This is a genomic window from Paenibacillus ginsengarvi (assembly GCF_003626695.1).
Lineage (GTDB): Bacteria > Bacillota > Bacilli > Paenibacillales > NBRC-103111 > Paenibacillus_AB > Paenibacillus_AB ginsengarvi.
Genome location: NZ_RBAH01000003.1, coordinates 63,641 through 178,983, shown reverse-complemented (window position 1 = coordinate 178,983; position 115,343 = coordinate 63,641). Strand labels below are relative to the sequence as shown.

Annotated in this window: 85 protein-coding genes, 2 pseudogenes and 1 other annotated feature (1 of these 88 cut by a window edge); of the genes and pseudogenes, 56 read left to right on the top strand and 31 right to left on the bottom strand. The window is 55.0% G+C overall.

Annotation, left to right across the window (positions count from 1 at the left end):
- Together D7M11_RS05750 and D7M11_RS05745 are read left to right on the top strand one after the other, a co-directional pair.
- Positions 1-1,114: the 3' portion of a multicopper oxidase family protein gene (locus tag D7M11_RS05750; protein WP_120746207.1), read on the top strand. 1,004 nt of this gene lie to the left of the window's left edge; the window shows 1,114 of its 2,118 coding nt (coding positions 1,005-2,118); the start codon falls outside the window, past its left edge; its stop codon occupies positions 1,112-1,114.
- Positions 1,115-1,226: 112 nt separating this feature from the next.
- Complete coding sequence (locus tag D7M11_RS05745; protein ID WP_120746396.1) at positions 1,227-2,891, top strand: PhoX family protein; 1,665 nt, start codon at positions 1,227-1,229, stop codon at positions 2,889-2,891.
- Positions 2,892-2,977: 86 nt separating this feature from the next.
- Here D7M11_RS05745 and D7M11_RS05740 read toward each other — a convergent pair whose 3' ends face one another.
- The gene (locus D7M11_RS05740) at positions 2,978-3,574 is read right to left on the bottom strand and encodes a hypothetical protein (protein ID WP_193556122.1); all 597 of its coding nucleotides are present in this window, start codon (positions 3,572-3,574) and stop codon (positions 2,978-2,980) included.
- A 93-nt stretch (positions 3,575-3,667) separates the two neighbouring features.
- Here D7M11_RS05740 and D7M11_RS05735 point away from each other — a divergent pair, with 93 nt between their 5' ends.
- From D7M11_RS05735 to D7M11_RS05690, 10 genes are all read left to right on the top strand, one after another.
- Positions 3,668-5,905 (top strand): helix-turn-helix domain-containing protein, encoded by a 2,238-nt coding sequence (locus D7M11_RS05735; protein WP_158606475.1) that lies wholly within the window; start codon positions 3,668-3,670, stop codon positions 5,903-5,905.
- A gap of 234 nt (positions 5,906-6,139) precedes the next feature.
- Positions 6,140-7,078: an ABC transporter permease gene (locus D7M11_RS05730; RefSeq protein WP_240040968.1), complete on the top strand. Its 939-nt coding sequence runs from the start codon at positions 6,140-6,142 to the stop codon at positions 7,076-7,078.
- Positions 7,072-7,977 carry a carbohydrate ABC transporter permease gene (locus tag D7M11_RS05725; protein ID WP_120746203.1) on the top strand — a complete coding sequence of 302 codons (906 nt, stop codon included), beginning with the start codon at positions 7,072-7,074 and terminating at the stop codon, positions 7,975-7,977. Before D7M11_RS05730 ends, D7M11_RS05725 begins: the two co-directional genes overlap by 7 nt.
- 37 nt (positions 7,978-8,014) lie before the next feature.
- A complete protein-coding gene (locus tag D7M11_RS05720; RefSeq protein WP_120746202.1) occupies positions 8,015-9,586 on the top strand; it encodes an extracellular solute-binding protein in 1,572 nt (523 codons plus the stop codon).
- Positions 9,587-9,602: 16 nt separating this feature from the next.
- Positions 9,603-10,754, top strand: a complete 1,152-nt coding sequence (locus D7M11_RS05715; RefSeq protein WP_120746201.1) for a GNAT family N-acetyltransferase — start codon at positions 9,603-9,605, stop codon at positions 10,752-10,754.
- 60 nt (positions 10,755-10,814) lie between these two features.
- Entirely contained in the window at positions 10,815-11,909 is a 1,095-nt protein-coding gene (locus D7M11_RS05710; protein WP_120746200.1) for a sialidase family protein, read from the top strand.
- Between the two features lie 224 nt (positions 11,910-12,133).
- Positions 12,134-14,449, top strand: a complete 2,316-nt coding sequence (locus D7M11_RS05705; RefSeq protein WP_120746199.1) for a helix-turn-helix domain-containing protein — start codon at positions 12,134-12,136, stop codon at positions 14,447-14,449.
- Positions 14,450-14,588: 139 nt separating this feature from the next.
- Positions 14,589-16,220: an extracellular solute-binding protein gene (locus tag D7M11_RS05700; RefSeq protein WP_120746198.1), complete on the top strand. Its 1,632-nt coding sequence runs from the start codon at positions 14,589-14,591 to the stop codon at positions 16,218-16,220.
- 122 nt (positions 16,221-16,342) lie between these two features.
- Complete coding sequence (locus tag D7M11_RS05695) at positions 16,343-17,311, top strand: ABC transporter permease (protein ID WP_120746197.1); 969 nt, start codon at positions 16,343-16,345, stop codon at positions 17,309-17,311.
- Between the two features lie 15 nt (positions 17,312-17,326).
- Positions 17,327-18,205, top strand: a complete 879-nt coding sequence (locus tag D7M11_RS05690) for a carbohydrate ABC transporter permease (protein WP_120746196.1) — start codon at positions 17,327-17,329, stop codon at positions 18,203-18,205.
- Positions 18,206-18,344: 139 nt separating this feature from the next.
- Here D7M11_RS05690 and D7M11_RS05685 read toward each other — a convergent pair whose 3' ends face one another.
- The 3 genes from D7M11_RS05685 to D7M11_RS05675 form a co-directional block, all read right to left on the bottom strand.
- Positions 18,345-20,051 (bottom strand): S41 family peptidase, encoded by a 1,707-nt coding sequence (locus D7M11_RS05685; protein ID WP_120746195.1) that lies wholly within the window; start codon positions 20,049-20,051, stop codon positions 18,345-18,347.
- A gap of 104 nt (positions 20,052-20,155) precedes the next feature.
- Positions 20,156-21,532 (bottom strand): sensor histidine kinase, encoded by a 1,377-nt coding sequence (locus tag D7M11_RS05680; protein WP_120746194.1) that lies wholly within the window; start codon positions 21,530-21,532, stop codon positions 20,156-20,158.
- A complete protein-coding gene (locus D7M11_RS05675) occupies positions 21,529-22,209 on the bottom strand; it encodes a response regulator transcription factor (RefSeq protein ID WP_120746193.1) in 681 nt (226 codons plus the stop codon). The genes D7M11_RS05680 and D7M11_RS05675 overlap by 4 nt, the downstream gene beginning before the upstream one ends.
- Before the next feature lie 220 nt (positions 22,210-22,429).
- Between D7M11_RS05675 and D7M11_RS05670 the strand changes: the two genes are divergently transcribed.
- The 4 genes from D7M11_RS05670 to D7M11_RS05655 all read left to right on the top strand — a co-directional run bounded on the left by D7M11_RS05670 (position 22,430) and on the right by D7M11_RS05655 (position 26,769).
- Positions 22,430-23,893 (top strand): ArnT family glycosyltransferase, encoded by a 1,464-nt coding sequence (locus D7M11_RS05670; protein ID WP_158606474.1) that lies wholly within the window; start codon positions 22,430-22,432, stop codon positions 23,891-23,893.
- Between the two features lie 80 nt (positions 23,894-23,973).
- Complete coding sequence (locus D7M11_RS05665) at positions 23,974-24,678, top strand: response regulator transcription factor (RefSeq protein WP_120746191.1); 705 nt, start codon at positions 23,974-23,976, stop codon at positions 24,676-24,678.
- The gene (locus tag D7M11_RS05660; protein WP_240040967.1) at positions 24,675-25,739 is read left to right on the top strand and encodes a sensor histidine kinase; all 1,065 of its coding nucleotides are present in this window, start codon (positions 24,675-24,677) and stop codon (positions 25,737-25,739) included. The genes D7M11_RS05665 and D7M11_RS05660 overlap by 4 nt, the downstream gene beginning before the upstream one ends.
- A gap of 58 nt (positions 25,740-25,797) precedes the next feature.
- Positions 25,798-26,769: a WD40/YVTN/BNR-like repeat-containing protein gene (locus D7M11_RS05655; protein WP_147433403.1), complete on the top strand. Its 972-nt coding sequence runs from the start codon at positions 25,798-25,800 to the stop codon at positions 26,767-26,769.
- A gap of 108 nt (positions 26,770-26,877) precedes the next feature.
- Here D7M11_RS05655 and D7M11_RS05650 read toward each other — a convergent pair whose 3' ends face one another.
- Positions 26,878-27,141, bottom strand: a complete 264-nt coding sequence (locus D7M11_RS05650; protein ID WP_240040966.1) for a hypothetical protein — start codon at positions 27,139-27,141, stop codon at positions 26,878-26,880.
- 261 nt (positions 27,142-27,402) lie between these two features.
- On the opposite strand from D7M11_RS05650, the gene D7M11_RS05645 reads away from it, so the two are divergent.
- A complete protein-coding gene (locus tag D7M11_RS05645) occupies positions 27,403-28,185 on the top strand; it encodes an ABC transporter ATP-binding protein (protein WP_120746188.1) in 783 nt (260 codons plus the stop codon).
- Entirely contained in the window at positions 28,157-30,082 is a 1,926-nt protein-coding gene (locus D7M11_RS05640; protein WP_120746187.1) for an ABC transporter permease, read from the top strand. Before D7M11_RS05645 ends, D7M11_RS05640 begins: the two co-directional genes overlap by 29 nt.
- A 105-nt stretch (positions 30,083-30,187) precedes the next feature.
- Here the strand turns inward: D7M11_RS05640 and D7M11_RS05635 are convergent, their stop codons facing one another.
- The 3 genes from D7M11_RS05635 to D7M11_RS05625 are packed head-to-tail and all read right to left on the bottom strand — an operon-like array spanning position 30,188 to position 34,735.
- On the bottom strand, positions 30,188-31,129 hold the full coding sequence (locus D7M11_RS05635) for a serine hydrolase domain-containing protein (protein WP_158606473.1): 942 nt from the start codon (positions 31,127-31,129) through the stop codon (positions 30,188-30,190).
- Between the two features lie 38 nt (positions 31,130-31,167).
- Positions 31,168-32,943: an ABC transporter ATP-binding protein gene (locus D7M11_RS05630; RefSeq protein ID WP_158606472.1), complete on the bottom strand. Its 1,776-nt coding sequence runs from the start codon at positions 32,941-32,943 to the stop codon at positions 31,168-31,170.
- A complete protein-coding gene (locus tag D7M11_RS05625) occupies positions 32,912-34,735 on the bottom strand; it encodes an ABC transporter ATP-binding protein (RefSeq protein WP_158606471.1) in 1,824 nt (607 codons plus the stop codon). The genes D7M11_RS05630 and D7M11_RS05625 overlap by 32 nt, the downstream gene beginning before the upstream one ends.
- Before the next feature lie 935 nt (positions 34,736-35,670).
- Between D7M11_RS05625 and D7M11_RS05620 the strand changes: the two genes are divergently transcribed.
- From D7M11_RS05620 to cysK, 6 genes are all read left to right on the top strand, one after another.
- On the top strand, positions 35,671-36,987 hold the full coding sequence (locus D7M11_RS05620; protein ID WP_158606470.1) for an ABC transporter substrate-binding protein: 1,317 nt from the start codon (positions 35,671-35,673) through the stop codon (positions 36,985-36,987).
- Between the two features lie 51 nt (positions 36,988-37,038).
- Positions 37,039-38,136, top strand: a complete 1,098-nt coding sequence (locus tag D7M11_RS05615) for a sialidase family protein (RefSeq protein WP_120746182.1) — start codon at positions 37,039-37,041, stop codon at positions 38,134-38,136.
- 527 nt (positions 38,137-38,663) lie between these two features.
- The gene (murQ, locus tag D7M11_RS05610; RefSeq protein WP_120746181.1) at positions 38,664-39,566 is read left to right on the top strand and encodes an N-acetylmuramic acid 6-phosphate etherase; all 903 of its coding nucleotides are present in this window, start codon (positions 38,664-38,666) and stop codon (positions 39,564-39,566) included.
- Positions 39,567-39,704: 138 nt separating this feature from the next.
- Entirely contained in the window at positions 39,705-40,682 is a 978-nt protein-coding gene (locus D7M11_RS05605) for a DUF4434 domain-containing protein (protein ID WP_120746180.1), read from the top strand.
- The gene (locus tag D7M11_RS05600; RefSeq protein WP_120746179.1) at positions 40,679-41,623 is read left to right on the top strand and encodes an ROK family protein; all 945 of its coding nucleotides are present in this window, start codon (positions 40,679-40,681) and stop codon (positions 41,621-41,623) included. The genes D7M11_RS05605 and D7M11_RS05600 overlap by 4 nt, the downstream gene beginning before the upstream one ends.
- Positions 41,624-41,868: 245 nt before the next feature.
- Entirely contained in the window at positions 41,869-42,804 is a 936-nt protein-coding gene (gene cysK / locus D7M11_RS05595; RefSeq protein ID WP_120746178.1) for a cysteine synthase A, read from the top strand.
- 70 nt (positions 42,805-42,874) lie between these two features.
- Here the strand turns inward: cysK and D7M11_RS05590 are convergent, their stop codons facing one another.
- From D7M11_RS05590 to D7M11_RS05580, 3 genes are all read right to left on the bottom strand, one after another.
- Complete coding sequence (locus D7M11_RS05590) at positions 42,875-44,452, bottom strand: FAD-dependent oxidoreductase (protein ID WP_120746177.1); 1,578 nt, start codon at positions 44,450-44,452, stop codon at positions 42,875-42,877.
- A gap of 12 nt (positions 44,453-44,464) precedes the next feature.
- Positions 44,465-45,163 carry an N-acetylmannosamine-6-phosphate 2-epimerase gene (locus D7M11_RS05585; protein WP_120746176.1) on the bottom strand — a complete coding sequence of 233 codons (699 nt, stop codon included), beginning with the start codon at positions 45,161-45,163 and terminating at the stop codon, positions 44,465-44,467.
- Between the two features lie 71 nt (positions 45,164-45,234).
- Entirely contained in the window at positions 45,235-46,290 is a 1,056-nt protein-coding gene (locus D7M11_RS05580) for a hypothetical protein (protein ID WP_120746175.1), read from the bottom strand.
- 265 nt (positions 46,291-46,555) lie between these two features.
- On the opposite strand from D7M11_RS05580, the gene D7M11_RS05575 reads away from it, so the two are divergent.
- From D7M11_RS05575 to D7M11_RS05560, 4 genes are all read left to right on the top strand, one after another.
- Positions 46,556-49,060 carry an AraC family transcriptional regulator gene (locus tag D7M11_RS05575; protein ID WP_205127032.1) on the top strand — a complete coding sequence of 835 codons (2,505 nt, stop codon included), beginning with the start codon at positions 46,556-46,558 and terminating at the stop codon, positions 49,058-49,060.
- 254 nt (positions 49,061-49,314) lie between these two features.
- Complete coding sequence (locus D7M11_RS05570) at positions 49,315-50,271, top strand: ABC transporter permease (protein ID WP_120746173.1); 957 nt, start codon at positions 49,315-49,317, stop codon at positions 50,269-50,271.
- A 26-nt stretch (positions 50,272-50,297) separates the two neighbouring features.
- Positions 50,298-51,173 (top strand): carbohydrate ABC transporter permease, encoded by an 876-nt coding sequence (locus D7M11_RS05565; RefSeq protein WP_168928294.1) that lies wholly within the window; start codon positions 50,298-50,300, stop codon positions 51,171-51,173.
- 69 nt (positions 51,174-51,242) lie between these two features.
- Entirely contained in the window at positions 51,243-52,829 is a 1,587-nt protein-coding gene (locus D7M11_RS05560; protein ID WP_240040965.1) for an extracellular solute-binding protein, read from the top strand.
- A gap of 83 nt (positions 52,830-52,912) precedes the next feature.
- Here the strand turns inward: D7M11_RS05560 and D7M11_RS05555 are convergent, their stop codons facing one another.
- Complete coding sequence (locus D7M11_RS05555; RefSeq protein ID WP_158606469.1) at positions 52,913-53,806, bottom strand: helix-turn-helix transcriptional regulator; 894 nt, start codon at positions 53,804-53,806, stop codon at positions 52,913-52,915.
- A 386-nt stretch (positions 53,807-54,192) separates the two neighbouring features.
- Between D7M11_RS05555 and D7M11_RS05550 the strand changes: the two genes are divergently transcribed.
- Positions 54,193-59,142, top strand: coding sequence for an Ig-like domain-containing protein (locus tag D7M11_RS05550; RefSeq protein ID WP_120746171.1), 4,950 nt, complete (start codon positions 54,193-54,195; stop codon positions 59,140-59,142).
- 314 nt (positions 59,143-59,456) lie between these two features.
- On the top strand, positions 59,457-60,170 hold the full coding sequence (locus tag D7M11_RS05545; RefSeq protein ID WP_120746170.1) for a TerC family protein: 714 nt from the start codon (positions 59,457-59,459) through the stop codon (positions 60,168-60,170).
- Positions 60,171-60,332: 162 nt separating this feature from the next.
- Here the strand turns inward: D7M11_RS05545 and D7M11_RS05540 are convergent, their stop codons facing one another.
- The gene (locus D7M11_RS05540; protein WP_120746169.1) at positions 60,333-62,966 is read right to left on the bottom strand and encodes a TIM-barrel domain-containing protein; all 2,634 of its coding nucleotides are present in this window, start codon (positions 62,964-62,966) and stop codon (positions 60,333-60,335) included.
- Positions 62,967-63,121: 155 nt separating this feature from the next.
- On the opposite strand from D7M11_RS05540, the gene D7M11_RS05535 reads away from it, so the two are divergent.
- The 4 genes from D7M11_RS05535 (at position 63,122) to D7M11_RS36315 (ending at position 68,381) form a co-directional block, all read left to right on the top strand.
- Positions 63,122-64,339: a Gfo/Idh/MocA family protein gene (locus tag D7M11_RS05535; protein ID WP_240040964.1), complete on the top strand. Its 1,218-nt coding sequence runs from the start codon at positions 63,122-63,124 to the stop codon at positions 64,337-64,339.
- A 344-nt stretch (positions 64,340-64,683) separates the two neighbouring features.
- On the top strand, positions 64,684-65,952 hold the full coding sequence (locus tag D7M11_RS05530; RefSeq protein ID WP_158606467.1) for an ABC transporter substrate-binding protein: 1,269 nt from the start codon (positions 64,684-64,686) through the stop codon (positions 65,950-65,952).
- Positions 65,953-66,018: 66 nt separating this feature from the next.
- Positions 66,019-68,100 carry a hypothetical protein gene (locus tag D7M11_RS05525; protein WP_120746166.1) on the top strand — a complete coding sequence of 694 codons (2,082 nt, stop codon included), beginning with the start codon at positions 66,019-66,021 and terminating at the stop codon, positions 68,098-68,100.
- 137 nt (positions 68,101-68,237) lie between these two features.
- Positions 68,238-68,381 carry a hypothetical protein gene (locus D7M11_RS36315; protein WP_158606466.1) on the top strand — a complete coding sequence of 48 codons (144 nt, stop codon included), beginning with the start codon at positions 68,238-68,240 and terminating at the stop codon, positions 68,379-68,381.
- Positions 68,382-68,464: 83 nt separating this feature from the next.
- Here the strand turns inward: D7M11_RS36315 and D7M11_RS05520 are convergent, their stop codons facing one another.
- From D7M11_RS05520 to D7M11_RS05485, 8 genes are all read right to left on the bottom strand, one after another.
- Positions 68,465-70,948, bottom strand: a complete 2,484-nt coding sequence (locus D7M11_RS05520; protein ID WP_240040963.1) for a beta-propeller domain-containing protein — start codon at positions 70,946-70,948, stop codon at positions 68,465-68,467.
- A 412-nt stretch (positions 70,949-71,360) separates the two neighbouring features.
- Positions 71,361-72,923 (bottom strand): sigma-70 family RNA polymerase sigma factor, encoded by a 1,563-nt coding sequence (locus D7M11_RS05515; RefSeq protein ID WP_120746165.1) that lies wholly within the window; start codon positions 72,921-72,923, stop codon positions 71,361-71,363.
- A gap of 198 nt (positions 72,924-73,121) precedes the next feature.
- On the bottom strand, positions 73,122-74,087 hold the full coding sequence (locus D7M11_RS05510) for an ABC transporter ATP-binding protein (RefSeq protein ID WP_120746164.1): 966 nt from the start codon (positions 74,085-74,087) through the stop codon (positions 73,122-73,124).
- On the bottom strand, positions 74,084-75,064 hold the full coding sequence (locus D7M11_RS05505; RefSeq protein ID WP_120746163.1) for an ABC transporter ATP-binding protein: 981 nt from the start codon (positions 75,062-75,064) through the stop codon (positions 74,084-74,086). Before D7M11_RS05505 ends, D7M11_RS05510 begins: the two co-directional genes overlap by 4 nt.
- A 29-nt stretch (positions 75,065-75,093) precedes the next feature.
- Complete coding sequence (locus D7M11_RS05500) at positions 75,094-75,993, bottom strand: ABC transporter permease (RefSeq protein WP_120746162.1); 900 nt, start codon at positions 75,991-75,993, stop codon at positions 75,094-75,096.
- Positions 75,986-76,933, bottom strand: coding sequence for an ABC transporter permease (locus D7M11_RS05495; protein ID WP_120746161.1), 948 nt, complete (start codon positions 76,931-76,933; stop codon positions 75,986-75,988). The genes D7M11_RS05500 and D7M11_RS05495 overlap by 8 nt, the downstream gene beginning before the upstream one ends.
- 66 nt (positions 76,934-76,999) lie before the next feature.
- On the bottom strand, positions 77,000-78,652 hold the full coding sequence (locus D7M11_RS05490) for an ABC transporter substrate-binding protein (RefSeq protein ID WP_120746160.1): 1,653 nt from the start codon (positions 78,650-78,652) through the stop codon (positions 77,000-77,002).
- Between the two features lie 32 nt (positions 78,653-78,684).
- On the bottom strand, positions 78,685-79,518 hold the full coding sequence (locus tag D7M11_RS05485; protein ID WP_120746159.1) for an IclR family transcriptional regulator: 834 nt from the start codon (positions 79,516-79,518) through the stop codon (positions 78,685-78,687).
- A gap of 293 nt (positions 79,519-79,811) precedes the next feature.
- On the opposite strand from D7M11_RS05485, the gene D7M11_RS05480 reads away from it, so the two are divergent.
- Positions 79,812-80,657 carry an alpha/beta fold hydrolase gene (locus D7M11_RS05480; protein WP_120746158.1) on the top strand — a complete coding sequence of 282 codons (846 nt, stop codon included), beginning with the start codon at positions 79,812-79,814 and terminating at the stop codon, positions 80,655-80,657.
- A 59-nt stretch (positions 80,658-80,716) separates the two neighbouring features.
- Complete coding sequence (locus tag D7M11_RS05475) at positions 80,717-81,952, top strand: dipeptidase (RefSeq protein ID WP_120746157.1); 1,236 nt, start codon at positions 80,717-80,719, stop codon at positions 81,950-81,952.
- Positions 81,953-82,038: 86 nt separating this feature from the next.
- On the opposite strand, the gene D7M11_RS36310 is transcribed toward D7M11_RS05475, so the two are convergent.
- The 8 genes and pseudogenes from D7M11_RS36310 to D7M11_RS05445 all read right to left on the bottom strand — a co-directional run bounded on the left by D7M11_RS36310 (position 82,039) and on the right by D7M11_RS05445 (position 91,249).
- Positions 82,039-82,215 carry a hypothetical protein gene (locus D7M11_RS36310; protein WP_158606465.1) on the bottom strand — a complete coding sequence of 59 codons (177 nt, stop codon included), beginning with the start codon at positions 82,213-82,215 and terminating at the stop codon, positions 82,039-82,041.
- Positions 82,216-82,393: 178 nt separating this feature from the next.
- Positions 82,394-83,377: pseudogene (locus D7M11_RS38020) on the bottom strand (ABC transporter substrate-binding protein); the annotation flags it as partial.
- Between the two features lie 185 nt (positions 83,378-83,562).
- On the bottom strand, positions 83,563-84,825 hold the full coding sequence (locus tag D7M11_RS36305) for a LamG-like jellyroll fold domain-containing protein (protein ID WP_158606464.1): 1,263 nt from the start codon (positions 84,823-84,825) through the stop codon (positions 83,563-83,565).
- A gap of 136 nt (positions 84,826-84,961) precedes the next feature.
- The gene (locus tag D7M11_RS36300; protein ID WP_158606463.1) at positions 84,962-85,132 is read right to left on the bottom strand and encodes a hypothetical protein; all 171 of its coding nucleotides are present in this window, start codon (positions 85,130-85,132) and stop codon (positions 84,962-84,964) included.
- Between the two features lie 148 nt (positions 85,133-85,280).
- A complete protein-coding gene (locus D7M11_RS05460; protein WP_120746156.1) occupies positions 85,281-86,102 on the bottom strand; it encodes an AraC family transcriptional regulator in 822 nt (273 codons plus the stop codon).
- Between the two features lie 33 nt (positions 86,103-86,135).
- The gene (locus tag D7M11_RS05455) at positions 86,136-89,042 is read right to left on the bottom strand and encodes a DEAD/DEAH box helicase (RefSeq protein WP_120746155.1); all 2,907 of its coding nucleotides are present in this window, start codon (positions 89,040-89,042) and stop codon (positions 86,136-86,138) included.
- Positions 89,039-90,655: an SWIM zinc finger family protein gene (locus tag D7M11_RS05450; RefSeq protein WP_120746154.1), complete on the bottom strand. Its 1,617-nt coding sequence runs from the start codon at positions 90,653-90,655 to the stop codon at positions 89,039-89,041. Before D7M11_RS05450 ends, D7M11_RS05455 begins: the two co-directional genes overlap by 4 nt.
- A gap of 84 nt (positions 90,656-90,739) precedes the next feature.
- Positions 90,740-91,249, bottom strand: coding sequence for a GNAT family N-acetyltransferase (locus D7M11_RS05445; protein ID WP_120746153.1), 510 nt, complete (start codon positions 91,247-91,249; stop codon positions 90,740-90,742).
- 118 nt (positions 91,250-91,367) lie between these two features.
- Between D7M11_RS05445 and D7M11_RS05440 the strand changes: the two genes are divergently transcribed.
- The 11 genes and pseudogenes from D7M11_RS05440 to D7M11_RS37895 form a co-directional block, all read left to right on the top strand.
- Positions 91,368-91,817, top strand: a complete 450-nt coding sequence (locus tag D7M11_RS05440; RefSeq protein ID WP_120746152.1) for a hypothetical protein — start codon at positions 91,368-91,370, stop codon at positions 91,815-91,817.
- A 34-nt stretch (positions 91,818-91,851) separates the two neighbouring features.
- A complete protein-coding gene (locus D7M11_RS05435; protein ID WP_120746151.1) occupies positions 91,852-92,163 on the top strand; it encodes a hypothetical protein in 312 nt (103 codons plus the stop codon).
- 41 nt (positions 92,164-92,204) lie between these two features.
- Positions 92,205-93,458 (top strand): glutathionylspermidine synthase family protein, encoded by a 1,254-nt coding sequence (locus tag D7M11_RS05430; protein WP_240040961.1) that lies wholly within the window; start codon positions 92,205-92,207, stop codon positions 93,456-93,458.
- On the top strand, positions 93,451-93,888 hold the full coding sequence (locus D7M11_RS05425; RefSeq protein WP_120746150.1) for a DUF350 domain-containing protein: 438 nt from the start codon (positions 93,451-93,453) through the stop codon (positions 93,886-93,888). Before D7M11_RS05430 ends, D7M11_RS05425 begins: the two co-directional genes overlap by 8 nt.
- A gap of 41 nt (positions 93,889-93,929) precedes the next feature.
- The gene (locus tag D7M11_RS05420; protein ID WP_120746149.1) at positions 93,930-94,766 is read left to right on the top strand and encodes a sulfurtransferase; all 837 of its coding nucleotides are present in this window, start codon (positions 93,930-93,932) and stop codon (positions 94,764-94,766) included.
- A 261-nt stretch (positions 94,767-95,027) separates the two neighbouring features.
- Complete coding sequence (locus tag D7M11_RS05415; RefSeq protein WP_120746148.1) at positions 95,028-95,519, top strand: VOC family protein; 492 nt, start codon at positions 95,028-95,030, stop codon at positions 95,517-95,519.
- A 638-nt stretch (positions 95,520-96,157) separates the two neighbouring features.
- Complete coding sequence (locus D7M11_RS05410; protein WP_158606462.1) at positions 96,158-96,433, top strand: helix-turn-helix transcriptional regulator; 276 nt, start codon at positions 96,158-96,160, stop codon at positions 96,431-96,433.
- A 426-nt stretch (positions 96,434-96,859) separates the two neighbouring features.
- Positions 96,860-98,452: a hypothetical protein gene (locus D7M11_RS05405; protein ID WP_147433401.1), complete on the top strand. Its 1,593-nt coding sequence runs from the start codon at positions 96,860-96,862 to the stop codon at positions 98,450-98,452.
- Between the two features lie 518 nt (positions 98,453-98,970).
- Positions 98,971-99,984, top strand: a complete 1,014-nt coding sequence (locus tag D7M11_RS05400; protein ID WP_158606461.1) for a helix-turn-helix transcriptional regulator — start codon at positions 98,971-98,973, stop codon at positions 99,982-99,984.
- The gene (locus D7M11_RS05395; RefSeq protein ID WP_120746144.1) at positions 99,923-101,107 is read left to right on the top strand and encodes a hypothetical protein; all 1,185 of its coding nucleotides are present in this window, start codon (positions 99,923-99,925) and stop codon (positions 101,105-101,107) included. The genes D7M11_RS05400 and D7M11_RS05395 overlap by 62 nt, the downstream gene beginning before the upstream one ends.
- 239 nt (positions 101,108-101,346) lie before the next feature.
- Positions 101,347-101,436 (top strand): annotated as a pseudogene (locus D7M11_RS37895) (group II intron maturase-specific domain-containing protein); the annotation flags it as partial.
- Between the two features lie 27 nt (positions 101,437-101,463).
- Here the strand turns inward: D7M11_RS37895 and D7M11_RS05385 are convergent.
- Positions 101,464-101,901 carry a hypothetical protein gene (locus D7M11_RS05385; protein ID WP_147433400.1) on the bottom strand — a complete coding sequence of 146 codons (438 nt, stop codon included), beginning with the start codon at positions 101,899-101,901 and terminating at the stop codon, positions 101,464-101,466.
- Between the two features lie 144 nt (positions 101,902-102,045).
- Between D7M11_RS05385 and D7M11_RS05380 the strand changes: the two genes are divergently transcribed.
- The 9 genes from D7M11_RS05380 to D7M11_RS05340 all read left to right on the top strand — a co-directional run bounded on the left by D7M11_RS05380 (position 102,046) and on the right by D7M11_RS05340 (position 114,649).
- Positions 102,046-102,504 (top strand): J domain-containing protein, encoded by a 459-nt coding sequence (locus tag D7M11_RS05380; protein ID WP_120746142.1) that lies wholly within the window; start codon positions 102,046-102,048, stop codon positions 102,502-102,504.
- 25 nt (positions 102,505-102,529) lie between these two features.
- A complete protein-coding gene (locus D7M11_RS05375) occupies positions 102,530-102,931 on the top strand; it encodes a VOC family protein (RefSeq protein WP_120746141.1) in 402 nt (133 codons plus the stop codon).
- Positions 102,932-102,982: 51 nt separating this feature from the next.
- On the top strand, positions 102,983-103,447 hold the full coding sequence (locus tag D7M11_RS05370) for a VOC family protein (protein WP_120746140.1): 465 nt from the start codon (positions 102,983-102,985) through the stop codon (positions 103,445-103,447).
- 80 nt (positions 103,448-103,527) lie between these two features.
- Positions 103,528-103,968: a VOC family protein gene (locus D7M11_RS05365; protein WP_120746139.1), complete on the top strand. Its 441-nt coding sequence runs from the start codon at positions 103,528-103,530 to the stop codon at positions 103,966-103,968.
- A 71-nt stretch (positions 103,969-104,039) separates the two neighbouring features.
- Positions 104,040-104,327: a binding site (T-box leader), on the top strand.
- Between the two features lie 183 nt (positions 104,328-104,510).
- Positions 104,511-105,500, top strand: a complete 990-nt coding sequence (gene trpS / locus D7M11_RS05360; protein WP_120746138.1) for a tryptophan--tRNA ligase — start codon at positions 104,511-104,513, stop codon at positions 105,498-105,500.
- Between the two features lie 277 nt (positions 105,501-105,777).
- The gene (locus tag D7M11_RS05355; RefSeq protein ID WP_158606460.1) at positions 105,778-107,187 is read left to right on the top strand and encodes an extracellular solute-binding protein; all 1,410 of its coding nucleotides are present in this window, start codon (positions 105,778-105,780) and stop codon (positions 107,185-107,187) included.
- 75 nt (positions 107,188-107,262) lie between these two features.
- On the top strand, positions 107,263-108,588 hold the full coding sequence (locus tag D7M11_RS05350; RefSeq protein WP_120746136.1) for an ABC transporter substrate-binding protein: 1,326 nt from the start codon (positions 107,263-107,265) through the stop codon (positions 108,586-108,588).
- 125 nt (positions 108,589-108,713) lie between these two features.
- Positions 108,714-113,471 carry a carbohydrate binding domain-containing protein gene (locus D7M11_RS05345; RefSeq protein ID WP_120746135.1) on the top strand — a complete coding sequence of 1,586 codons (4,758 nt, stop codon included), beginning with the start codon at positions 108,714-108,716 and terminating at the stop codon, positions 113,469-113,471.
- A 41-nt stretch (positions 113,472-113,512) separates the two neighbouring features.
- On the top strand, positions 113,513-114,649 hold the full coding sequence (locus D7M11_RS05340) for an OmpL47-type beta-barrel domain-containing protein (RefSeq protein ID WP_120746134.1): 1,137 nt from the start codon (positions 113,513-113,515) through the stop codon (positions 114,647-114,649).
- Between the two features lie 116 nt (positions 114,650-114,765).
- On the opposite strand, the gene D7M11_RS05335 is transcribed toward D7M11_RS05340, so the two are convergent.
- The coding region (locus D7M11_RS05335) for a putative Ig domain-containing protein (protein ID WP_193556119.1) at positions 114,766-115,343 on the bottom strand (578 nt) is incomplete at its 5' end.

Genomic DNA, 115,343 nt, shown 5'->3' with positions numbered 1-115,343 from the left:
AAATATCGACGGCGGCGTCACGATTCATTGGCATGGGCTGGACGTTCCGAACGCGGAGGACGGCGTAGCCGGAGCGACACAAAACGCAGTTATGCCCGGAGAAACGTACACGTACCGGTTCGTGGCGGAGCAGGTAGGCACGTTCTGGTATCATTCGCATCAAAACTCGAAGGAAGCCGTCGAGAAAGGGCTGTTCGGAGCGCTTGTCGTAGAGCCGAGGCAGCCGTCCACCGCAGGAGAGAAAGACATCACAGTTATAACTCATGTATGGGAAGGCGCGGGGTTTGCAATCGGTGCGTCGGATACGCTCCAGCGTATGGCGATTGCGCCAGGAACCCCTGTACGGCTAAGGCTGATCAATACGGACAACTGGGTGCGCCAAACCTATGTGCTGACCGGCACCGAGTTTCGGGTTGCCGCCATCGACGGAACCGACTTGAACGAACCCGGCAGCCTGCGCGATACCGAGCTCGCGCTGACGACAGGTGGGCGGTACGATGTGACGTTTACGATGCCAGACGGGCCGGTTTACCTGAGCATTGGCAATCCGAAGAAGAAGCTCGGGATCTTCATGAGTTCGAACGGAGAGGGGGAATTGCCTACTTTGCCGGCCACGGTGCCCTTCGAGCCGGAAAGCTATGGGCGCCCCGCGCAGACGCCGTTTGATGCTGACAGCAAGTTCGACCGTGAGTTTACGATGATTTTGGACAACAAGCTTGGCTTTTACAACGGGGAATTCCAGTCGCTGTATACGATTAACGGAGAGGTGTTTCCGAACACGCCGATGTTTGTCGTCCGCGAGGGGGATTTGGTCAAAACCGTAATCGTCAATCGCGGATCGGTCGATCATCCGATGCATTTGCACGGTCACCATATGCTGGTGCTTTCGCGCAACGGGGAGCCCGTGACCGGAAGTCCCTGGTGGTCCGACACGCTTGACGTTTCCCCGGGGGAGACGTACGAGGTGGCGTTCCGCGCCGATAACCCCGGCATCTGGATGGATCATTGCCATAACCTGCAGCATGCGGCCGTCGGGATGACGATGCATCTGGCGTACGAAGGCGTTACGACACCGTTTGCAATCGGAAATGCGACCCATAACCATCCGGAGTGACGGAGCACGCCTTAACAACATCTTCAAATACCCGAAATATTGCGATGACACTTCTCCTGTATCGTTAACGTCATAACAATGGTGTCAGGAGGAATGTTTCGTGGGGAAGAATATGAACCGGCGTACCTTTTTATCGTTCATGGGCACGGGGGCGGCCGCGCTTGCCGCCGCTTCCGCAGGGCTCGGCATTCTCGAGGGTAAGGCATCGGCCATGTCGCCTACAGCCGATCATCTGTTCGGTTTCGAGACGAACAAAGTAAGCGGATACTTCGAGCCGATCGAACCGTCGAAGGAAGATTTGCTGCTGCTGCCCAAAGGGTACCAATACGACGTCGTAGCCGCGTTCGACGATGTCATCAACGAGGCGGGCGAGAAGTTCGGACAAGGCTCGGACTACAACGCCTTCTTCCCGATTAACGGCTCGAATACGCATGGCCTGCTCGTGAACAACCATGAATATACGAATATTTTTTCGATCGGACCGATTGCCGAGAACGGGAAATGGACACAGGAGCAGATTCAGAAGGATTTGTATTATCAAGGCATGTCCGTCATCGAGATTTACCAGGATACGGATGGCGTCTGGAAAATGGATACAAGCTCGAAGCACGCCCGCCGCATTCACGGCTCAACGCCTTTCGAGCTGACTGGACCGGCCAGAGGGAGCGCGGTCGTCGGTTATGCGACCCAAGCGAAAGGCACGTTCGCGAACTGCTCGGGCGGCGTTACGTTCTGGAAAACGGTGCTGTCCTGCGAGGAAAACTTCTCGGAAACGGCCGAACGTGCAGGCCTGCCGCTTACCCATTACGGCTGGGTCGTGGAGATCGATCCGTTCGACGGCAGCTATTTGAAGAAGCATACGGCGCTCGGACGGTTTAATCATGAGAATACGGCGATGGGTTTGACGGCGGACGGACGCATCGTCGTTTATATGGGCGACGACAAGAAGGATGCGTGCGTGTATAAGTTCGTCAGCGCAGGCAAGTATGAGGCATCCAAGGGCCGGGCCAATTCCGCGCTGCTGGAGGACGGCACATTGTATGTGGCCAATCTGAAGTCGGGCAAATGGGCGCCTGTCACGTACGAGGCGGTATCCAAGCTGCTCGCCAAATCCGACTTCAAGGCTCCGGCAGGCGTCAAAGGAACGCGCGACGAGCTGCTGGCGAGATTCGGCAGCCAGGGCGACGTTGTCACGAATTGCCATGAAGCCGCGCTGATCGTAGGCGGCACGCCGACCGACAGACCGGAGGACATCGAAATATCGCCGTTCGACAACACGGTGTTCATCAGCCATACGAACAATGATTCGCACGGCAACATCCACGGTCATATTACCCGCATTTTCGAGAAGGATAACGATCTTGGCGCCACTGAGTTCGACTTCGAAATTTTCATCGCCGGTGGGCGTCAATCGGGGTTCAGCTCGCCTGACAATTTGGCGTTCGACTCGAGCGGCAACTTGTGGGTCGTTACGGATATTTCGTCGAGCAGCCATAATAAGGGCGTGTACAAAACGTTTCAAAATAATGGATTGTTCGTCGTCCCTACCCACGGCCCGGCCAAAGCCGAAGCGCTGCAATTCGCATCGGCCCCGGTAGAGAGCGAACTGACCGGCCCGTTCTTCACGCCAGACGAGAACACGCTGTTCTTGTCGGTGCAGCATCCGGGCGAAATGACGACCGACCTGAATAAGCCGACCAGCCTGTGGCCGCACCGCCCGGGTGACCCGATCGCCCGCTGCGGCGTGGTTGCGATTCGCGGTTTCAAGCTGGGATAAGATGTGAGTGATGAATAGCAACCACGGGCCTTCCGTGGTTGCTTTTTCGCCTTATGCGGGACACCTAGATAGTAATCCAATTATGTTTATTCAGACGTATCTTTTAATCGTATAGTATGTACCTTGTTTTCAACTGTCCAAAACTCCAGAGATAGTTTATTTTTTCGATCTCTATACACTTTGACCTGGGCACCTTGATCGGAATACTGTTTACGAGGAGCCCCATAATTCTCAATCACTTTTTCAACACTATCACCTGGTCTGATACCCTTTTCAGTTGTGAATTCGCTGTCTTCGCCTTGTATAGAGATGGATGATAGGGTTCCGATTTCACTCACAACTAATCCCAGCGAATGTATGAATGTATATTTTTTTCTGTTACCTATATTTCCGATTACAACTGGCTCACCATAACGAAGAGCATATTCGGTTTGATCAAACTTGGCCCCTATTTCTAAGCCGATGATGTGCTGTTTACCTAAAGTTAAGTTTCCTCTGGTTGTAGCCAGCGAAGTTGTGAGGATAACAGCAAGGAACACAACGATAATGATACTGAAGACCCGGATTCCCATAACCTGTTTCATCGTTCCTTTCAGGTGAGTCTCAAATATCTTAAGGGTAAATTGTAAGCCACATCGACATGAATAATCAATAATTGGCTGAGGCGGGCGCTGTTCGTACACGCCCAGAAACTATGCCCTATCCTTCAAGCGGCCGTGCTGGTACAATAAATGAAAACAAAGGGAAGAGCACCAAGAAGAGGTGGGTCATACAGCATGAGCGCGGACAAATGGTCCTATCCGGCAGGCACCAATAGGCTCTATTTTCGCATATTGTCATACTTTCTGTTCCTGCTTGTCCCTACGCTGATAATCGGCTCCGGCATTTATGTGGCCAATCTGGCGGTGTTCAAGCAGCAGACGATCGATAAAATCGGAGCGAACCTGATCTCCTCGTCCAAGGCGATCGACAATATTTTGCGGACGACGGAGCAAACCGGCATGAACGTACTGATGAACGATACGGTTCAGCGCTACCTGGTTCCGTACGAGCAGCAGAGCACGGACGAAAAAGAGAAGGTGCCGAGCATTATCAAGTGGCTCTCGTCCAATCGCAATATCGTAAGCCCTTACATCGACGATCTGTTCGTTTTCACCGATGACGATTGGGTGTACAAAAGCGACGGGATCGAAAGCTTCCATTCTTTCTTCACACAGTTCAGCAAGTTCGACCGGTACGGCGAGACGTTCTGGGCGGAGATGCTGAAGAGCGATTTTTCATTTCGCGTGCTGGAGCCGACGGCTGTCAGCAAATGGTTCAAGGAAGGCAGCGAGCCGGTCATCCCGTTCGTGCTCTCGCAATATGTGGCTGGCAACCGGGTCGTCTTCGTCGCTACCGTATCGGCTTCCAAGCTGAATCAGTTTCTCGTTCAGAACCGTGTTGTCGACTCCAGCGCCTTCCTCGTATTGGATCAGAACCGCGAGGTGGTGACGGGCTCGCCCGAAGCGACGCAGCCGAGCGTTTCGAGTCAGTTGCTCGAGGCGATGGGCGACCGGACTTCCGGTTATGCCGAGTTGAAGCTGGATAAGCAGCGTTCCGTCGTGACCGTGAACCGATCGGAATACGGCTGGTATTATTACTCGATCACGCCGACTAGCGAATATACGAAGCTGGCGAGCGGGATTTTGTCGTTGATCGTATGGATGTCGGTTTTTCTGACCGTGCTCGGCGTCTTGTTCTCTTTTGTGTTCAGCAACAAGCTGTACAATCCGATCCGCAACCTGCTCGACGCGCAGCATCGCCGGGAGAAGTTTTCCGGAGAGTTTCTGGACAATGCGTTCACCTACGTGCTGAACGGGAATCCGCTGAACAAGCATGAGGCGCTGATGCAGGAGATCGGCTTCGAGAATGGGCGTTATATATGCGCTTGCATCAAGTTTCAGTTCAAGGAGTCATTTTATAAGGATATTCAGGACACGGACCGGCTCGTCATTTTGGAAAATATGAAAAAAATCGTTCAGGGCATTCTCCAGCGGCACGTACCCGCCTACGTCATCGATGTACAAAAAAATTTGTACGCCGCTATGGTCAACTTGAAAACGGCGGAGGACCGTTCCGCGCTCGATAAGGCGCTTGCCGCTCTGCTGGAAACGTTCGACTACGATACGAAGTACTGCAGGCTGGTGGTCGGCATCGGCAACGTGTACGACCAGATCGGCGACTTGGCCAAATCTTACGGTGATTCGCGAATGGCGCTGGCAAAAGCCGACGAAACGGCGGACTGTCAAGTGATCGACGCCGCGAATTTTCCGCTCGGGCAATATTACCGGTTCGGCTTCGCCGAGGAACGAAAGGTGCTGAACGGTCTGCGCAGCGGCGATATGGACGTGCTGGAGGCGGAAATCCGCGGCATCGTTGAGCTAAATCTGGAGATGGGCACCTCCAATTGGTACATGAACCTGCTGCTTGTCGAGCTGTACCATATCGGCGTCAAATATTTGCTCGAGAAAGGGATCAGTCCGCAGCGGCTGCTCACCGAACAGGACCATCAGATTTTGGTTGGCAAGTCGTCCCAGCTTCTCGACCTGCAAGAGCATCTGGAGCTGCTGCTCCGCTTCAGCCGGGAAATCGTCCTGACAGGCACGACCCAGGAGGATAACAAAGCGGCCAAAATCGTCATGAAAATAACGGAGTACATCGACGCCAACTACCGAAGCGACCTGTATCTGGAATCGGTGGCCGCGGAAATGAACTTGTCGGCGAAATACATCTCCAAGCTGTTCAAAGATTCGACCGGAATGAATATGACCGAATATATCGGCATGAAACGGATTGCCGAAGCGAAGCGGCTGCTTGGCGAGACGACGATGAAAAACGACGAAATTGCCGAAAGCGTCGGCATCGTGAGCCGGTCCACCTTTTTCCGCCTGTTCAAAAAGTACGAAGGGATCTCCCCTCAGGACTACCGGAAAATGCTTCAGGACGGCGCTGTTGCGGAAAATGAGCCGAAATGAGACCGTGACGGAAAATGAGACTGTGGGCACAAACGGAAAGTTGAGACCGATTGCTCCTTACTGGCAGTAGTAAAGCTCAGGCGTTTCCGGCTAATCTAGGGGTGCAGGCATTACGGTACCCCGGGTACGGAAAGGAGCGGGAACGAAACTACTGTCAGTTATTTTGAGAATAACGTTCTCCAGTAAGGAACTTGTCTATTCTCATGTGCGAGTAATTGGATTGGAGGCTTTCGGGTGGACAGTATACGACATGCCGGAGAAATACGACCGACTCCTCATTGGAGGAGGCAGCTGAGAAGAAGCCGATATTTGTACATCATGTTTGCCTTGCCGGCGGTTTACTTCATTTTATTTCATTTCATCCCGATCTTCGGGAACATCATCGCGTTTCAGAATTACAACGTGTTCAGCGGTTTTATCAAAAGCCCGTGGGTCGGCTTTAAGCATTTTCAGGTTTTTTTATCCGACCCTTATTTTTGGAAGCTGGTCCGCAATACGCTGATGCTCAATTTGTACGGCCTCGTATTTAATTTTCCGGCGCCGATTATTTTGGCGCTGCTGCTGAACGAGCTGCGGCTGAAGTTTTTCAAACGTTTTGTGCAGTCGGTCGCTTATTTGCCGCACTTTTTGTCCACAGTCGTCATCTCCGGCATGCTCGTCAACTTTTTGGCGATCGACGGGGTGCTCAACCGGCTGGTCGAATGGTTTGGCGGCAGTCAGATCCAGTTTCTGATCGAGCCTTCGTGGTTCCGTACGATTTTTACCGCATCGGACATCTGGCAGCAGGTCGGCTGGGGAACGATCATTTATTTGGCCGCACTTACGGGCGTCGACCCGCAGCTGTACGAGGCGGCCCGAATGGACGGGGCGAACCGGTGGAAGCAGATGCTGCATGTTACGCTGCCGAGTATTTTCCCGGTGATTACGATTTTGTTCTTGCTGACGATCGGCAACTTCTTGTCCGTCGGCTACGAAAAAATATTGCTGCTCTATAACGGCGCGACCTATGAGACGGCCGACGTGATTCAAACCTACGTATACCGCAGGGGCCTGCTCGGAAGCGACCTCAGCTTCGCTGCGGCGGTAAGCGTATTCCAATCGGTCGTAGCTTATGTGCTCGTAGTAGGGGCGAACCGGTTCACGAAATGGCTGGGTGGGACGAGTTTATGGTAAAAAGCGATGGAACAATCCTATCTCGCTTCGGTAAATGGAAATTTTCGCCATTCGATATCATCAATGGTCTGATCATGCTCGGCGTCGTTTTTCTCATGCTGTATCCGCTTTATTATATGGCGATCATCTCGATCAGCGCGGGAGGCCCGGTTTCCCGGGGCGAGGTCAGCTTTTATCCGGTGCAGCTGAGCTTTAAGGCGTACGAAGTCATTTTCTCCAGCGCGCCGATCGTGCAGGCTTATCAAAATACGCTGCTGTATACGTCGTTAGGCGTGGCGATCAATCTGATCATGACCGGGTTATGCGCCTATCCGCTATCGCGCAATCATTTTTACGGCAAACATATATTTGCGATGCTGATCGTATTTACGATGTTTTTTGACGGGGGCATGATTCCGCGCTATTTGGTCGTGGACAGTCTCGGCCTGCTGAACTCGGTGTGGGCGATCGTGCTGCCTCCCGCTATTAATGTGTTTTATATGGTCATGATGCGCACCTTCTTCCAGGCGATCCCGGAAGCGCTGATCGAATCGGCGCATATCGACGGAGCCAACGATTTGAAAGTATTTTGGAAAGTCGTCATTCCGCTCTCGGCGCCGCTTATCGCCACGATGGTGTTGTTTTACGCCGTGGGACATTGGAACAGCTTTTTCTCCGCGCTTATTTATTTGAACGAAAGCAGCAAGTTCCCGATCCAGCTCATCCTGCGGAATATCGTCATTCAGGGCGATACGTCGGCCCAGTCTACGGAAATGAGCGGCGTCGTCGGTACAATGGTCGTCGACCAGAACATCAAATACGCGGTCGTCATGATCGCCATCCTGCCGATTCTGGTGCTGTACCCGTTCCTGCAGAAATATTTCGTCAAGGGCTCGATGGTCGGTTCGTTGAAAGGATAATGTGAACTAGAAGCCTAGAAGGGGTGTTAGGTAACCTATGAAGCTGAAAAAACAATATGTGCCTGCGGCGCTGAGCGTGCTGCTGCCCGCCGTTGCCGTTATGTCGGCCTGCTCTTCCTCCACAGGATCGGATAAGGCGTCCGGAACGAATGCCGATGCCGGCAAAACCGCAGAGGCGAGAACGATTACGGTGATGCGAAGCGACAGCTCGATTCAGCCTTTATTGAAGGATTCCCCGGCACTGAAGCAGATTCTGGCCAAAACGAACATCAAGATCAACATGGAAGGCGTTCCGAGCAGCGACTACGACGCGAAGAAGAAAACGATGATCGCCACCAACAATATTCCCGATGTGCTTCATGTAGCGAAGGCGGACATTACGAACTATGCGGGCACCGGCATTTTCCTCAACCTGTCTCCGCTGATCGATCAATATGCGCCGAACTTCAAGAAGCGGCTGGAAAGCGAGCCTGAGGCGAACAAACTGAAGGTGAACGGCAACTTCTACGGTTTCCTGATTATGGCCCGCAAATCGGCCGCAGCCAACGTCGGCAACTTCCCGATGATTCGTACCGACGTGCTTCAGGAGTTGAATCTGAAGACGCCGACAACGTTCGAGGAGCTGTACGAGGTGCTGAAAGCGTTCAAGAAGGCGTATCCGGACTCGTATCCGTGGACGATGCGCAGCGGCTCCGCGTACAATTTGCGATTCCTCGCCTATGCGTTCGGCAGCGGGTATACGATATACTACGAGCCGAAGAAGGATAAATATTTGTACGGTCCGGCGTATCCGGAGTTCAAGGAAGTGATTACGTTCCTGGCGAAATTGTACAAGGAGAAGCTGCTCGACCCGAACTTTACGAACTTGACGGCCCAGCAGTGGCAGCAAAACCTGAGCTCGGGCAAATCGCTGTTCTTCTACGACAACTATACGTTTGCCGTCAACTACAACTCGGCGCTCCAGCAGGTCAATCCGAAGGCGAAGTTCGATATGCTGCCGCTGTTTAAGGATGCGTCGGGCAACAAGCGCAACTATATGGACAATCCGTCCAGCTTCAACTCGTTTGCGATCAGCAGCAAGGTGAAAAATCCGGAAGAAGTCGTCAAAATGTTCGACTGGATGTACTCCGACGAAGGCGCGGACATTACGAACTTCGGCGTGCCCGGCGAGCACTTCACCCGATCGGGAGACAAAGTCACGATCAGCCAAAGCCTGCTGAATCAGTTCAAGGATAAGCAGGACCCGTACCGGGCGATGCAATCGTTCCTCGGCACCGGACTGCTTGCGTTCAGCACGTTCACCGACGACACGCCGATGCTGACGATTTCGCCGCCGGAGCTGAAAACCTGGTCCGATGCGGTCAAGCAGCAGAAGGACCGCAAGGAAGTGATCGAGAAGCCGCTCGATCCGCCGTTTAACGACGAAGAGGTCGAGAAGCTGAAGCAGCTCACGACGAAGGTCGATACGGTCGTCACGCAAAACATCGACAAGTTCATTCTCGGCAGCCGTCCGCTCAGCGAGCTTGACGCTTTTGCCAAAGAAGTGATCGCGAGCGGCTCCGCCGAAATCGAGGATATTTACAACAAGGCATGGAGCCGGGTGAAATAAGGAGGAATAGAGCGGCATGGACGTTCGTTTATTGACAGCAGGGGAGATGGAGGAAGCGATTCGCCTCGCCGACGGCACGTTCCGGGGAGACGATCGTCCCTCGCTTTCGGTTTCTTCGCCGAATGTCTTCTCGAAAAGTCTGGGGCAGGCGGCAGGAGGCTTCGCGGACGGACGACTCGTTTCGTTCGCGGGCCTTGTCCCCTCGGTCGTTCGCGTAGGCGCAGCTCGTCTTCACGTCTACTCCTACGGAGCGGTCTGCACGCATCCCGATTACAGGGGTAAAGGACTTGCGAGTTCCATTCTTGACTTCGCCAAGCGGCATATTCGCCGGGCGGACGCATCCTTGCTGCTTGTATCCGGCGGGCGCTCCCTGTATACGAATGCCGGCTGCTATCCGTTCGGGATGTTTCGCAGGTTCACGCTGCTGCCGGAGCATACGCCGCATCTCGCCAAGCGCGAGAGCTCCGGCATAAGCTGCCGGACGGCGGACGCGGCCGACTGGTTTCGACTCGGAGATATGTCCGCAGCGAAGCCGGTCCACTACGAGCAAAGCGTATGGGATATGGCGCTTCTGCATCAAGCCAGAGCCGTCCCCTCTATGCAGCGGCTCGATCAGGTTACCATTATCGCCGAGAAGGACGGAGAGGCAGTCGCCTTTTGCGTGCTGGGGCTAAGACGCATCGGGGAAGAGTCCGTCAAACGGTCCGACTCGGTCATCGAGTGGGGAGGCCGGGCGGAGGACGTCTGCTCTCTGCTGCGCTTCGCTCTGGCGCACAAGCTGACCGATCGGCTCGAGATCGGCATTTCGTGGCATGAGGAGGAGATGGCGGGATTGCTTGGCGGGACCGGAGCGGCCTGGGCGGAAGAGCCGAATTCGGGGACCGTTCATATTGCCTGTGTCGAGAAGCTGTTCCGCCAGCTTCGGCCTTACTGGGAACAGATTTCCGGCAGTCCCGGCACCGTTCCGGCCGTAAGATCGCTCACGGACGGAACCTTCGAGGTTGTCGCCGACGATTGCTCGCCGCTCTTATGTAATGGCGAACAATTGGTGTCGCTGCTATTCGACAAGGAACCTAAAGAACTTACGCTTGATGAGCAGTGGCGAAGCGCCGTCTCGACTTATTTTCCGGTCCCCTTCCCATATACGAAAGGCCTCAATTATGTTTGAAGACAACCTTTAACGAAACGGGCTGCCGGAAATAGGCTGCCCGAATGGAGGAATCGATTCATGAAGCATGTCATCGTGTACAAAGAGGCGGGGCGGTACGCAGGTTGGCCGGCCAACTACGGCATATGGTCGTGGGGCGATGAGATTGTCGTCGGGTTTACGCTCGGTTATCATAACACCGAGGGCGGCTTTCATGCCCGCGACCGGACGAAGCCGCTCGTAGCGATGCAGGCCCGCAGCCTGGACGGCGGCGAAAGCTGGGAATCGGTTGTCACCCCGGTCCGTACGCCGGGCAACCAGGGGTTATCGGCAGGCGAGCATTCGTCGTTAGGCAGCGGCGGCGAAGCCGGAGAACAGGAGAACGAGCCGGCCCCCGTGCAGGAGCCGATCGATTTTTCCCATCCGGATTTTGCCTTGATGTGTGCGAGGAACGACGTGGTCGCCGGCTCCAGCTCCTGGTTCTACGTGTCGCAGGATCGCTGCCAGTCTTGGCAAGGGCCGTATGAGATTCCGATGATGGGCCAGATCGGCCTTGCGGCGCGCACCGATTATTTGGTTCAAGGGCGCGACGAAATCCTGTTGTTCCTGACTGCTCCGACGATCGAGGGAACGGAAAACGGCAGCCGTACGTTTTGCGCGAAATCCGAAGACGGCGGGAAAACGATCGAGTTCGTCTCCTGGATCGGCCCGAAATGGGACAACGGCTTCAATATTATGCCGGCCAGCGTCCGTTTGGCGGACGGACGTATCCTGGTTGCCACCCGCGACCGTCAAACGTCTGCGGATGAGAAAACGGGCAACTGGATCGATCTGTACGAATCGGCGGATGGCGGGGCGACCTGGACGTACAAAAATCGGCCTGTGGCCGAGACGGGGAGAGGCGGCAATCCGCCGACGCTTACCCGGCTGCATGACGGCAGGTTATGCATGACGTATGCGTTCCGGGACGCTCCGTATGGAATCCGAGCCAAGCTTAGCCTAGATGACGGGGCGACCTGGGGCGAGGAAATCATCCTGCGTTCGGACGGCGGCAGTCACGATATCGGCTATCCGCGCACTGTGCTGCGTCCGGACGGCACGCTCGTAACGGCTTATTACTTCAACGACGAGCTTGGCGGAGCCTGCTACATCGCCGCTACGCTCTGGAAGCCTTAAAAAGTTTAATTGGAAAAAACAAGCATTCGTCGATCTAATGCGATCGCCGGATGCTTTTTTTATTCAGAGTCGGAAACGGCTTGTAAGCATTTGGACCATTCGTTCCGTTTGAAGCCGGATAGGAAATATGATAAACTGCAACCTAAAGCTGAAGCCGCCTTGTGCGGAAAGCGGTTTCATCTATTAAGGAGACCATTGCCATATTCGACCGGGGAGGTCAAAGTATGATACGTCGTCGTAAAAGTGTATTTTTGACGCTGCTCCTGTCTTATTTTGTCATTCTGTTTATTCCGGTGTCCATCTCGGCCGTTATGTATACGAACATGGAGAACACGATGGTAGGGAACGCCAGCCGCTCCAATCTGGCGATGCTGGAGCAAGTGCGACAAATTATGGACAAAAATATGCAGGAAGTCGACCAGCTAATCGTTCAAGTTGCGACACATCCGAAGCTGCAAACGCTCTGGACGATACCGGAGGAAGAAAAATATATTCAATACGAAGAGGCATTCAAGGCGCTCAAAAATATTCGCACTGGCGCCGGTTTCGTGAGCGATTTATATATTCATTTAAGAAAAGGGGACGTCATCCTGTCTCCGATGTTCAAGACGGATGCGACTACTTATTTCACCCAGCTGTACCCGTATGCCGATAAAAGCCTTCAGCAGGTGAGGGACGAGATTTTGTCCGGCTACCATTTCAAAACGTTCTGGCCCGTTACGGCGATCCGGGATGTCTCGTCGTCCAAAAATTTCATCCAATGCGCTGTCTCCTTGCCGCTGGGGGAAAGCAATAACGTATGGGGAACTCTCGTCATGAGCATCGAGGACCAGCAAATCTATAACTTGTTGAAGCAGATCGAGTGGGCGGGAAGCGGCTCGATGTACATTATCGACGACCAAGGTCAAGTCATCATGTCGACGACCGGCAATTTTCGTCTGCCTGAAGGACTCAGCGATAAAATCGCTACGCGCAGCGGGTATCAGTCGTACAGCATCGGCAATCGGACGGAAATGGTGTCGCACACGACCGGTCAAGGCGGCTGGAAGTACGTGTCGCTCGTTCCGGAGTCGGTTGTGCTTGAGCGGGTCAACGAAATCAAAGCGCTGGCGCTTACGCTGCTCGGACTGGCCGTCGTGCTCGGCGCAATTGTCGCCTACTGGATGGCGAACCGGAGCTACAGCCCGATCCGCGACATGATGCTTGCGATTATGAACGGTCAAAAGCCGGACAAGAAGATGCTTGTCAATGAATACGAATTTATCAAATCGTCGATCGCCGAGTCGCTCGCCGAAGGGAAGGAGCTGAAACAAAAGCTCGAAGGGCATCTTCCCGTTGTCCGTACGTACTTTTTGACGCGTCTGCTGAAGGGACAGGCCGACCTCGCGACGCTGAAAGAGCAGTCGCTTGAATTTATGGGAGTTTCCTTCAAGCATGAGTACGTCTGCGTGGCGCTCATCGAGGTTGACGAGAGCAGCGGATTTTTGACCGACCACAGCGAACGCGATTGGGCGCTGCTGCGCTTCGTGTTGTTCAATCTGAGCAGCGAGCTGCTTGGGGAGAGCGGTTATGTCATGGAGACGGATCGCAACCGGCTGGCGCTTCTGCTGAACTTGCCGGACGACTCCGAACAGTCGCGGCGCGAGCGGGATGAGCTGATTGAGGAGCTAAAGGCGATGACGGAGGGGCGATTCCGCACGAAGATCGCTGTCGGCGTCAGCTCGATCCGGCACGGCCTTGCGGAAACGGGCAACTGCTACGAGGAGGCGCTGAACGCGCTCGATTACCGGATTATTCACGGCGCCAGCTCGCTTGTTCATTTTGAAGCTATCCAGGATAAAGGCGGAACGTTTTATCATTACCCGATGGAAACGGAAGCCCAGCTCATGAATTATGTGAAAAGTGGAGATTATAACAGTGTCGAGCTGCTGCTCGACGATCTGTATGAGCAAAATATCGTATCCCGCGGCATGACTCCGGAAATGGGTAAATGCTTGTTCTTCGACCTGCTCAGCACGATACTGAAAGTGCTGAATGCGCTCAAAATCGACGAGCAGCAGCTGTTCGGCTCGCACGACCCGGTCAAAAGCATTGCTGGCAGCTCCTCGGTAGAATCGATGCTGCACAAGCTGAAGGAGCTATGCCGGACGGTTTGCGCCAGCGTCCGCGAGGCGAGAACGGATCAAGGCGAACGGCTCAGCCTCCAATTGAAGTTATATATCGACGAGCATTATGCCAATCACGGGCTCAGTCTTACTTCGATCGCCGATTTTTTCGGGATGACGCCGCAATATGTGTCCGGCTTCTTCAAAAAGCAGAACGGCGAAAATTTAACCGATTATTTGCTCGCGGTACGGATTCGGGAAGCGAAGCGAATGCTCGCCGATCCGGAACAAACCGTACTGCAAATCGCACAAAAAGTCGGGTATGCGACCGATATCGGATTCATTCGCGTATTCAAAAAAATCGAAGGCATTACCCCCGGCAAGTACCGGGAAACGTTGCTGCAAGCGGGCGATATGAAGAACGGTTCGCCCTGATGAAAATCGGTTTATGCCGGATGTGAAGCGCGGTTTGCGGTCTGTAAAAACGGACGGTAGGCAGCTTCCCCGGCTTTTTTTATAGTTAAAGGGCGGGATCGACTCGCAGCAGAATTGAAACGGGAGGGGTCATCAAGTTATGGTCAAAAATATGAAAATGCTTACATCTTCTGTAATCGCAACTTCGATGCTGGCTGTACTGATTGCAGGCTGCGGCGGTAAAGAAGAGCCGAAGAAAGAAGCGGGAACGACTCCGGGCAATACGAGCGGAGCGGCAGCATCGGGCGATGTGAAATATCCGGGTTCGCTGACGTATTGGGTCAGCTTAAACGGAAACGCGGGCGCTACGATGAAAAGCTACGGTGAAATCGCTGCGTATAAAGAGCTGGAGAAAAGAACCGGTACGAAGGTAGAGTTCCAGCATCCGCCGACAGGACAAGAAAAAGACCAATTCAACCTGATGATCGCCTCCGGCAAGCTGCCGGACGTAATTGAATATACGTGGGCGAGCGCTCCGAAAGGCGCCGACAGCTTAATTAAGGAGAAGCGCATTATTCGCCTGAACGAGCTGATCGACAAATATGCGCCTAACTTGAGCAAAGTGCTCAAGGATAACCCGGAATTCCGCAAGCTGATTACGACGGACGAAGGAAACATTTACGTCATGCCGTTCCTGCTCGGCGATGAAATGCTCAAAGTCGTTCACGGGCCCGTGCTGCGCAAAGACTGGCTCGATAAATTGAATTTGAAGATGCCTCAAACGATATCCGATTGGGAAACGGTATTGACCGCATTCCGCGATCAGGACCCGAACGGCAACGGCAAAAAAGACGAAATTCCTTATTACTTCTCGATTGCCGATCTGGACACGAACCATCTGTTCCTCGGAGCATGGGGCATTGCGTCCGACTTCTACAACGAGAACGGTAAAATCAAATACGGCCCGATCGAGCCGCAGTTCAAAGAGTTTTTGACTACGATGGCCAAATGGTATAAAGACGGTTTGATCGATAAAGATTACGCGACTACCGACGCGAAGCTGAAGGATGCCAAAGTGACGAACAACCAGCTCGGCTCGTTGTCCACGTATCCGGGCAGCGGTATTTCCCGCTATACGACGCTGGCACAGCCGACAACGCCGAGCTTCAAGCTCGTAGGAGCTCCTTATCCGGGCCTGAAGGCCGGCGACAAGCCGCTGGGCCAATACACGATGCCGTTTACGGGAGTAGGCGCGGCGATCTCCGCTACGGCGAAAAATCCGGAGCAGATCATCAAATGGCTCGATTACAAATACGGCCAAGAAGGACATATGCTGTTCAACTTCGGTATCGAAGGCGAAAGCTACAAGATGGAGAACGGCTATCCGAAATATACCGATTTGATCATGAACAACCCGGATAAGCTGCCGATTACGCAAGCGATGGCGAAATATTTCATCGCCAGCTGGAGCGGCCCGATCGTTCAGGATAAGCGCTATATCGAGCAATATTTCACGATGCCGGAGCAGCGTGAAGCGGCACTCACTTGGGCGAAGGCGGAGCATTCGAAAACCATGCCGCCGATTACGCTGACGGCTGAAGAAAGCTCCAAAACGTCTTCGATCATGAACGACGTCAAAACGTATCGCGATGAAATGATCAACAAGTTCATCATGGGTTCGGAACCAATCGCCAACTTCGACAAATTCGTACAAACAATCAAGAGCATGGGTATCGACGATGCGATCAAAGCCCGTCAAGCGGCGCTCGATCGATTCAATAACCGCAAGTAAGACGGACGGATATGTAGCCGGTTCCGCGGGCGGACGCGAAGAAGATCGTTCTTCGCGTCCGGCGGTTCCTGCCAGTCTAGGACCGCGAAGAGAAGAAATTTGACAGACAGGAGGGCTGCATAATGTCCGTTGTATTGAAGGAAAAGCCCGACACTGCTTTGAAACCTTCGGTCGACAAAAACGCCTTCAAGTACCGCTTTTTTCGCGACTTGAGGCTTAATAAATATGTGTATTTGATGCTTATACCTGTTGTGGCCTACTATATCGTGTTTTATTATGTGCCGATGTACGGGCTGCAGATCGCCTTTAAAGATTTCTCTCCGGGGCTTGGCATGTGGGAAAGTCCTTGGGTCGGCTTTCAGCACTTCGAAAGCTTTTTTAACAGTTACTACTTTTGGCGGCTCTTGCGCAATACGCTGCTGCTCAGCTTCTACGAGCTGCTGTTCGGTTTCCCGGCCCCGATTATTTTGGCGCTGCTGCTGAACGAGCTTCGCAGCGTCCTGTTCAAACGGGCTGTGCAAACGATTACGTATATGCCGCACTTCATCTCGATTGTTGTCATCTCCGGCATGCTGGTCGATTTCCTGGCCCGCGACGGTCTGATCAATATCGTGCTGGGATGGTTTGGCGTCGAACCGACCGCCTTCCTGGGCGAAAGCAGCTGGTTCCGGACGATTTTCGTTTCCTCGAACATTTGGCAGAGCGTAGGCTGGGGTTCGATTATCTACTTGTCGGCGATGTCCGGCATCGATCCTTCCCTCTACGAGGCGGCCAAGGTGGACGGGGCCTCGCGCTGGAAGCAGACGCTGCATATTACGATTCCGGGCATTATGCCGACCGTCATTATTCTGCTTATTTTGCAGATCGGTACACTCATGTCGGTAGGCACGGAGAAAATATTGCTGCTGTACAATAGTACGACCTACGAAACGGCCGACGTTATCGGAACGTTCGTTTACCGCAAAGGGATTTTGGAATCGGATTTCAGCTACAGCGCCGCAGTCGGCCTGTTCAATTCAGTCATTAACTTCATCTTGCTCATTACGGCCAATGCGATCAGCAGACGTACGAGCGATACGAAGCTGTGGTAAGGAGGGACGGAGCACATGATTAAACGAACTTTGGGTGAACGCGCTTTCGATGTCATGAATATCATTCTCATGACCGGCTTGTCGATCGTAACCATCTATCCGTTCCTGTACGTCCTGTTCGCATCGCTCAGCGATCCGTCGTGGGTCGTGCAGATGCGGGGGCTGATCTGGTTTCCGCACGGCTTCAATCTGGAGGCGTACAAGCTTGTATTTGCGAATCCTTCGATTTTGACCGGCTACGCGAACACGTTGTTTTATGTGATCATCGGAACCGCGCTTAACATTCTCATGACGTCGCTTGGCGCTTATGCGCTTTCGAGACAAAGCGTCATGTGGAAAAACCCGATCATGTTCATGATCGTCTTCACGATGTTTTTCAGCGGCGGTCTCATTCCGACGTACCTGCTTATCAACAACATCGGCTTGCTAGACAGCCGCTGGGCGCTAATTATTCCGAGCGCGATGAGCGCCTACAATCTGATCATTATGAGAACGTCGTTCCAGGCGATTCCGGTCAGCCTCGAGGAGTCGGCGAAGCTGGACGGAGCGAACGATTTCACGATCTTGTTCCGCATCATCCTGCCGCTGTCGATGCCGGTCGTGGCAGTCATGATCTTGTTTTACGGCGTTGGCCACTGGAACTCCTGGTTTAACGCGCTCATCTACTTGCGGACGCGGGATTTGTATCCGCTCCAGTTGATCCTGCGCGAAATTCTCATTACGAACAGCACCGACTCGATGATGACGGGCGTTGGCGGCGGCGACAAAATGCCGATCGGCGAAACGATCAAATACGCGACGATCATCGTGGCGACAATTCCGATCCTGCTGCTGTATCCGTTCTTGCAAAAGTATTTCGTCAAGGGCGTCATGATCGGTGCGATCAAGGGCTGAGAGGCGCAGGAAGGGAAGTTTGGACGGGACCTTGTTCTCCGCTTGGCGGTGGAAGGAGGTCCCTTTTGTTTTTCCGGTGGGGGATGCGCCTGAAGCGGCAGGTTCATTTGATGCAGCTTGAGGCTGAAGGTTCTAGTTTTTATTTCTCCAGAGCTTCTATAGCGGCTTGAAGTTCGACGTCTTGACCCTCGATATATTTAGCGGCGAACGTCTCTTCGTTTAGCGGCACTTGAATATCGGGCGAGACGCCGCCCCGGCCCTGGCCGTCGCTGTCGCCTTGAACGGCATAATGGGCGTCCAGTGATCTACCGTCCGGGAAGCGCAGCAGGTAGCCTTCCGGCATCTTCGCTTCGATCGGGCGGCTCATCACGCCGAAGGAGCCGTTCGTGGAGGTGAAGCCGACAATGACGGTTCGGGGTTCTCCCTTCAGCACGAGCGGCAAGCCTTCCGCCGAACTGGCCGTATTGTGGTTGACCAAGATAGCTATCTTCCCTTTGTAACCCGACTCCTTAGGCGTTATGACGCGAGTCTCTCCGGTATTGACCTCGAATCGGCCCGTCGTCCGGCTATAATAGCTGACGGATTCATAATGTCGCTTCCACGCGCTTAAATACCCGGCAATGGCCGCAGCCACATCGTCGTCTCCGCCGGGATTGTCGCGCACGTCGACGATCAGGCCTTTGACGGACCGGTTCTGAAAATCATGGACGATCCCCGCGAAAAATCCGGCGGGATCAGACACGGCATCGTTTGGCAGGAAGTACCGAATCTGAATATAACCGTATCCGTTATCCAAGACGCGCCCTTCGATGGGGGCATCCGTCCGCTTCAGCTTGGCCTTGGTAGCCTTCAGGGTTGCATAGTCGTCTTCGTAGGCTTGTAAGGTCGCTTTTCTTAGCTCGTTATTCGCCCTGCTCCTGTATTCGACCTTGGCCCAGCTCCCGACCGCCGCCCGGGTCATGAATCGGCCCTGGTTCATCATCCGATCCCCATCCGTCGCCGTCGGATTCTCGCTCCAGGCCGCCGACCGATAGACGTCCAGCGCGGATCTTCCGTTCCAGGCGACGATCTCGTCGCCTAGCGCCATTCCGACGCTATCCGCCGGACTGCCCTTCAGCAGCAGGCTGACCCGTGCTTGGCCGTTATCCAGCAGGACGGCTCCGATGCCGAAGCCGCCCCCGGCCTCCCGTTTGAAGACGGGATTGTCCTCGTACAAGGCTTCGTTAACGATCTTTACGTGACCGTCCCGGAAGGAGAACAGATACTCCCGCAAAGCCCTGTAATAGAGCTCCTTATCGCGGTTCTTCTCCGCTTCCTGGAAGATCGGCGCATACTTGCGCTCAAGAGCTTCCCAGTCAACCTGTTTCCAGTCGCCGAAGGGGTATTCCTTGGACAGCCGCTCGTTCAATCGGACGAAGGCCTCGGAGTAGCTCAACTCCCGAAAGTCACTGGCCGGATTATAACGAAGCTCCCCGGCGAGCAGGAGCGCAAGGACGATCGGGCTCACGGCGGCGAGACATGACGCGGCGCGGACGATCGCGCGAAGTCTCCTGCGCTTGGGAAGCGGGGCGTGCCGCTTGGGCGCCCAGATTCTTTTCGCTGTGAACAGGAATAACAAGCCGTTCAGGCCGTACAGAATCAAGGCCGGCAGGGTCGTATCCCCGCAAAACAAGCTCAGGGCCGACGTCAGCACGCCCGCGCTCGGCACAAAATCGACCCATCGGTAAAGGCGGCGAGCCGGAAAAGCGTACCATCCTAGTAAAAAGAGATCGATCGCGCACAAAATCATCTCATACGGGGTTAACCACTTATACGCCTCAAACAAACTATCCGCCAAAGTGCTCATCGTTTTCGCCTCCAGTCTAAATCGTTGAAATTCCGTTCCACTAGAAGAGTAGAAGCGAAATATGAACGGAGCGTGAACTCGCACGAGCTTGGCGGAAGATTCATTCAAGGCGAAGGGAGGGGCTTAACGGCGTTCCGCGGCAGCCGGACCGTGACGGTCGTGCCTCGACCCGGAGAACTGGACGCTTCGATCCGCCCCTGGTGAAGGAGAACGATCCGCTTGACGATGGACAGCCCCAGACCGCTGCCGCTACCGCTTCGGCGGGACCGATCGGCTTTGTAGAAACGCTCGAAGATGCGGTCGAGATCCTCGGGCGGAATTCCGATCCCGGTATCTGTTATCGTAACCTTATATTCCTCGCCCTCTGGAATGAGAGCGACGGCGATCTTCCCGCCTTCCGGGGTGAATTTGATACTGTTGCCAAGCAGGTTCGTCCATACCTGATTCAACTGGTCGGGGTCGGCATGAATCTTAAGCGCTGGAGGCAGCGACAGATCGAGGTCCAGACGATTGGCGGACCACAGCGGTTCCAGGGCGACCGCGACCTGCCTGATGCTCTCGTCCAGATGGAAGGTTCGCGCCGTCATCGGATGATGCTCCGATTCAAGGGAGGCCAGTTTCAGCAGGTTGTCGCTAAGCCGGGATAGCCGCTCACTCTCGGTCAGAATAATATCGATGTAACGGGCGCGGTTCTCCTCCGTTGTCAGTCCCGGGGATTTGAGCGCCTCGGCGAAGCCGGAGATGGACGTCAGCGGCGACTGAATCTCGTGCGAGACGTTGGAGACGAACTCCTGACGCATCTGCTCCAGCCGCTTGAGGTCGCGGGCCATCGCGTTGAAGCCGCGAGCCAGCTCCCCGAGTTCGTCTTGGCGGTTCGCTTGCAATTCGACGTTGAAGCGGCCCTTGGCCAGCTCACGGGTCGCCGCCGTCAAGCCCTGCAGGGGCTTCACCAGATAGCGGGCGGCCGCCAGAATACACAAGCTGCCGACGACCAGCACCATCAGCAGAATGGCCGATAGGAGCTGTAGGATCGTGCTCTCGTTCTTGGAGGAGGTCAACAGAAACAAACCATAGGTGCGGCCTTCGGCGGCCAACGGGAGGCCTACTGTCAATTCGTCAACGCCCCGTAGAGCGGAACGATAGGGTTGTCCGCCCAGAACCAGTCGAATCGATTGCGGGGCAAGGCTGGAGGGAAGCTCCTTCATCTCCCGTCCATAAGACCGGTAATGGTCCTCGTCGAGAAACAGAATCAACGGATAAGAGATCAGTTTGGAAGTATGGGTCAGGAAGCCGTCGAGATCCTGCGGCTGCGTCAGCTCATAGAGACGGATTACCCGCTCGCCGGCGCCAGCCATCTCCTGCTGGCCGAGGCGGTTCAGCTTCGGCTGGAACAGGACGAGACCGATGATCAAGGACGACAACAGGCTGATGACTATGATGACCAGAAAAGTCAGCACGACGCGGACGTATAAGGTCTTCATCTCGCGTTCACCACAAGCCGGTAGCCGAGGCTGCGGGCCGTTTCGATATGGAAATGCCCGGCACTCCCGACGAAGCGCTGCCGCAGCCGCTTGATATGGACGTCGACCGTCCGGTCGTCGCCTTCGTAATCCGTCCCCCAGATCTGGACGATGAGGCTCTCGCGGGTAAAAATCTGACCGGGATGGCTGGCGAGTTTGAACAGCAGCTCGAATTCTTTAAGGGGCAAAGTCAGTTCCTCACCATCTCGAATAACTTTGTTGCTGCGGCCGTCCAGCACGATCCCGCCCAGTTGAATGAGCCGGGATGAGGCGATCCGGTACCGCTTCAGCAGCGCCTTGACCCGCATCACCAGCTCCATGGGGTGGAAAGGCTTGGTCAAATAATCGTCGCTGCCCAGTTGGAAACCCCTCACCCTGTGAGCTGCTTCCCGCTTGGCCGTCACCATGAGCAGGGGGAGGTCGGCATCCCGCTTGCGAATCTCCCGGCACAACTCCCAGCCGTCCATGAGCGGCATCATAATATCGAGAATGACCAACTGGACGCCCGCCCCCGCGATGAGCGCAAGCGCATCCTCTCCGTTGTCCGCCTCCGCGATCTCGAAGCCTTCGTTCCGCAGATAGAGGCCCATCAGCTCGCGAATATGGGGGTCGTCGTCGGCGATCAGAAGCTTGACCATAACGGCACCGCGCTCCCTTCCTGATTCCTGATTTATCCTTACATAATTATAACAGCGGGAATACGGTTCGCCCCAAAGTTATTGCTGACATAGTCCAGTATCTTCCATGCGTAGTGGCGCGTCAATACAGATAATCCCGCAAAAGATCGCCTTTACTCCGCCTTCCCCGACCAGTAATATAAGTCGTATAGCTGGAATCGTACGGAGAGGAAGTGAGCGGGTGGAAGCGAAACGGACGTGGACACAGACGGGGGAGCATCACGTATCCCGGTGGCTGGCGGTAGGCGGCATCGTGCTGTTCGGCTGGATGCTGTGGCATTCGTTTGCGAATGCATCCGGCTTCGTCGGCTCCGGGGGAGTGACAGCGCTGCTGGTGGTCGGGGCAGCTGTGATCGCGCTGCTCGTCGCGTTTGTGTTGGACCGGTACATGGGCAGGGCCGCTTCGCTTGCCGTCGTGCTGACAGTAGCGGTCGGCTTGCGCCTGATCTGGATATGGAGCGTCGATACGCAGCCCGTCTCCGACTTTCTCGATATGCATTCGGCGGCTTTGAACGCGGCAAGCGGCGATTTTTCGTTTGGCACAAGTGACTATTTTACGCGCTGGCCGTATCAGCTTGGCTTTGCTTTGTACGAGGCGCTGCCGATCAAGCTGTTCGGTTCTTCTCTCATCGTCCTGAAGCTGTTTAACGTGCTGTTCCAGGCGGCTACTGCGGTTCTCGTGTACCTGTCGGCGGCACGGGCGTTCGGGGAATCGGCCGGCAAAATGGCGTCGCTCTTCTATGCGTTGTATGTGCCGCACATTATGATGTGCTCCGTGCTGACGAATCAGCATATTTCGGTATTCTTTTACTTCCTCGGCATGTATGTGCTTATTCGCTCCAATATGAGAGGTACAATGGACTGGCTGCTCATCGGAATTTGTTTCGCTATAGGCAACTGGATGAGGCCGATGGGCGGCTTTTTTATAATCGGACTGCTGGCTTACGCCGCTCTGTTCCTGCTTGCGCCGCGTATTCGCGAACGGAGCTGGCTGTCTCTCGCCGCCAAATGCGCAGGCGTGCTGGCCGTCTACTGGCTGCTGCAGCAAGCTGCCGGTTTTGCGCTGGCGCAATCGGGCGTAACCTCTCACGGGCTGACCGGCCGCGAGCCGTACTGGAAATTCGTGATCGGCCTCAACCCGGCCACGAATGGGGGCTGGTCGTACGACGATACGGTATACGTGACGCAGTTTCCGCTCGGCGAGGAGCGGAACCGGGCGGAGCTCGAGCTGCTGAAGGAGCGGCTGGAGGACAAGAGACAGGTGGCGGCGCTGTTCGTCAGCAAAACGAAAACGATGTGGGGGGCGGAAGACTCGGCGCCGATGTGGAGCATGGCGGATGAGAACCGTCCGGTGCTGTACCACAGGCTTGTGCAGGCGGAACGAATCGAGTATGTGCTGATGGCGCTTTTCGGCCTGATCGCGATGGCGGCGCTCGCTTACCGGGGAGGGACGGCGCAGGCCGGTCTGTACACGCTGCTGCTGCTCGGGTATGCGGCTCTGCATGTCGTCATCGAAGTGCAGACGCGTTACCGGTTCGATATTTTCCCCTGCATCTTCGTGCTGCAAAGCTATGGAGCAGCCTTGCTGCTGAACGCCTTGCCGCGGAAGAGCCGCGGGACCGAAGCTCGGACGGCTGCCGCTTAAGCCGCCTCCGGGCTTTTTCTTTTTTGCAGCGGCCTCGGTATAATGGTACAAAGGAATCGTGCGGAAGGTGGAGACAGCGCTTGTACAAAATTATGATTGTCGAAGACGACGACAAAATTGCGTCCATCCTCGGGGGGTATCTGGACAAGTACGGTTATGAACCGATCCGCGTCACGGATTACCGCGGCGTCAAGCAAGCGTTCGCTTCCGCAGAGCCGCATCTGGTGCTGCTGGACATCAATTTGCCGCAATACGACGGGTTTTACTGGTGCAGGCAGATCCGCACGATCTCGAACGTGCCGATCCTGTTCTTGTCCGCCCGCGTTGGCGAGATGGATCAGGTGATGGCGATCGAGAACGGCGGGGACGATTACATCACGAAGCCGTTTCATCTCGAAGTAGTGATGGCGAAAATCAAAAGCGCGCTGCGTCGCACGTACGGCGAATATGCGGCGGTGCCGCAAGCGGCGGATGTGATCGATGTGGAGGGTCTGACGCTCTACCGGAGCAAGGGAGCGCTCGAATGGAAGGGACGGCGGACGGAGCTGAGCCGCAACGAAACGAAGCTTGCCGAGGAGCTGATGCGCCGGGCCGGGCAAATCGCTACGCGAGAGCAGTTGCTGGAGGCGCTGTGGGACGACGTATCGTTCGTCGACGACAATACGCTGAACGTCAACGTGACGCGGGTGCGCAAAAAGCTGGAGGAGATCGGCATCGAGAAGGCCATCGATACGGTGCGCGGGCAAGGGTACCGGCTCCTTGTCACCTGGAGGGAGATGCCTTGAAATTTAAAGATTTTATCTCCGACCGGATCGGCTATATCGCCGTTTATTTCATCGGCATCGCGCTTGTCGTGCTTGTGGTCGAGCTGGATCTGCTCGGGCAGCATGCAGGACTCGGCTGGGACAATCTGCTCTACATCGCGATCTTGTCCGTAGTCGGCGTCGGCGTTTATCTGATCGTCGATTATGCCCGGAACCGTCCGTTTCATCGGCAGCTCGCCCGGATGGCCGACCGCGAGGCGGAATTGGATGACGTGCTCGGACTTCAAGGCGCTGTCACGCGAGAGCAGCGGGCGATGCAAACGATCGCGATCGCAAATTACGGCAAATACGTCGAGCGGCTGGAGCAGTACAAGCAGCAGCAGGATCAGCACCAGACGTTCGTCCGCCAGTGGGTGCATCAAATGAAAACGCCGGTATCCGTCATCAACCTGCTAACGCAGCAGGCCGAAGGAGCGGACCGGGAAGAAGCGAAGTCGCTCGCAGCGAGCATGCAGGAAGAAAACGAGAAGCTGGCTCACGGGCTGGACATGATGCTCAGCACGGCAAGGCTCGAAAAGTTCGAGCTGGATTTGCATATCAAACAGGTGGAGCTGATTCGCGCCGTGCGCAGCGTTATTAACGAGCACAAAAAGGCATGCATCCGCTACCGCATTTTTCCGAAAATCGAGGCGAACGCGGAAGCGATCTGGGCGGAAACCGATGAGAAATGGCTCGGCTTTATCCTGAATCAGCTCATCACGAATGCGATCAAATATTCGAAGCCGAAGGAAGGCGCGAAAACGCTGCTCGTAACCGTTACGGAGCAGGACCGGCTGTGCCGGGTTGCCGTTCAAGACGAAGGCATCGGAATCGCCCAGCATGATTTACCGCGTATTTTTCAAGCTTTTTTTACGGGCGAGAACGGCAGGCGGGTAGCGGAATCGACGGGGATGGGACTATATTTGGCGGAGCAGGTATGCATGCGGCTCGGTCACCGGCTGGAGGCGGTTTCGACGCTTGGGGATGGGACTGAGGTTACGCTTACGATTGCGCAGCAGGCGGGCTATCATCGGGTAACTTAAGCGGTATGGAGAGGGGCTACGGAACTAAATGGAGAAATGTGCCGGAGTCCAGAGGAATATGACGAAAAAGGTAATTGGAATCCTGTTACTAGCTGTGGTGATTTATTTCGGGTATAACTATGCGGTAGATGCCTCTACCCCTTACTACACGATCAAAGGATCCAACAAGATGAACGGTACTACGGCGCAGATTGGCCCGTCGGGCGATCCGAAGTATAAGAAAATTGTCTACATAAATGATCAGTATATAGCGGTTACCTTGACTGGCTTTATATACCAATCAATAGATGGGCAAACGTGGAAAGAAGTTTATCGAGATACCGGCAGGAATTCTTTGTACGATGTAGTATACGGGAATGGATACTACTTGGCGATTGGAAATATCGTTGTTAAATCTTTTGATGGCGAGCATTGGGCTCCCAAGGACAATAACTTGACCAACAGTCTAACCGAAGTTGCGTTTGGAAACGGTGTTTTCGTGGGCAATAATTCTCAGAGAATTCTTACATCCGTTGACGGAGCAATGTGGGGATCTAAAGAGTCCGCATGGCACCTTTATTTGTTTAGAGACATCGCGTTCGGTGACGGAAAGTTTGTCGCTATTGCATCGTTTGGGATCTATCATTGGTCAAAGGATGGATATGAATGGAGCGAGGCAAAAGTAGATAAACAGTTAGATGGGCATTCAATTGGAAAAGCTCTTAAATCTATTTCATATGGGAACGGTATATTCGTTTGTGTGTCCGACGACCCTGACAGGGATGGCGGAAGCATGATTTATTTATCTAAGGACGGAGTGAAGTGGAAGAGGGCAGCGAGATTCAGCGGTACGCCGGAACGGGTAGAAGTAAGTCCTGAAGGATTGATTGCTGTTATCGGTAAGAAATTGATTTTAGTATCCCGTGATGGTTCGAAATGGGCTTCATATCGAACCGAGGGCGAATATTACGTAGATGTGGCTATAGTTAAAGATAGGATGCTTTTTATGAAGGCGACCGGGGAAATTGTAGAACATTTGTTGCACGAGTAGCATGCAAAGAAATCGGTATCTGTATTTTGCTAAAATTTCATCCTATTTGGAATGGACGTTTATGATGCCCTTTAGACTGTAAAAGTAAAAAAGAGGGCAATCGCCCTCTTACTCCGGAAGCAGCCCGCTATCCTGGATTTCCTGATGAATTTCATCGGTGAACCGGTCCAAGCAGTTGCAAAAGTAATCTCTGCGGCAAATTGGACATGGCACATGCAACAGCCTCGTAACGTTGCTAATTTTCCAGTCGGGTCTTTTTTCGTAAAAGATCCGGCATTTCGTTTTGTCGGCGAACGTAGCTACGAACTGGTAAAGTCCTTGCTTTTCGTTCGTGTCCGATTTTTGAAGATCGGTTACATAAAATTGATGCATGTTTATCACCCTACAATTCGTATAGACTGGACGTGACGTTTAATAGTATACCATATTTGCTTGCGGTGCAAACCGATTGTTTGCAAGCTCGCTTTCATTCCGCCGAGTTTTTTGCCGCTGGATCGGCATCACCCCCGCATGACAAAACTGTAAGCTTTCGGCCGCCGAATGAAAGGAACGTCGATAGAGCCGCCATTCCCGCTCGGGTACACTGGGTGTATCAATCGAGATTCCGAGCAGAACAGAGGAGGAAGCAGGACCATGGCTGTGCTCAAGGCGCAAGCGCTATCGAAAATATATGGAGCTGGACAGAGCGGAGTAACGTACCGGGCGCTCGATCAATTCGAGCTGGAGGTGGAGCGCGGGGAATTTGTCGGCGTAATGGGTCCGTCCGGCAGCGGCAAAACGACGCTGCTCAATATGCTGTCGACGATCGACAAGCCGACGTCCGGACGCATTGAGGTGAACGGGACCGATCCGGGCAAGCTGAACAACAAGGAGCTGGCCTTGTTTCGCCGCCGGCAGCTCGGGTTTATTTTCCAGGACTTCAATCTGCTTGACACGTTATCGATCAAAGAAAATATCGTGCTGCCGCTCGTGCTGGACGCCGTCAAGGTGGAGGAGATCGAGCGGAGGCTGGGCGAAATCGCGGGCGTTCTAGGGATTACCCACATTATGGACAAGCGCACGTACGAGGTGTCCGGCGGACAGCAGCAGCGTGCGGCGATTGCGCGCGCGATTATCCACGACCCGGCGATCGTACTCGCCGACGAACTGACCGGCAATCTGGACTCGAAGTCGGCGAAGGATGCGATGGAATCGCTGAAGCGGCTCAACGAGGAGCGGGATACGACGATCCTTATGGTGACGCACGATCCGTTCGCCGCGAGCTACTGCGAACGCATTATTTTCATCAAGGACGGCAAGCTGTTCTCGGAGCTTCGCCGCGGGACGAACCGGCAGGCGTTTTTCCAGCAAATACTGGACGCGCTTAGCGTGCTGGGGGGGAATTTCGATGACGTTTCGCCATCTCGCCCAGAGTAATGTACGAGGCAACTGGCGCCGGTATATCGCTTTTTTTCTGAGCAGCACGTTTTCGGTGATGATTTTCTTCATCTATGCGGCGTTTCTGTTCCATCCGGATGTGATTAACGGGAATATTCGTGCGGCGGACAAGGTCAGATTCGGTATGGTCCTGTGCGAATATTTGATTGTGATCTTCTCGTTTTTCTTCGTTCTGTATTCGATGTCAGCGTTTCTCAAATCGCGCAAAAAGGAATTCGGGCTGCTCAGCCTGTTCGGGATGACGAACCGGCAAATCTCGAAGCTCGTCCTATACGAAAATACGCTGATAGCCGTGCTTGCGATCGCAGTCGGCATTGGGTTCGGCGCCTTGTTCTCCAAGCTGTTCTTCCTGGCGCTGGCGGAGCTGCTGGAGGTGGAGAGCCCGATCCGGTTTTATCTCGCGCCGAAGGCGATCTGGCTTACTGTTGGCGGCTTCCTCGCCCTATTCGAGCTGATAACGCTGTTTACGCTCAGGCAGGTCGGCCGCAGCCAAATCGTCGAGCTGTTGAAGGCGGCGAAAAAGCCGAAGAGCGTGCCTGCGTACTCCGTATGGCTGACGGTGCTGGCCGCCGTATGTTTGACCGCAGGGTACTATATGGCGTACCAGGCGAAGCTTTACACGATCCTGATCTACATGGTGCCGATTCTCGCTACGGTCGTCCTCGGTACGTACTTCTTGTTCACGCAGGCAAGCGTAGCTATCCTGCGGCGCCTGCAAAAAGCGACAGGGCTGTATTACCGGAGTACGCATCTCGTAACGATCGCCCAGCTTGTGTTCAAAATGAAAGACAATGCGCGCACGCTGTTCATGGTATCTATCCTTAGCGCCGTCATTTTGACAGCTTCGGGAACGTTTTATGTCATGTATCAGGATACGACCAACCGGATCACCGGCAATTTCCCGCAAACGTTCGGCTTTACCGAACAGGGAGAAGGCGTCCATAACGTGATTCATCCGGATAAGCTGAAAAGCATGGTGGCGGACGGCGGCTTCGAGCTGCTCTACGAGGTGCAGCTGACCGGGGTGCCGGTGCCGATTACGCTAAAGCAAATGAACAATACGAAAGCGGATGCGCTGCTGGTGACGGAGAGCGATTACAACCGGATCGCGAGTCAGCTTGGGCGGAAGACGATTCAAGCGGAGCCGGGCCATGCCACGTATTTGTTTCCGTATAAAGAAGTGGCCGTCGAATTTTTCGAAAAAGGCAGCACGCTCGTGACGGATGCCGGCGGTACGCCGGTAGCGGTCCAAATCGACGGGCAAGTGAACGGCGGCGTGATCGGTCCCAACATTGGCTATACAGGAATGCTCATTGTCGACGACGGCGATTATGCCGCATGGACGAAAGGCGTGTCGTCCGCGAACAAGATCGTCTATTACGGATTCGAGCTGCGCAATTGGGAAAAGTCGCTGGCCTTATCGCAATCGATCGAAAACGCAATCCCGCAGCAGGAGCGGAAACGGTTCGAAAATCGCGTGGAGAGTTATTTGGATTACAAGCAGTTTAATTCGCTGACGCTGTTTATCGGCATGCTGGTAAGCGTCCTGTTCTTCGTTGCCTCCGGCAGCATGCTTTACTTCAAGCTGTTCACGGAAATTCAGGACGATCAGGCGCAGTTCAAGGCACTGTCGCGGATTGGGATGTCGGATGCCGAGATCCGTACGATTACCGGCAAACAAATCGGCCTCATCTTCTTCATTCCGGTAGCGGTCGGGGCGCTTCATGCCGCATTCGCATACAAGGCGCTCGGCAATATTCTCGGCACGCCCGTCTGGCATTACGGGATCGTCATCGTATGCGTTTATGCGGCGATGCAGTTCGGTTACTTTCTGCTGGCGCGGAACGCCTATATGAAGCAGCTTCGTCAAGGGTGAGCAGGACGGATTGCGGCTGCCGGTAAGGTAGCAATTCCCTCGGATTATGATGATCCGGGGGAATCTGTGTTTAGGGGGTTTTCTTGTAGGCGCAAAAGATTCGGCTTACAGACTTGTCTGTTTCAGACAGTGAATTAGGATATTATTGAAGGCTCGGATTTCATTGTCATAATCCTCCCGAACGAAGGGGCCTGGTAAATCCCAGTTGTTGAGCATCCTCACGCCTACTGCATGAAGGGAAGGGAGCACGGTAACGTGGCAGCCCGTATATCCGGTCACCTGGAACAGCCCGTCTTCGGAATGCCAGCCGAACGCCGGCTTACCGGCCGGGGCGGTTCGCTTCAGCTCGTTTATCAGCTCGAATGTTTTCTCGCTGACGATCGGTCGGCCGTCCGCAAAGCCGTTTTCGATGTGGAGCTGGCCCCATCTCGCCAGATCGCGGGCGGAAACGTACAAGTTCCGTTCATGGCCTTCGTCCGACTCAATCCGAACAGACGGGTATCGGTCTTGTGAGGTATAGTCGCAAACCAAGCGTTCATGAGGGACGGCAGCCCAGCTAGTTTCCGCAAATCCGAGTGGGTCCAGCACGGTCTCCGTAAGGAGGCGGGCGATCGTCCGACCGGTTAAGGCAAAAACGATTTTGCCGATCAGGCCTTCCTTCTCGAGCCGTTTCTCGCCGAAATGTTTCGGCCCTCGTTTCAAGGCAAGGTCCTTAACCGACAAGGAGCCCAGTTCGTCCTCGGTCATATCGGAGATGAATCGAGAAACGGGATTGTCCGGATCGATGTCGTTTTCTGCGAGGGCGATGGCTAGGGCAAGGCCGATGTACGTTTTTCGTACGGAATATACATTAAAAAGGGAGTCGCTTGCGATGGGGCGGGCCCCGCTCTTATGGTGATGGGCGCCGCTTTTCCACTGCGCTATGGTGGAGCCTTTTTGCAGAACGATGAGGGCCGAGGCTGTGGCTCCTGCCGTCCGGTGCAACTGCTCCATGTAGGATAATAAAGGCGTGAAGGCTTCGTTTCGGGCATAATCGGTTGTCGGCATTTTTGGCCAATCCTCCTTGAAAAAATAACATCCGGCATTTACCCGCCGTTTTCGCGCATCAGGCCGCTTTCGGCGTGCTCGCACAAGGAGCGGAACAGTCCCGGCGAATGAAGCAGCTCTTCGTACGTTCCGCTTTGCACGAGCGTGCCTTCTTGCAAAACAAGGATGCGGTCCGACTGTTTCGCGATCGAGAGGCGATGCGTAATGAACAGCAGCGTGCATCCGCGGAGGCGGCGGGTCAAGCTGTGCAGCAGCCGGTGCTCCGTTCCTGCATCAAGCGCCGAGGTTGCCTCGTCGAGAACGAGAATCGAGGGCTTGCGCAGCAGCGCCCGGGCGATGCCGATCCGCTGGCGTTCCCCGCCGGAAAGCTGCATCCCCTGCTCGCCGACCCGGGTGAGCCAGCCGTCCGGCAGCCGCGAAATCCACTCCTCCAGCTCCGCCAGCCGAACCGCTTCGCGAACCGACTCCAGATCGGCGTTTTCGCTGCCGTAGACGAGATTGTCCCAGATCGTGCCGCTTCTCAGGCGCGTCTCCTGTGTGATACATAACAGATGGCGGCGCAGCCAAGCGCGGTCTAGCTCGGGAAGCGGCAGGCCGTTCACGCTGACGGCGCCCGATGCGGGCTGCCTCAGAGCGAGCAGCAGATCGGCGAGCGTCGACTTGCCGGAGCCGCGCGGGCCGACGATGGAGTAGACGGAGCCCGGCTCCAGACGGAAGCTCACATCGCGCAGGGCGGGATTATCACCGCGCTTCGCCCCGTCATAATGAAAATATAGCCGGTCCGCCTCCAGCGTAAGCGGTCCTTCCGGAGTCGCGCTTCCGCCTTCCCGGTTAGCCGGATAAGCGATCTCGGCGACGCGTTCCACGGCGGGCGCGACCTTTACGACGGCCAGCGCCATAGAGATAAGCGATACGCCGAACGGCCGAAGCCAGGTGTAGACGGCTACGAAGGCGACGAGCGAACCGATGGTCATGCGCTGCTCCAGCACGAACCAGCCGCCCGCCGTGTACATGATAACGAGAAAGAAGGCATTCAGCGCGGCGTTTGCCAGCTGTACCCGGTAATCGGTCAACTGGCCGCGGCGGGTGTGGCTCCACTCCATGCGAAGGCAGCTCCGCAGCTCGGCAAGCGCTTTGTTTTCCTGCCCGGCAGCTTTGAGGAAAGCCGCGGCGGAAACGATCTCGCGCACCGATTCGGAGACGAGCGAATTGTGCCGCGCCGTCTCCGCCGCCCGCTTCTTGACACGGCCGCCGAGCGACGACATCAGCACGGCCTGTCCGGCCCAGAGCAGCAGGATGACCGCCGCAAGGCCCGGATGAAGCGCGATCAGGACGGCCGAGCCGACGGCAATCGTCACGACGTGGAGCAGCATGAACCCGAGATGGCCGTTCGCTATGTCGCCGATGGCCTGCGTATCGTTCAGGAGGCGGGCGAGCAGGTCGCCGGGCGAATGGCGGCGAAGCTTGTCCGGCGGAAGCCGCTGCAAGCCATTGTACAGCTCGGCCCGCCCTTGCCCGGTCAGCCGGATCATAAACCGGCCGAAGTAATTTTCGGCGATGATCATCGCGCTACCCGTGAGAGGAGCGGCAACCATCACAAGGGAGACGATAACGAGAAAGCTCCAGTTGCGCGAAGGCAGAACGGTTTCCAGCACGTACTTGGACATGACCGGAGGGGTCATAAAGAGCAGGCTGCCGAGCACGTTTTTGAACAGAATAAGCGTAATATTCAGCCAGCGCGGTCCGAGATGCTTCCTGGCATAGGCCCATACGGCTGAACGTTTAGCGGACGGCACTTGCGGCTCGGCGTTCATGGAATTGTCCTCCTTTCGATTCGGCAGGCGAAGGCGAATCGCCGGCTGCGAACGGCGAAGGCTGCTCATTTTCCCGTCTCCATAGCTCGGTGTACAAGCCTTGCCGCTGAAGCAGCTCCTTGTGAGTGCCTTGTTCGGCGATCGTACCACGGTCCATCACCACGATCCGGTCGGCGATCGCCGCCCCGCGCAATCGATGCGTGACGCCGATTCGCGTGATGCCGCAGGCATGACGCGCCAGCGCTTCATAAACGGCCGTTTCCGCCTCTTGATCGAGCGCGGAGGTTGCCTCGTCGAGCAGCAGCAGATCGGGCTGCTTGACCATCGTCCGCACGAGCGAGACGAGCTGTCGCTGTCCGCCCGACAGCTTGTCGCCGCCGGGGCCGATATCCGCGTCGTAGCCTTCGGGGAGCATCGCCGCGATGTCTTCCGCTTCGAATGCCTTCATCCACTTCTCGAGCGTTTGCGGAGACGCCTCCGCAAGATACGTCAAATTGCGGCGCAGGCTGCCGCCGAACAGCACGCTGTCCTGCATCACATAGCCGACGCGGCTGCGCAATTGCGCGGCGTCCAGCTCGCAAAGCGGCACATCCCCAAGCAGAATCTCGCCCGCCGACGGCTCGCGAAGTCTCGTCAGAAGCTGAAGCAGCGTGCTTTTGCCCGCCCCGCTCGGTCCGACAATCGCCACGAACTCGCCCGGAGCGACGCTGAACGTAACGCCGCGCAGCAGATCGCCCCGCTCCCCGGATACCTGCACGTTCCTTAGCGTTATAGGCAGTCCGCGGTAACCCGGCAGGCGGAGCAGATTGTCCTGCAATCCGGGTTCCGCCGGGAGCCGGGCATAGTCCAAAATGCCGCGGATTCTGACCCGAATGTCGGCAAAGCTTACATATAGGCCGAAGAAGGAGCGAACCGGGGCATTCAGAGCCGGAATATAAGCGATGATCGTGACGAGCTGCCCGACGGTGGCGTCGCCGGCAACCATTTGCCAGCCTGCGAACAAGAAGACAAGCGCCGGAGCGAGCGAATCCGGAATGCGCGGGAAGGTGCGGTACAAACTATCCACGATGCTTTCCCGGAACGTCAGATCGACCCAGCGGTTTTGTTCGGAGGCGACTGCCTCATATTCCCTGCGCTCCATCCCGTATAGCTTAATCTGCTTGGCGGTTTCCAGCTTCTCGAGCAAGCTTTGCCGGATTCGGGCATCGTGGGCGGCCAGCTCCTTGCGCGCCTGCCCCCGCTTGCGGCCAAACAGATGAACCGGGACGAACAGAACGACGTAAGCGGCCGCGAGACAAACGGCAAGCTGCCAATTCCAGCGGCAGATGACAATCATCGCCGCCACAGCGAGCAGCAGTTCCTGAACGAACCCGGGCACCGAGGACAAGCCGAACTGCTGGATCACCCGCGTATCCTGCGTCAGCCGCTGAAGCAGCTCCCCTCTGGGCGTACGGGCGAAAAAGGAGGACGAGGTGCGCAGCACCGCTGCCAGCGTCTCCTCGGTCAGCTCGTACGTCAGGCGCAGCATCGTCTTCGACGATACATAGGCGCGAAGCTGCGTACATAGCTCCAGCGCAAGCAGTGCGCCGAGAAGCAGGGCTGCGAGCTGGGCCATGCCGCTGCCTTCGCGTAACGTAATCGCGTCCATCAGCCGGCCGATGAGCAGCGGGGCAGCCGCGCCGCAAGCGGAAGCGATCAGCGTTAGCGCCGCAAGGAGCAGGATCGCCCGTTTGGAACGGCGGAACTGCCCAAGGAAAAAAACGAACCATTCGGGAATCGGCGGCAGCCTCATCGAGAACATCGCTCCCTAAAAAGTTGGAATGGTCCCTATCGTAGCAGTGCCGTTTCGGAAGGGTCAAACGTGAAAAACGAGCTTCGTTTTGTGGCGTAAAAGGGAATATACGTTCGCGAAGCAGCTCTACGGTGTTTTCAGAAAATGAAAGCTTGGCTTTGCTCCATTTTTCGCGTGTTTCCTCAGCGTTAGGCTAAGAAAACAAAATAAGAATCATATGTATACGCTTACAGTATGCGGATTTACGAGCTTTCAAGTACGATCCTGCGCTATGAAAAATTTTTTTTAGGGTCATTTGCCGTTTTTCGTCATACGGTCAAAACGAAGACGCAGTCTGCCGCGTGCAAGCGACTGCGTCTTCCGGTAATGGGTAGGAATCGAGCTCAGATATTTTGGGTGACGATCAGCCCATATTTCCGCGACATGGAGTCGTTTAAAGCCTTTCGATCTACTGAAGGGTGAGCGCAAGCTTGCCGTTCGACGTCGCTTCCGGCGGAATATCCGACTGAACGGCTTTGCCGCTGCTTACTATAGCAGCTTGTGTGAAATCGATGTTCCGTTTGCTCCTCGTATACGACTCCTGTCCGGTTTGAAAGTACGGCGCCGCCCACTTGAATCAACAAGTTCCAAGTGAAGAAAATTTTGGGACTAAGTTTCGTAATGGGGAACAAATGATTTTGTTATTGCTATTGATCGAGCGCTATACTAATATAGAATTGAAAGAGGGAACATTGTTCCATATTAGGGAACTTCAACCATCTGTATTTATGTGAACAATGTTCATTAATGATGAACGCAAAGTGGGGAAAGGGCACAGCCTACCGGCATCATTCCGTTTTACCAGGCCATCGTGCCATGATGATGGTCCGACATCTACGAAATTCACAAGTCTCGTCAAATATGGAGGTCAAAAAATCGAAGGGGAGGATTCACGGTTGAAAATACTTCGTATCGCTTTGTCGCTAACGCTCGTAACCGTCATAGCCGGGGCGCTCGCCGCTTGCGGCGGAGGAGAAAAGAAAGAAACGGCTGCTCAGCAGCCTACAGGAGGGCAGACAGCCCCCGGAGCTCAGACAAATGCAACCGGATACAAAGGCGGTCCGGCAGAGCTTGTGGTGGTCGACAAAGACACTGGGGTAACGGACGAGCAGTTTCAGAAAGCGTTTGTCGACCCGGTTCGAGCGAAATATCCGGAAATAACGTTTAAACGATCGAATATGAGGCTGGCAGAGGCGATTGCCGCCGGCACTCCGCCCGATATCGTGCTGACGAGCAACCCGGGGCTATATAGTGTACTGGATCTGGGCGTTCCCGAAGATCTCAGCTCCGTTATCAAAACGTACAACATCGATGTGAACAAGATGGAGCCGGTCGTTCTGAATCAAATGAAGGTTATGGGCGACCAAAAGTATTTCTACGGCATACCGTTTTCAATGAACTACGGGGTAATGATATACAATCAGGACATCTTCGATAAATTCGGCGTCGCTTATCCGAAGGTCGGCATTAACTATAACGAGCTTCTGGAGCTGGCGAAAAAAATGACGCGGAAGGACAGTGGTGTGGGTTACATTGGCGTGCTGCCGCCCGATTTGAGACAAATGTACTGGCAGTACGGGCTTCCCGTATTCGATCAGGCGAAGAAAAAGGCGGTCGTCACGACGGAAAAGCATGCCCAGGTCTTTTCGCTGCTCAGCCAGTTCCTGACGATCCCGGGTTATTACGAGGACGGCAAGGCGCCCACCTCCGCAACGTTCTTCAAAGAGCAGCGGCTTGCTATGTATGCCACGTGGATGGATGCCGAATTTTCCAGCGACCCAGGCTTCAGATGGGATATTACGGCCCATCCCGGCTTCGCCGACCGTCCGGGCTTTGGAAAAGGGCTCGATTTCCATATGCTCGTCGTGAACAAGTCCAGTAAAAACAAGGAAGCCGCTTATCAGGTGGCGGCGGTTCTGTTGAACGAGGACGTCCAGAGGACGTTCGGCAAATTGGGACGATTGACCGTGCTGAAAAACGACGAAATCCGTAAAACATTCGGCACGGGAACCGATGTGTTCAAGGGGAAAAACTTGCAGTCGATCTTCCAGGTGTCCCCGTCGCCGCTGCCTCCTAGCTCCAATTATGACAGCCCAATCAACTCTTTGCTTAATAAGGAAGCCGTCCCGAGCGTGACGATCAACGGCATCGATATCAATTCGGCGCTGCGGGCTGTCGAGGATAAAGCGAATAAAGAGATTGTCATTCCTTAACGGTATGAGCTGGCGCAAATCCAACCTAGTATAATGGAGGCTAAGGCAACCATGAAGACGGTTAATGTCTACAAAGAAGAAGGACGGTACGCAGGCTGGCCGGCCAATTACGGCATCTGGTCGTGGGGCGACGAGATCGTCGTCGGCTACACGCTTGGTTATCACAGCAAGGAAGGCGGGTTCCATGCCCGCGACAAGACGCGGCCTTTCGTCACGATGCAAGCGCGCAGTCTCGACGGAGGCGAAACATGGGAATCGGTCGAGATGCCGCTGCGTTCACCCGGTAACAAGGGCTTGTCGGCGGGCGAGCACGCCGAGCCGAAGGAAGGCGAGGGCGGGGTTTCCGTAGACGCCAATGAGCCGGCCGCGGTCGAGCATGCGATCGATTTTACCCATCCCGACTTCGCGCTGCTCTGCGCTAGGGCCGATCTGCTCGGCGGCTCCCGGTCGTGGTTTTATACGTCCTACGATCGCTGCCGCTCCTGGGAAGGACCGTATGTGATGCCGATGATGGGACAGATCGGCATTGCGGCGCGTACCGATTATTTGGTCGAAGGCACGAACGAATGCCTGTTTTTCCTGACTGCGCCGACAGTGAAAGGCACCGAAACCGGAAGCCGGGTATTTTGCGCGAAGACGGAGGACGGCGGGCAAACGTTCCGATTCGTATCGTGGATCGGTCCGGAATCGGGAAACGGCTTTTCGATTATGCCGGCCAGCGTCCGCCTGCCGGACAGCGATATTCTGGTTGCGACGCGCGAGAGAAGAACGGACGACGAGGGCGTGTCCAGAAACTGGATCGAGTTGTACCGGTCGAATGACGACGGATCGACGTGGACGTACGTGGGCCGTCCAGTTGCGGATACGGGGCGCGGCGGCAACCCGCCGACTATAAACCGTCTGGCGGACGGTCGTCTGTGCATGATTTATGCATACCGGGACGCGCCGTACGGGATGAGGGCGAAGCTGAGCTCTGACGACGGGCTAACCTGGTCGGACGAGATCGTCCTCGGTTCAACAGCAGGCAGCCACGACATCGGCTATCCCCGTACCGTGCTGCGGAACGATGGCACGCTCGTAACAGTATATTATTACAACGACGAGATGGGCGGAGCGTGTTATATCGCGGCAACGCTGTGGAAGCCCTGAACGATGGCCAGGAAGTTTCAAACAATAAGGAAGACAAGCAGCCGGGTGCCAGCAGGTACCCGGCATATTTGGCTTTACAAGGGGAGGAACCGTCTCTTATAATAATGGAGATGAGTTCCTTTTTCGCGATTATATAGTGGAAAAATATTTCCGAATGGGACGGCGTGAAGACATCCTACTTGGTTAAGAGTATAAGTTGGAAAATGATCCGTGAAGAGGTGCTCCTTTACTGGAGACGGCGGCATAGAGGAAGTGTTTGTTCCGTTATCTTGCAGTTGAGCGGGAAATGGGGCAATAGCGGAAGCGAATGTTCCGTTAACTGGCGAATGTGACCGAATTTGGCTATTTTCGAGGGGATAGCGGAACTTTTGTTTCCGTTATGATGGGAAGAGTTGGGCCATACGGCTCTTAGCGGAAGTTTTAGTTCCGTTACATGGTACTGTCCAGTGTTAGTAGCGCCGGAAACGCGATCGGCGGGTCAACGGGTAACAGAACGGCGTTTTTCTTATTCGAAAGGGGATCTCTACATGCAAGCCGACTCTTCCATTCGCGCGCTCGACACCGAGCAGGTGAATCCGCGCACGCGGCATCTCGATAGTTGCTCCACGCTGGAGCTGCTTCAGCTTATGAACGCGGAAGACTTTCGCGTTCCCGCCGCTGTGGCGGAGGCGCTTCCCGCCGTGGCGGAAGCGGTCGAGCTGATCGCGGCGTCGCTGCGCGCAGGCGGGCGCCTGTTCTACGTCGGCGCGGGCACGAGCGGCCGTCTCGGCATGCTCGACGCCTACGAGTGCCCGCCGACGTTCGGCACCGCGCCCGAGCTCGTGCAGGCGCTCGTCGCCGGCGGCGTGGCCCGGGATCGGGCCGATGAATCGGCCGAGGACGATCCCGAGCTGGGTGCCGCCGACCTGGCCGGACGCGGGCTCGCGCCCGGCGACGTAGTCGTCGGCATCGCCGCCAGCGGCCGCACGCCGTACGTCGTCGGCGCATTGCGCTGCGCCCGCTCGGCCGGCGCGCACACGGTCGCCCTGGCGTGCTGCCGGGGCTCCGCGATCGGCGCGCTGGCCGACCGGGCGATCGAGGTGGCGGTCGGGCCGGAGGCGCTCACCGGGTCGACGCGCCTGAAGGCCGGGACCGCGCAGAAGCTCGTGCTGAATATGATCAGCACGGCCACGATGGTGAGGCTTGGCAAGGCGTACGGCAATTTCATGGTCGACATGCAGCCGTCGAACGGCAAGCTGCGCCAGCGCGCCCGCGGCATCGTCGCGATGGCGACCGGGGCCGACGAGGCCGCGGTGGAGGCGGCGATGAGCGCCACGGGCGAGCAGATGAAAGCGAGCATCGTGATGCTGCTCGCGGGCGTCTCCGCCGAGGAGGCGTTCCGCCGGCTGGATCAAGCCGGAGGGATTGTGCGGGAAGCGCTGCGCGGCTGAGCCGGGGGCGGAGCGCGGCGGCGCGAGGGGCCGGCTACACGGGCAGACGTTCTCCCACAGGTGGCGTGAGCCCCTTAGCATATCAAAAATGCATCCAGTACGCATGTCCGGCGGACCGGACGAATCGGAGGAACGTATATGGCACTCAAACGCATAACGGGATCGTGGTTTGATTTTTATCATCCGAACCCGTATGAAGGAGATTGTTGGAATTCGGTCACGCAGCGCTTTACCGAGGCGGATTGGGAGCTGAAGCTGGCAGAGATGGCCGAGGCGGGAATGGATACGCTCGTGCTGCTGAACGTGGCGTTGCACGGCAAGGCGTTTTACCCGTCGGCCATATGGTCGCACCGATGGGATACGGTTTGCCCGGACCCGCTGGAGGCGGTGCTGAAGGCGGGCGACAAGCTCGGGCTGACGATCTATGTCGGCAACGGCTTCTACACGACGCCGATCATGGGCAGCCTGTCGACGAGCGGCGAGACGACGCAGCTGCGGTTCGATTTTGCAAGGGAGCTGGCCGCGAGGTACGGGCATCACGCTTCGTTCGCCGGCTGGTATTTGCCGGTGGAGGCGGCGATTTTCACCCATTTCCCCGATCATTACATCGCTTATGCCAACGAAATGTCGGGCTTCTTACGCAAGCTCGGGCCGGAGAAGGTGCTGATCGCGCCGTACGGGACCCGCTCGATTACGGGAGACGACCGGTTTGTTAGCCAGCTTCGCTCGCTGGACGTCGACTATATCGCCTATCAGGACGAGATCGGCGTCGACCGGACGACGTTCGAGGCGGTGGACGCAACGTTCGCCAAGCTGCGCGAAGCGCATGACCGCGCCGGCATACCGCTGTGGTCCGATCTGGAGGTATTCCGCTTCGCCGGCAAGGTGCTCCATCCGGGTCCGTTCGAGCGGGTGCGGCGGCAATTGGAAATTTTGTCGAAGTATTCGGATAAGGTGCTCTGCTATCAGTATTTGGGCATGATGAACAAGCCGGGCAGTCCGGTTCACGCCGGGCACGAATCGTCGGTCCGGCTGTACGAAGATTATAGGGCTTTCCTGCGCGACAACGGATTATGGGATACTGCGGGGCAAGCAGGGACGGAGCGAAAAGGATGAAGCGGCAGGTCGTATTCGGAATCGATATCGGAGGAACGAACATCAAGTCGGGCATCGTCGACGCGTCGGGCAGCATTTTGCATACCGACAATACGCCGACGGACGCCCGGTCGGGACGCGATTCGCTGCTCGACAAGCTGTACGCCATTGCCGGACGTTACAAGGAGATCGCCACGGCCGAAGGCTGGGAAGCGAGCGGGATGGGCGTCGCCACAGCCGGTTACGTGCACGCGCGGGAAGGACGGATCGGCTACGCGACATCAAACTTGCCGGGCTGGACCGGAGTTCCGCTGCGCGCCAACATGGAGCGGGAAACCGGGCTGCCGGTGGCGCTCGTCAACGACGCGCATGCGTTTGCGATCGGCGAGGCGTGGATCGGCGCGGGCAAGGAGCTTGGCGGCTTTCTCTGCATCACGCTCGGCACGGGCGTCGGGGGCAGCTGGATTACCCCCGAAGGCGTGCCTTACTACGGACGGGACGGCTATGCCGGAGGTTACGGGCATATCGTCATCCAGCACGGAGGACAGCCGTGCAATTGCGGGTTGTCCGGCTGCTGGGAGCAGTACGCTTCGGTCACGGCGCTGATGCGTATGGCCGGCGAAGCGGGCATCGGCGAGTCGGAGACGGGCGGATCGGCCAAAAAGCTGTTCGAGCTGGCCAGAAGCGGCCACCCGCAGGCGCTTGAGCTGATCGACCGTTATGCGGAATACGTGGCCGTCGGTCTTACGAGCTTGACGCATATCCTGAATCCGTCCGCCGTCATTATCGGCGGCGCGGTCACGGCGCAAGGCGATTTTCTGTTCGACCGGATTCGCGGCAGCGCGAGCCAAATGATGATGCCGGCATACGACCCGGTTGCGATCATTCCGGCAGCCCTCGGCGAGCATGCCGGTTTGGCCGGAGCGGCCAAGCTGGCGTGGCTGGCGGGAGAAGGCCGCTGACCGGAAGCCAGCATAACAACGTGCAAAGCAAAGGAACCGCTCTCGGGCGGTTCCTCTGTTTGTTTCGGCGGCATGTCTTCGTAGCCGTACAGCGGGACATACTGGACGTAGAGAGTTGGTAGCATCTTCCTTGCCTCGTCCCTGCACCATATAGCCGCGTTTTCCAATCGGAGCTCTATACGTTATGATAGAGAGGAGACGTTACTCCGATAACCCCCGACTTTGGAAAGGATGATATTAAGACGATGGCGCGCATAGCCCAAAATTTGACCGATCTGATCGGCAATACGCCGCTGCTGGAGCTTCGCGGCTTTACGGCCAAGGAGCGCCTGCCGGCGAGATTGCTGGCCAAGCTTGAATATTTCAACCCGGCGGGCAGCGTCAAGGACCGCACCGGGTATGCGATGATTAAAGACGCCGAAGAGAAAGGCCTGCTCCATGCCGATTCGGTCATTATCGAGCCGACGAGCGGCAATACCGGCATTGCGCTTGCTTTCGTAGCGGCCGCGCTTGGCTACCGGATTATTATTACGCTGCCGGAGGCGTTTAGCGTGGAGCGGAGGAAGCTGCTGCGGGCGCTAGGGGCCGAGCTGGTGTTAACCCCAGCCTCGGAAGGGATGCAAGGGGCGATCCGCAGGGCGGAGGAGCTCGCGGCGGAAATTCCGAACGCGTTCATCCCGCAGCAGTTCAGCAATCCGGCCAATCCGGACATTCACCGGAAGACGACGGCGGAAGAAATATGGCGCGATACGGACGGCGAGGTCGACATCTTTGTCGGCGGCGTCGGAACGGGCGGAACGATCAGCGGAGTCGGCAGTGCATTGAAACAGAAAAATCCGGCTGTACGGATCGTGGCGGTCGAGCCTTACGATTCTCCGGTGCTGTCGGGCGGCAAGCCGGGCTTCCATAAAATCCAGGGGATCGGCTCCGGCTTCGTGCCGGACGTATACGATCCCGGAGTTGTCGACGAGATCGTGAAGGTATATAACGAAGATGCGTTCGAGACGGCGCGCAGACTGGCGAAAACGGAAGGGCTGCTTGTCGGCATCTCCTCCGGGGCGGCTGTTTATGCCGCCGCAGAGCTGGCCAAACGGCCGGAGAACAAAGGCAAAACGATTGTCGCACTGCTTCCGGACACGGGAGAACGATATATATCGACGCCTTTATTTCAGGAAGGATAACGCAGAAAAACCTCCAAAGCCGCATTTCTGGCGATGGAGGTTTCTTTTTTCGTTTTGAAACAGCCAGCCGTCAAACCGGCTCAACAACCGGCCAATCGAGCTCGATGCCGGCGCGGACGAGCCGGTTCTGGAAATCGCGCAAATACTGCTCCGTATTCCGCACGTCTCGCGGGGTCAGGCCGGTTTCGAGGCAGTATGCAGCGAGATAGCCCGCCGCTTCGCCGATGTTCCACTCGACCGGATGGAGCCGATAGCAGCCGTTCGTCAAGTGTGTCACACCGATATTTTTGCAGGCGGGCAGCACGTTGTCGACCCGAACCGGGATCAGACTGCCGAGCGGAATCTGGAACGGGCTCACCGGAATGTAAAAGCCTTCCCGTCCGCCCGTCGTCGGATGCAGGTCGATGCGGTAGCAGCCGACTCCGACCGAATCGTCGAATTTGACGGCTTCCTTCCGGCCGTGAATGGCCGGGTTGACATGCTGCTCCAACACCGTAAACTCGGCGCGGATGCGGCGCGATTCGCGAATATACGGCGCTTTCGCCAGCCCGTCCGCGGTGCCGAGCACGTCCTTGCGCAGCCGCAGGCCGGGATAACCCTTCCCGCCGTCCGGGCGCGGCGCTTCCGTTTGCAGCCAGTACAGCAGACTCAGGCTCAAGTTTTTGGCGCGGCGGATATGCCTCTCGCGCTCTTCGTCGCTTACGTCGATAATGCTGCCGAGCCAGTAGTCGTTCTGCGGCCAATTCACGAGCGTAATATCGCTGTCGAACGTACCTGGGGCAAAATTCGACTTGTCGATCGACCGGCGGTAATCCCAGAGCGGGAATACGCCCTTCTCCGGCGTCTTGAACAGGCTGTACGACTTAAAGGGGCTTAAGTTCGACGTCGCCCAGCTCAACATGACGTCCTTCATAAAGGACGCCCGGTACTTCAGCCAAAACTCGTAGTCGTCCGGCTTCGCGATCGTATGATCCTCGCCTTCCCGGTAGTCCATCGCGAAGACGATCGTGAACGACTGGATGTCGCCCGGCTCCGCATCTCCGTCAAGCGCGTTCGGCTCGCCGGTTTCGGCCTTCGACTCCGCGCCCGATACGTACTCGATGCCGGCCAGCGGCAGCAAGTCGCCGAGCTCCGTTGCATCGAGCACGTAAGGAGCCGCAAGCCGCTCCTCCTCGCCGCTGACCGTATGCCGCACGGTAACGCTTGTGACCCGGCTGCCGTCGGTTTCCGCGGCTACCGGCCGTACTTCCGTCAAGATCGTCACCGCTCCGCTGTGCACATAAGGCGCTAGCATTTCCTCCAGCACGGCGAGAGCGGCGCGGGGCTCGACGCAGAGGCGGCTGACGATGGCATTGCCCGGATTGAAGCGCGGATTGGCCGTCGCCTCCGGGGTTAGCGGAAACGTCCGCTTGTAGTACTCCCTAATTTTGTCACGGAATGCCCGGTATGTGCGCGTGCAGCCAAACTGTTCGATCCAGCGGTGCTCGTCGGGAGGTACGGCCTGATTCGTCACCTGGCCGCCGATCCAATCCGTTTCCTCGGTCATGATGACGCGTTTGCCGGATTTTGCCGCAGCAATCGCCGCCGCGCAGCCTCCGAGTCCTCCGCCGATAATCAGGATATCGCTTTGTCTGATCGTATGCGTCATTCGGATCACATCCTAATCGGAAGCTTTGGCGGATTGTTCCAGCCACCGGCCGACCCGGTCCGCATACTTCTGCGTAATGAACTGCGGCCGTGTAATCGCACCGCCCACAACGATGTATTCGGCGCCGGCTTTAAGCGCCTCTTCCGCTTCGGCGGGGCTCCAGATGCGTCCTTCGGCTACGAGCGGCTTCGAAAGCTTCCCGGCCAGCTGGCGCACAAGCTCCAGATCGGGGCCTTCCTGCTTCGGGCTGTACGGCGTATAGCCCGACATCGTCGTCGAGATCAGATCGGCGCCGAGCGATTCCGCCAGCAAGCCTTCTTCCAGCGTCGAAATGTCGGCCATGACCGCTACCCCGGCCTCATGGCAATGCCTGATAAGAGCGACGACCTTCTCTGCGCGGTCTTCCCGGTTCGTCATATCCATTGCGACGACATCCGCCCCCGCCTCTATAATCGCCTGCACGTCGACAAGCTCTGGCGTAATGTAGATGTCAGAGCCTGGGATGTCGCGCTTCAGCAGTCCGATAACGGGCAGCTTGACGGTCGCTTTAATATCGCGGATATCGTCCGGACCGTTCGCGCGAATGCCGATCGCGCCGCCCTGCTCGGCAGCCAGCGCCATGCGGGCCATCGTTCCTTGCCAGTACAGCGGCTCGCCCGGCAATGCTTGACAAGATACAATCAAACCTCTGCGTTCGAAAATACGTTTCATATCTTTTGTACACTCCTTGTTTGTCTGGTTGAATAGCATGATGGCAGAAAAAGCCCTTTATCCGTTAAAGCTCATTCGTCCAAATACATGGCGCTGAGCAGCGCGGCGAACGTAGCCGCCTTGCGGAACGTCGTCGTCACAGGAGCCCGTTCGGGATCGTCGTGCTTCACTTTCGGCGAGAAGTAGGCGATGCCGTGCAAAGCGAGGCCTTCCTCCAGCTCCTGCAGCCGCTGGCGCACATAAGCTTGCGCCTCCTCGATATGCGGGACACGCGACAGAGCGAGCGTAATTTCCGGCACGTTCGGCCAATCGCGGCACCACCAGGGCGCTTCGTTGCTGTCGTTCGGCCCTTCCCGCAGCGCGTTCAGAACGACGCGCGCAGCCTCGTCCTCAATCTGCGTCCAACGCTGGCGAAGCGGCTCGGAGAGCAGCGGCAGCAGCGTATGAGCGAAAGCGATGATCGTTACCTGGTAGGCGACGCTGTTGCCCATGCCTACGGTGCCGTCCCATAACTCGGTATAAGGCCACCAGCCGGAACTATGCCGTCCGAACCGGTCGGCGACATGGGTGATGGTGCGTTCGATTTGCTGCAAATAAACCGGATTGCCGGTCAATTCGTAAGCCCGCCCGAGCGTGTGGGCGGCATAAATATCGCCGTTCAGCACGTCATGCATCCGGGCGTTCGGATTTTTGTAGACGGCACCGGGGTTTTCCTCCGCCACTTGCGTCAGCAAATAATCGGCGGAACGAATCAGGCTCGACTTTGCGGCTTCGTTTTTCGTCGCTTTGTACACCTGGTACAAGCTGTTCGCCGAAGCTCCGATCTCGGCGATGTCGACGGTGCCCGTTTCGCCTTTCTTGACGTAATAAGGCTGACCGAACGCCCCGCTCGGCAGCTGGCGGCGAAGCACGTCATCGATCAGTTCGGCGGCGACGGCCGTATCGTCTTTGCTGCCCGAGATGATACCGCTCAGCACGTACAGGCAGGCGGTTTCCGCCGTCGTGCAGCAGCTCCCGCGATCGCCGAGCTCGTCGTCGAGCACGTACAGGCGGCCCGATTCGTCGCGGCGCAGCAGGCTGTCCATATACAATTTCAGTTTCGTGGCAAGAGAAGAAAGGGGCTCCATGGGCAAGCGATTCTCCTTGCGTTGTTGGATTGGGACCCGGCTCCGAAAGACGGATACCGGCTTGACATACTGCGATTATATCATAAAAATGGAGGAAAGTTTCCTCTATAAGTGATATAATGAAGAAAATATTCATATTAAGCGCCGATCGCTTGCTGCCGAAACGGATACTCCTGTTTGGAGATCGGCTCCGCCAACATCTAGCGAAGTCAAGCCTGGCGGCATCGCAACAACGGCGGCTGGCAGCGGGCAGTAACGCCGGTTATTGACATTGACACTTCCGCGGACGGTATATTACAATTTCGACAAGAAACGACGCAGCTCCGCTCGTGTGACGAACGGGGGCTGCTTTTTTCCGCTGACTTTCGCTGCGGCGCTATGCCGCTTTGCCATTCGGAAATGCAAACGTTTCATTTACCAGATCAAGGGAGGGAGTACGGTGGCGGTCAAGCTAACCCGGCTGTTCCGAAAGACGACGTTCAAACGGAAGCTGTACCTGTACTCGCTCCTTTTGTGCATCGTGCCCGTCCTGCTGCTCGGCAGCGTCTCTTCGTGGCTCGCCTCCCGGATGGTGCAGGACGAGGTCGACCATAATCATCAGATCATTTTGCGGCAAATCCAGCTTCAAGTGGATCATTTCCTGCAAACGCTCGATAAAGCGTCGATCGGACTCGCGAACAATGCGACGATCGAGAAATCGGCCCAGGTCGGGTTTTCCATGCAGCAGTTGGACACGTCGCTCGACATGATCGACCTGCTCCAGAAGCAGCGCAATTTCTCCGACATCCCTTTTCAAATCTCGATTGTGTACAGCAATTTCGATCAGGTGTACTCGAACCGGGACGGCCTGATGCAGCTGAGCCAGTTCGGCTACGGCGAAATTGCGCGCCAGCTTCGCGCAAGCAATACGGGACTAGCCGTCCTAGCGCCGAGAACGTATCCGAATCAGGACGAACTGCTCGTCATCCGTTCGGTGCCGCTGTTCATTACGGACAAAGCCGACGGCTTTGTCATGCTCCATATCCCTTCCAGCGAGCTCAGCTCGTTCGTGCAGAGCGTTCAGCTCGGGGAGCGGCGCAAGCTGCTCGTTATGAACGACAAGGGAACGGTCGTGGCGAGCCATGATCCGTCCGAGATCGGTAGGCGCGTCAATTCGCCGGAGCTGTACCGGTATTGGGCAGGACCGGACCGCTCGGCCAGCGAGATCAAGATGGACGGCGTATCGTATCAGGTATCGATGGAGCGGTCGGCTTTCAACAATTGGACGTACTTGGCGCTGACGGAGAGTTCCTTGTTGACGGGTAAGGCGAAGCGGATCGAAACGCTCACCTGGGCGACGGCGGCGGCGCTGATGGCGATCTGGGTGCTTATCGCGCTGTTCGGCACGAACCGGCTGTACAATCCGATCCAGCGGCTGACGGCCAAATTTTCGGGCGACGGCAAGGGCGGAGGACAGACGCAGCGGGACGGGCTCGAAGCGCTCGATTCGTTCATCCATCACGTCGTCATGACGAACGACCGGCTGCAGCACCGGCTCGACGAGCAGCTTCCCTATTTGAAAGAGACGGTATACCAGCAGCTATTGCGCGGCGAGATGGACGACCGCGAAATCCGCGACAAAACCGAGCATTACGGCTTTCCGCTCAAAGGTCACTACTTTTCCGTCTGTCTGGTCGATCTGGACGAGTATGGCCGTTTCCGAGAAACGTATAAGGATAAAGACAGATCGCTGCTGTTTTATGCGCTGCGCAAAATGTGCGAGGAGTTGTGTGAGCAGGAGCCGGAGTTTTCGTGCATTACGGCGTCGCCGCTCCCCGGGCAGGTGGCGATCGTGATCGGCACGGACCGGATGGATGAGGAGACCGTCAAGGTGAGAAAGCTGGTCGCGCCGATCGGGGACAAAGTGAGAGACTATTTTCCGTTCACGGTGACGGTTGCGCTGAGCGTTCCGGGCAAAGACTACCGCAGCATCGCCGACGGTTACCAGCAGGCGCTGGAGCTGCTCAGCTACCGGCTGCTGCTCGGCCATAATCAGTTTATTACGCCTGGCGACCTGAAGCCGTCCGTTCAGCAGTCCCGGCTTACGATAGTAAGGAAGCTGAAGAAGATCGTTTCAAGCATCGCCCAGGGCGATTTGGACGGAGCGGCGGAAGAGCTTCGGGAACTGGTGCGGGACGTGCCGCAGTATGTGCAGAATTCCGAGACGGTGCTTGGCTTGTTCGCCTATCTGATCGGAGAGCTGGATATGCTGCTGCAGGAGATCGGTCTCGATCCGAAGGCGTTTTTCCCCGAAGATCCGTACAAGGAGCTGTATGCGAAGACGAGTCTGGATGAGGTGACGGCTTGGCTTACCGGCACGATTTTCCCGGCGGTGGCCCGACATATGGGCAGTCTGCGCCAGTCGAAGCAGAAAGCGCTCATTCGCGGAGTGCTGGATTACATCCATGACCATTACGATGTTGACTTGTCGCTTCAGCATGTCGCTGACCGTTTCGAGCTGTCGCCGTCTCAGCTTAGCCGCTCCTTTAAGGAGGAAACCGGCGCCAACTTCGGCGATTACCTGATCGATTACCGGATGGAGAAGGCCAAAGAGCTGCTCGTTCATACCGATATGCCGATCAAAGACATATCGGAGAAGCTGTGCTACACGTCGGTGCAAAATTTTACGCGTATCTTCAAGCAGACGGTGCAAGTGCCGCCGGGCCAATACCGGAAGCAGCATCGCGATATCGGCGAGGACGAGACTGGTAAGCCGCTGCCGGAAGCTTAGGCAGGGTTAAAGGGAATGCCCGGTGTGAAAATGATGTCAAAAATAAAGACGCCTCTGGAAGCGGACATACCGCCTCGGGGCGTCTTTCTACATGCTGGCTAAGGCGCATAGCTTTACAAAACGTTTATCTTTCGCTGCGATTTCGTTATCTTTTCCGCTTCGGCAACTGATAATTGCACTTAAAAGCGGGGCAGGGGTATGCTACGGACATCAAACCGCACTAGAGCGATTCGCGAAAGGGGAAACCTACAGAGATGAAAACGCACACAGCCGTTTCGCCGCCGGGGAAGCCGGACCGTACGGCCTTGTCGCGGATCAGAGCCCGCATATGGAGGGATCGTTACCTTTTGCTGCTGGGTCTGCCGGGACTCGCTTACTTTCTCGTTTACAAGTATGCCCCGATGTTCGGGCTATATCTCGCCTTCATCGATTTTAATCCGTTTCAGGGCATCTTCGGCAGCGACTTCGTCGGCTTAGAGCATTTCAAGCGCATTTTTTCCGACAGCGAAGTGTTAAGGGTACTTTGGAACACGCTGTACATGTCGTTTTTGCAGATTGTATTCGCGTTTCCGATGCCGATCCTGCTTGCGCTGATGCTGAACGAAATTCGCAATCAAGTGTACAAGCGCGTCGTTCAATCGATTATTTACTTGCCGCATTTTCTGTCCTGGGTCGTTGTCGTGGGCATTTGGATCATTTTTTTCCGCGGGGAAGGAATCGTCAACCTCTTTTTGCGCGACGTCTTCGGCTGGAATTCGATCCCGTTTCTGACCGACCCGTCGTTCTTCAAGCCGATGATCGTTACCCAGGTCATCTGGAAGGAAGCCGGCTGGGGCACGATTATTTTCCTTGCGGCACTCGCCGGGGTCAATCCGAGCCTGTACGAGGCGGCCGTCGTGGACGGGGCCAGCCGCATGCGCCAAATCTGGCATATTACGCTTCCGGCGATCCGTTCGACTATCGTCATCATGCTCATTTTGCGCCTCGGCACCGTTATGGACAGCGGTTTTGAGCAAGTGTTCCTGATGCTGAACCCGCTCAACGAAGATACGCAAAACGTACTCGATACGTTCGTCTTCTACAAAGGCATCCAGCAAGCTGACTATAGCTTCGCCACCGCCGTCGGCTTGTTCAAAGGTTTCGTCGGGCTTGTGCTCGTCATGTCGGCGAACCGGCTGGCCAAAAAATTCGGCGAGGATGGCGTATACTGACGCCGGAAAGGAGAGGAGCTTGAGCCGTGAAAGACACCACGATATCGAGTCGCGTTATCGACTTCGTCAACTATACGCTGCTGGCGATCGTCGCCGCACTGATGTTATTCCCGTTTTTGTACGTCGTCGCCGTATCGTTCTCGTCGTACAAAGCTTATATACAGAGCGACTTCATGATCATTCCGAAAGAATGGGTGCTGGACGCTTACCGATTCATCTTTGCATCGAAATCGTTTCTAAGGTCGCTCTGGGTGACCGGGCTCATTACGGTTATCGGCACGCTTGTTAACCTGGCATTCACGTCATCGTTCGCGTATGTGCTGTCCCGGCCCGTATTCGGGCAAAGGCCGGTTACGTTTCTCGTTCTGTTCACGATGCTGTTTAACGCAGGCATGATTCCGACATACCTGGTGGTCAAGGAAACCGGGCTGATGAACACGATCTGGGCGATGATCCTGCCCGTAGCGATCGCACCGTTCAACCTGATCGTCATGCGCCAATTTTTCCAGAGCATTCCAAGCGAGCTGCACGAAGCGGCGACGATCGACGGAGCTAACGATCTTCAGTCGTTCTGGAGAATCATTTTGCCGCTATCGAAGCCGTCGCTGGCCGCATTCGGCCTGTTTTACGCGGTTATGCACTGGAACAACTATTTTACCGCGATCTTGTACATGAACGATCAGAAATGGTGGCCGATTCAGACGATTCTCCGGCAGATTGTCGTCGTTAACGAAGCGCAAACGTCGCTGGCGAACGGGCAAATCCTGCTCGAGAACGCCCCGCCGGCGGAGACGATTCAGATGGCCGCGATTATTGTTGCGACCGTACCGATTTTGATCGTGTACCCGTTTCTGCAAAAGCATTTCGCCAAGGGGGTGATGCTCGGCTCGGTGAAAGGGTAAGCTGACAAAGGTAAGTCAAGGGGAAACGTTTCAAGTTATCAACTGATAAACGAGAGGGGATCTATCCGGATGGCTATGAAAAAATTATTGGCAGCGGGTCTTGTCGTGGCGCTGTCGGCAACGGCTGCGGCGTGCGGATCGGCGAAGCAGGAGGAGAAGCCGTCGCAAGGAAACGCGGCGGAAGGACAGTCGCAATCGGCGAAAAAACATACGATCTCGATGATCGACTTCCGTTACGGAGCGCTGCCTCCGTCGGACGGCAAAGGCATTCAATTGATCAACGAGAAGTTCAACGTGGACTTCAAGCCCCAATACGTAGTGCGCTCCGACTATACGCAGAAGCTCAGCGCGGTCGTGGCATCGGGCGATATTCCGGACATCATTGTTTTGGAAGGGCCTGACTCGAACTTTTATAAATGGGCGAAGCAGGGCGCGTTCCTACCGCTCGACGAATATCTTAGCAAGTACGAATCGTTCAAGCTGATCCCGGAAAACGTACGCAAGGCGGTTATGGTCGGCGGGAAAACGTATGCGCTCCAAAAATATTTGACCGAAAATTACGACCTGACCCCGATGATCCGCACGGACTGGCTCGAAAAGCTCGGACTCAAAATGCCGACCAACTACGAAGAGCTGAAGCAGGTGGCGATCGCCTTCACGAAAAACGACCCGGACGGCAACGGCAAAGCCGATACGTACGGCATGGCGATGGCCGAGAACATCAATCCGCAATACGCGATGGGCTCCTACTGGGATCTGAGCGCCTGGTATCATAAGAACGATCAAGGCCAGCTCATCCCGGGCTTTATCTCGAACGCGCGCAAAGAGCATGTGCAGTGGCTCGCCGATTTGTACAAGGAAGGCGCCATTACGAAAGACTTCGCGCTTACGAACTGGACGAATGTAAATACAAAGGAATTTTATGCGGGCAAAGCCGGTATTTTCATCGGAACGCCGCGCGGCATGAACCCGACGTGGATGCAAGGACTCGTCGACGTCAATCCGAACGCCAAGCTGGCGCCGATCCCGGCGTTCAAAGCTCCGGACGGTACGCAAGGCTATACGTCCTCCCCTGGCTATTACGGTCTCGTCATGCTGAGCGCCAAGCTGAAGGACGATCCGGACAAAGTGAAGCGCATTATGGAGATGCTCGACTTCGGCCGCAAGTTTTATCCGCTCGAGCAGCGTAACGCCGCCAACAAAGATTTCGACTGGCTGAACGGCTACGAAAATCAAGGGTATAAAATCGTAAACGGCGCTGTGCAAAGAGAGCTTGAAGAAAAAGGCATGGCTCCTATGAACTACTTGCCGGATAGAACGATGTGGGCGCCGAGCGACGACGCTAACGGTTACTCCAGAGAATATACGATACCGCTGCTGCGCGACGTAGCCGCCCAATTCGAGACGATGCACAAAAACCTGAAGCATTACGTCAATCCGGTGAATGCCATCTTCTCCGAAACGAGAGCGACGAAAGATTCCGAGCTGAGCAAATTGCTGTACACCGAACAAACGAAAATGATTTTCGGCGAAAAACCGATTTCCGATTGGGACAAGATGGTCAAGGACTGGATGGATAAAGGCGGCGCGCAAGTGATCAAGGAAGTCAACGACGCCTTGAAGGAAGCCAGCTATACCGGGGCTCAGTGGAAATAAGGCGATAAAAACGTGCGGATCGGCGATACGTCTGACATTGTCGGCCGGTCGTCGATCCGTTTCCATTTGGTTGTATTAGCCGCTTAACGCGTTGAAGGCATGAAGCTTTCAAACGATTGGGCCGACTGGATGCGATATTGCTGCGGAGTGAGGCCGTATCTTTTTTTAAAGCTGCGGCAAAAATAGGCGGCATTCCGAAATCCGGAGTTTTTGCCTACTTGATCGATCGGTAAAGAAGTAGTTTGCAGAAGAAGACAGGCTTCGTCCAGTCTTCTTTTTGTTATGTATTCGGTGATGGTGCTGCCCGTATATTGGCGGAACAAGCCCGACAAGTAGCTGGCGGACAGGTGAAGATCGAGGGCGAGCTTATTCAAGTGGAACGGCTCTTTGAAATGCAGGTTGACCCATTCCCATACTTTTTCCGGATAGTGCGCGTGCCGGAGGGGGAAGGGCCTGGCGACAGTATCGACCTCGATAAAAATGCGAAGCTTCAAGAAAGACATGAATTGCAGCAAAAAGACATGAAACTGTTCCTTCTGCTCATGGAGGGTAACGGCGCGGAGCGCTTCGTCCAACAAGGCGAGATGCCCCGATAGCTCCTTGTCCTGCTTCGGGTCCAGCTGGAATATTTGCTGCTTCGCGACGGACTTCTCCAGAACGCCGAAAAAGTCGCAAAGACGAGGAAACAGCTGGATAAACGGGTCCGAGAGCGGAAGCTTGAACTTGACCAGCGATCTTAAATAAGGAAGCTCGTAGGAAAGCAAATGCGGCTGATACGGCTGAAAAAACACCAGAGCCCGCGGCCCCAGCGTATACAGCCGGTCATCCAGGATCAGACGGCCGGAACCTTCGTGAATGTACAGAAACTCAATTCCTTCATGGGCATGGTAGTGCTGGACCGGAACGTTTTGCCACTCCTTATGCAAAAAATAAAATTGGTTGCAGCGAAAATTAGGGCGATCGATCCTGGGCTTCATATGATCCCACCCCCTTGTCCTGAGGAAGATGCTTTCATTATATGACAGTAAGAAATTAACAGCAATTGCTTTCAAAAGGAAAAAAATAAAGTGCAATTTAACCGTAACGAAGTACAATCGGGACTGTGCTATAATCGCCAAGTAAAACGGAAAACGCATACAATCATGTGGATGGGAGGGATAAAACGGGTTGGCTCGCGATCTATGACTGAGTGGAAAGGGTTGCAATTTTTGAGCGTTCGGGGGCGATTTTACGGAAATGATCTCATGGCAGCTACTGGTATCGGGCCTTCCGAACCTGCTTGCGGTATCGGCGAGAAGACAACTCTGTCCAATCTTGTCGGATTCGATCCGCAATAATAACGCGTGATGGAGAGTGATCGTTCATGAACCGTTATAAGCGCATTTGGATGAGCAGCGTCATCCGAATTCTTGTAGTTGCTCTGGTAGGAGGCTGTTTGTTGCCGTTTTCTTCCCTATCCGCCAGAGACGCGTATGCGGAAGAAGCGAATTTGGTGCCGAATGGGGGGTTCGAGATGTATGCTCCGGCTTCTGGAGGGGGGTGGACCGGTTTGTCGGCGAACGGCTGGTCGACGAATACATTTTCCGGAACGGCCAAGATGGGCGTAGACCGGAGCATGTTCCGCGAAGGAACGGCGTCGCTTTCCATTCAAACGGAGGTCGTAACGCGTGCGGCGATCAGCCGTTCCATCCCGATCCGAGGGGGCGGCTACTACGATATGGGCGCGTGGGTGAAGACGGCCAATCTCGTCTCCGGCGAGGCGGGTGCGACGTTCCGTGTCCAATTTTACGACGCGAATAACGCGAATTTGAACCGCCACATTACGTTCGGCTCCGTCAAAGGGACGCAGGATTGGACGCAAGTGCGCAAAGTGTTTCAGGCTCCGGCCGGCGCAACTCGCCTCTTGATCGAGCTGTTTGTATGGAATGCGACCGGTACCGCCTGGTTCGACGACGTACGGCTTTCCGAGCTCGGAAGCTATGTTCCCGTGACGGGCGTCATACCGGTTTGCGGAGCAAGCGAGCTTACGGTCGGGCAGCAAGTGTACATACCGATGACGGTTCAACCTGCAAACGCAACGTTCCCGGAACTGACTTGGTCGTCGTCGGACCCGAACGTGGCCTCGGTTGCGGGAGGGACCGTAACGGGGACTGGCATCGGAGGGGTAACCATTACCGCCCAGTCGTCCGACGGTCCGAAGGCGTCCTGCGCCTTGACGGTGAGCGGCGCGCAGGGGATGAACCTGCTGCCGAACGGCGGCTTCGAGACGTACGCGTCGATATCCGGCGGCGGCTGGACCGATCGGCGGGCGGACGGTTGGGGAATCGCCATGTTCACCGGCAGTTCCGTGGTTACGGTGGACACGTACGTTCGCCGCGAAGGGTCGGCATCGTTGAACATTCGGGCGGATGCGCCGTTCACCCGTACGGCTGTCAGCCGCTCCATATCCGTCAAGGAACAGCGCTACTACGATATTAGCGCTTGGGTGCGGACGGAGCTCATGTCGGCGGATGCGACTTTTCGACTGCAGTTTTTTGATAGTGCCGGCGTCAATTTGAACCAGCATATCCGTTTCGGGGCGATTACGGGCACGCGGGATTGGACGCTGGTGACGCACCGAATTCAAGTGCCGGCGGGCGCGGTCCGCATGCTGTTCGAATGTTTCGTCTGGGAGACGACGGGAACGGCCTGGTTTGACGATTTACGGGTCGCTGAAGTTGTACCGGTGAAAGAAGTCGTTCTGGATCGCAGAACCGGGGCCCTTGGCGTCGGCGAGCGGATCAGCCTGCAGGCAACCGTTCTGCCGGTTAATGCGACGAACAAGGAGCTCGTTTGGAACTCCTCCGATCCGAGCGTGGCTAAGGTCACTTACGGAACCGTCACCGGAGTTGGCATAGGTACGGCCCGCATCACGGCGCAGTCGGCGGATGGGAGTCCGAAGGCGACCTTTATCGCCGCCGTCGGCGACGGAGGCTCCAACTTGCCCGATAGCCGGTATACGGCGCAAACTTCCGGAGGTACGCCGGTAAGCGGAACGATGGCGGCGAGCGACGGCAGCGGCAACCGGCTGACGTATGAGCTTCTCGATGCGCCGGCAAACGGGACGCTGCGTCTGGACGGCTCGGGCGCATGGACGTATATACCGAATGACTACTTCTCCGGAACCGACCGGTTCCTTGCTACCGTGACCAACGGCAAAGGAGGCATCGCTTCAGCGGAAGTCACGATCGAAGTGCTGTACGTCAACCATCCGCCGGTCGCCCAGGACATGCAGAAACAGACGGTGAAAAATCAGGCCCTTTCCGCCAAAATGACGGCTGTCGACCCGGACGGGGACACGCTGCAGTATGTGCTGTTATCGCAGCCGACCCGCGGCTCGGTGACGATGGATGCGTACGGGGCATGGACTTATACGCCCGGAACGAACTACATCGGTCCGGATTCGTTCCGCGTTGCGGCACGGGACGGAAAAGGGGGCGAAGCGCTTGCGGATGTTCATTTATTTGTCGTTCCGACGCGCGGGGACCTGATCGCCCGTTTGAAGGAGCAATCGCTTGGGCAGCATCCGCGGCTGATGATGAAGGCGGTCGATGTGACTCGCATGCGGCAGCTCATTACGACGGATGCAAACATGTCGAAATGGTACGCCAACTTGACGGCGAGCGCCGACAAAATATTGACGGATCCGGTGGCGAAATATGAGATTCCGGACGGCTTGAGGCTTTTGGAAACATCCCGCCGGGTGCTGTTGCGTGTCCAAACGCTCGCGATGGCCTATCAATTAAGCGGGGACGCGAGATACGCGGAACGGGCCTGGAATGAGCTTGAAGCCGCGGCGAATTTCCCGGATTGGAACCCGCGCCATTTCCTCGATACCGCCGAGATGACCAACGCTTTCGCTATCGGCTACGACTGGCTATATTCGTACTGGTCGCCGGAGCGGAAAACCGTCATTCGCACGGCGATCGTGGAGAAAGGGCTGAAGCAGGCGCTCGGCGAATATCGCAACCCGACCTGGTGGTCGATCGCCAAGCATAACTGGAACTCGGTCGTAAACGGCGGGATTGGGCTCGGCGCGCTGGCGGTCGGCGACGAAAGCCCGGAGCTGGAAAATCTCGCGGGCGAAATTTTGGAGAGCGCCTTGAAGTCGCTGCCCACCATGCTGGCGGAGTACGCTCCGGACGGCGGTTGGCCGGAAGGTCCGGGCTATTGGGAGTACGGAACGCTGTATGCGGTATATTTGTTCGACTCGCTATATGCCGCGCTTGGCACGGACTACGGCCTGTCCGATATGACGGGCATTTCCGAGACGTTCGGCCATTTGATGCACTTTAACGGGCCGAAAGGGACTTTCAATTTCGCCGACGCGGGGGTCGGCAATATACGTTCGAATCTCGCCCTATGGTTTGCAAAGCGCTTCAATAATCCGGAGTACATCTGGTATCACCGCATGTTCAACGCGAATAGCGGCGGGGTGTTCGACCTGCTGCGTTACCGCGCGGATTTGTACGCCAATCCGGTGAAACCCGTCTCTCTCGATGCCTATTACCGGCATGTGGAAACGGTAAACATGCGCAGCGACTGGGCGGATCCGAACGCGAGCTATATCGGATTCAAGGCGGGAGACAATGCCGCGAACCACAGCCATCTCGACCTCGGTTCGTTCGTGTACGATGCGCTCGGGGTACGCTGGGCGAACGATCTCGGCTCCGAAAATAGTACGTACCAACTCGGCAGCGCGTACCGCTGGGATTACTACCGGCTGCGCGCCGAAGGGCACAATACGCTCGTCATTAATCCGGGAACGGAACCGGATCAGCCGCCGAACGCGAAGACGGCGATGGAACGGTTCGAAACGAACGAGCAAGGGGCGCTGGCCATCGCCGACCTGACGGCCGCCTACCGCAAAGATGCGCTGTCCGTGAAACGCGGGATGATGCTGTACAATATGCGGAAGGAGGTGCTCCTGCAGGATGAAATTCATCTCAGGCAGCCGTCCGACGTCTGGTGGTTTATGCATATTTCGTCGCAAGCGCAGGTCGACATCGCGCAGGATGGCAAATCGGCGCTATTGACGCAAGGCGACAAACGGCTATGGGTACAGCTCCTTTCGGCAACGGACGCGCAATTTGCCGTCATGGACACGGCGCCCCTCCCGACATCGCCGAATCCGGCCCAGGCCGTCAACAGCGGCTACAAAAAGCTGGCGCTCCATGTAAGCGAGGCGCTGGATGAGACGATCTCCGTCTGGATGGTGCCGCTCATGCCGGGTGAAGCACTTCCCGATGCCCCGCCGGCGCAGAGGCTTTTGCAGGAATGGTCGCTCGGCGCTTACCGGGCTCCGGTTCTTAGCGGAATTCGGGTGAACGGAATTCCTCTTGGCGAGTTTAACCCGATGCGCTTTTACTATGAGACGGAGCTGCCGCCCGGAACGGAAAGCATTCCGCTCGTGGAAGCCTTTTCCGCCGATCCCGATGTTTCGGTGAGCGTCGTCCAGCCGGATCTCGTTACGGGTACGGCGAAAATAAAAGCGGCGTTCCGCAGCCCCGGCGGGCCGAAGCTTGACTATAACGTCCGCTTTTATTTGCCGCCGATTTTGGGAAAACCGTCCGGCCTGGTGACCTATACCGCGACCGGCGTAGCGGCCAGCGATGCGCAGGATCCGAACGTTCCGGCCAACACCGTGGACGACGATATGAATACGCGCTGGTCCGCTGAAGGCGAGCAGTGGATCAAGTACGACCTCGGCGAAGAAAAGCGGGTGAACGGCGTTTCCATCGCCTTCTATCAGGGCGATCAACGGTATTCGTATTTCGATATCCAGCTTTCGCCGGATGGCGTAACCTGGACGACCGTGTTCAGCGGGCGAAGCTCCGGAACGACATCCGGACACGAAACGTTTGTTTTCCCTGAAGGCCGGGCCAAATATGTTCGCATCCAGGGGCACGGTAACTCGCAAAGCGGCTGGAACAGCTACTTGGAGACGGGCATTTACGGACCTAAGCCGGTCACCGGAGTAAGCCTCAGCGAGAGCAGCCTGAAGCTGCACACCATCGTGAGACCGCAGGCGGTCCTTTCGGCGGCCGCCGTTCCGAACGACGCGACGAACCGGCAGCTGGAGTGGAGCAGCGCCAATCCGGAGGTGGCGGCCGTTGACGCAGACGGGCGAGTGAGCGCAATCGGCAAAGGACGCACCGTAATCACCGTCCGGACGATGGACGGCGGATATGTCGCGGAATGCGAAGTGAAAGTCAACGGACCTTCTAAAGATCATCCGTACGAGAATGATCAAGATAACGATTCGGAATGGTAAATTTGCATGGAATAGCTTGCTCATCCTTGTGCTTGACTGCCCTTCTACTTTTCCTGTACAATAAAAACAATCGAATCAAAGGGGAGTAGCTACTACAGCAAAGTCGTCATTACGGGATTCGCGTCCCCGGCTTTGTTGGCAACGACTTTCGTTGTTAGCAAGACCTTTGCCGTCAAGGTAAAGGTCTTTTCCGTTTTGTTTTTAAACGGCCTTTACCGCCTGGGTAAGGGTCGTTTTTGCGTTTGGAACGGGCAGCAGCTACGCATCCTAAACGGAAACGGCGCTTATCCGCACACAAGAAGGAGGGATCCAAGATGGAATGGTTTACAGGCGAAATGTTATCCGCACTGCTTATGATTATCGTCATCGACCTGGTGCTGGCGGGAGACAATGCGATCGTGATCGGGATGGCGGCGCGCAACCTGCCGAAGGAGCAGCAAAAGAAAGCTATTATTTGGGGAACCGTGGGCGCGGTCGTCATCCGGGCTGTCGCGACGCTTGCCGTCGTATGGCTGCTGGCCATTCCGGGACTGCTGCTTGTCGGCGGATTGTTCCTCGTCTGGATTGCGATTAAACTGCTGACCGAGGAGAAAAATCATGACAACGTCAAAGCGGGCACCTCGCTCGGAGCGGCAATCCGGACGATCGTAATTGCCGACGCGGTTATGGGCATCGACAACATTCTAGCCGTAGCCGGAGCCGCGCATGGCAGCTTTGCGCTTGTTGTCGTCGGCCTCGCGATCAGCGTACCGGTTATGGTATGGGGAAGCACGCTGGTCCTCAAGCTGATCGAGAGATTCCCGGCTACGATGTATATCGGAGCGGCCGTACTTGCACTCACGTCGGCCAAGATGATCGTCGACGAGAAGTTCATCAAGGCTTGGATCGGCGAAGGTGTGCTGAAGTGGACGATCGTGGCGGTTATCGTAGTCATCGTCATGGGTATCGGCATGGCGATCAAAAAGTCGCGGGCGAGCAAATCCGCCGAGGCCGAGAAAGCCGCAGGCGAGCCGTTCAAGGCTTCTTAAGGAAGTGGTTGCACGGCTGAAAGGCGTGCGACTGAATTTGATTCTCCGTACAAAATGATTGTAACGCCCCCGTCCAGACATAGCAGCTGGACGGGGGTCTAAACCTCAATGAGAGAGCATTTTGTTTCCAAAATGCAAAAACTATTTGTTTCGGGCAAATAGCTAGTTTTTGATTTCCCCCGGCGTAACCCCATAATATTTGCGGAATACGCGAATGAAATGACTGATGTCTTTGAACCCAAGCGTATAAGTCGTTTCCGATACACTGTTGCCACCCTGCAACAGTTTTTTTGCATGCTCCATTCTTTTTTTCAGAATGTACTGAGGAAACGATACACCCATTTCTTTCTTGAATACCCTGCCAAGATGTGAAGCATTAACATGCAAACGCTCGGCTGCGTCTTGCAGGCTCCAATGATGTCCGTCCTGCGCTTCCATCAAATCGACAATCTTTTTGACCAAAGGATGATGTAGTTTCACGATGGCTGTTGCTGCAATGGTGCGGTTTCCGGTCTCCGGCTGATTCATGAAGCGTCGGTCAGTCAAATCGTAAATGATTTCTATCGAGATACTTGTCGGATTTATTGCGCCTTCTTCGACGAAAAGACGGGCAGTCCATGCGGTTCGATCGAAAAACCAATAATCGCGATTAGAAAAAGAGGCTTTATCTATATCGGAGGTCTCTGTTAAAGAAAAACCGTTAACCGTTACTTTAAACGGCCTTGCTTCCAGATGAAATTGAACATCATAGATGCGCCTAGACGGCATTCCATCGTAACGCCCGGTTCTTAGGCCAATTTCCGCGCGCAGAGATGTACTGTTTGCTAAACAACGGATTTTGGTTTCGGCGATTTCCTGCTGCAAATAGGAATAGGTCGTACCATCGTCTTCCAATAATGTATAATTGCTTTCCCCGTGTGGATAAAAGTGCAATCCGATGATTTCCTTTTGTTTCTCTTCGATACACTCGCCAGCGGTCCAAGTCGGGATAATCACGCCGGCTCGCACATATAGTGGACCCCCTGCGGGGAAAGGGACGGCAGGCGTCAACCACTTCAGTCCGGCATGCTTCTCGCCTGTCCAGTAATCGATCCATTCGCCATTCGGTAAATATACCTGCTTTGTAAACGCGGCAACAAGAAATGAATCGCCAAACATATATTGATTCAGTAATTGGTTCGATAGAGGGTCTTCCGGGAAGATCAGGGGCATTGCTCGTACGATGGGCATTCCTGTGCGAGCAGCCGTATGTGCCGCAGAATAAATGTAAGGGATAAGAGAATAACGCAGTTTAGCGTAATGCCTAAATGTTAACAATAAATCGTTCTTCAAAATAGACGGATGGCACCAGAACCCAGAGCTGTTTACAAGCGACCATGCTTGCAAAAAACCGAAATGGATCCCTTCGGGCGAAGATACGTCCATATCGCTTGTTGTATTGGTATGACCGGTTAATCCATGATTTAATACGGAAATCAGCGTCGATTCGCCTTGCGAGTTTCCGGCCCATGTGGCTGCATATTGCTGCAAGCCTGCATATCCGACAGCGATGTAATTCATCGAGCGGCGCCCCGTTTGTTTTTGAAAGCCTTGATGCATTTGTTTGCTCAGCAGGAGGGGGAATAGATTGCGAATTTCCGTGTCGCTCATTTGATTTCCCCATATTCCTGTCGGATGTTGGAAGGAGCTTTCCGGCACGACCATCTTGAATGAAGATACGCCAACCTCAACAAATTGACGTATTTGAGCATAAAAGGAATGCTCGTCTTCCAAGCTTACATCATAACTGCAATTTAACCAAAGGCTCATTTTAAAACCGTGATTGTGCAACGTATCGATAAAGGGAGCTGTATAGTTGGAGGAGGAGGACACTCGAAAACGGTTCTGATCCCAACGAAATGGAAATGGAATCTTGCCGTCATTGTCTTCTTCCATCCAACCGCGCTCAAGACCGATCACATCGCAAGGAATACCGTCTCTGCGAAAATTCAAAGCATCGTCGATCATCTCGCGTGCGTTGGTGTACGAATGACAGGCGAACGTTAAACCGTAAGCCCAAATGGGCATCATAAGCGGTCTTCCTGCGACTTCTGTATAACAATCAAGCAATTCGGCATAATCGTCTCCGACAAACAGAAAGTAATCCAGATCTCCATCTTGCCCGCTAATGAATAAACGATCCGCAAACGTGTGAGCAATATCAATGCGGTGTCTCCATGTCGTATTGACCAGCAGCCCCCAGCCTTTACTGCTCATAAGGAACGGTACGGGAGCATGGCGGCTCACAGCATCGACCTTCATGTCGGCGGCATGTCCCCGGTGCTGAATGTGTTCCCTCGTTTCGTCCCCTAGCCCGTACATCATTTCGTCCCCGGATAGAAGAAAATGGACTTCAAAGCCAGGTATAGAAGCCGGATTTTGAACATTCTCGGCATGACAGGTCAGCAAATCGCCGCGACGATTGAACAAGGCTAGCTTTCCGCTGTCTTTGTCAACGCGCAGGGATGAGTGGTCAGTATGTATCATGATGGAAGTATCGTTTTGCTCCATCGTATATGTTGTAGATAGGGTAGGATGAATAATACCGTAACGAACAAGTGGAGGCTCCTTAATATCGGCAGTATGACTTGTACGTATCCGAAATGTACCGTGTGAGAGCGGATCTATGCGTAAATACGAACGATTTGCGATTGGGAGCAAGATGTGTGGATTGTCCATGGAAGATGCATTCCCTTCTTCATTCCGGTTACGGATTGCATATAAGCGCATCGCTCGTAAATAGACCAAATCTTGCATTCAGCAGACCGAAAGCTGCACCAATTGTCCTATAACTTGGACAAGATGACATTTACAATGATTATAGCTTCCGATCAGGAGGAGAATCAATAATGAATAACGGGTGTTTCATGCTGAGAGGCGAAAGGACGGGGTAAATGGGAGCACAACGGACTGTGAAACTTGGTGTCATCGGATTAGGCGGACGCGGCAGAGGGCTGCTAACGCTTTTGCTGGGAATGGAGAATGTAGAAGTCCTCGCAATTTGCGATGCGTTCGAAGAACGGCTGGAGAAAGGCCTTAGTGTCGTAGCGGAAAATGAACGTCCTCCGGCAACCGGTTATTCGGATTATCGGGAGCTGCTCGCCCGATCCGACATTCAAGGGGTAGTCATTGCTACGACTTGGGTAACCCATGCGGAGATCGGTATTGCCGCGATGCGGGCGGGCAAATATGCTGGTATCGAAGTTGGTGGAGCCGCTGCTTTAGAAGAGTGCTGGGAGATGGTCCGCACATCGGAGCAGACCGGTATGCCGTGTATGCTGCTCGAGAACTGCTGCTACGGCCGTAACGAGCTGGCGGTGATGAATATGGTGAAGAAAGGCCTGCTGGGCGAGATCGTTCATGCTGAGTGCGGGTATGAGCACGATCTGCGCGAGGAAGTGGCGATGGGCGATGTGAACAAACACAACCGTTTTCATAACTATTTGCACCGTAACGGCGACGTGTATCCGATCCACGGCCTGGGACCGGTGTCCAAAACGCTCGAGATCAACCGCGGCAACCGTCTCGTGACACTGACCTCGATGTCTTCGAAAGCGCGAGGCATCAAGCAGTGGGCGACGGACAAGTTTGGCGAGAACGATCCGAAGGCAAAGCTGGACTGGACCCAAGGTGATGTCGTTACGACGATGATAAGGTGCGCGGGCGGCGAAACGATATCGATCATTCACGATACGTCGCTGCCCCGTCCGTATTCTAGAGCGGGCCGCGTGCAAGGGACGAAGGGACTGTGGATGGAAATCAATCATTCGATCCATATCGATGGTCGCACCCCGGCGCACAAATGGGATTCATTCGACAACTATTTGGAAGAGTACGAGCACCCGATCTGGAAAATGTATCAAGAGTTAGGCGTGCGCGGCGGCCACGGTGGTATGGATTACCTTGTGTTGCAGGCTTTCACGGAGAGCATCATGAACGGCACTCAGACCCCGATCGATGTGTACGACACGGCGGTATGGATGGCGATTACCGTATTGTCGGAAGAGTCCGTCTCGCTCGGCAGCATGCCGGTTGCGATCCCGGACTTCACGAAAGGCAAGTGGATCAACCGGGAGCCGGCGCCGGTCAGCCGGTATGCCCTGGACGCCGTTCATGATCAATTGTTTTAAATTGAGAGAGATCTCCCACAGGCCGTGATGAACCTGGGGGAGATCCTTTCTTTTGTTTCACGTGTCTAGCGAAACACGTCTTCTAGCCAGTGAAAGTTCAACACACACATAAATAGACCGAATATTGCATCCAGCAGACCGAAAAGCTGCAACAATCGTCCTATAACTCGTGCAAGGCAGCGCTTACAATGATTATAGATTCCTGAAAAGGGAGGGTCAGAAATGAAAACGGATTAATAGGCAGGGATAGAGCAATGTTTTTCTGTGTGAAAAAATAAAGGGAGGCAAGAAGGATGGAGAAAAAGAAATACGGCAAACGGTATCAGTTGTTCTTGATCGCGGCTATGCTGCTGTTTGCTTCAGCATGCGGGGCAGCCAAGGGTGCTAAAGAGGGCGACAAGGGGGAGACGAAGACCAAGGAGCCGGTCGAGCTTGCGTTTTACTTTCAAAACGGCAATTGGACGGAAGAACGCTTTATGGATTTATTCGGGAAACATATTCAGGCAAAGTTTCCCCACATAACCCCGAAACTTATTTTGCAATCGAAAGGACCCGTAGAGGATTTTATTGCGTCGGGAACTATGGTCGATATATGGTTCAATACGGCCAGTTCCGTTCCTATGAACATAAGTATGGCTATCGACTACGATATGTCCGAGCTGATCAAGAAAAATAACTTTAATTTGAATCAGCTAGAGCAGACGTCGATCGAACGGATGCGCAGCATGGCCAACGGCGGGCTTATTGGACTGCCGTACAGCGCCGAGCTGATCTTGCTGTATTACAACAAAGATTTGTTCGATAAATTCGGCGTTCCTTACCCGAAAGATGGCATGACCTGGGATGATATTCACCATTTGGCGAAAAATTTATCGCGAAACGATGGCGGAGTGCTTTATCGAGGCATCAGGTTTAACGTTGCATTCGGCCTTCTCTACAACCAGTTATCCGAAGCGTTTGTGGACCCGAAGACAAGCAATGCGACGCTCCAGACAGACAAGTGGAGAAAAGTTATTGATAATATGACGCGACTTTATCAGATTCCTGGCAATGAGGCGACAGTACCCCAAATCACTAACCCGCTGAAAGGATTTTTTGAAGATAAAGATACTGCAATGTTTGTCGGAAACTCGGCCAACGCAGTAAACATATGGGAAATGACAAAAACGATGAACTGGGACGCCGTGCAGCTTCCGTTCTTTAAAGACGCTCCAGGCGTCGGTTCGCAATTGGAGCCATGGTATGCCGAAATTACGCGGCAAAGCAAACATAAGGAGGATGCTTTTGAGGTCATTGCCTACATTACCTCGGATGAGATTCAGACGAAGCTGGCGCGACAAGGCATTGTCCCTATTACCGTTAAACCGGATATTATAAATCAATTTGGCAAAGACAACCCTGTCTTTCAAGGGAAAAATGTTCATGCGTTTATTCCATGGACAAAATCCAAGCCGGCTCCGTCGCCATCGCGATCGGTGTATGTCGGGGCTGCCGCGCCGAAATTGTATTCATGGTCTTATAAGATTATTGCCGGCGATATAGACATGAACACCGGTCTTAGAAGCGCCCAGGAAGAAGCTGAAAAAGCGGTCAAGGAAGCAATGTCCAAATAACAGGAATCGTGGCGAAAAACTTCTTTCGCCACGAGCCCGAACATATGGAGAGGTGAGAATACCGATATGGATAATGTCGAACAATCCGTTGGCGAAAGACGATTAGAAAGCGAACCGACTGCGGATAAGCCGGGCAAAATCAGCCGGCGGAAGCTTCTCGGAGTGCTGGGTATGACCGGCGCCGCCTTCGCGGCGAATGAAATCCTGGGCGCCGGCGACAATTTGCTGCAGGCGAAGTCCGTGAGTGAACAAGTGTACGGACCGGATTTGAGTCCTCCGCATAAAGATGCGCAGCACCCGTCTCCGCCCCAGTCTCCATTTCAACATAATGTGTTGCCTGGTCGTGATATGGCTGGGGCGCATCCAGCTAGCGCGATTTTGGATGCGGGAGGAAAAACGCAGCAACAATTAAATAATCTCCTATATAGTCCAACCAACGGGACGCCTTACGTTAGAACGATTTTTGAGTTCATGCCTCAAGATGTTATTGATGATGTTTTTGGCGCAAAAGTGCTTGATCATGCTCCTTATGTTCAAGAAGCTATTAATTCGCTTGGGAGTGGCGGCGTTCTATGGATTCCGCTAACGAGTTCAGCGCAAATCAACATCGGAACGACAGTAAACATTTCATCAGCGCATCGATCGCTAAAAATCATTGGCACACGAGGCACAGCAAGCCGAGATTCAAGTCTTGCGACATTCAAATGGACAGGCGCGGTAGATGGCGGAGTGATGTTTGATATTTTGCAATCATGGGGGATCACATTTGAAGACTGCTCCTTCAATGCCGCAGATCGAGCTACAAACATTATAAGATTGCGGGCTGAGACTTATGGATTGCCAGTGAGACCCTCCCATCGCCATAATTTTGTACGGTGTGGTTTTGGATCCGCTTATAAGCAGTTAGTGGTCATTGGTGACGGTGGCAATGAGGATATGATCAACATCAAGTTTGATTCTTGCCAATTTGATTATTACAGCGGAAATACTTCATCAGCATGTCCATCTGGTATTTTTATTGATGCACCTCAAGCGTATTCCATTGACTTTGACAACTGCTTGTTTGCACGCGCCGGATACCCGAACAACTTTTTTCACATACGCGCTGGTTCTGTCAATATCCATTCGGCTTGCTTCGATGGCAATGTTGGCTCGGTGGATATTTATTTACAGCCATACATCGGGGCAATCAGCCCGCAACTGACCGTCACACACGCTGAAACACAGTCAGACTGGTTCTTAAAGACAGTAAGTGGTATGGGCATCTATCCAACACGCACCGTGTTGTTGCAAAACATTCGCCATCGTGCGGATAACGGACAAGCGAAACCGATGTCGATTTATTGGGACCTGGGGCATCAGTGTCAACTTGTACATGTGGGATGTGCGCTTCATGGCATCGAAATCGGACCGAACGCTGCATCCGTTGTTGAAGTAGCTCCGCAATGGGGTAGAACGGGCGGGGCATACCCGATCACGGGTTACGAGGGTAATCTATCCGTTCTAACTGGCTTGAATGGTTTTAACATCACAGAGTCCAACAGAACATCCAAAGGCGGTTTGCGAATTGGCGAAAATATTTTCTGTGTCAGTGGTGATGATGGTAACGACAATCCGCTAAATCTGCCGGGTAATAAAGTCGAGGGCGACTTCTGGATTAATAATAAGTCGTCCATTGCGAAGTCAAAACCGGCTATATATCGCTATGTTGGTACACGCAGAACATTGATGTCAGATTCTGTGGTACATCAAACCTACACCAAAACAGTAACAGCGAATGCGGGCAAATATGACTATGCGCTAGATTCAGAAGCAGTCCCGCAAATGCATGCCATTTATGAGGTTCGGTGGAACATCTTGGCGGATAGAACAAACACCATTTACGAAGCTGGCGTTTTTCATATATTCGTTAAACGCGTTAGTGCAACCATTCAAGTAGTTAAAGTTGATGTAAGTAAATCGCAGCAAGCAACCCCGATTATTACAACCAGTGTTACAATGTGGAACGGATTCGTTGAAACACCGGCAACAAGCGCATCGCAAGCTGCATTAAATACATTTGTTATACGCTTGAAATTCTTGGGTATTCTTGATGGCCTGGTTAGCGGAACGGAATTGAATGTTTCCATGCGCAGAATTGGACACTAAACCTTCGTACAAGGGCTGTATCGAAGCGGTTAACCCGCTTTGAAGCAGTCCTTGCAGCTACTGCTGCAACGCAAGTTTTACTCAAATCCATATTTTAACTTATTGTGGTAAAATGAGATAAAAAAGGATGCGAGGATATGAGCTGGCGTGTGGTCGAAAAAATAAAAAGCAATCGGTTTTTGTACGGGCTGTCGATGAGTTTGCTTTGCTTGATTATCGCCGCAAGCACTGTTTTTATGGCATTTATTTTGTTCATCTATTTGGCTTTGCGTTATGAATGAACGCCTCTATCGGACCGGATGGCAAGCCCAAAAAGGAGCCGCCGCTTTGCGCGGAGACTCCTTATGTGTTTATAGCGGTGAGCTTAACGGATCGGCAAACTGCCCTTTTCCTGCATCGTCGTCATGTCGTTTGCTTTGATCAGCCCTTTGGACAGCGTGTACAGCGTATCCCCGATGTAGAGCACGCGCTCTACATTGCGGTCGTTATTGTATGGACTGCTGCCGGCCTTCAGCAGCTCTTGCTCAGTCAGGTGAGTGATCGGCGCCTTCAATTGGAAGCCGTTCGTCAGATCGAGCCGATATACATAGGCGCCCTGGAATTTGAACTGGCCATAGGCCGTTACACTGTCGGCGCCGGCGGTTTTGTTTGGTATTTCCATGACGGTGACCGGGAAGGCGAGCAAGTTGTTCTCCTTCGAGAACAGCAGCGCCTTGTGGTTATGCAGCAGCTCGGATTCGGTGCCGCGGTCGCCGATCACTTCCTTGAACATCTCGACCGGCTTTGAGACGTCAGTTACATCGAACAGGCTCAGCTTCATGCCCTGGTAATACGCCACCGTCCGGTTCGGGTCGGAAGCGTCGCCCTTCAGCGGAATTTCCGCCGTTTCTTTGCCGAAGCCGATCAGATGCGTTTCGTCGTACGGATGCAGGTAATCGCTGTATCCCGGTATTTTCAGCGCGCCGAGCACGGCGGGAGCCGAAGGGTTGGTCAAATCGATCGCGAACAGCGGATCGGTGTTTTTGAACGTAACCATATACGCGCGATTACCCATAAACCGGACGGAGTAGATGCGTTCGCCGGGAGCGATGCCTTCCAGCTTGCCCAGCGGCTTCATCGCCTCGTCAAGCGTGTACATGTTGTTTTTGGATGTGTTTTCGTCTGTTCTCCATATCTCGCCTGTCGTCGTGGCGATGCGGAAAATGCCGTTATGCTCATCCATCGAAAATTGGTTCAACGCCGTTCCCGGCACCTCTCCCTGTGTGACGAACTTCGTTTTACCTTGCTCGAGCCGGAATTTGTACACGGTCGTGTTCGTTTCGTAGCTCAGTGGCGCTATTTTGCGCTTCGCCGAATCGGAACCGGAAGGCTCGGCAGCACCGGCCGTAGGGAGGGCCTTCGTTTTGCCGACGGCCACGTACAGATTTTGGCCGGATGCAAACACGTTTTGTCCGGAGCCGAGATAAGCCGCTACGTCCATCGGTTGCTCGGCGCGATCCAGATTGATGCCGCCTACGAGCATATAGTTCGATTCCGGAGATTCCGGGAAATAGCGGATGTCCGGGAAATCTACCGATTTGGACTCGGCGGATACAGCCGAATCACGGTAAAACGGAACGCTCGAGCTTGCCTCATCGGTTTGTTCGGAACCGGCGACTTTTTTGGTCATATAAGCGTAACCGGCATATTTATTCGTAACTAGGTAGAGGGCCGACCCGATCTTTCGGGAGGTTACATAGTTGCCGTCCAGTTCGACCTCGCGGATTTGCTTCGGTGCCGTCTTGTCGGTGATGTCGTATATGATCGCTTTGACGGCCGATGACACGGGGCGGATCGGGGCGATCATTTTTTGCGATACGGCGGGTGATGCGGAAGCCGAATTGCTCATGGGCACAGGCTCGGCCGTTACGTTCCGGCTTGTCGAGCCGACGACCACGAGCCGGTTGTCGTCTACATACAGCTCATTCGGACGGAAGACACCGCCAAACGTAACGGTGCTCGCTACGCTCATCTGACCGGCAGGAACCGCTTTGGCGATTACGATCCGGTCTTTGTTGACCTGGTACAAATAGGTGCCGTCAGTCTTGACCACATCGGCTTCGTCGACGCCTTCCACCTGCGTGTTCGTCTTGGAGTAATCCGCTGACGTGGCTTCCGACTTCTCCTTGGTTGCCGAAACGGCAGGAGCGCGTGGGCTTTCGGCGCCGGCTACGGGTGCCGCCGTCTTGGCGAGCTGGTCGGTGACGAATACGGGCATCGGACCTTCCGAGGCGGGCATGGACCCGGCGGATACGGCTATTCCGCTTCGGGATTGCCCGGCTTTCTCCAGCAGCGCCTTGTAGTTGTCGTAGCTGCCGACGGCAGGCAAGCTTTGCAGATGGTCGATCGCTACCGTTCGCGTCGCTTCGTCCCAAGTGACGATGGTGTCGAACGATTCCCCGATTACGCGCAGCGGCACCATTGTAATATCGCCGACGAGGCGCGGCACGGCTTCGAGTCGAAGCGGCTGGTCGTTCTTGAGCGCATCATGCGAATCGAGCGTCAGCACGATCTCGGATGACTCCTTGCGCAGCTTGACCGACCGGGCGCCTTCGTCCCAGCTTACTTCCGCCCCGAGCTTCTCCGCAATACCGCGCAAAGGCACCAGGGTAACCCCGTCCGCGAGGAGGGGGCCTCTTTCTCCGAAAAAGGGCTGGCCGAATAACGAAATTCGGATATCGGCTCCTTCCTCAGGCGCCGCTGCGGCCACCTGTACCGGGCTTGAAGCGGACGGACCGGATGCGAGGCTGGCCGCCGTCGCCACCGATGCGAGCAGCAGAGCCGAAGCGAGTACGATCGTTTTGTTCAACTTGTATTCCTCCCGCCATTTCAGATGGATTGATACGCTTTAAACGAATCCGATTGGCAAATTGTTGCAATTGGCGGGAGGTTCGTGCAAAAAAATCGAATTAGAAAAGCTTCATCGCTGACTTAGCGGAACTTCCGCTTCCGTTATCGCTGTCTCAGCGGAACCGCAAGTTCCGTAATCGCCGCTTCGCGAGCCTCACGCTCCTGCATAGCGGAAGCCGAACTTCCTTTATCGCTCCAAATACCCGGCTCCAATCGGGCTATCTGCGGTTTTAACGGAACTTTGCTTCCGTTATCGCACGGTCAGCACCGTTCCGCCAGCGATAGCGGAACTTTCACTTCCGTTTCCACTTCCCAGCCCCCGGCCAGCCCCCGATCCTAGGAGCTTCGCTCCAAACTTATCCATTCTGCTGTTAGTTGCCCGCGAAGCGCTGCCGCTCCTCATCCCAGCGCCACGGAATACGATGTCCCGACAGATGGACGCCTCCGTACCACTCATCGATTCCGGCGCTAACGACCCAGTCTTCTTCTCCGGCGAGCACCCGTCTGCCGAACTCCGTCAAGGCGAACGTGCAGTCGCGGAAAGACGGCGCAGGGTCGCTGAACGATGGGAAAGCGGTCAGTGCTTCCGCATGAAGCAGCGGGTGCGGGCCGCGCGACATTTTCGCGAGACAATGCCAGTACGAGAGATCCCCCATGCCCAGTCCGTGCAGCTCGTCGCCGACCTGGCGGAATAGGGTGAGCGGGGAATGGACGCCGCCAGCGACCTTTTCCAGCGTTAGCCTCTCGACGATGCCGATCCCGCGACCGGCGGACGGGAAACGCGCCAGATGAAGCAGAAACGCATCGCGTACGAACGGCAGCGCCGACGTATCGCCTTGAAGCAGTTCGAGCAGCGGGAGCGGAGTCGAAGCGCAGTAGGCTTCCCAGACGGCAGCTCCTAGTTCCAGCTCTGCGGCTCCCATCTGCTGCCAAGTGCCGTGCAGCGTTCCAAGTTGGTCCGGGGTGAGCTGCCCGAGCCCGCGGAATAGCGGAATGCCGGGGTACTCCCCGATGCACAGCAGACTGAGATGGGTTCGGCCAAGCGTCTGCCGCGAGAAGTAATGGAGCAGCTGGCAGAGCATCGTCTGATCGAACAGGTCGTGCTCGAACCAAAGCACGATTTCCCCGTACTCGCGGAAATTCGCCAGCTTGGCCTCCTGCTCCTCGCTCATGCGGATAAATTGCTCGCTCGGTACGCCGATCGTTTGCTCCAAGTAACGGGCGCGGGCGGAGCGATTCACGGGCTCGGCCGCATCAACGAATACTGGGCCGTCCGGGTACACCTCCCTCCAGACGAGAATGTCTCCGGTGACGACACCTCGCAGCTTCTCCGCTACGGAATCGCCGTTAACAATATGCAGCATCGCTGTTCCTCCTTCGGAAAGATCGTGTAATACGGATGCAAAATCGGCTACGGGCAATCTGCCCTTCAGCTTCCTTCGCGCATCAAACAGCCTTTTTTTGAGCGCAGGCACGCTCGTACCGACACAGGAGGCGATATCCGGCAGCGAGTAGCCGTGGAAATAAAACAGCTGGACCGCGATCCGCATATTCGGAGGCAGATCGGCTACGCTATCGCGAAGCAGCCGCCGCAGCTCGTTACGAATGACGGTATCCGCAACGTCCGGCTCGTTCGAAGGCTGGCGCGTCCATTCGTGAAGCGGCGTCGCCGGATGCCGCTTTTTGCGGATCAGACGGCTGCAGCGGCGGACGACGATCGTTTTGAGCCAGCCGGGGAACGCTTCCGGCTTTTGCAGCTCGCCCAGATGCAGATAAGCTTCGGCAAAAGCTTCCTGGACCGCATCTTCGGCCAGGTAGGCATCCTGGAGCTTTCCGTACGCTACGGCGTGAGCCATTGCCGAGTATTGCCGGACGAGCTGCTCGAACGTTTCGCGGCGTTCCGGCTCCGTTTCCGGGAACGGCTGCAGCGGCATCGAAATCCCCTCCTTGTTCGGTATATGTATAAGTGCCGCTTCGGCTAGAAAAGGTTACGAGTCTACAAGTCGCATTAGGGGAATCATGTTTACTTTATCATAAGTAGGAGGGGGGCCAAAGCGGATTTGCGGCGCGGGCAAAACGAAAGCCCCCGGCTTCAGCGCGATGCTGAGCGGGGGCTGGCAGTAAATTCGCAATCAGTACAGCAAGCAAGCGACCTGATGACCGGGCGTGATTTCTTTCAGCGCCGGACGTTCGAGCGCGCAGCGGTCGAATGCTTTGGGACAGCGGGTATGGAACGGACATCCGCTGGGCGGTTTGGCCGGACTCGGTACGTCGCCCTCGAGCACGATGCGCTCGCGTACAGCCGATCGTTTCGGCTGCGGAGCCGCCGACAGCAGCGCTTCGGTATAAGGATGCAGCGGGCGGCGGAACAGGCTGTCCGCTGACGCGAGCTCGACCATTGTTCCCAAATACATGACCCCGACCCGGTCGCTAATATGCTTGACGACGGCGAGATTGTGCGAGATGAACATGTATGACAAGTTGTACTGCCGCTTCAGCTCGACCATCAGGTTGAGGATTTGCGACTGGATCGAGACGTCTAGCGCCGACACCGCCTCGTCGGCGACGATTAGCTTCGGATTCAGCGCCAAGGCGCGGGCAATGCTGATTCGCTGGCGCTGGCCGCCGGAAAACTCGTGCGGATGACGGAACCGGTCCGACTCGCGAAGCCCGACCGTTTGCAGCAGCCGGCACACTTCACCGTCAATGTCGGTTTTGGAGGCGAGTCCGTGAATGAGGAACGGTTCGGCGATCAGATCGCGGATTTTCATTTTCGGATTCAGCGACGAGTTCGGGTCCTGGAAAATCATCTGGAAATCTTTGCGCAGCCTGCGAAGCTGGGCGGGAGCTACCTGGGCGATATCCCGTCCCTCGAACAAAATTTGCCCTTCGGTCGGATCGAGCACCCGCATAATCATCCGCCCGGTCGTAGATTTGCCGCAGCCCGACTCGCCGACGATGCCGAGCGTCTCCCCGGCGTTCAGCGTGAACGAGACGCCGTCGACTGCTTTGACATGGCCGACGGTCCGGCGCAAAAATCCGGATTTGATCGGAAAATATTTTTTCAGTCCGGTCACTTCGAGCAGCGTTTCGCTCATGATGCACCTCCGTGTGCCACATCGCACCTCACGTAATGTCCGGGCGCGATTTCCCGCAAATCCGGCATCCGTTCGACGCAGGAAGGCTGCACTGCAGCGCAGCGTTCGGCGAAACGGCAGCCGCTTGGGAAGGCCGCGGCACTGGGGACGGTTCCCGGTATCGAGATCAGCATATCTTTTTGTTCGTCCAGAGACGGAATGGAAGCAAGCAGCGCTTGCGTGTACGGATGGTGCGGTTGTTCGAAGACAGTGTCTGCGTTTGCGCTTTCCACGACTTGTCCGGCATACATGACGACGACATGGTCGGCCATTTCGGCGACGACCCCAAGATCGTGCGTGATTAGGATGATGGACGTTTGCAGGTCGTCGCGCATTTTTTTCATCAGCTCGAGCACCTGGATCTGGATCGTGACGTCCAGCGCGGTCGTCGGTTCGTCCGCGATGAGCAGCTTCGGCTCGCATACCATCGCCATCGCGATCATGACCCGCTGTCGCATACCTCCGGACAGCTGGTGCGCATATTCGCCGAAAATCCGCTCGGGCTGAGGGACCCCGACGAATCTGAGCATATCGATCGCCTTCGCCTTCGCTGCGCTTTTGGAGATGCTCCGGTGCTGCAGCAGCACTTCCACGATCTGGTCGCCGACCTTCATGACCGGATTAAGCGCGGTCATCGGCTCCTGAAAAATCATCGAGATTTGATCGCCGCGAACGCGGGTCATCTCTTTCTCCGTCAGCTTCGTCAAATCTTTGCCCTGGAACCGGATCTCGCCTTCCACGATGCGGCCCATCGGCTTCGGCAGAAGCTGCATGATGGATAGGGAGGTGATGCTTTTGCCGCTGCCCGACTCTCCGACGATACAGACGATTTGGCCTTCGTCGACATCCAGATCGACGCCGTCTACGGCGCGGATCACATGTTGCTTGGTGTGAAAATGCGTTTTCAGGCTGCGGATTTCCATGAGCCGTTCCGCCATAGAGAGACCTCCTTTCTCGTATTCGGAGTTCACCGCTTCAGTTTCGGGTCGAGCGCGTCCCGCAAAGCTTCGCCGAGCAGGCTGTAGGCAAGCACGGTGGCGAGGATGAGCACACCGGGATAGACGGCCAGAACCGGCGCGGTCCAAATGTACGTTTGCGAATTTTGCAGCATATTGCCCCACGAGGCGAGCGGCGGCTGAATGCCGAGCCCGAGATAGGACAAGCCGGATTCAGCCAGGATCGCCCAGCCGATCCCCAGCGTAGCGAGAACGATAATGGACGAGAACGTTTGTGGCACGACGTGCCGGAACAGAATGCGCCACGGGTTCGCGCCGAGCGTCGTCTCGGCCTCCACGAGCGAACTGCTGCGCCATTTCAGCACTTCGGCATGCACGATACGGGCCATCTGCGGCCAGTACGTCAGCCCGACGGCGATAATGACGATCGGCGGACTGTTGCCGAATGCGGTAATTTCAATCAAGATCAGAAAAAACGACGGAATCGACAGCATCATATCGACGACGCGCATGATCGCGTATTCGGCCGCGCCTCCGAAGAAGCCGGCTATCGAGCCGAGCAGGCCGCCGAGCAGTACGGCGAGCGCCATAGCGGAGAAGCCTACGGTCAGCGTGATGCGTCCTCCGGCCACGATACGCGCGAGCTCGTCGCGGCCCAGCTCGTCCGTGCCGAGCAGGTGATCGGCGCTTGCCGGCATTGTAGCCGATAGCGGATCGGTGTCGGTCGGCGAATGGCTCAGAAACAACGGGGCAAGAGCGACAAACAGATGGAGCACGATAAGGAAGGCGAGCGCCGTTTTCCCCCAGACAGACAAACTTTGCAGCGTTTTGACGATGGCCGTTCCGATTCCGGGAACGGCCGATGAGACTTGCGACGGACGGCTGATCGAACCTGCGGCTTCTTTACTCATAGCGAATCCTCGGGTCCAGGACGGAGTAGAGCAGATCCGTCAGCAGATTGGTGATGATTACGATCGAGCCTACGAGCATCGTCACGCCCATGACGACCGTATAGTCGCGATTGGTCGCCGCTTGCACGGCAAGCCTGCCCATGCCGGGCCAGCCGAACACGTTCTCCACGACAACGGAACCGCCGAGCAGAATCGGAATGATCAGGCCGATGATGGCGGCGATCGGAATGAGCGCATTGCGCAGCGCGTGGCGGAAAAAGACGCGGAAGCTGCCGAGCCCTTTCGCTCTGGCCGTGCGGATGAAGTCGAGTCCGATAACGTCGACCATCGCCGAACGCGTAAATCGGATGATATTCGGCAGCATCAGGATCGACAGTGTCAGCATCGGCAGCACGATATGATGAGCCAGATCGGCTATCGCAAATTCGCTTCCCGCGGTCACCATGCCGGATGAAGGGAATATTTGCAGAATGACGGCAAAAACGATAATGAACAAAATGCCGAGCCAAAATTCGGGAATCGCCATACCGAAGGTAGATGTAAAGGTAATCAGGCGGTCGATCGCGCCGCCGCGCTTGACGGCGGCCAACACGCCGAGCGGAATGCCGATCAGCAGTGTAAACGTCAAGGTAGCCGCAGCCAAAATGACCGTATTCGGCAAACGTTCGCCTAATAGCGAGGCGACCGGCTGCTGGGAATCGAGCGAAAGGCCGAGATCGCCGCGAAGCAGCCCTCCGAGCCATTCGCCATAACGCTGGACGACCGGTTTGTCGAGTCCGAGCTGCTTCGTCAACGCTTCCCGCTGCTCGGCGGTCGATTCAAAGTTCATGATGGCCGACGGTCCGCCGGGTGCGAGGTTGATCAGGAAGAAGGTCAGGATCGACACCAGAAAGAGGGTGAGCAATCCTTGACAAACGCGCGAGACAATAAATCGGGCCATCGGGACATTCGCTTCCTTTCTTCCGGGGGACGGCTAGGTGCTCCGTCTCCCGGTGGATGGTTTGCTTTATTTTTGAACGGTCCATTCGGTAATATGGTCCTCGGCCACAATAAACGTGGTTTTCGGAACGCTCAGTTTCTTTTGCGTGGCTACAGCCAGCGTCGGGTACCACAAGTACAAATACGGAAGCTCTTCGGCGGTCATCTTTTGTACGTCGTTGTATACTTTAACTCGCTCATCCGTCGTTTTGGCGGCTCGTCCCGCCTCCAGCAGCTTGTCTAGCGCCGGGTTTTTGTAGCCGGGGATGTTGTTGCCCTTGCCGGCCGCGCTGCTGTGATAGTAGGCGAGCACATCCGGGTCGACCGGCGCGCGCCACCAGCAGAGAGTTGCGTCGTACTGACGGTTGCCGACGACTTTCTGCACATAGGTGTTCCAGTCGATTACTTGCAGATTGACCTTGACGCCAATCTTCTGCCAGTACTGCTGCACGAGCTGCGATGCTTGAACGAGCACGCCGTATTGTCCGGCCGGCATGTTGATTTCGAACGTTTTGCCGTCCTTCTGCAGGAATCCGTCGGCACCCGCCGTATATCCGGCTTCCTTGAGCAGTGATTTCGCTTTTTCCGGATCGTAGGCGTACGTTTTTACGTTCTTGTTGTAATATTTCTCCTGGATTGGTGCGATAGGTCCGGTAGCCACTTGGCCGTAGCCTTTCAATACGCCCTTGATGATCGCTTCGCGGTCGATGGCGTGGAGCAGCGCTTGACGGACTCTCACGTCCTGGAACCGCTCCTGCGTGAAGTCGAGAGCGACCCAATAGTAGTTGTTGTCGGCCAGCTCGTTGACGGTCAAGTTCGGGTTCGACTTGAGCTTCTCCATCAGCGTCGGATCGGTTACGTTCACCATCGAGAGCGTGCCGGACAGCAGCTGGGCGATTTGCGTATTGCTGTCGGGTACGATGCTGACGATGACTTTGGCGACTTTGGCTGCGCCGCCGTAATAGTTCGGATTGCGTTCCAGTTCGACGTGCTGGCCGGCCATATATTTGGTGAGCGTGTACGGGCCGGTTCCGACCGGTTTTTCTTTATTGAAGGAAGTCAGCTTCCAAGGGTCTTGTCCTTCAAAAATATGCTTCGGCAATATTTTGGCGTACCAGGCCAAGTAGTTCGGTAAGGACGACCACGGCTTCTTCAGTACGAACTGCACTTGGGTCGGGCTGACAACGAGGACTTTCTCGACGTCGACGAAGTTGGAGGAGTTGCTGGCGCCAAGCTCTTTCTTCAGTACGATTTCGTTAAACGTATAGGCGACGTCGTCTGCAGTGAATTTCTTGCCGTCGGACCAGGTAACGCCTTCGCGAAGATTAAACGTCCAGCTCATCCCGTCGTCGGCCATCTTCCAGTCCTTTGCCAGCGCGGGAACGGGCTGGTAGTCGGTTCCCCACTTGGTGAGGCCGTCGAACAAAATTTCCGTTATCGGCTGCGATTCGGCATAGCCGGTTGGGGACCAAGGGTTGAAATTCGGTTCCGCATTCGTGGCCAGGTTAATCGTGGCGTTAGTATCGATATTGGCTGCGGCAGCCGGCGGCGTTGTCGTTCCGGCAGGCGGAGCGGAGCTGTCCGGCTGGTTTGCCGTTTTGGCGCTGCAGCCGGAAAGGGCAAGCGCTCCGGCGAGAACGGTTGCACCCAATGTTGTCATCCATGATTTGCGTTTGTACATGTACGGATCCCCCTTGACATGGTTACAGACATTTATTGAAACGGTTTTTCCCGTTTCGGGAAATAACCGAGAAACTTGGAGATTTTATCGGCCGCTTCCATCGTGAGCTGGCCGAAGCCGAGCAGATCTTCCGGGCTGACGCGGATCGTGGGGCCGCCTGCGCTGATCGCGGCGATCACTTTGCCGTTTTTGCCGAAGATCGGAGCGCCTACGCCGCGGGCGCCCGCTTCGTAGTCCTCGTCGCTGACGCTGTAGCCGCGCCTGCGGATCTCCTCCAGCTCGATGCGCAGCCTGTCGGGATCGGTAACCGTATGGTCCGTAATTTTCTGATAATGCGGCAGCATGCCGATGACCCGCTCCTGCTCTTCGTCGGAAAGGAAGGCGAGCATCGCTTTCGGACAAGCCCCTGCATGAAGCGGGGAGCGCTGCCCGAGCCGCGACATGAGCCGGACACTCTGCTTGCCGTGGCGTCTTGCGATGATCGTCGATTGGCCGTCCAGCAAACAACACAGATTGACGGTTTCTCCGGTAGCCCGCTGCAGCGACTCCATAACCGGCTGAGCCAGTTCCTCGAGCGGCGCGTCGGGCTCGGCGGCCAAAGCCAGATTATAGGCGATGGCGGTTACGACATAGCTGCCTTCGGCTTCCATCCGCAGCAAACCGAATTCCTCCAGCGATTTCAGACTGCGAAACACCTGATTTTTGGATAGGCCGGTGGACGATTCGAGATCCGAAATCGTAAACCGGTACGGGGGCTCACAGAACGAGAACAGCACTTGCAGCGTCTTCATGACGGATTCGATCGTATAGCGGGACTCCGCATTTTTACGCTCGGCCGTGACGGTATCGGTATGATGGTCTGCCATAAGTTCCTCCTTGGCCGCGCCTGTAGCACGCAGCTTTCTCTCTATGTGAAAATAGGTCACATCAACAATAAAGCTTCTGTTATTGAAAATTATTGTATACGATTACATTTGACTTAGTCAAACATATTTTATTTTTAGGTGGTTGATTTTTTAACATCTCGGTAGTAAAGTAGAAAATAACTTTTTGAAAGCATTTCCAAAGTGATTATTTTTCTAGACCTTGTTTGATTAATGGAAAATGTTTGATTGTGTCAAACGATATCGTTCAAGGATTCGGGAGGCGACGGAAACCTATGTTGAAAAAGTTGAATATTAACGGCGTCCTTCTTCATGTGGAAGATCAGGGGGAAGGACCTGCGATCGTCACGCTGCATGGCGGTCCGGGGCTTGGCTCGCGGCACGGGGATGCCGCAACGTTCGGAGCGTTTGCAGCCGAGGGCTACCGGGTCGTATCGTACGATCAGCGGGGGAACGGCGAATCCGAAGGGGCCGAGCCTTACAGCCACGAGCAGTTCAATTTGGATACGGAAGCGCTGCGCCAAGAGCTTGGGCTCGGCAAGATCGTCATTGCCGGCGGCTCGTATGGCGGATATTTGGCGCTCGAATACGCGCTGCGCTACCCGGAGAACGTGGCCGGCATCGTACTGCGCGATACGGCGGCCTCCAACGCTTACCGCAACACGGCTCATGACCGCGCATTACAAAGCGGCCTGCCCGGCGTTACGGAGGAGATGCTGAATCGGCTGTTTAACGGAGAGGCGAGGAGCGACGAGGACTTCCGCGACATGTACGCGGCGATATTGCCGCTGTATTGGGTGGAATATACGCAGAGCATGCTGGACGAGCATCTGAATTCGATCATGTTCCGCCATGAAACCCACAACTGGGCGTTCTCGCGCAACCAGCCGCATTTCAATATCGTCGACCGGCTGAAAACGATTCAGGCGCCGACGCTCGTTTTGTGCGGGCGGCACGACTGGATTACCCCGCTGGAGGCGTCCGAGGAGATCGCCCGCGAAATTCCGAACAGCCGTCTGGTCATCTTTGAGAAGAGCGGCCATTCGCCGCAAAAAGAAGAGCGAGAGAAATTCCTCGGCGAAGTGCGCCGTTTTCTGCAAGAAGTTGCACCGAACTCTTGACGATAGTGACCGACACCGTGTGAGCTACTACACCCTGACGAAAGAGACGTGATCGCAGCATGAACAAGAAAAATTACCGCGGGTATCAATCTTATCAATATTTGGAGGCGGGCGCCGACTTCAAGAAGTTTGAGCTCGTTCGCGAAACTACACTGTTTCCCGAATACGACATGGGTGTAACCGAAGAGCAGGAAGCGCGCGTGCAGAGCATTATGGCGAACAACATCGTTATCTCTCTTCACGAGCATACGTTCAAGGCTCCCGTCAATTTGAACGAGTTTTTCGAATTCCGCCGCTGGGGCCGCGACTCGACCGGCTACGAAGGGCTGTCCGTATCCGGGCTGGACTGCGTGTTCGACAACCTGATGAACGGCACGGCGATGATCACTTCCCGCGGAGGCTGGAAATGGGGCGACATCCTGTATGATCTTGGCATGCGCCTGAGCGATATCGCTCACCAGGACATGGTCATCCTCGGCCTGACAACCGACGATATTCGCCGCGCCAAGGCGAACGGCCAGATTGCTTTCGTTCCTTCTATCGAAGGGGCGAGCATGATCGAGAACGAGCTTGACCGTCTCGACATCTTGTACGGCTTCGGCGTCCGCTGCATGGGCATCGCCTACAGCGAAGGCAACCAGCTCGGCATGGGCTTGAAGGAGAAGCGCGACGGCGGCTTGACCGAATTCGGCAAGCAAGCGGTTCGCCGCATGAACAAGCTCGGCATGGCGATCGACGTATCCCACTCCGGCGATCAGACGTCGCTCGATACAATCGAAGTGAGCGACAAGCCGATCTTCATTACGCATGCCGGAGCGCGGACGCTCTGGAATACGAACCGTCTGAAGCCGGACGACGTCATCAAGGCTTGTGCGGCAAAAGGCGGCGTGATCGCGATCGAGGCGGCCCCGCATACGACGATTACGGCCAACCATCCGCGTCATAACATCGAATCGTTCATGGAGCACTTCGAATATTGCGTTAACCTGGTCGGCATCGATCATGTTTCGTTCGGTCCGGACACGCTGTTCGGCGATCATGTCGGTCTGCATAAGGCGTTCGCCGAAGCGCTGTCGCTGTCCGCTTCGAAGGGCAGCCAGCCGTACGAGCGCGTCGACTATGTAGCGGGTCTGGAAAATCCGGGCCAATGCTTCCCGAATATCGTTCGCTGGCTCGTGAAGCACGGCTACTCGGATACGGATATCGCCAAGGTGATCGGCGGCAACACGATGCGGGTGCTGGAGGAAGTATGGTGGAATCCGCGCAAGCAAGGGCATGGCGCCGGACACGCCTAAAAGATCGGATAGCAGCAAAGAAGGCCGAGCCCAAGGGGGTAACCCTTGGGCTCGGCCTCTCTTCGCGAACGTTCCGGCATAAACCGTCATTTCGCGGCGTCCGCTTCGATTGTTTTGTTCATCGATTCCTCGGCCTCGCGAAGCGCCGTGTTCGCATCCTGCTTGCCGGTTTTCACGTTCACGAGGGCGCTGAATAGTTTCGCCGCCGCCGAGCTCGTATACGTGCTGACAAACGAAGGGGCGGCGAACTTCTCGGGCAGCATCGCCTTCGTATTTTTTCCCCTTGTACATAGCTGATTCCTGACCGAACGCTTTGCGGACGGCTTCGCTTTTCAGCAGGCTGAGGAACAGCCCTTGCTTGGATTTCTCCAGATGGAACGGCTCGGTGGACATGTAGTTCAGCACCTCGAACGCTTCTTCCGGCACCTTGCTCGTTGAGGTAACGAAGAAGTAGAACGGGTACGCCTGGGGCCCGATTCCGGGAGCTTCCTTGAGCGTAGGGAACGAGGCGAGGTCCCAGTTCATGCCTTGAAGCTCCGCTTCCGTATGCATCGTGCTGACCGGCAGCCACATCGCCGCTCTTTTTTCCTTCGTAAACATATCGCGCTGCTTGCCCACCTGCATATCCGCATCGGTCCAATCGTAGCCCGGAAGTGTGTAAAAGCGCGAAACATTGGCGAGAAACTTATTCCACGAGTCGTTGTTCAAGGTGGCCTTGCCGGATTTCGGATCGATCATGTTGAGCGACAGCTGGTTGCGCATCGCCAGATGGGAAGGGGACATGACCGTGCCGTAATATTGTACTCCACCATCCTGGCGCGTCAGCTTGCGCGAAAGCTCATACGTATCGTCCCACGTCATGCCGTCCTTCGGATAAGGCACTCCGAACTTATCGAACAGGTCTTTGTTGTAATAGATTGTGGCCGGGAGCGTGTACATCGGGATGCCGTAGAGCTTGCCGCCGCCGATCTGCTTCAGGATATCGACGCTGGTCGTTTCGAACCGGTTCAGATCGAAGCCGGTTTTCTGGATGATCGGCGTCAGGTCGCGCTCCATCTTGGACTTCAGCAGGAAGTTGTACACTTGCCCGATCGACATGAACATGATGTCGACTTGCGTGCTGGTCGTCACCAGTTCCGTCACTTGATCCGCTTTGCCGTTGTACTTGATAAACCTGGGTGTGATATGCGGGAATTTGGCCCTAATCGGCGCTCCGAACTCTTTCTCGAAGCGGGCCTCGTCCCAGTCGGCGCTCGGTTGGTAGAAGACGAGGTCGATCGGCTTGGCCGGCGCCGCCGTTTTCGCGTCGTCCTTCGGTTTTGCGGAGCTATCCGGCGCGGAGGCGGACTGGCTTCCGCAAGCGCTTGCAAATAGTAGAACGGTGATCGTACAGGTGGATAAAAGTATGCTTCCGCGGCGTTTCATGTTCATATTTAAACCCCCTTGGTATCATGGCTTCATTCAGAAGCATAGCACCAGGGGGCTTGGGGCGTCTTGCCATGAGCGTGCCGAAATGGCCGCGCGATTTATCCGATATTGCTGTTCTTCTTGAGAGGCTGCTCAAATCTGGCTGCTTATCCTGACCAACCGCGTAACATTAGACCGATCGATTATCGTTTATCGCGCTTAATCACCCAGCTTTTCCCGAACGGGTCCTGGAAGCAAACAAAGTGCGCGAAGCCTTCATCCTTCACAGTCACATGCCGAGAGCCCGCCTCAATCAAATGCTTCTCCAACTGTTCCACGGGTCTTTTGGTACTGTATACGAACGGAGCAAACGTTTCCTGCCGGGTGGACTCTGATAAAGAGCTGTGCAAGTATAGGTTAGGCCCTTTAAACAAGCTGAGCATGTAAAATTGCTGCTGATACTCCATATGCAGTTTGAACCCAAGGTGTTGGATGTACCACTCAGCAGCGGCCTTGATGTCTTCCCGCGGAAGCTGAAGTTGAACATTCGCGACACTCTCCAATAAGGGTACATCTCCGGCATCGATTACTGGGGTTTCCGGTTCCTCAATAGGTTTCCAGCCGTTCTCCACATATAAGGCTTGAACTTCATCCTCCGTTAAGGCGCGGTCATAGATTCTTACATCGTCAATCTTGCCTTTGAAAAAGAAATACGGTTCAAACGTAGACTTGCATCCGATGAATAAGGGTTCTTTATGGCTTGGCGTCAATTTTCCATGAGTTTCGCCGACGAGCATTCCGTTTTTATAGAGCCTAAACACTTGGTTATCATAGACTACACCGATATGATACCAGAACTCTTTTTGCACGGTTGATTGCACATACAAATCCTTGTCATGCACAAATCGGTGAAAAGTGATGCTGCCTTCATACGTGCTAAGTTGATAGACACGATTTTGAAAATGCCCGTCTTGTGAAACAATAGCATGGGTCCAGCCTTCAAGACGCGCATCCCGGTCATAGCAGCACCATACGGACAAAGAAAACGATTCTCCGTTCAGCTTGGGCGCGGCTTCCACCAAAATGTAATCGTCTTTACCGTCGAAGCAATAAGCGCTGTCCGGATGGCCAAACCGATCCGTACACAGAGAGGCGCCAACAACCGTTCCATGATGCTCTCCGCCGCTGCTGTCCCGCGCGTCTCCTTGAAACAAATATTCGGCGACAAGACCTTCGTACAACCCTATACTCATTCTCCTTCCAAAGAGCTCGTCAATCGATACCCGGAACATTTCGGCAATAAGCGGGAGCGACGCAATATCCGGACAAGATTGTCCATTCTCCCATTTGCTTACAGCTTGGTAAGATACGCCTAATCGCGCAGCGAGCTGATCTTGTGTCATTCCGCTTCGTTTTCTGAGCTTGCCGATCTGCTCGCATAATTGTTTGCTGTAGCTAACGCTCATTCCGGCTTCTTCCTTCCATCCATTAGATACATTCATTGTAAAAAACATTCCGCTTGTAAGCTATCACCTAATCGTCGAGTCAAAAATGGGCCTTCTCAACCAATGGTTGAGAAGGCCCATCATCTGGGAAGCCGCTTTAGGATTGAAACATCGGGAACACATATTTCACAAGAAACCACAAAGCTCCGAAAAATATGACTACATAGGCCGCATATTTAATAAAAGTAGAGGCAACCATGCTGGAATCCACTTTTTTCTCCACGCTCGTTTTCTCGATTTCGACGTTTCGGCGCTCGTCCATGTTCATTGGAATTGCTCCTCTCCATTGTTCTGGAACCTGCTTAGCGTCTCGCTTACGATATAGATACCCGCTTCCGTCCTTATTAAAACGCGAAACGGGCCTTAGAAGCGATTCTAGAGGCCCGTTTTTCAGTTTCCTTTTCTTGCGAACGCGCTCAGAAGAGCCCGCGGTATTGCTCGGGGGTTAAGCCGACCAACTGCTTGAAATTGCGGGAGAAGTGGGTGAGCTGCTTGAACCCGACCTGGTAGCCGACTTCCGTCACCGTCCGTGTCTTTTCGAACCGGAACAGCAGCTTTGCCTGGCTGATTCGCCGCTTGTTGATATATTCGAATACGGTCATGCCGGTCAGTTCCTTGAAAATTTTCACCATGTAAAATTTGCTCAAATGGACGCTGTCGGCCACCCGCTCCAAACTCAGCTCCTCCATATAGCGCTGCTCGATAAACGTAAGAATGTTGCGCACGTTCGCTTCCTTGATCTGCATCGGCGTCGGATCGGACAGATCGGCTTCGCTGCATTCCCAGATGACCAGCAGCAGCTCGCAGAACGCGTTGCGCAGGCGATTGAAGCCAAGCGGCCCCGGCTGCGCCGTAAACCGGTTCAGCTTCAGCAGGATCTGTTCTACTTCGGTGCGGCGCTCCCCCTCCAGCCGCCACCGGCGGTTGCGGATCGTACGGAACGGCAGCAGCAAATCGAGAGAGCCCGGCGACTGGACGAACGGCAGCGTGCTCGCCTCGTCGAACCGGATCATCGTCCGCTCGCACGCCTTCATGCCGACCGGGCCGTGCTGGCTCATGCCGTTCATAATGAGAAGATCGCCCGGCGCCAGCTCCAGGAACGTTTCTCCGACCAAGTACGTACAACCCCCGTCGTGCACGTAATAAATCTCGTATTCGGGGTGACTGTGGAAACGCGAAGCCATCTTGTAATCTTTGCGGTAGGCAAAAATGTCGAGCAGATTCGTTTGGGGATTCATCCGGCACGCTCCTTATCCGTCCAAGGCAAGCGGCTATACTTCGACCCACTGCCGGCGCAAAGCAAACAGCTCCTTCAAATCGTCGGTCGACATCTCGGTAATCCACTGTTCGCCGCCGCCGATAATTTGCCGGCTGAGTGCGGTTTTGCGCTCGATCATCTCGTCAATCTTCTCTTCGAGCGTCCCGAGCGAGATGAATTTGTGCACCTGTACCCGCTTCGTCTGCCCAATGCGGAAGGCGCGGTCGGTCGCCTGGTTTTCGACGGCGGGGTTCCACCACCGGTCGAAGTGGAACACATGGTTCGCCGCGGTCAAGTTCAGGCCGATGCCCCCGGCTTTGAGCGAGAGCAGAAAGACGCCGCAGTCGCCTTCGTCCTGAAACCGCTCGATCATCCGATCGCGCTGCGCCTTGGGCGTACCGCCGTGCAGGAACAGCACCTCTTCGCCGAGCTGTTTAGAGACGGCTCTCTGAAGCAGCTTCCCCATATCGACGAACTGCGTGAAGATCAGGCAGCGGTCGCCCTCCTCGCGCAGCTCCCCGACCATGTCGAGCAGCCGATCCAGCTTTTGCGACCGGCTGCTCCGGTCGGGCGCGGCGGCCCCTTCCTTCGCGTAGATGGCCGGGTGGTCGCATATTTGCTTCAGCTTGGTCAGCGAGGCGAGAATGAGTCCGCGGCGCTCCATCGGAGGCAGCCGGTCGAGCCGCTCGAACAGATCGGCGATGACGCTTTCGTACAGCGTCGCTTGCTCGACCGTGAGCGAGACGAACGTTTTCGACTCCAGCTTCTCGGGCAGGTCGAGCTCGATGGCCGGATCGTTCTTCACCCGGCGCAGCAAGAACGGCTGCACGAGCCGGTGCACCTGGCCGATCAGCTCCTTGTCCTGCGTCTTCTCGATCCGGCTGGCGTACCGTTCGTTAAAAGAACGCAGATTGCCGAGGTAGCCGGGATTCACGAAATCGAATATCGACCACAGCTCGGATAGCCGGTTCTCGATCGGCGTGCCGGTCATGGCGATCCGGTGATCGGCTTCGAGCTTGCGGATGGAGGTCGACTGCTTCGTGTAGGCGTTCTTAATATTTTGCGCCTCGTCGAGACAGATCGAGGTCCATCGAATCCGCGACAGCTCGGTCTCGTCGAGATGGGACAGCGCGTACGAGGTCAGCACCAGATCGAAGCCGTCCACGCTGTCCGCAAAGTCGTCGCCCTTGCTCCGGGCGGGGCCGTAGTGAAGCTTCACCTTGAGCTCCGGCGCGAATCGCTCCAGTTCTTTCTGCCAGTTGCCCAGCACCGAGGTCGGGCAGATGAGCAGCGAAGGCGCGCCGGCTTGCTCCTGCTCCTTGATGGCGAGCAAATACGTAATCCACTGGATCGTTTTGCCGAGCCCCATATCGTCGGCGAGACAGCCGCCCAGACCGAACCGGCGCAGGAACAGCAGCCAGGAAGCGCCCAGCACCTGATAATGGCGCAGCGAGCCGTGAAAACCTTGCGGCGTTTGCAGCATCGGCACGGTCTGGGCACGCCTTAGCTGCCGGATAAAGCCGCGCAAATGCTCGTTCAGCTCGACCTCGACCTTCAGCGATTCCGTGTAGTCGCGCTCCCCGGCGTCCCTATCAGCATCCGCTTCGTCGTTTTCGCCCCGGGAGCCGAGCAGGTGCATTTCCAGAACGTCGCGGAACGAAAGCCCCTTCTTTTTCCGAACCTGCTTGATCCACTGCTGCACCTGCTGGAGCACTTCCGAATCGAGCAGCACCCAGCGCCCGCCTATGCGCACAAGCTGCCGGTTGTTCTGGATGATGCTGCGGAAATCACTTTCTTCCAGCTCCGCGTCGCCGATCGCCATCCGCCAGTCGAACTGGACGATGCCGCCTAGTCCGAACAGCGATTCGCCGCTCGAGCCGAAACCTTGCCGGACTTTCGCCTTCAGGCGCGGCTTCGTTTTGCGCAGCTGCTCCCACCAGGCGGGAAGCAGCACGGTTTGGCCGAATTCGGCGAGCTTGATGCTTTTGTCGGTCAAAAAGTCCCAAGCTTCGTCGTAATCGATCTCAGTCCGGATCGACGATTCCCCCGCGGTTTCTTCGCCTGCGAGCCACGGAACGACGGCAAACCATTTCGCCATCGTCTGCCGGATGCGGGTGGCGTAGGGCAGCCAGCCGGGAGGGCAATCGGCGCTCGGCTCGCCGGAGCTGCCGCACTCGGCAAGCCGGTTCGGATTGCTGCGGTCCTGCAGCACGACCGCGAGAGACCACGTTTCCCCCTGATCGGGCTCGCTTAGTCGTAACGCCGTCCTGAACGGCGTCTCGTCCGGCGTCCAGCCGATCGCGACGAGCCAGTCGTCCTCGTCGGTCCATAACCCGCTCTCCGCAGAAGGCTCCGCATCGCCATGATCGTCCTCGGTCCGCTCCCTATAGGACGCGGCTGAGCGGTGCTTGCGCTCCTCGCCCCGGCGGACGATATCCTTATCCGGATGCAAATGCTCCATCACGCGCTGCACCCAGTCGTCCCAGAACGGAAGGGGAGCTGCGCTTTCGCTGCCGCCCTCCGCCTCCTCGGGGCGCTTCAGCTTCCAGCCCCAGCTTCCGGCTTTCCATTTGGCAAAATCGGGTACGACCTCGCCGGCGAGAAGCGCGGCCGCCAGATCGCGGGCTGCATCCAGCAGCGGAGCCGCTTCGTCGCTCCACGCAAGAGGGACATAGCCGTTCCAGGGAGGGGAGACGAGGAACTCGCCCGCTTCCTCCGCAGGGAGCAGGACGCCCTCCTTGTCGTCCAGCACGAGGCTGTCGATAAACGCTCCGTAGAAGGACGGCTCATGCCAGGCGAACAGCAGCTCCTTCAGCGTGAGAGCATCGAGCGGCGTTTCGCCCTGCACGCCATACAGCCAGAAAGCGTCGGAGGGGATCCAGCGGCAATGAATGGTGATCGGCGCTTTCATCGTTCTCATCGAAGCAACTTTCCTTTCGTCAATTCCTCCCGGAAGGCGCGCAGCCGAGCGTGCTGCACCGAAAGCCTGCGCAGAAACAGCTCGTAACGGTCCTGCAACCCGGCGGTATGGTATAGGGCGGACAGCTTCTTCATGAGCCGGATCGCTTCCTTGTAGGCGGGGCGGTTTTTTTGCATAATGCACCGTTCGATCGTTTGATGGTAAAGCGGGAAAACGACGGTCGGATCGTGCAGTTCGGCCGCCTTCAGATCGGCTGGATACAGCTCGAATACGGCGATTTTTTCCGCAAGGTGGTAATCGGTCCAGTCCCGGAACCGCTTCGTCTTTACGAGAAACTCGGTATAGACGTAATAGCTGGCCGGCAGCATCGAGACGAGCGCCCGGGCCCACTCTTCCTCGAGGCCCAGTTCCTTCGCCGCCTCGGAGGCGTAGCCGCACAGCGTCTGGAACAAGTCGCGGTCGGCTTTCCGGCATTGCGGCAGCAGCCACTGCAGCCATGACCACAGCCGTTCCCAGCTGCCCGTTCTGCGAAATTCGGCGGTATAAAACAAGCCTTCGCTCGGGTGAAACGAGGCAAGCCTGCCGAGCCGGCTGCGGGCTTCCTTGTCGCGTCCCAGCAAAACCTCGAAATGGGCGCGGATTTTATGCCAATCGTCATGCTCCGCCTCCGTCCAGGTATCGGCATGGGCCAGCAGGGCGTCGATTCTGGCGATCTCCCCCTCACGCCAGCTCGGATTCAGGAAAAGACGGGTCCACAGCAGCCGGTACACGTCCATCCAGCGGACGATTGGAGCGGCCGGTTTTTCCGTTAGCGCGCTTGAGACGATGTCCGCCACATGCAGCAGATGCTCCGGCCAGCGGCGTCCCAGCTCCTCGGGATCGGTTTCGTCGACTGTCTCCGCCAGTCTCGTCTCCAGCGCATTCGCGGTGTCCTTCACCTCTACGTGGCGATGGGTCAGCGGCGAGCCTACGGCGCTGTAATCGCGCTCCAGCTTCTGCAGGGCATACAGATGGCCGTACACCGTCAGCAGCTTCTTCGCTTCCGGCACCCACCAGGTCGAAGGCCGGAGCGCCGTTTGCAGCGCGGCGCTGTAATACTCCTCAGTATCGTATTTCCAGAGACTGTGCCTGGCGGTAAAGGCGGTAAACTCGCGCTCGATATGCGAGAGCCATTCCTCCGGCGAAGCCGACTCTTTTAGCGCCAGGGAGGCGGGCTGGGCGGACGGGAGCAGCGCGGTTTGGCGAGACAGCTTGGAGCTGCTTTTGGCCGCGGGCTGCCCTTCCTGCCGCTGCTTCCAGTCTTTGACGAAGGCGTCGGGCCTGCCGTACACCGAGTACGCATAGAAAAAAACCGCCGCCATATGCTTGCAATAGCCGCCATAAGGACAGCTGCATTCGCTGAGCCCGAAAAAGTCGAGATCGAACTTGACCGAGTAGGCTTCTTCGCCCTGAACCTTGGATACGAGGCAACGGCTGGCGGTGACATCGGTATTGTAGACGCTGCCTTTTTGCTGAAGCTCGAGTCCTTGTTCGACCGTGTGCAGATCGAAGTGGCGGCGGATGTCCTCGCCAAGCCGTTCGAGCTCCTCGCGGGTAATTTGCGTTTTCAGCATTGGGGCATCAACTCCGTTATGGCGTAGCGTTCAAATGACGGCAGCATCTGAATGCTCCATCGGCTGATTTCGTTTCGTAAGCTTTTAGTATATCATACCTGGCGGCGAATCGCCCTCGTACACCATGCAGTGAAACTCGGCGGGTACGGTTGGGGTTGCCCGGACATATGTATCGCTGATGACAAATCCGGCTTTGAGGTAAGTGCGAATGGCCCGCGTGTTGGAGGTCATGACTTCGAGATCGATCTTGTTCAGCGGGTTGCGCTGCATCGCGCGTCCTGCAATGGCGCGGGTAAAGGACGGTCCGAGCCCTTGCCCGCACAGATCGGGATGCAAGCCGAGTCCGAGTCGGGTCCAGCCGGCAATCGGGAAAAACTGCGCAAAGCCGAGCAGCGCTCCGCCCGCATCCAGCACCGATTCGAACTGCTCCTCGCGAAGGAGCGGGTCGGCGAACTCGGAAGGGCCTTCGGCCAGCTCGTCCCAGGGCGACCAATTGAAGACGGCGTAAGGCTCGGGGTACCGCCAAGTGCATATGTCTCGTCCGTGCGGCTCGGTCATCGGAACGAACCGCCACTCAGGTATAGCTCGCTGCATGATAAAAAGCCTCCTTCTCATGTATTCCCATTGTACCGAAAAGTTTACGGTATTTGGGAACCATTTTTCCGCTGCGCTCGTATATAACGTTAGTTTTCCAAAGAACAGGAGGTTTCGCATGGCCAGACTCGAGTATAGGCGGTTCGACGAGGAGAACGGCTTCCCGCTGTTATATTATTACGATTTTATCGACAAGGATGAAGTATCGCTCCGGTTTGCCTGCGACTATCTGGTGAAGGACGGGGTCGTCTACGAGAAAACGTCGTGCGCGATCGAGCCGAGAGCTTACGTCATCTATGTGAAGACGGCTGAGGAGGAGCAGGCGTCGGCGGGCGGGACGGAGCTGTACGGCTACCGGGGAGGAATCCGGATCGAGCTTCGGGAATATATAGAGCATACGTCCCGCTACCCGGTCGTGCACGTGTTTCAATTCCAGGACGATGACGACGCGCTCTTGCACCTGCAAAGCGATTATTTGGGGTGGGACGGCACGGAGTGGGAGAAGACGTCGGCGGAAGTGGACGAGGACCGGAAGGTGTATGTATATTATGCGGTTCGGGCGCAGTAGAGGAAGCCGGACTGGCAGCAGGGAGGGAGCGGCAGTGGACTGGGAAAGCGGAAAAACCCGCAAGCTTGTCAGCCTGTTCGTCGCGTCGGCGCTCGTGATCGCGCCGGGATGCGGCAGCAGACAGGTGTCGGCAGGGGAATGCTGGGATAAAAATAACGACGGGTACTGCGACGACGACGGCAGCTCGGTAGGCAGCAGCTACCATTATGTAAACGGGAGCCGGGTGTATTCGCGAAGCGGCGTGACCAGCTCGGACGGAGGCACGTACAAAGCTTCGTCCGGCATCTCGTCCGGCAAGGCGTCGAAGGGCGGGATCGGCAGCTCTTCCGGCTCCAGCAGCAGTTGACGCCTCCGGCGAGCGGCGAAGGAAGGAGGCGTAGGCGTACGGTGAGCTACGAGGAGCGGCGGGAGCGGATTTATGGTCCGCTTCGGGAAGAGGGCGTCTTTACGTGGGACCGGATGTATGACGAGGAGTACGCGCTGGCCGATCTATTGCCCTTATCTGCGGGCCGCCGCAGGGAACTTGCGGAAGCTACAGACCGGCTGGGCGCTTTGATCACGCGGACGGCGGAGATTGTGAGGCAAGGCGGCGAAGAGCTGTTCGGCGCCCTGGGGCTGCCGCCCGAAACGTGGCGGGCGGTCCGTATCGCCATATCCGACCGGCTGCCCACGATCATCGGCCGGTTCGATTTCGCCTGGACGGAGCGGGGGCTGAAAATGCTCGAGTTCAACAGCGATACGCCTACGGGCATCGTCGAGGCGTTTCATGTGAACGGGCGCGTATGCGCCGCATACGGGATGGCCGATCCGAACGCAGGAATGGCGGAGCATATCCGCGAGGCGTTCGGGCAGGCTGTGCGGGCGTACCGCTCGCTCGGCTATCCGCTGGATACGATCGTATTCAGCGCGCTCGATTGGCACGAGGAGGATGCGGGAACGACCCGTTATTTGATGCGGCAGTCGGGGCTGGAGACGGCCCGGTTCGCGGGACTCGCCGATTTGCGCGTGTATGGGGACCGGTTATGCCTGCTGCGGGACGGACGGCACGAGCCGATCGATCTGCTGTACCGGCTGCACGCGCTCGAGAAGCTGGCGGAGGACCGGGATACGGATGGCTATCCGACGGGGGCCCACGTGCTGGAGCTTATGGCGGAGCGCAAGCTGGCCGTGCTGAACCCGCCTTCGGCGCTGATTGCGCAGACGAAGGCGCTGCAGGCGCTCATCTGGAACTTGTACGAGGCAGGGGAGTTTTATACGGAGGCAGAGCGCGACGCGATCCGGACGTACATGCTGCCGACGTATTTGGAGAACCGGTTTATCGGCCGCTGCGGCTACGTGACGAAGCCTATACTCGGGCGAGAAGGCGGAGGCGTTACGCTGTACGAAGCCGACGGGACGCCGCTTGAGCGGGACCGGGAGGAGCTGTACTGGGAGCAGCCGATGATCTACCAGGAGCGGGTGGAGCTGCCGGTCGTGCCGATCCGGCATGAGGGCGGCGTTTCCGAGGCGAGGCTGCTGTGGGGCTCGTTCTGGATCGGAGGCCGAGCTTCCGCTATCGTGGCGCGCGCCGGGGGGAGAATTACCGGCAATCTGGCGTATTACGTACCAGTCGGATTGGAGAAGGAGGATGTACATGAATGATCAACTCGCGAGCATATTGAATTTCTTGACTTATTTGGGCGTTACGCTGCCAATTCTGGCATTTGGCATGATGGCCTTTATGTTAACGACGCCATACAACGAATACAAGCTGATCCGGGAAGGGGCGAATACCGACGACCCGCGCAAAATCGGAGCCGCGAAGGCGGCCGCTCACGATCTGGGAGGCAAAGTGATCGGGCTGTCGCTCGTGCTCGCCTCGGCTATTTTCCATTCGGTATCTTTACTCGATTTGGCGATGTGGGGCATACTCGGCATTATTTTTCAAGTCGTCGTGTTTTACTTGTTCGAGCTTGTGACGCCTTTCCGCGTCGTCTCGGAAATTCCGAACGGCAACGTGAGCGTGGGCATCTTCTCTTCCCGGCTCAGCTTCGCGACAGGCTTGCTGATGGCTGCATTGATCAGCTATTGAAGCCGGTGGTATGATGGAGGAAACGAAGGAGAGATGCAGCGATGAGTGCGATTGTGGATTTCGATTGGCTGGCGGAGCGGCTCGGCGATGCGGATGTAGTCGTCGCCGACTGCCGGTTTGCGCTGGGGCAGCCGGCAACAGGGAGTGACGCCTATGCCGAGGGACATATCCCGGGAGCCGTCTATATGGATCTGGAGCGCGATCTGTCCGGTTCGATCACCACGCACGGAGGGAGACATCCGCTGCCGGATATGGCCGATTTCGCGAAGGTAGCCGCCGGGGCGGGAATCGATTCGTCGAAAACGGTCGTCGTATACGACGATCAAGGCGGGGCGATGGCTTCGCGGCTGTGGTGGATGCTCCGCTATGCCGGGCATGACAAGGTCAAGCTGCTGAGCGGAGGCTTCAGCGCCTGGAAGGCGGCTGGGTATCCGGTCACCGCGGAAGTGCCGGCTCCGGCCGCCTCCGAATTCCGCGTATCGATTCAGCCGGACATGCTGCTGTCGATGGAGGACGTAAAGGCGAGATTGGGCCGCCCCGGTACGACCTTGATCGATTCCCGCGAACGTCCGCGTTACCTCGGCGAGACGGAACCGATCGATCCGGTGGCGGGGCATATCCCGGGAGCGATCAACCGGTTCTGGAAAGAGGCGCTGGACGAGTCCGGCCGCTGGAAGCAGCCGTCCGGGCAGACGGCCCGTTTTGTCGACCTCGACCCGAACAGTGAGATCGTTGTCTACTGCGGCTCGGGCGTGACGGCTTGCCCGAATGTGCTGGCGCTCACAGAGGCGGGCTTTCCGAACGTGAAGCTGTATGGGGGAAGCTGGAGCGATTGGATTAGCTATGAGGAGAATCCGGTAGCGACGGGAGAAGAGTAAGAGCCGAGAAGCCGCGTCGGACGCGGGTTTGGGGGCTGTGTCAGGTGGTGGGCAAGTGACCTGATGCGGCCCTTTTTGGGCTTTTCTGTCAACAGATTGCAAACAAGAATTTGTTGAAAACGGTTGCAATAACCACGCGGAATCAACATTGTAAAAATGCCACGTCGTCGCCAATGCTTAAGGACAATTTTATTAAATCAAGGAAAATTATATGTTATTGTTGGTTTGTAGTGAAATATATAAAATATTGGAGGAAATCAAATGTCTTTTGGTGTGAAAAAACTTGTGGTAGGCATTCCGGTTGGTAAATCGGGATCGGGGAATTCCGAGGAATATGAAAGAGCAATACAATGGTATGCTAATGTGCTCGGATTTAAAATTGAGTGGGTTATGGGGATAGCGAGCCTTAAACTGGAAAACGGGCAACAAATTCTACTTTTTGGAGAAGAAGACGATGAAAATAGTCTTTGGTACACAGGTGAAATTAAACGGAATCCGCATTACAGCATGCAATTTTCTACAGATAATATCGAGGAATTACGTTCAGATTTAATTAAAAGCGGTGTAGCCGTCGGTGAGATTATTCTCGATGGAGGTGGAGGTGAACCTATAATGATGTTCTGCGATCCGTATGGGAATCGGTTTTGGGCAGTAGAAGAGAAAACAATAGATAGGGTAAAACAAGCGCGTGCGTTAGGAATTGCACAACCGGCTGATGATACCACAGGTAACGACTTGCTTCGTTATCTTTAATTCTACTAGAGATCTTTTAGCGAGTTGCAGACAGCATGCCAACAACCATTCAACAACTTGCAAACAAACCCTGTCCGTCCATACCCCGGCCCATCCACCTTTGGGTTACTACCTTGCTTCACTTGGCCTTTTGTTGGCGATCCGTTCGGCTTGACCTAGCCACAGGTGGATGACTTGCCCCGGCTCAAATTATACTGTTTCGAAAGCCCCGTCGTCCCCGGGCTTCTTGCTCACTAAGACCTCCCAAGCGTAGCCAAGGGAGGTCGTTGCACATGGGCGTTGGCATATCCTCCGAGGCATTCCCACAGCGATGGTCGGAATCTATACTTTCCAGCGTTGGAACCTTCCGAGTATGGGGGTTCGTGGGGGGATAAGAAGCTGGAGCGATTGTTTTCGTATAGCGAGAATCCGATCGCGACAGGGGAAGAAGGAAAGGCGTAAGGCCGCGTCGAACGCGGATTGGGGGCTGTTGCAGCCCTTTTTGGCGTTCTTGTTCAACAGCTTGCAAACAAGAACTTGCTGAAAACAGTTGCAGGAACCCCGGAGCCAGCCACAGTGAGGCGGTCGGGTCAGGTGGTTGTTGAACGCTTGTCAGTTTCGCTTGCGTCCATCCACAAACAGGCGCGGTGGAACCTTTCGTGCGGAGCAAGTGGACGATCATCTTTGGGAGCAATTCGCTTAGGTACAGCCGGACTCCGATCGAATATTTGAACGAATTCCGTATCGAGGAAGCAAAGCGGCTGCTAGCCGACTCCCGGACGAAAATCGCCGACATCGGCACACGCTCTGGCTTCAACAGCAACAGTTATTTTGCCAAAGTATTCAAAATGTACACCGGCATCACTGCTTCCGAGTACAGAGAGCTGTTGTTTACGCGGAACATGGAGAAAAAGCCGCAACTCGCCGATAGCTGAACGATCAGTCCGACTCGCATGCCGACAGGAAACACTGTCGGCTTTTTCACTTCCCGCGAAAATGAAATGGGGGGGGATATGAAGGTGGGATATTTTTTGTATCACAATATTCAACTCGTTGAACTTGGGACTGGAAGCCGCTCGCTGCAACGGTTTTAATATATTGTGATTGAAAAGATCGCCGATGATGGGGTAGGTTGAAATTGTTCCGGCGTCCGGGGCCGGGATCGATATGATGAAGGGAAGGAATAGGGGGAGATGGTCCGGTGAGAATGAAGAGACGTTTTACAATGATTCCGTTGTTGCTGCTGGCCGTTGCTTTGTTGCTGGCAGGCTGCAGCGGGGGTGGTACGGGTTAGAGGAAATTCAACTGATTGGGTAGTTAAGGGTAATACTGTTATTCGGGATGTCGTTGGGAGTGCCTATGTGTTTCATATTTTAGGAGTCGCCAATACGGGTGGCATTATTAAAGGGAACACATTTAAATCTAAAGTGTCCGGCGGATGGCAGTGGTACATAGATCGGACAATAGCGCACAATTTTCATCTTTCGACAACATTATTGACAATAAAGGAGTATAACATGATAAACATTTCATCAAAACGCGAATGCTTTTTCGACGACTATTTGATTGACAATGCCAAAACGACGGCAGAATTCCGCTTGCATGAACCGACTCGCCGCCATATCGCAATAAACCATGATGCACCGTGGGAGGGAGACGGTTGCAATTACCACAATATTTTACATGACAACGGTATACACAGGATGTACTATCTTGCCTGGCAGATGTTTAGCCCCGACAAAAAGGATCACACGACGAATGGTATTCGTGTTTGTTATGCCGAAAGCCGCGACGGAATTACATGGACAAAGCCTGCGCTCGGAATCTGCGAATGGGAAGGCTCGCGCGAGAACAATATTATTTTAGACAAAAATACCAATAATTTTGATAACTTTATGGTCTTCCGCGATGATAACCCTGCCGTTCCTGCGTCCGAGAAATATAAAGGCGTTGGAAAATATAATAATCCGCAGTTTGGGCAGCGAATTGAGCTTCGAATGTTCACAAGCCCCGACGGACTTCACTTTACAATGGGCGATATTATCACTACAAAAGGATATATGGATTCTCTCAACGTTGTTTTCTGGGACGAGCTTGCGGGGATATATCGCGGATATATACGCGGGTTCCACAATATCATAGGCAACGACTGGAACGCCGGAATACGCGATATACGTTACATTTGGTCAGAAGACGGAAAAAAATGGAGCGACCCCGAACTGATTTGTTTTGGAGACTCGGAGGATTATCCGCTTTATACAAACTGCGTTTCGCCGTATGTCCGCGCACCGCATATGTATATAGGTTTTCCGTCGAGATATGTAGAACGCCCCGAATGGAGCGGCAGTTTTGAGCAGCTTTGCGGAAAAGAAAAACGTCTTGAACGCATGAAGATACACAAGCGTTACGGACTTGCGGTTACAGACTGCGTATTTATGGTTTCCCGCGACGGTTTAAATTTTACGCGGTATGATGAGGCTTTTATGCGCCCCGGTAGGGAAAACGGTTCGAATTGGGTTTACGGCGACTGCTTTCCGGCACGCGGGCTCATCGAAACGCCTCCCCTTGTAGAAGGCGAACCGCCCGAGTTGTCATTATACAGTTATGACAATCATTGGATGAATGTGCCGGCACAATTGTGGCGGTATACCATACGCTGCGATGGGTTCGTTTCGCTGCACGCCGGTTATACCGAAAAAGTAATAACCACCAAGCCGTTTACCTTTACAAGCGGTGAGATGAGGATTAACTTTTCGACATCGGCACGGGGTTATATATACTTCACTTTGCGGTCGTCCACGGGAGAAACACTTGAAAGCTGCGAGATTTTCGGTGATTCCATTGACCGAGTGATAACCTTTGATAACGGTGAGCTTGCAAAATTTGCAGACAAAGAAGTGGTATTGACCGCGCGGATGCGCGACGCGGATTTATATTCGATAAGATTTGCTTGATTTCTTCGTCGAAAAGAACAAACCTACGCGATTGTGCGAGGAGAATCGCAAGGTTTGGCTGCCGAAAAATCTTGCGGCGATTCGGCTGCAAACATTCGATATCGATTGTACGAACCTTTCGTTCAGCAAAATATATCGCACAACCGTCGTACCGGTGGAATAATCGCATAAACAGGGCCGTCTCCAAGATATTTTAGATGATGATCGAGACGGCCCTGTTTGTTGTAGGCTCGCTAGTAAGTAAGTAATCGACATTCTCAAAACAGCCTACATTACCTAACGGTACTATTTTGAGAATTATCGGTGTATTACTAGGCATGATTAGACAATGGTGATAGCAAAACAAGGAAATACATATATAAATGACGAATGTAAAGATACGTTATCGACTAAGCTTACACCGTATTATGGGAGTAAAATAACGAATGAAAAAGGCAGGCACGGCACAACCTGTCGTGCGGAGCAAGGGCCGGAGCCTCTGGGCGCATATCATCTGAATCGGATTGGAGTTGATGTACATGAGCAACATGCATCGGTTGCATTGGATTGATATGCAAATCCGCCGAATGCAATATCCCAATTGTTCAAGCATCGCCGAACAGTTTTCCATTTCAACGAGACAAGCCGCCAGAGATATCGAATATTTGCGCGATTCGCTGAATGCGCCGGTCGAATACGATTTCAGGAGAAAAGGGTACTTTTATACGGATGAGGCATTTGTTCTTGTAAACACTTTTGTCACCGAGCAGGAGCGCCAAGGCTTGTTTTATTTGGCCGAACAATACGGCAAGCTGGAGTCAGAGCATGCAAGACATTTGTCAAAGCTGTTCCGCAGATTAATCGAACTGGGCGGGGCAGATGAAGGGGAAATCGCGTTGCCGCTGTTTCCTATCGATGAGCAGGAGTTAAGTATTTTCGATGCGATCAATAGGTCTATTGAAACTTATACGAAGCTGGATATAACGTTCGTTGATGGCAACGGAATAAACAGAGAAATTCGGTTGTCACCGTACAAAATCTATTCTTATGGAAGCGACAATTACGTTGTCGGCTACTGCGAGCCAACCAGGCTGATCCGATTCTTTGCCCTAAAGAGGCTGATCGAGGCGAGGTTAACCGAAGACAGGTTTGACCTGACACCGTTGCTGAAGCAAGCGGAGATCGTGCCCGAACTGGCTGATGAGGCCAATATGGCATATGTTCGAATCAACAAACCGTCCTATGTAGGCACATTTCCTTTTCGATTCACCGCCGTGGAAAATGGCTTGTACCGTGTTGAATACGACGATCCGAATCGGTTCCTTGCCGTTTTATTTGCCAGTCCTGTTGAAGTCTCGATTGTATCACCAAAGTGGCTGCGGAATTTGTACAGTAACACTTTGGAGAAAAAATTACATTTCCATATCGAGGATGACACGATATGTCGTAGTGCCCCGGATATGATAGTGGTAAATGGAAGGGGAGATTACGATGGCAAAGTTGGAAGGTCTCAAATGGGAGTCGTTCTGGAACACGCAACTCGGTTGCCTTAAAGGAAGCATCATTTATTTTGGGAAAAACATGTCGGATGCATGGCTGTTTGGCGGCACGGGTTCCGCGTTCATTCTGCTTATGGATGAGCAGGGTTATGGCGCTGGCGGATCGTGGTATAAAGGACCGATGATGAATCTGTGCAACAATCTCGGATTTACGGTGAACGGCGTATACGGTTTTCAGCAGGATGAAGATTTTCCGACCAAGCAGCAGATGTCTTGGGAGAACACGGTATACGCGATTGATCGCGGCTACCCTTGTTACGGATATAACTTGGCCATGCCTGAGTATTATGTCGTCAATGGATATGAAGAGGGGAAATATTTATTTTCCGGATATGGCGTAGACAATTGGTCTGGCCGCAATAATCAAAGAGTCTTCATGATGACGGAGGAGATCAAAGAACGGTTGGACGTGTTTGGAGATCAGAGCTACGTATTGCTGGAAGATCCGGAGACGTTACGCTTGTTGAGCGAACTGGCGGCGACAAATGGATATGAATTGAAAGGCCCGACATATATGGGGCAATTCGGCGGCAGCCGTGAAATTATGTCCAAGGGCGGGGATTCGATCGTACTTCAAGGCTACAAGCCGGTGCCATGGGATAGGCTGGGGACCGTTCATATCGGATTGCTGGAGATGTACTGGGTGGAACCCGGCAGGTCTTCTGAGGATAAAGATGTTGTGAAAGAGGCGCTGGAGTTTGCGCTTGAGCATGCGGCGGGTCCTGCCAAGTGGGTGAATCCTCCGTACAAATCGGGACGTGAAGCTTATGATTATTGGATCAATGCGGTCGAGAGCGATCAACCCGATGTGTTTGCACTTTCGTACAACGGCCAATGTTGGGCGGAATGCCGCAAGTATGCCGCCGAATTTTTGTTGGAGGCTTCGGAGCGTATCGGTGGTGCGGCGGCATCTATGCTCGTGGATGCAGCGGATACGTATCGGGAAATTCACTTGCATCTCCAGGCAGCGGCGGATTTACTTCCGTTCGAAGGGAAAGCTGCGGATTATTACATGCAGCCTGAAAGATTCAAACAGATAGCACTCCATGTGAGACAGGGGAAGTACGCAGAACAAAAAGGTTTAAAACAATTGGAGCAGATCGTGAAGGTTTTATAATCTCAGTAGTGCATCCTTCAACTACCGATTGCCGTAAGGCAAGCAACTATGATAACGGAATCAATCATTGAAAATAAATTAACTGAGTTGTTATCACGGTTAACGGACACGAAAGTTCAATTGTATTGGCATGCAAACAACAACTTTGCTAGTCCATCCATCCTCCAGGTGCTACCTTGCCTCAGCTCGTCTCGTAAACGCGGAAGAGCCTGTTGAATCAGAAAAAAACGCGGCTTTTTTCCCGGAACACAAACAACGCCCTTCCGACTTCTTATTGGGAAGCGAAAGGGCTGAAAAGTCTGCTTAGTCGTTATTTGGAGCTTTGTTAACCTTTTCGGAATGGACAATGCTATTAATTACCGCATAACCTCAATCACTAATTTATTTGTCTCCAGCTCATAATTTTCTTGATGTTCTCCATCACCAATTTGAAATACCGCAATCGCTGAAACCTCATACTGTCCTGGTGATTCCAATTTGTACTCGTATTGTTCTGTTAAAGTTTCGTTTGTCCCGAATGGTCCCACTTTTCCGACATCTGCCATTGCAATTACATTAACTCGCTTCCCCTTACTGTCTTTAATTATAAATTTGAAAAGTTTCGAAGCATGCCTGATTGCAACCCGATTGCTGCTTGAATTCAACAATGTTGCAGTCATCGAAAAAACTTCCTTTATCTTTATTTGTTCAGGTGACTCAATACTTACGGCATACAATGGTACCACTTCTCCTTTAGTAACAGCAGTATTTGTTGCCGTTTCATGTACTTCATCAACAGGAATATTTGTTTTCATTTCAGGTGTTTCAACATCAAGAGTACTTGTTGTCGTATCAGTCTGGGCTATGGCGGACACGAGTCGGTACATATATAATAATGTAAAATCTGGAAACCGATACAGGCAAGGTGCAGGGACAAATCTTACATAGTAGGAGGAACAATGGCTGATAATCCGATACGACTGGACGAGATCAAACGGAAAGTGCGGAAACTAAAGAAACTTGAAGTGAGAATCCGGTTTAACGGTATCAATCAGCCCGAAAAAAATCTCATTTGGGACAATTTCTTCAAGCTTAGTGACACAAGTAACAGTAAAGCTAAATATTCATTGCAGTTGTTGGCATCGATGAGTCATGAGGAATATATGAACGTCGTAAATGAGTATGTTTCATTGATTTATTTCGAGCTTTACAAAGAAAGCGGAATGATTAGTGAAAGTGGAATTTACGACCCCGTTATCCTTTCAAGGCTTGATCTGCCATTTCATGCGGATGAGACTAGCATTAAAAAGAGATTTCGGGAGCTAGCAAAGAAATATCACCCCGATGCAGGCGGTGACGCAGCTATGTTTATGGAGCTTATGGATCATTATAGAAAGCTGCTTAGGAATCGAGAGTAAGCAACCAAGCAGGGAGGAAGCGAATATGTCGGAGCAAATAAACAATGGTGCTACTAGAACGAAGAACAGGTTGATCGAATACGTAGATCATGTTCAGTTACCGGTAAACAATATTGAAAAAGGAACCGAGTGGTACTCTAGGGTGCTTGGATTAGAGGTTATGGCTCCAGGATGGTTAAAATTTGCTCAGGGACCGCTATTAATGCTTCATCATAGCAGTAAAGACACGAAAGTTTCATGGCTGTCGGAAGATGATTTTCCAATGCCTGCATTCATGTTTCTGACCAAAAATATAGAAGCGTTGCACGCCGCGTTAACCGACAATAATTCGATGATCAGAATGTACCAAGATGAAGGCTTCGGTTGGGTGATTAAGTTCGTGGATCCGTTCGGAAATGAATTAGGCGCGTATGCACCGAAAGAATAGGATAGCTGATCAGGTAGCGATAGAACCTCGTGAGACGCAGGTTGGAGAGCTATGACAGAAATCGAAAAATATAACCATATAACTGGAAAGGGACAGGATCGTATGAATGATCAAGAAGCAATCGAAATCAAAGGCTCCTCTTTCGCGCTGTTAGTTAAAAATTTGGAGCAAACCGTGAAATTTTACACGGATTTAGGTTTTACACATGAAGTCATTGGTTCCAAGGTACAACATCACCATGTTTCAAGAGATAAGCTGACTCTCATCCTTTTGGAAGCGAGAGAAGAAGACGAGGTAAAGCCGATCAGCTCCCGTTATGAGGAGCAATATTTCGATGTTTATTGTTACACCAATGCAGTGGATTTGCTTGCTCAAGAGATTATGGATAAACCTATAACCATCGTTCGAAAACCGCATTACACAAGCCATTGGAGCGAGTTTACATTCCGGGATCTCAACGGCTATCAAATTACGATCGGTGGAGGCGTTATAAATAAAGATCTTATTGCCGAGTGAAGTTCTCCCAAAAGATAGATTTAAGCCGGGGATGGCATCTATAAGGTATCAGTAAACAACCCCGAAAGGAGCGAGTTAACATGCTGAACAAGAAAACGAGCAACGCGGATGTGATCGGTTACTGCAGTATGCGATTTCCAGTCACGGATTTGAAAAAGTCGGTGGATTTTTACTGCGATGTGTTGGGTTATGAACTGGTTTCAGCGGACTACTCGTTTGGGGAGGCGCATGTGGCATTGAAAAATGGTAACGGGCCGGGTCTTTTTTTGATGGAAACCGGACCGGAACAGGTCACGCCATTGAAGTTTGTATTTCCTCGCTCCTTTTTTATCACAAGCAGCACGGGGCATGTGACGATGGTGGAGCTATTAACGAATGATCTGCTTGCTTTGTTTGAACGGATTAAACAAGCGGGCGCCCCTGTTGATACAGAACCAGTATTTACGAATGACTTCGGTTATTTCACCTTTTATGATCCGAACGGGCACTTTATCCGGGCGGTTGAAGAAAGAATCGGCTGAGGAATGGTTACGGGCGGCGCAAATACATATTGATCGGTAAACCCTATCGTGGTAATATGAGGTTTATATTCAGAACAACGCAGAAAAAGGGTAAGTAGACATACAAGCAAGGACTTGCAGAGAGCCGGTGGTTGCTGCGAACCGGTGTCCTATGTGTGTTCGAATGGCCTTTGGAGTTGCTTTCCCGAACCATCGGTAAGATGTAGTAGGGAAATGCCGGGTATCCCGCCGTTATCAAGGGAGCGGTATCGAGATCGTTCTTATGCGAGCTCCGCACCGTGCAGAGAAGACCGAAGCGATTGCGAATTGCGCAGCGCAGCGGTCATTTAAGGTGGTACCACGACAACTTCGTCCTTATTTGGACGGAGTTTTTTTGCGTACAACATCAGAATGTACAGGTTTTGAGCGAAGCTCATATAAGGGGGTGATGGCCATGGAGGATGGTTGGTGGCCGCGGTCGATTGTGCAGCAAATCCGAATCGACTTGAACGGCGCTTTGGGGTTACTGATTATTGGAAAAATTCGAAGGAGAGTGTTATTCCATGACAGAGCGAGTATTGACAGGAGACCGGGTTACCGGCAAACTCCATCTGGGCCATTACGTCGGCAGTTTAAAAAATCGTGTTGCTTTACAGGAGCAATATGATACCTATGTGCTTTTAGCGGATGTTCAAGCGTTAACTACGCATTTCGACAAGCCGGACCTGATCCGAAGCCATCTGCGCGAGGTAGCGCTCGATTATTTAGCGATAGGCATTAACCCGGACCGGGCAACGATTTTTGTCCAGTCCATGATTCCGGAAATTGCGGAGCTTACCGTACTGTTCTCCATGTTCGTTACGGTTAATGTATTGCGCCACAATCCGACGGTTAAATCCGAGTCGAAACATAGCGGGCTGGACGATATGTACTACGGTTTTCTTGGTTATCCTGTCAGTCAGGCGGCCGACATAACGTTCTGCAAAGCCTCGATCGTTCCGGTAGGGGACGACCAGCTTCCGCATTTGGAATTAGCGCGGAAAATCGTACGCCGATTTAATGAGCTTTATAAGCCTGTGCTTGTGGAGCCTAGAGCGCTCATAAGCGAGATGCCAAGGCTGGTGGGTACGGACGGCAATGCTAAGATGAGCAAAAGTCTCGGCAACTCGATCGAACTGGATTCCACCACAGAGGAAATTGCTTATAAAATAAAACGGGCTACGACGGACCCGGCCCGCATTCGTAAAAACGATCCCGGACACCCGGATGTATGCCCCATATACGCTTACCATCGGGCGTTCCGCTCAAGCGAGGTTTCCGAGATTCGGGAGGGATGCGAAAAAGGCACCATTAGCTGCGCTGCTTGTAAAGCGCTTATTACTTCCGCGCTGGAGCAGTTGATTGAACCTACGAGGGAACGCAGGGCGTATTATGCAGCGAGACCGGATGTCGTGGACGACATCCTCCTGTCCGGGACCCGGCGTGCCCGCGGAATAGCCCGGGAAACGATGGAAGAGGTTCGGGAGGCCATGAGCCTCGATTATTTTGGCTGAGAGGCCGCTATAGCTGCAACAACCGTAAGCAGGCTGCGAAGGATAGGATCGCAGTCTGCTTTTTTAAAATTCGAAATCGTGGTTTTCATATTTCGTTCATATCTGGTTTCCATAATTTGTATTGACACGCATAAAATATTGCTGTATACGTTGTATTATAGAACGATTTCACCACTGTTCTGCATCTGATTCTCAAAAAAATGAAAACCAGATGAGGGGGTCAAGCAGCAATTTAGAGAATTACAATCGAGGACATGACGAATTAGGAGAACAGACCATGAAAGGTAGACCGACAACCGATCAATTTCTCAAGCAGTTGCAGATCATGGTTGATCAATTGCGTGATGAGATCAGGGGAGGAGTACACGCCGCGGGAGCGAAGCTGCCTTCGGAGAAGCAGCTGGCGGCAAGATTCGGACTTGGCAACAATTCGATCCGGAAAGGGCTGGATATGCTCGTTGCCGAAGGATTGATCGAGAAAATACCCCGAGTGGGGAACCGGATCAAGCCGGAAGGCGCAAGCCGCACGCCAGTTACGCTAACGCTGGTATGCATGCCTATTTCCAAGCTTAATCTCGAGCTTTCCGGACTACTCGCCGAATTCGGCAAGATGTACCCATGGATTACGGTCAAAATCAAACATCCGAACGTCATTCCGGAAATCGACGATCAAGGAAATATGGAGCCGTTTGATCTCATCATGATGAGTGATTATCAATTTCGGCTGCTTGCTGAAGACGGCCACGCAAGTAAATTGGAGGCGCTTTCAGAACATCCGGATTTGTACCCGCAGCTTTCCAGCCTGTTTTCATATGATGGAACGCTTTACTTGCAGCCGCTCATTTTTTCTCCGATCGTGCTGTGCTACAACAAGGCGCATTTTCGCGAATGCGGACTTGCAGAGCCCGATGGAAGTTGGACATGGGACGATCTGATGCGAAGCGCCGAGAAATTGTATGACGGTCGGGGCCGATACGGGTTCTGCTACCAGGTTCATCACATGAACAGATGGCCGATTTTCTTGCTGCAAAGCTGCGAACGGTTCGAATGGGAAGGCACTCGGTTGAAGGAGCTTCGGGGCACACGGCTGCTGGAAAGTATGAATGTATGCAAGAGCATCATTCAAAACCGTAAGGTGTTTCCCATGTTTTTGTCGGAAGGCAACAATACCAGCCTTCAGATGTTTTTGGAGGGCAAGCTCTCCATGGTTCTCAACAGCTATATGGGGTTGAACATGTGGAAGGATGCGAAGATCGACTATGACATTTCGCCTATTCCGTTCATCGACGAGCCGCGAACGATGCTGATTGGTATGGGGGTCGGAATAAACACAGGTTCCGAGCAAAAGGAAGAAGCCAAGCTTCTAATCGATTTTCTCACTTCGCCGCTTGCGCAGCAGTTTATTTCGCAGCATACGCTCAGCCTTCCCGCCACTCGGCATTTACCGCCGAAGTCCGGCAAGACGATGCTGCGTCGTCCGGAACGTTATCCATTATTTCGCGAAATCTTGTTTTCCTGCCGGGCGATCAGCGAGCTTCAACTTCCGATGTCTTCGTTTTCGAGACTATTTTACCAGCTTAAGGCGTACTGGGCGGATATGATCGACGAAGACGAGTTGTGTGAGCGCATTGTTCAATCGATATCGCAGCACGACAAGACTCCCTATACAGTGGAAATTGCGCCTTAACGCAGGAGCAAAGGCGCAAGCTGCTGTTCAAATGCTAATGTAATCGCTTACAATTTTATTTAGGAGGTAAAAATAATGAACGGAAAAGGAATTTCAGTTACGCTTGCAATGGCTTTGATGGCTACCTTAGTTGCCGCATGTGGCGGCGGTACGAACGGGAAAGAAGTTACGGGAGCCCCGGAGCCTAAAGCCGAAGAGCCGGCTAAGCCAGTTAACACGGGTCCGCGGGAAATTACAATGTATACGGGGGGAGCCTCCTTGGACGAGAAAGGCTTCAACGAGCAATACGGCGATGCGATCCGCAAAAAATTTCCGGACGTCAAATTGAATTTCGTCCCCAATGCCGCCGGCACCAAAATGGCCGATTTGATCGCGAGCAATACAACCATTGATATCGTGTTCGATTCGATCGGCTATGCGAATACGATGAAGGATTTCAAAATTCAGGTCGATTTGACTCCGTTCATCAGCGCAAGAAAAATGGATCTGAACAAATTCGAGCCCAGCGCCATCGAATTCCAGCGTAAGCTCGGGAACGGCGTGCTTTATTCGCTGCCGGTCTGGACGGCTTCGGCGGGATTGTTCTATAACAAGGATTTGTTCGACAAGTTCGGAGTTCCGTACCCGAAGGACAACATGACGTGGACGGAAGTGTTCGAGCTCGCCAAACGGCTTACCCGGAATGAGGGCGGCGTCCAATACGTCGGCTATGTGACGTCGCCCGGCCACCAAGCGAACACGAACCAGCTTGGAATGAAATTCGTCGATGCGAAAACCGGCAAAGCGACGCTCGATTCCGACGACTGGGCGCAGTATATGAAGAGCATCGTGCAATTTTACCAAATATCCGGCATGGAGTGGAATGCTACGAACTCGGCGATCGCGGCCCAGCGGGCCATGTTCGAGAAGGATCGCGTAGCGGCCATGTATACGAACTACAGCGGCGGTACGCCTCCCGAAGACATGAACTGGGATGTCGTCAGCGTGCCTTACTACGATAAGGCGCCGGGCGTCGGGCCGCAAAGCTATCCGGCCTACCTGTCCATTACGAATCTAAGCAAGAACAAAGAGCTTGCGTATGATATCGTCTCGTACCTCGTATCCGAGGAATACCAGACTCTTAACACGAGGGCCGGCCGCGCTACCGTGTTGAACAACCCCGAGATTATCAAGCAGTACGGCCAGGGGCTGGCTAAGTTCAAAGGGAAAAACGTCGCTGCCATGTTCCCGGCGAAACGGGCGGCGATCGGCGACTACACGCCGGAAGAAACGCTCGTGTCGGCTCAATTCTCGACAGCCTATACGGACATTGTCGTCAAAAAGAAGGATTTGAACACGGCGATGCGCGAGGCGAACGAAGCCGCGAACAAAAAGATCGAAGAGCTGAAGCAAAAGAAATAGGTGGGTGATTCAATATTTTGGCAGCTATGGTGGTTTCGGAAGGCCCTTACGGGTGGAGTTGCGAACGGATCAAATAGAGACGACAAAGCGGGAGAAACCATCTGACCCAGTAAAGGACTGATAAGATGAATCGGAATGTGCTCGGGCGACGGATGCGATTCGTAGCCATACTGATGACGATGGTGCTTTGTGTAAGCAGTCTGTTTGGTTTAGCGCCGGATACGGCGAGAGCAGATGGATTGCAGCCTCAACTTCTGAACGGAAATTTAGAAGAGCTTGTAAACGGGGGTCCCCAATATTGGACGATGGCTGCTGCGTCACAAGCTTCGACCGAGCGGGCACATTCCGGTTCGTACAGTGTCAAAATCAATGATACGAGCAGCACCGCGAGCGTAATGGTACGAAGCAATCGGATCGCGGTTACGCCGGGGGAGAAGTACGAAGCCGCTGTATGGTCGTACAATCTTCAGGGAGTTTCCCAGCTATATCTGGAGTTCTGGGATGCGGTGGGCAACTATACGGCAACGCCGTACGGTACGAACAACTCGCTTAATACCTGGAAGCAGATCCAGGTGTCAGAGGTGGCGCCGGCAAACTCGGTGTATGCTACGGTTCGCTTTTACTCGCATAAGGCGAATATGGGGTCGGCCTATTATGATGATGCTACGTTCGAGCGGGTACTAACCGGACCGCAGCCGCAGCTTCTGAACGGGAATGTAGAGGAACTCGTAAACGGAGTCCCCAAATATTGGACGATGGCTGCCGCCTCCCAAGCGTCGACCGAGCAGGTACATTCCGGCTCGTACAGCGTCATAATCAATGATACGAGCAGCACCGGGAGCGTTATGGTCCGAAGTAACCAGATCGCGGTTACACCGGGGGAAAAGTACGAAGCTGCTGTATGGTCGTACAATCTTCAGGGAGTTTCCCAACTGTATCTGGAGTTCTGGGATGAAGGGGGCAACTATACGGCAACGCCCTACGGCACGAACGATTCGCTTAATACCTGGAAACAGATCCGGGTGGTGGGGGTGGCGCCGGCAAACTCGGCGTACGCTACACTCCGCTTTTACTCGCATAAGGCGAATGTAGGGTCGGCCTATTATGACGACGCTACGTTTCATGCGATTCCGCCGGATGCAACCGTAAATATGAATAACGGCAGCTTCGAACAGAGCGAAGCGGGCAAGCCGCTTTACTGGAGCGGAACGGAAGGGGTCGAGTGGACCGGCGAGAAGGCGTCGCATGGCGCCAGCAGTGTCAAAATCGCGCCGTCGGGCGGCCCTTCACCCGGATTGACCGGTTATCCGATCGCAGTATCGCCGGGACTCGCGTATGAAGCATCCGTCAGCACCTCGACGTATACACCGGCAGCCACTGCCGCGATCTATATGGAATTTATGGATGCGGGCGGCGGCATACTCAGCTCTTCTCCGTCGCAGGCGAACGCATCCGGCGCGTGGAGCAGGCTCGCTGTCACTGGAACGGCACCGGCAGGTGCAGTGTCCGCCAGAGTGAGAATCGCGGCCTTGAGCGGAACGGCTTATTTTGACGACGTTACATTCAAGCGATCCACTGCCGTGGTCGGAAGTAAGACGCGATCCACCTACTACACGCCGGCCAAGGTGACGGCTGCCCGTCAGAACGTATTGTTATACGATTGGGCGAAAAGCTCCAAGGATAGCGCCGTAGCCAAAGCGGACCAATATTTGGCCAAGGGTCTGGACTACATATGGGAGCTTGTACCGGGTCCGAACCTGCCCCGAAGCTACGGGGTCAATCAGGTGCTCGGCAGTCCGATTACGGGCAGAGCGATCGATCAGTACGGCAACTATCCGTACAAGGCGGACCCACTGAACGAACCGTGGAAAATTGTCGATCCGAGCAGCGGCTACAAATTTCCGACGAACGACTTCGGTGCTTATTACCGGAGCGGCCTGGATGAGCACGGCATCTTCCAGCCGAAGCTGGCGGACCGCAGTCTGCTGGTCAATACGCTGTATCCGGAAAAGGGGCCGACATGGGGTGTTGACGACGGCTTGGGCTGGGTAAACGAAAACGGCGAGCGCTACACATTCGTCGCCTATTACACGCATTGGTTTCTTTGGTATAGCACAGGTGCGATTCAGGATTCGCTGAATGCGTTCCGCAACGCTTATCTGTACACCGGGGATGTGAAGTATGCAAGAGCAGGGATAGTGCTGCTCGACCGGATCGCCGACGTGTATCCGGATATGGACACGATGCTCTACGACAAAACGATTTACCTGAATTCGCACGGGGGCACCGGCCTTGGCAAAGCGGTCGGCTCGATCTGGGAGACAGGACTCGTCAAAGATTTCATCTCCGCTTACGACGCCTTCCATCCGGCGCTGGGCGATTCGCTGCTGGCGCAGTTTTTGGATGCCAAGTCGACCCAGTACCGGCTGACGAATCCGAAGAGCAGCGGAGGCGCGATCGCGAGAAATATCGAGGACGGCATCCTGAAGCAGGTGTATCCGAACGTCAAGGCGGCCCGGATTCGGGGCAATGACGGCATGCACCAGAGCGCGCTCGCGCTGGCAGCGGTTGTTTACGATACACTGCCTCAGACGAAGGAGTGGCTCGATTTCACGTTCCAGACGGGGGGCAATACGTCCAACCCGCCGGGCGTCACCGGAGGAAACATCCTGAACACGCTCATCAGCGTCGTCGACCGCGACGGACACGGCAACGAGGCGTCGCCGGGTTACAATTCGCTGTGGCTGTCTACGGATCAGTTGACCGCCGACGTGCTGGACGGGTACGATCTGTATCCGGAAGCGGATCTGTACGCGAATGTGAAGTTCCGCAAAATGTTCTCGGCTTATTACCCGCTCGTTCTGAGCGAAAAGTATTTGGCGAATATCGGCGACACCGGCTCGACCGGCAACCCCGGCATATCGACGGTGAAGCTGGCGGACGTCGTCAAGGCGTTCGACAAGTTCGGCGATCCGGTCTACGCCCAGCTTGCCTACTTCCTGAACGGCAATCGTGCCGAAGGTATCCATAAGGACATATTCTCGGTGAATCCGAACGAAATCTCGCAGCGCATTCGCGACGCCGTGGCGCTTCACGGAACGCTCGACCTGGGCAGCGACAATAAGACGGGATACGGCTTCGCCGCGCTTCGCGACGGAAGGAATGTGGTGGGCAGCTTTGGGCTCTCCTACGGATTTCCGTCGATGGACATCGCTTACCGCAATACGGAGGTGAAGCTGTTCGAGGCATCGGGAACGATGCAGCTCGAAGCGACGGCTCCGGGGGCGATCATCACGTATAGCTTTGAGGTATCCCATACCGACGACTATGAAATCGATCTGCTGCCGTTTCTCGCGTCGTCGTACGGCATTTACCGGATTTCGATCGATGGGCAGCCGGTCCGCGACATGGACTTTTACGGGTCGAACACGAATGTGTATGAGGTGCTTGGCCAGATGACACTCACGGCGGGCATGCACCAGATCAGCTTCGAAGGGCTCGGTAAACGAGCCGAATCGACGAACTACAAGATGGGAGTCCGAAGCCTCAATCTGCTTGACGCCAATGCCCGCGCGGTGCGGGACAACGCCGGACCGCAAGGCAATACGCTGCGCGATTTCTGGATGTATTACGGACGCAACACCGGTCACGGCCATAAAGATACGCTCCATCTGGGCATGCATGCGTTCGGGCTCGATCTGGCGCCCGATCTCGGCTATCCGGAATTTGCCGACAGCGTAGATATGCACAGGGCGCAGTGGGTTCGCAATACGATCAGCCACAACACCGTTATGGTCGATAAAAAGATGCAGGGCAACCAGTGGGTCGCCGATCCGAAGCACTTCGACGATAGCGGAATGGTGCAATTGATCGATGTCGAGGCGCCGGATGTGTACCCGCAAACGGAGCTGTACAAGCGGACGACGGCAATGATCCGAATCGACGGCGCCAATTCGTACGCGGTGGACTTTTTCCGGATCAAAGGCGGCAGCGATCATCATTTCAGCTTCCATGGGGCGGAGGGTGCCGCTTCGGTCGAAGGGCTGTCCATGACCGCGCAGCCGACCGGCACGTACGCCGGGCCTGACGTCGAATACGGGCAGCGGGTCGATGACGTTGCCGGCTCCGGGTATAAGGGAAGCGGGTTCCACTATCTGAAGAATGTGTCGAGGGATATGAATCCGCAATCGACGTTTAGCATCGACTGGAAAGCGGTCGATACGTGGAAGGTGCTGTCATCGTCCAATATCCATCTGAGACTGACCATGCTCGGTCCCATTGACGACGTAGCGCTGGCCGACGGCGTACCGCCGCAGAACAAACCCGGCAACCCGGAGACGCTGCGTTACTTCATCGCCCATCGCAGCGGTACGAATCTGGACAGCTTGTTCACCTCGGTGCTGGAGCCGTACAAGGATAGCCGGACGATCGCCTCGATTGAGCCTGCTGTCGTCAAAGCGGGAGGAACGGTGGTAAGCGGCAACGACGTCAAGGCGGTCAAAGTTACGCTCGCAAACGGCCGAGTCGACTATATCGTAAACGCTCTGAATACGGAAACGCTGTATACGATCGAAGACAAGCTTCAGTTCAAAGGTTTCATGGGTGTTTACTCCGAGAAAGATGGCGAAAACGTGTACCGGTACGTGCATGACGGCTCGTTCATCGCGCCGATCGGCGAGACGGCCGGCAGCGAAACCGGAGCGCTTCAAGGGACGGTTGCCAGCTTTACCGGAACTCTGTCCGTCCAAAACGAAATCGTCGTTAACATGAATCTGGCTGGGGCAACTTTGGACGATGTCGTGGGCGCTACGATTGCCGGATTATCGGGGCGACCGATCTCGGCTCGGGACGGTACCGGCTCGACATCGGCGACAGTACGCTGATTCGTTCCTTTGTCGATCCGAACGATTTCAGCAAAGGGTATGTGTACGACATCGCGCAAGGAGCAGCATTCCGCATTCCGCTCACGCGAGAGGCCTTTTCACTTCGGACGGTTGCACTAGTAGCCGGTGACCAGCATCAGGGCTGGTATACGTCGGATGCGACTGTAACGCTGCAAGTATACGGGCCGTCAGGCGCTGTCGCATCGACCGAATATCAGCTAAACGCGGGGGCAGGCTGGGTTCCTTACTTGGGCCCGATCACGCTTTCGGATAGCGGTACACACGTAGTAAAATATCGTTCTAAGGATGCCGCTGGCAACGCCGAGCCGGAGCAAGCCGTTACGGTGCGCATCGACAAGCAGTCCCCGGTGTCGCAGCTTCAAGCGAGCGGAACGCCGGGAGATGGCGGTTGGTATCGCTCTCCAGCCACGGTCACATTGCAAGTGTATGATACGCACTCCGGGGTGGAGCGAACGGAATATGCAATTACGGTTACGGCCAGCGCGTACGGCCAGCAAAGTCACGGCTTCATCCCTTACACCGGGCCCTTTACGCTGGATGAGGGGATCTATGGAATCCAGTTCCGATCCGTCGATACGGCCGGGAAGGAAGAGGCGGTACAAACGGCGGAGCTGAAGGTGGACAGGACCGCGCCAAGCGTCGTTGTATACGCGAACGGTGTCACGGCGACACCGGTGATACAGGTGGAGGATAGCGAGACGACCGTGTTGACGCTGCAGGCAAGCGAGGCGTTGTCGGGCGTGGCAGCCCGATCGATTACGGTGAACGGAGCCGTATACGGGGAAGGCACCCCCATCTCGTGGGCCGGCCGGCCGGGCGATCATGCGGTTCGCGTTACCGTGAGCGATCATGCGGGCAATGTGACAGATCAAACGTTCACGATTCGTGTCACGACAAGTCCATCGTCGATTTTGGCGCTGCTTAGCGGATTCGTGCAAGCGAACGCGCTGGGGCGTCCCACCGAAGCAAAGCTGTCGAATTCGATGAGTCAGGCCAATCATCATTTCGGCAGCGGAAGAATGAGTCAGGCGCTTCATTTTCTTGACAAGTTTCTGGATACGATCCAAGAGGAGGGAGGGACCATATCGGCTTCAGCGAGACTAGTGCTGGAGTCGGATGCGAGAAAGCTCCAAAGTATCTGGAGCGCAAACCTGTAGGAAAAGCAGAAAGCCCGAGCTCAGCTCGGGCTTATTCGCTATTGACCATCAGACGTTTGCTATGCGGTGATAGGTTGGAGTGCGAGTCTTAGCCGATATAGCTTTACGCAGCATCATCAGGGCGGACTTACAACGACGGTGAACGTTTGATTCGCGCTGGCAGGCTGACCGTCGGTTACACGAACGGTGAACGTATACGATCCGGCGACCGACGGTTTACCCGAGAAAATGCCCGAGGAGGAAAAGGCCATTCCGGGAGGCAAAGCGCCGCTGACCAGCGAGTAGGTGCGTTTGCCGAACCCGCCGGAGCTTTCGATCGTTACCGGCGCATAAGTGACGCCGACCTTGCCACTTGGCAAGCTGGTGGTGCCGAACTTGAGCGGTTCCGGCGGCTCGATCACGACAGTAAAGCTTTGATTCGCGGTAGCAGACTGATCGTCCGTCACGCGGACGGTGAATGTGTACGATCCGGCGACGGTCGGCGCCCCCGAAAATACGCCCGAGGATGTTAGAGCCATCCCGACAGGCAAAGCGCCGCTGACCAGCGAGTAGGTGCGTTTGCCGATTCCGCCGGAGCTTTCGATCGTTACCGGCGCATAAGTGACGCCGACCTTGCCACTTGGCAAGCTGGTGGTGCCGAACTTGAGCGGTTCCGGCGGCTCGATCACGACAGTAAAGCTTTGATTCGCGGTAG

Coding starts and splice junctions, on each gene's coding strand:
- D7M11_RS05745 (WP_120746396.1), top strand. CDS start 1,227: ATGAACCGGCGTACCTTTTTATCGTTCATGGGCACGGGGGCGGCCGCG.
- D7M11_RS05735 (WP_158606475.1), top strand. CDS start 3,668: ATGAGCGCGGACAAATGGTCCTATCCGGCAGGCACCAATAGGCTCTAT.
- D7M11_RS05725 (WP_120746203.1), top strand. CDS start 7,072: ATGGTAAAAAGCGATGGAACAATCCTATCTCGCTTCGGTAAATGGAAA.
- D7M11_RS05720 (WP_120746202.1), top strand. CDS start 8,015: ATGAAGCTGAAAAAACAATATGTGCCTGCGGCGCTGAGCGTGCTGCTG.
- D7M11_RS05715 (WP_120746201.1), top strand. CDS start 9,603: ATGGACGTTCGTTTATTGACAGCAGGGGAGATGGAGGAAGCGATTCGC.
- D7M11_RS05710 (WP_120746200.1), top strand. CDS start 10,815: ATGAAGCATGTCATCGTGTACAAAGAGGCGGGGCGGTACGCAGGTTGG.
- D7M11_RS05705 (WP_120746199.1), top strand. CDS start 12,134: ATGATACGTCGTCGTAAAAGTGTATTTTTGACGCTGCTCCTGTCTTAT.
- D7M11_RS05700 (WP_120746198.1), top strand. CDS start 14,589: ATGGTCAAAAATATGAAAATGCTTACATCTTCTGTAATCGCAACTTCG.
- D7M11_RS05695 (WP_120746197.1), top strand. CDS start 16,343: ATGTCCGTTGTATTGAAGGAAAAGCCCGACACTGCTTTGAAACCTTCG.
- D7M11_RS05690 (WP_120746196.1), top strand. CDS start 17,327: ATGATTAAACGAACTTTGGGTGAACGCGCTTTCGATGTCATGAATATC.
- D7M11_RS05685 (WP_120746195.1), bottom strand. CDS start 20,051: ATGAGCACTTTGGCGGATAGTTTGTTTGAGGCGTATAAGTGGTTAACC.
- D7M11_RS05680 (WP_120746194.1), bottom strand. CDS start 21,532: ATGAAGACCTTATACGTCCGCGTCGTGCTGACTTTTCTGGTCATCATA.
- D7M11_RS05675 (WP_120746193.1), bottom strand. CDS start 22,209: ATGGTCAAGCTTCTGATCGCCGACGACGACCCCCATATTCGCGAGCTG.
- D7M11_RS05655 (WP_147433403.1), top strand. CDS start 25,798: ATGACGAAAAAGGTAATTGGAATCCTGTTACTAGCTGTGGTGATTTAT.
- D7M11_RS05650 (WP_240040966.1), bottom strand. CDS start 27,141: ATGCATCAATTTTATGTAACCGATCTTCAAAAATCGGACACGAACGAA.
- D7M11_RS05645 (WP_120746188.1), top strand. CDS start 27,403: ATGGCTGTGCTCAAGGCGCAAGCGCTATCGAAAATATATGGAGCTGGA.
- D7M11_RS05640 (WP_120746187.1), top strand. CDS start 28,157: ATGACGTTTCGCCATCTCGCCCAGAGTAATGTACGAGGCAACTGGCGC.
- D7M11_RS05635 (WP_158606473.1), bottom strand. CDS start 31,129: ATGCCGACAACCGATTATGCCCGAAACGAAGCCTTCACGCCTTTATTA.
- D7M11_RS05630 (WP_158606472.1), bottom strand. CDS start 32,943: ATGAACGCCGAGCCGCAAGTGCCGTCCGCTAAACGTTCAGCCGTATGG.
- D7M11_RS05625 (WP_158606471.1), bottom strand. CDS start 34,735: ATGAGGCTGCCGCCGATTCCCGAATGGTTCGTTTTTTTCCTTGGGCAG.
- D7M11_RS05615 (WP_120746182.1), top strand. CDS start 37,039: ATGAAGACGGTTAATGTCTACAAAGAAGAAGGACGGTACGCAGGCTGG.
- murQ (WP_120746181.1), top strand. CDS start 38,664: ATGCAAGCCGACTCTTCCATTCGCGCGCTCGACACCGAGCAGGTGAAT.
- D7M11_RS05605 (WP_120746180.1), top strand. CDS start 39,705: ATGGCACTCAAACGCATAACGGGATCGTGGTTTGATTTTTATCATCCG.
- D7M11_RS05600 (WP_120746179.1), top strand. CDS start 40,679: ATGAAGCGGCAGGTCGTATTCGGAATCGATATCGGAGGAACGAACATC.
- cysK (WP_120746178.1), top strand. CDS start 41,869: ATGGCGCGCATAGCCCAAAATTTGACCGATCTGATCGGCAATACGCCG.
- D7M11_RS05590 (WP_120746177.1), bottom strand. CDS start 44,452: ATGACGCATACGATCAGACAAAGCGATATCCTGATTATCGGCGGAGGA.
- D7M11_RS05585 (WP_120746176.1), bottom strand. CDS start 45,163: ATGAAACGTATTTTCGAACGCAGAGGTTTGATTGTATCTTGTCAAGCA.
- D7M11_RS05580 (WP_120746175.1), bottom strand. CDS start 46,290: ATGGAGCCCCTTTCTTCTCTTGCCACGAAACTGAAATTGTATATGGAC.
- D7M11_RS05570 (WP_120746173.1), top strand. CDS start 49,315: ATGAAAACGCACACAGCCGTTTCGCCGCCGGGGAAGCCGGACCGTACG.
- D7M11_RS05560 (WP_240040965.1), top strand. CDS start 51,243: ATGGCTATGAAAAAATTATTGGCAGCGGGTCTTGTCGTGGCGCTGTCG.
- D7M11_RS05555 (WP_158606469.1), bottom strand. CDS start 53,806: ATGAAGCCCAGGATCGATCGCCCTAATTTTCGCTGCAACCAATTTTAT.
- D7M11_RS05550 (WP_120746171.1), top strand. CDS start 54,193: ATGAACCGTTATAAGCGCATTTGGATGAGCAGCGTCATCCGAATTCTT.
- D7M11_RS05545 (WP_120746170.1), top strand. CDS start 59,457: ATGGAATGGTTTACAGGCGAAATGTTATCCGCACTGCTTATGATTATC.
- D7M11_RS05540 (WP_120746169.1), bottom strand. CDS start 62,966: ATGCAAGATTTGGTCTATTTACGAGCGATGCGCTTATATGCAATCCGT.
- D7M11_RS05530 (WP_158606467.1), top strand. CDS start 64,684: ATGCTGCTGTTTGCTTCAGCATGCGGGGCAGCCAAGGGTGCTAAAGAG.
- D7M11_RS05525 (WP_120746166.1), top strand. CDS start 66,019: ATGGATAATGTCGAACAATCCGTTGGCGAAAGACGATTAGAAAGCGAA.
- D7M11_RS36315 (WP_158606466.1), top strand. CDS start 68,238: ATGAGCTGGCGTGTGGTCGAAAAAATAAAAAGCAATCGGTTTTTGTAC.
- D7M11_RS05515 (WP_120746165.1), bottom strand. CDS start 72,923: ATGCCGCTGCAGCCGTTCCCGGAAACGGAGCCGGAACGCCGCGAAACG.
- D7M11_RS05510 (WP_120746164.1), bottom strand. CDS start 74,087: ATGAGCGAAACGCTGCTCGAAGTGACCGGACTGAAAAAATATTTTCCG.
- D7M11_RS05505 (WP_120746163.1), bottom strand. CDS start 75,064: ATGGCGGAACGGCTCATGGAAATCCGCAGCCTGAAAACGCATTTTCAC.
- D7M11_RS05500 (WP_120746162.1), bottom strand. CDS start 75,993: ATGAGTAAAGAAGCCGCAGGTTCGATCAGCCGTCCGTCGCAAGTCTCA.
- D7M11_RS05495 (WP_120746161.1), bottom strand. CDS start 76,933: ATGGCCCGATTTATTGTCTCGCGCGTTTGTCAAGGATTGCTCACCCTC.
- D7M11_RS05490 (WP_120746160.1), bottom strand. CDS start 78,652: ATGTACAAACGCAAATCATGGATGACAACATTGGGTGCAACCGTTCTC.
- D7M11_RS05485 (WP_120746159.1), bottom strand. CDS start 79,518: ATGGCAGACCATCATACCGATACCGTCACGGCCGAGCGTAAAAATGCG.
- D7M11_RS05480 (WP_120746158.1), top strand. CDS start 79,812: ATGTTGAAAAAGTTGAATATTAACGGCGTCCTTCTTCATGTGGAAGAT.
- D7M11_RS05475 (WP_120746157.1), top strand. CDS start 80,717: ATGAACAAGAAAAATTACCGCGGGTATCAATCTTATCAATATTTGGAG.
- D7M11_RS36310 (WP_158606465.1), bottom strand. CDS start 82,215: ATGCTGCCCGAGAAGTTCGCCGCCCCTTCGTTTGTCAGCACGTATACG.
- D7M11_RS36305 (WP_158606464.1), bottom strand. CDS start 84,825: ATGAGCGTTAGCTACAGCAAACAATTATGCGAGCAGATCGGCAAGCTC.
- D7M11_RS36300 (WP_158606463.1), bottom strand. CDS start 85,132: ATGAACATGGACGAGCGCCGAAACGTCGAAATCGAGAAAACGAGCGTG.
- D7M11_RS05460 (WP_120746156.1), bottom strand. CDS start 86,102: ATGAATCCCCAAACGAATCTGCTCGACATTTTTGCCTACCGCAAAGAT.
- D7M11_RS05455 (WP_120746155.1), bottom strand. CDS start 89,042: ATGAGAACGATGAAAGCGCCGATCACCATTCATTGCCGCTGGATCCCC.
- D7M11_RS05450 (WP_120746154.1), bottom strand. CDS start 90,655: ATGCTGAAAACGCAAATTACCCGCGAGGAGCTCGAACGGCTTGGCGAG.
- D7M11_RS05445 (WP_120746153.1), bottom strand. CDS start 91,249: ATGCAGCGAGCTATACCTGAGTGGCGGTTCGTTCCGATGACCGAGCCG.
- D7M11_RS05440 (WP_120746152.1), top strand. CDS start 91,368: ATGGCCAGACTCGAGTATAGGCGGTTCGACGAGGAGAACGGCTTCCCG.
- D7M11_RS05425 (WP_120746150.1), top strand. CDS start 93,451: ATGAATGATCAACTCGCGAGCATATTGAATTTCTTGACTTATTTGGGC.
- D7M11_RS05420 (WP_120746149.1), top strand. CDS start 93,930: ATGAGTGCGATTGTGGATTTCGATTGGCTGGCGGAGCGGCTCGGCGAT.
- D7M11_RS05415 (WP_120746148.1), top strand. CDS start 95,028: ATGTCTTTTGGTGTGAAAAAACTTGTGGTAGGCATTCCGGTTGGTAAA.
- D7M11_RS05400 (WP_158606461.1), top strand. CDS start 98,971: ATGAGCAACATGCATCGGTTGCATTGGATTGATATGCAAATCCGCCGA.
- D7M11_RS05395 (WP_120746144.1), top strand. CDS start 99,923: ATGGCAAAGTTGGAAGGTCTCAAATGGGAGTCGTTCTGGAACACGCAA.
- D7M11_RS05385 (WP_147433400.1), bottom strand. CDS start 101,901: ATGAAAACAAATATTCCTGTTGATGAAGTACATGAAACGGCAACAAAT.
- D7M11_RS05380 (WP_120746142.1), top strand. CDS start 102,046: ATGGCTGATAATCCGATACGACTGGACGAGATCAAACGGAAAGTGCGG.
- D7M11_RS05375 (WP_120746141.1), top strand. CDS start 102,530: ATGTCGGAGCAAATAAACAATGGTGCTACTAGAACGAAGAACAGGTTG.
- D7M11_RS05370 (WP_120746140.1), top strand. CDS start 102,983: ATGACAGAAATCGAAAAATATAACCATATAACTGGAAAGGGACAGGAT.
- D7M11_RS05365 (WP_120746139.1), top strand. CDS start 103,528: ATGCTGAACAAGAAAACGAGCAACGCGGATGTGATCGGTTACTGCAGT.
- trpS (WP_120746138.1), top strand. CDS start 104,511: ATGACAGAGCGAGTATTGACAGGAGACCGGGTTACCGGCAAACTCCAT.
- D7M11_RS05355 (WP_158606460.1), top strand. CDS start 105,778: ATGAAAGGTAGACCGACAACCGATCAATTTCTCAAGCAGTTGCAGATC.
- D7M11_RS05350 (WP_120746136.1), top strand. CDS start 107,263: ATGAACGGAAAAGGAATTTCAGTTACGCTTGCAATGGCTTTGATGGCT.
- D7M11_RS05345 (WP_120746135.1), top strand. CDS start 108,714: ATGAATCGGAATGTGCTCGGGCGACGGATGCGATTCGTAGCCATACTG.